Below are 113,410 nucleotides of genomic sequence, written 5' to 3' on the forward strand. Positions count from 1 at the left end.
TCCATATGAATTTTTGTGGCCTATATTTTCCACAGAAATAGGAAGGGCCGCGATGCAACCTCAAACCGCTGCCAAGACAGCCGAAAACGCAGTGCTGACCAAGGCCACGCTGCGCGCGGCCGATCTGCTGGACATCACCGCCAGGATGCTGGCCTCGGTGATCGGTGTTTCGGAGGCCACGGTTTCGCGCATGCGCAGGGACGAATTCCTGCTCGAGCGCGGCACCAAGCCATTCGAGCTTGCCGTGCTGTTCGTCAGGCTGTTCCGCTCGCTCGATGCCATTGTCGGCGGCGACGCGGTCGTCGCCCGGGCATGGCTGAAGAACGTCAACGCGGCGTTCGACGCCGCTCCGCTTGAAAAAATCCTCACCATCACCGGGCTCGTCGATGTCATTGCCTATCTGGACTCCCGACGCGCTCTCGTCTGAGACCGTCGGCATCGACGGCAAATACTGGCGCATGGTCGAAGCGCAGCACCATGTCTCGACGCTGAAAATCGTCGACACGCTCGACGAGCATGCGATGCTCGAAGACCTGATCGAGGAAACCAAGCCGCAAATCCCAATTGAATGCCGCCATCTCCACTATCTCCTGGCGACGCCCTTTCGCTACGGCTCGGTCTATCCGCACGGTTCGCGTTTCCGCCGCGCCGGCAGGACCAAGGGCGTCTACTATGCGGCCGAGACCATGATGACCGCGGTTGCCGAAATGGCCTTCTACCGGCTGCTGTTCTTTGCCGAGTCGCCCGGAACACCATGGCCAAGCGACGCCGCCGAATACACGGCCTTTGCCGCCGCAATCAAATGCGCTGGAGCAATCGATCTCACCCGGCCGCCGCTCGATCGTGACGCCGCTGCATGGGCACATCCGACCGACTATGCCGCTTGCCAAGCCATTGCCGATACCGCCCGCGAAGCCGGGCTGGAGGCGATCCGCTACCGCTCGGCACGTGACCCCAAGGGCGCCAACATTGCGCTGCTGACCTGCCGCGGCTTTGCCAAGGCCAAGCCGATGGAGCCGCAGACCTGGCGGATCCGCCTCGGCGCGTTCGGCGTGCAGGCGATCTGCGAATTTCCGGAAAAACGGATCGAATTTGCCAGAACCGCCTTTGCCGATCCCCGTCTAGCCGACTTGCGCTGGGAACGCGGGCACTGAATCAACCAAAAGAAAAGCGCCGGATTTCTCCAGCGCTCTTTTTATCAACGTTCAAGCCGAAACACGCTTAGCCGTTGACCGCCTGCTTGTGCTGCACCGGGTGGCTCTTCTTCAACAGATCCGAGACTAGGAAGGCCAGTTCGATCGCCTGGTCGGCGTTAAGGCGCGGATCGCAATGGGTGTGGTAGCGGTCCTGCAATTCCTCGGCGGTGATGGCGCGCGCGCCACCGGTGCATTCGGTGACGTTCTTGCCGGTCATTTCGACATGGATGCCGCCCGGATGCGTGCCTTCGGCGCGGTGCACCTCGAAGAAGGTCTGGACCTCCTTGAGAATGCGGTCGAACGGCCGCGTCTTGTAGCCGGCGGCCTCGATCGTGTTGCCGTGCATCGGGTCCGACGACCACACCACGGAGCGGCCTTCCTTCTGCACCGCGCGAACCAGCTTCGGCAGATGGTCGGCGACCTTGTCGGAACCGAAGCGGGCGATCAGCGTCAGCCGGCCGGGCTCGTTCTCGGGATTGAGCAGGTCGATCAGCTCCAGCAAGCCGTCCGGCGTCAGCGAAGGACCGCATTTCAGCCCGAGCGGGTTCTTGATCCCACGGCAATATTCGACATGCGCATGATCGGGCTGGCGGGTGCGGTCGCCGATCCAGATCATGTGGCCCGAGGTGGCATACCAGTCGCCAGAGGTCGAATCGACACGCGTCAGTGCCTCCTCGTAGCCGAGCAGCAGCGCCTCATGGCTGGTGTAGAAATCCGTCTCGCGCAGCGCGTAGTTGGTTTCCGAAGTGATGCCGACGGCCTTCATGAAGTCCATCGTCTCGGTGATGCGGTTGGCGAGAGACTCGTATTTTTCGCCCTGCGGGCTGTCGGACACGAAGCCGAGCATCCAGCGGTGCACGTTCTCCAGGCTGGCATAGCCGCCTTGCGCGAAGGCGCGCAGAAGGTTGAGCGTCGCCGCCGACTGGCGGTACGCCATCTCCTGGCGGGCGGGATCCGGAATGCGCGACTTCGGGTCGAATTCGATGCCGTTGATGATGTCGCCGCGATAGCTGGGCAGCGTCACCTCGCCCTTGGTCTCGTTGTCGGACGAACGCGGCTTGGCGAACTGGCCGGCAACGCGCCCAACCTTCACCACCGGCTGCGCGCCGGCGAAGGTGAGCACCACGGACATCTGCAGGAAGACACGGAAGAAGTCGCGGATGTTGTCCGCGCCATGCTCGGCGAAGCTCTCGGCGCAATCGCCGCCCTGCAGGAGGAATGCGTCACCGGCGGCGACAGAAGCGAGCTGCTTCTTCAGCTTGCGCGCCTCACCGGCAAAAACCAGCGGCGGAAAGGTTGCGAGCTGGGCCTCCGTGTTCTTCAGCGCGGCAAGGTCCGGATAGGCAGGAACCTGCTTGATCGGCTTTGCTCTCCACGAATTCGGCGACCATTTCGTCATCGCTGCACCCAACGCTCTTTCCGGCAAGCACCCTCGCCTGCCATTTCCCGCCCCTATATGGGATGGCGGCTCCATACACGAAGCCGATTTCCTATTCTAGACCGGAATTCAAGCGCTGGCGAATGGCCTGGGCCGGCTACGCCGCCTTCTCCACCAGCCGCGCCAACTGGGTCATGATGACCGCCGAGCCCGCCAATCGCTTCTCGGGGGTTGGCCAATCGCGCACGAAGACGACGCTGTGGTCCGGCCGGATCTTGGCCAGCGAGCCCTGCTCGCCGATGAACCGGACGAGCCCGACCGGGTTGGAGAATTCGCGCTTGCGGAAATGGATGACGACGCCCTTCGGCCCGGCGTCGAGCTTCTCGACATTGGCCTTGCGGCAGAGCGCCTTGATGAAGACGATCTTGAGCAGATGCTTGACCTCGTCCGGCAGCGGGCCGAAGCGGTCGATCAGCTCGGCGCCGAAAGCGTCGATTTCCTCGGTGTTTTCGAGATCGCCAAGCCTGCGGTAGAGCGCCAGCCGGAGCTGCAGGTCCGGAACATAGCTTTCCGGGATCATCACCGCCGTGCCGACGGCAATCTGCGGCGACCAGCCGCCATCCTGGACCTCGCCGGAATCCTTCACCTCGGCAACGGCTTCCTCCAGCATCTGCTGGTAGAGTTCGAAGCCGACCTCCTTGATGTGGCCGGACTGCTCTTCGCCGAGAAGATTGCCGGCGCCCCTGATATCGAGGTCGTGGCTGGCGAGCTGGAAGCCGGCGCCCAGCGTATCCAGCGATTGCAGCACCTTCAGCCGGCGCTCGGCGGTGTCGGTCAGCTTGCGGTTGGCCGGCAGCGTGAACAACGCATAGGCGCGCACCTTCGAGCGACCGACGCGACCGCGTAACTGGTAAAGCTGCGACAGGCCGAACATGTCGGCGCGATGGATGATCAGCGTGTTGGCGGTCGGGATGTCGAGACCGGATTCGACGATGGTCGTCGATAACAGCACGTCGTACTGGCCGTCGTAGAAGGCATTCATGATATCGTCGAGTTCGCCCGGCGGCATCTGGCCATGTGCCACCGCCACCTTCAACTCCGGCACGGATTCCTTCAGGAAATCATGGATTTCCGAGAGATCGCTGATGCGCGGCACCACATAGAAGGAATGGCCGCCGCGATATCGCTCGCGCAGCAGCGTCTCGCGGATGACCAGGGGATCGAACGGCGAGATGAAGGTGCGCACCGCCATTCGGTCGACTGGCGGCGTGGCGATCAGCGACAGCTCGCGCACCCCGGTCAACGCCAGTTGCAGCGTGCGCGGGATCGGTGTCGCCGAGAGCGTCAGCACGTGCACGTCGGTCTTCAAATCCTTCAGCCGCTCCTTGTGCTTGACGCCAAAGTGCTGCTCCTCGTCGATGATCAGCAGGCCAAGGTTCTTGAACGAGATCGCGGAACCAAGCAGCGCGTGCGTGCCGATGACGATGTCGACCTGGCCCTCGGCGATGCCTTTCTTGGTCTCGGCCAGTTCCTTGGCGCCGACCAGCCGCGACGCCTGGCCGACACGGATCGGCAGGCCGGAGAAACGCTGCGAAAAGGTCTTGAAATGCTGGCGCGACAACAATGTCGTCGGCACCACAACTGCCACCTGAAAGCCTTCCATCGCCGCGATGAAGGCGGCACGCAGCGCCACTTCGGTCTTGCCGAAGCCGACATCGCCGCAAATCAGCCGGTCCATCGGCTTGCCGGCAGCAAGATCGTCGCGCACCGAATCGATGGCCGTCTGCTGGTCGTCGGTCTCCTCATAGGGGAAGCGGGCCGCGAACTCGCCATAGAGGCCTTCTGCCGGCACCAGTGGCGGTGCGGAGCGCATCTGCCGTTCGGCGGCGATGCGGATCAGCTGCCCGGCCATGTCGAGCAGGCGCTTCTTCAGTCGCGCCTTGCGCGACTGCCAGGCGCCGCCGCCAAGCTTGTCCAGCGTCGCCTCGGCTGTGTCAGAACCGTAGCGCGACAGAAGCTCGATGTTTTCCACCGGCAGGAACAGCCGGTCGTCACCGGCATAGTGGATTTCAAGGCAGTCATGCGGTGCGCCGACCGCTTCGATGGTACGCAGGCCGATGAAACGGCCAATGCCATGATCGGCATGGACGACAATGTCGCCGGCCGACAGCGCCGAGGCCTCGGCAATGAAGTCCGAGGGACGCTTCTTGCGTTTCGAACGCCGGATCAGCCGGTCGCCCAAAATGTCCTGTTCGGCGACGACGACCAGTTTTTCGGTCTCGAAGCCGGATTCGAGCGGCAGCACGGCCAGGGCCGCCTGACCGGGTTCGAGCTTTTCGGCTTCCGCCAGCGTCGCCACCTGCTTGAGGTTGCCGAGATGGTGTTCGGCTAGGATCTGGCCAAGCCGGTCGAGCGAGCCTTCGGTCCAGCCGGCGATGACGACGCGGCGGCGCGCCGCGCGCTCATCGGCGATGTGTTTGACGACGACATCGAACACATTGGCGTTCGGATCGGCGCGCTCCTCGACGAAGCTGCGGCCGTGGCGTGAGCCGGCGTGATAGACCTTCTTGGCGCCAACTTCGGGCGCGTCGAATGGCGTGAAGTCGATCGCTTCACGCGGCCCGAGCGAGGCAATCAGGTTTTCCGGGGAGAGATAGAGCAGGTCCGGTGCGACCGGCTTGTAGGGCACGGCGTCCTTCAAGGCACCGTCCGCCTGCTTCTTGCGCGCCTCGTAGTGATCGAGGATCAGCGTGTGGCGCTCGGCCAGCGCCTCATGCGCCAGATGGTCGAAGATGACAGGCGTGTCAGGCAGATAGTCGAACACCGTCTCCAGCCGTTCGTAGAAGAACGGCAGCCAGTGCTCCATGCCGGCGAAGCGACGCCCTTCGCTGACCGCCGCATAGAGCCCATCGTCGCGCTGTGGCGCGCCAAAAGCTTCGATGTAGGAGCGGCGGAAGCGGCTGATGGTTTCGGGCGTCAGCGCCACTTCGCTCATCGCCTGCAGCGCCATCGACTTGCGCTGACCGGTGGTGCGCTGCGTGGCGGCGTCGAACACACGGATCGATTCCAGCGTGTCGCCGAAGAAGTCGAGCCTGAGTGCTTCGGTCCAGCCGGGCGCGAACAGGTCGAGAATGCCGCCGCGCACTGCGAACTCGCCGATGCCACGCACGGTCGGCACGCGCTCAAAACCGGACGTTTCCAGCCGCGACACCAGTACGTTCATGTCGATCTGGTTGCCGGGCCTGGCGTGGAACGTCTGTGCCTCGACGAGATCCGCCGGCGGAATGCGTTGCAGCAGCGCATTGGCGGTGGTGAGGATGACGGCGCGGTGCGGCTTCTTCGCCAGAGCGATCATGGCGGTCAGCGCATCGAGGCGCTTGGCGGCAGCATCCGAACCGGGCGAGACGCGGTCGTAGGGCAGACAATCCCACGCTGGTAGTTGCAGCACCGGCAGGCCGGGGGCAGCAAAAGACAGCGCCTCAACGATCGCCGGCAGGCGCTGACCGTCGCGCGCGACGAACAGAACCGGCTTGTCGGGCGCGATCTCGAGTGCCGCCTGCACCAGCGCAAAGGCTTCGTAACCGTCGGCGACGCCGTCGACGATGAACTGGCCGGCGCGGCCTTTCGGCAAACCGATGGTGGGAATGAGGCTCATGAAATCACGGTCTTGTTCTATCGCAACTCCGAACGGAAAACCGCTTCGCACTTTTCCTGGAATTGCTTGTGTTCAGGATGTCGTTGTTCAAAATGTCATGGAGTGGCGGAAAGCCAGGATCTTTTGCAGGACGGCACAATCGATATCGGCCGGAACCGGGCGTTCGCCGGTGACCATGGGCAGGAATTCGGTATCGGGAATGTCGAGGAGCCTCTCATATTGGTCGATTTCCTCGGCCGTCAAGGCGCCGATCTCAGCGTCGGCGAAAGTGCCGAGGATCAGGTCCATCTCGCGCATGCCGCGATGCCAGGAGCGAAACAGAAGCTTGCGGCGGTGCACGTCCAGCCCCTCGCTTGATCTCGTCGTTCCGGTCATCGTACCGCATCCTTGCTTGCTGCGGCGCATATAGCGTGGATAGAAGGGGCTGTCAGCCTTGCGCTGCCGCCATCGCAACATAAGCTGACATCATGCGCCCGACCAACCTCGATCCCTTGTTTGTCCCGATCACGTCGCTTGCAGGCGTCGGACCGAAAGTCGGCGCGCTGATCGAGAAGGTTGTCCCGGCCGATCTGGGTGACCGCCCCGCCCGCACGGGCGACCTTCTGTTCGTGCTGCCGCACACCGTCATCGACCGGCGCAGCCGCCCGGGCATCGCAGGATCCGCGGAAGGCCAAATCGTGACGCTGGAGGTGCGCATCGACCGCCACCAGCCGCCGCCGCGCGGCAACAGGTCGGTGCCTTACCGCGTCTTCGCCCATGACGACACCGGCGAGATCGCGCTGACCTTCTTCCATGCTCACGCTTCCTATCTCGAAAAGGCGATGCCCGAGGGCGAGCATGTCGTGGTCTCGGGCCGCATGGAATGGTTCAATGGCCGCCCGAGCATGGTCCACCCCGACCATATTGCGCTGGCCAGCGAGGCGGAAAACCTGCCGCTGGTCGAACCGGTCTATCCCCTGACAGCCGGGCTCTCGGGCAAGGTGCTGCGCCGGGCGATCGGCCAGGCGCTGGCGCGTGTGCCTGAATTTCCCGAATGGCAGGACGGCGCCTTCATGCGCCGGCACACCTTTGCGGCCTTTGCCGATGCGCTCGCCCGCATCCACAATCCGGCCGACCCGATCGACGTCGCCATCGACGGCGCCGCCTGGCGGCGGCTCGCCTATGACGAGTTGCTGGCGGGCCAGGTCTCGCTGGCGCTGGTGCGGGCAAAAGTCCGCAGGCTGTCCGGGCGTCCCCTGGTCGGCGACGGCCGCATCGTCGAAAAACTGCGGACTGCACTGCCCTATTCGCTGACATCGAGCCAGGAGTTCGCGCTGGCCGAAATCAATGCCGACCTCGCTGATCCCGAGCGCATGCTGCGGCTTCTGCAGGGCGATGTCGGCTCCGGCAAGACGGTCGTCGCGCTGCTGGCCATGGCGCGCGCCGTCGAGGCCGGCGGCCAGGCAGCACTGATGGCGCCGACCGAAATCCTGGCGCGCCAGCATCTGGCGACCATCACGCCGCTCGCCGCCAAGGTCGGACTGCGCATCGCTATCCTCACGGGCCGCGAAAAGGGCCGCGAACGCGCGGACACGCTGGCCGGTCTGGCGAGCGGCGAGATCGACATCGTCGTCGGCACCCACGCGCTGTTCCAGGAGACGGTCATGTTCCACGACCTGGTCTTCGCCGTCATCGACGAGCAGCATCGCTTCGGCGTCCATCAGCGGCTCGCCATCACCGCCAAGGGCGACGCGCCCGACATGCTGGTGATGACGGCCACTCCCATCCCCCGCACGCTGGTGCTGACCGCTTTCGGCGACATGGACGTGTCGAAACTGACGGAAAAACCGGCCGGCCGCCAGCCGATCCGTACCGTTACACTGCCGCTCGAGCGGCTCGACGAACTGGTCGACCGCATGGTGGACGCCGTCGCCAGCGGCCAGAAGATCTACTGGATCTGTCCGCTGGTCGAGGAATCCGAAGAAATCAAGCTGATGTCGGCCGAGGACCGCTTCGCGTCGCTGAAACCATTGTTCGGCGACCGTATCGGGCTCGTTCACGGCCGCATGAAGGGTGCCGAGAAGGACGAGGCGATGCGTGCCTTCAAGCAGGGCGAGACACGCATCCTGATCGCCACCACCGTCATTGAGGTCGGCGTCGACGTGCCGGACGCCACCGTCATGGTCATCGAGCACGCCGAGCGCTTCGGCCTGGCCCAGCTGCACCAACTGCGCGGCCGGGTCGGGCGTGGCGACAAGCCCTCCTCCTGCGTGCTGCTCTACAAGGACCCGCTCGGCGAGACCGCAAAACGCCGGCTGTCGGTAATGCGCGAGACCGAGGACGGGTTCCTGATCGCCGAAGAAGACCTGAAGCTGCGCGGCGAAGGCGAATTGCTGGGCACCCGCCAGTCCGGCACCCCGGGTTTCCAGGTTGCGCGCATCGAGGCGCATGCCGACCTTCTGGAGGCCGCCCGCGACGATGCCAGGCTGATCCTGTCGCGCGACCCGGAGCTGCAATCGCAGCGTGGCGAGGCGTTGCGCCTGCTGCTTTATTTGTTCGGCCGCGACGAGGCCGTGCGGCTCCTGCGCGCCGGCTGAGCCAGGGCGGCAACCGACGGGTTGGCGAGCATCCCTTCGATCGGCTCGCCATTCACGACAACCATTTGCTTGACCTCGGGCGCCACCAGCCCGGCCGACACAATCAGCTTGGCGCCGTCCTCAATCGTCATGTCGAGCAGCACGATGTCCGACTTCGGCACATACATCAGGAATCCGGTGGTCGGGTTTGGCGTGCACGGCATGAACACGGCAATCAGCGGATCGCCTTCCTGGTCGAGCTTCTGGTTGATCTCGGTCTCCTTCTCGCTGGCGACGAACACCAGCGACCACACACCCTTGCGCGGATATTCGACCAGTCCGACTTGGCGGAACATGTCGCCCTTGTTGGACAGCACGGTCTCGAAAATCTGTTTCAGCGAGCCATAGATGCCGCGCACCAACGGCATGCGGCCAAGCAGGCGCTCGCCGAAATTGACGATGGCGCGGCCGACGATGTTGGCCGTCAGGAAGCCGATCAGCGTGATCAGGATGAGCGCCACGATCAGCCCGAACCCCGGCACAGGAAACGACAAATAGGTGTCAGGGCTGTAGCGGGCCGGAATATAGGGTTTCACCCAGGAATCGACCCAGCCGATGAAAGACCAGGCAATGTAGGCGGTGATCGCCAGCGGCGCGCAGACGATGAAGCCCGTGAGGAAATAGTTCCTCAGCCGGGTCACGCCGGAAGTCTTGGGAGCGTCGGACATGATTCACCGGGGGCCGCTATTGCGACGCGACATTAGTGAACCGGACGAAGCTTTGGAACTGCGAAGTTTTTAAAGAGCCGATTATGCCGCTACTTTCAACGAAGCAATCCAAACGGAAGCAGCATACGTTCGCGATTAGCCGAAACATCCCTCCCCTTCGTCATCCACGGGCGGAGCAAGGAGCGAAGCGACGCGGCGCAGACCCGAGGATCCATTCCGTGACGTCGGCCGAAGAATGCAACCCCTCAAGATGGTCGGCGGATCGTTCGGTCGCTATACTTCGTTCATGACGGGCTATGTCTATTTAACTGCGAGCCGGAAACGCGGCACCATCTATATTGGCGTCACAAACGATCTCGGCCGCCGAATGCCCGAGCACAAGTCTGGTGAGGGTTCGCGCTTTACTGGGCGGTATGGCGTAGAACGCTTGGTTTGGTACGAAGAGTATTTCGACATCCGCGATGCAATCCAGCGCGAGAAGTCGCTGAAACGTTGGCCGCGTCAATGGAAGATTGAATTGATCGAAAAGGCCAATCCGGAGTGGTTCGAGCTTTTCCGCGGGACTGGGTGGTAGCGCCAAGTTCTGCACTGCTTTGATCCGCCATACCGTCACGGAATGGATCCTCGGGTCTGCGCAGGAGCTTCGCTCCCGCTACGCCCGTGGATGACGAAAGGATGAGGCCTATTCCACCGTCACCGATTTCGCCAGATTGCGCGGCTGGTCGACGTCGGTGCCCATGAACACGGCGGTGAAATAGGCGAGCATCTGGATCGGCAGCGCGTAGATGATCGGCGAGATGATTTCCGGCACGTCCGGCAGCACGATCGTCTCCATCGTCTTGACACTCGTCAGCGCCGCGCCCTTGCTGTCGGTGATCAGGATGATCTTGCCGCCGCGTGCCGCCACTTCCTGCATGTTCGACACGGTTTTCTCGAAAATGCGGTCGTGCGGCGCGATGACGATGACCGGCATGTTCTCGTCGATCAGCGCGATCGGCCCATGCTTCAGCTCGCCCGCGGCATAGCCCTCGGCGTGGATATAGGAGATTTCCTTGAGTTTCAGCGCGCCTTCCATGGCCAGCGGGAAGTTGGTGTCGCGGCCGAGATAGAGCACGTCCTTGTAGCGCGAGAGTTCACGCGCGATCCGCTCGATCTGCTCTTCAAGCTTGAGCACTTGGTTGGCATAGCGCGGCGCTTCCGAAAGCGCGCGCACCAGGGCCTTCTCTTGTTCTTTCGAGATCGTACCGCGCGCCACGCCAGCCCGCACGGCAAGCGATGCCAGCACCGACAACTGGCAGGTGAACGCCTTGGTGGAGGCGACGCCGATTTCCGGCCCGGCGAGCGTCGGCAGCACGACGTCGGATTCGCGCGCCATGGTCGATTCGCGCACATTGACGATCGCGCCGATCTTCATGCCGGCCTTGCGGCAGTAGCGCAGCGAGGCCAGTGTGTCGGCGGTCTCGCCCGATTGCGAGATGAAAAACGCTGCGTCGTTCTTCGACAGCGGCATTTCGCGGTAGCGGAATTCGGAGGCGACATCGATGTCGACCGGCAGCCGCGCATAACGCTCGAACCAGTATTTGCCGATCAGGCCGGCAAGATAGGCGGTACCGCAAGCCGAAATCGCCAGCCGGTTGATCTCTGCGAAATTGAACGGCAGATCCAGCGGCTTGGAGACACCGCCGACAAAATCGAGATAATTCGCCAAGGTATGCGAGATCACCTCGGGCTGCTCATGGATCTCCTTCTCCATGAAATGGCGCCGATTGCCCTTGTCGACCATGAAGCTGGTCGAAAGCGACTGCTGGCGCTTGCGGTCGACCTTTGTGCCGTCGATGTCGAAGATGGTGACGCCGTCGCGGCGCACCACCGCCCAGTCGCCATCTTCGAGATAGGTGATCGAATTGGTGAACGGTGCGAGCGCGATGGCGTCGGAGCCCAAAAACATCTCGCCATCGCCATGGCCGACAGCCAAAGGCGGACCGTTGCGCGCGCCGACGATCAGGTCCTCGTCGCCCTTGAACATGATGGCCAGCGCGAAAGCGCCTTCCAGCCGCTTCAGCGCCTGGTGCGCGGCCTCGACCGGCTTCAGCCCTTTGGCGAGTTCGCGCGCCACCAGATGGGCGACGACCTCGGTGTCGGTCTGCGAGGAGAAAGAATAGCCATCGCGGATCAGTTCTTCGCGCAATTCGGCGAAATTCTCGATGATGCCGTTATGGACGATGGCGACACCGTCGGAAAAATGCGGATGCGCATTGGTCTCGTTGGGCACGCCGTGTGTCGCCCAGCGTGTGTGACCGATGCCGATCGTACCGTCGAGCGGCTCGTCCTTGAGCCGGCGCTCGAGGTTGATCAGCTTGCCTTCGGCGCGGCGGCGAGCAAGCTGGCCGTGCTCGATGGTGGCGACGCCGGCCGAGTCATAGCCGCGATATTCCAACCGCTTCAGCGCATCGACAATGAGCGGCGCAACCTGCGAGTGGCCGACGATTCCAACGATACCGCACATGCAGACAGCCCCCGATTCCCCGTGGAAAACCAGCGCTATTTAGGGATGGCCGGCCTGCCGCGAAAGTCACATTGCATTTCGTCCCGTGTAACGGAACGCTCATTCTTGTCGATGCACCATGACAGACCGCTCTTGCAATCCGGTTACTGCAATCGTTCGGTTTTTTGTGGGCTGGTCTTACTTTTTCTTCGCAGCCGCGGCCGAGGCAAAGCGCTCGCGCAATTCCTTGCCCTTGCCTGGAATGGTCTTCTGGCGGGCGCGGCCGAAGGCCAGCGCGTCGTCGGGCACGCTTTCGGTGATCACGCTGCCCGAGGCGATGTAGCCGCCCTTGCCGATGGTGACAGGTGCCACCAGCGACGAATTGGAGCCTACAAAAGCGCCCTCGCCGATGTCCGTGAAGAATTTCGAATAGCCGTCATAATTGCAGGTGATGGTGCCGGCGCCGATATTGGCTCCCGCGCCGACGCGGGCATCGCCGATATAGGTCAAATGGTTGACCTTCGCGCCCTCTTCGATAACCGCCTGCTTGACCTCGCAAAAATTGCCGACCTTAGCCTTGTCCCGGAGATCAGCACCCGGCCGCAGCCGCGCGTACGGCCCGACATCGCAATTGGACGCAATGGTGGCGCCTTCGATGTGGCTGAACGCATGTATCTTGGCGCCCGTCGCGATCTTCACGCCCGGACCGAACCAGACATTGGGCTCGACGATCGTGTCAGTGCCGATCTCGGTGTCGTGCGAGAAATACACCGTCTCCGGCGCGATCAGCGTCACGCCCGACAGCATCGCGTCGTGCCGCCGGCGCGCCTGCCAAATGCCCTCGGCTTGCGCCAGTTCGGCGCGGTTGTTGATACCGAGTGCGCTTTCGAAGCTGGCTTCGGTGGCGACGACATCGAGGCCTCGCGCACTGGCGATCTCGACAATGTCGGTGAGATAATATTCGCCTTTGGCGTTGTTGTTGCCTACCTGATCGAGCAGTTTCAGCGCGTGATCACCGGCCACCGCCATCATGCCGGCATTGCAGAAGGCTATTTTTCTCTCCTCCTCGGAGCAGTCCTTCTCTTCGCGGATGGCGATCAGCTTGCCGTCCTTTTCGATCAGCCTGCCATATCCGGTCGGGCTGGGCGGGCGGAAGCCGATCACGACGACGGCGGCGCCCTCGGCCAGTTTCAGCCGCGCCACGGTCAGCGCATCCGCGTCGATCAGCGGCGTGTCGCCAAACATCACGAGAATATCGTCATAACCCTTTGATATCGCTTCGCGCGCGGCCAGCACGGCGTGCGCGGTTCCGAGGCGCTTGTCCTGCACGAAGGTCTCGGCCTTCGGCGCGAATTTCGCCGCCGCCTTGCGCATCTCTTCCGCGCCATGACCGATCACCAGCGCCTGGCTGCCCGCGCCGGCAGCTTCGGCCGCCCTCACCACATGGGCGACCATCGGCAGGCCGGCAATCTGGTGCAGCACCTTCGGCAGCACGCTCTTCATGCGCGTGCCTTCGCCGGCGGCGAGAATGACGGACAGGCAGGATCTCTGGCTCATGGAAGGGACAACCATACGAAAAGGGTTGGGAATCAAAGCATGCTAGCAGTGGCGCCTTGCTTCACCAATGCGGTTAAATTTCGGTGAGATGGCGGAGCAGCTGACTCTTAATCAGCGGGTCTTAAAACGGCATTCGGCAGTCAGCACACCTACAACAGGCCGTGTTTCCTGAATTCCGCCTGCTCGTCACCTGATATCCAGCCAAACACCTTCAGCTTGCCGTCGCGCTTTTCGACGAGATAGTTGACCGCAAAGTCGATGGTCACGGGACTCCCATCCTTGCGTTCATAGTCACCGGCCCAGTTTACCTCAGCCACGCAATGGTCCTGGTCGACAGGTGTCACAGAGACCTCCTTGCAGGTCATCCTCTTGCTGCCGAGGGCACGATAGGCCTCAAAACCCTTTGTCATGATGGCCTTCAACTGCTCGCCATTCTCGCCAACCATGACCGCGGCCGGCGTCACCGAGACAAAACCGGCCGAATACATGTCCGCGACGTCGTTGAGATCAACGGTGTCGGCGATCGCGTCATTGTAGATTTTCTCATAGACCTTGAAGAATTTTCGCACATCCGCCTTGGCTACCATTCTCGCCTCCCGGCTCGAAAAAGTGTTGATCAACGGTACTGCAAATGCGGGCTGCCGTGCATCGTTCCGCCGACGCGACCTACCCCAGCCGCCCCAGCACCGGGAAATTTTCCAGCAGCCAATAAGACACCGTCTGCACGCCGCCGGTGAGGAAAAACACGCCGGCGACCACCAGCAGCGCGCCGATCGCTTTTTCGACGCGGCCGAGATGGACGCGGAATTTGCCAAGGAAGCGCATGAAGGCGCCTGAAAACAGGGCGGCGATCAGGAACGGGATGCCTAGCCCGAGCGAATAGGCGGCGAGCAGCAGCGCGCCCTCGCCCACCGTCTCGCGGCCGCCGGCCAGCGTCAGGATCGGACCGAGCACCGGGCCGATGCAGGGCGTCCAGCCGAAGGCGAAGGCCAGCCCCATGACATAGGCCGCGACCGCACTTGCCGGCTTGCCCTGCGACTGGAAGCGCGCCTCGCGTGAAAGCAGCGGAATGCGCAGGATGCCGAGGTAATTCAGGCCCATGAGGATGATCAGCACACCGGCGCCCATCGCCAGCGGCTCCTGCCAGATACGCAGCAGCCGGCCGATGGTCGAGGCGCCGGCGCCAAGCGCGATAAAGACGGTCGAGAAGCCGAGCACGAAGGCGATCGAGGAATAAAGCAGCGCGCCGCGTGCGCCTTCGCGCGCAGTCGCACCCGCATTGCCGCGGAAATCGTCGACCGACACGCCGGCCATGTAGCAGAGATAGGGCGGCACCAGCGGCAGCACGCAAGGCGACAGGAACGAGATGGCTCCCGCCCCGACCGCGCTGACATAGCCGATGTCCAATGCCATTTCCAGGAACTCCACTGTCGTGCCGCTGATATAGCGACGCGCAGCCTTGTCCACCAATCACCATTGTGTTGGCAAGATCATGCTTGCCCGGAAGAACTGAGAGGGAAGAAACGGCAGCCCCTGGGCGTTGACACAGCGAGGCCGCGATTTCCCGCGCGTCTCCAGATACCAGTCAGGGAGATTTCCATGAAAACCATAACCGCAGGACTGGCAGCGCTTCTGCTCAGCACCGCCGCATCCTTCGCCGCCGACGCGTGGAAGGAAGCCGAGGTCAATGGCACCAAGATCTACACCGACGCCAATGGAATGACGCTCTACACCTATGACAAGGACGAGAAGGGCAAGAGCAATTGCTACGACAAATGCGCCACCAACTGGCCGCCGCTGAAAGCCGAAGCCGGCGCCAAGGCGGACGACGAATGGACCGTTGTCGACCGCACTGACGGCACCAAGATGTGGGCCTATGACGGCAAGCCGGTCTACACCTTCATCAAGGACAAGAAGCCCGGCGATGTGACCGGCGACGGCGTCGGCGAGGTCTGGCATATCGTCAAGGCCGACTAAGTACGTCAATCCCGCTTGCTGGCGGGACAAGGGCTGGTCGCCGGGCATCTCCATGCACCCGGCGGCCGGCATCGAACAGGCCCTTATAAATGTAGCCCTTCCGGTTTGGGCAGCATTTCAACGACTCGGCGGAAAAATGAATCGGGTCGTTTCCGCTCACTCGGGGACCACCATCTCCCTTTCCCAAATTCTGTGATTTTCTCCATACACTCTAAGAGTGTATTGCTTCGGATCGGCCCGCAATTTGGGCGCCTCCCCTTGACCGGATGCAAAAGCGCGGCCATGTGAGCGACAAATAGAACGAGATTTCGTCGCGCGCAGCGGAATTCTTCTGCCGCACCACAGCTGATATGAGACCTCATGGACGTCGTCGTCGTCGAATCGCCGGCCAAGGCGAAGACAATCAACAAATACCTCGGCAAGAACTACAAGGTTCTGGCCTCGTTCGGCCATATTAGGGATTTGCCGGCCAAGGACGGCTCGGTGCGTCCGGATGAGGATTTCGCCATGTCCTGGGCGGTCGACACGGCCTCGGGCAAGCGGCTTGCCGACATCGCCAAGGCGGTCAAGGATGCCGATGGCCTGATCCTCGCCACCGACCCGGATCGCGAAGGTGAAGCCATCTCCTGGCATGTGCTGGAGGTGCTGAAGCAGAAGCGCGCGCTGAAGGACAAGCCGGTCAGCCGCGTCGTCTTCAATGCCATCACCAAATCGTCGGTGCTGGAGGCGATGGCCAATCCGCGCCAGATCGATGCGCCGCTGGTCGATGCCTATCTCGCCCGCCGGGCGCTGGATTATCTCGTCGGTTTCACGCTGTCGCCGGTGCTGTGGCGCAAGCTGCCGGGCGCCCGTTCGGCCGGCCGCGTCCAGTCGGTTGCGCTGCGCCTGGTCTGCGACCGCGAATCCGAGATCGAGCGCTTCATCCGCGAGGAATACTGGCAGATCGCCGCCCTGCTGGGTACGCCGCGCAACGAGAATTTCGAAGCGCGGCTGACCGCCTTCGATCGCAAGAAGCTGCAAAAGCTCGACATTTCCAACAAGGCGCAGGCCGACGACATCAAGTCGATGCTCGAAGGCGCGACCTTCAAGGCGGTGTCGGTCGAAGCCAAGCCGACCAAGCGCAATCCCGGCCCGCCCTTCACCACTTCGACGCTGCAGCAGGCCGCCTCATCGGGCCTGGGCTTCTCGGCCAGCCGCACCATGCAGGTGGCGCAACGTCTCTATGAAGGCATGGAGATCGGCGGCGAGACCACAGGTCTCATCACCTATATGCGAACCGACGGCGTGCAGATGGCACCCGAGGCGATCGACGCCGCACGCGACGCCATTGCCAAGGAATTCGGTCCGAAATACCTGCCGGAAAAGCCGCGCCAATACACCGCCAAGGCCAAGAATGCCCAGGAAGCGCACGAAGCGATCCGCCCGACGGATTTCATGCGCACCCCGGCATCGGTCAGGCAATATCTCGATTCCGACCAGATGCGGCTCTATGAGCTGATCTGGAAGCGCGCCATCGCCAGCCAGATGCAGCCAGCCGAGATCGAGCGCACCACCGCCGAGATCGAAGCGGTCAACGGATCGCGCACCGCAGAGCTGCGTGCCATCGGTTCGGTCGTTCGGTTCGACGGTTTCATCGCCGCCTACACCGACCAGAAGGACGACGATGCGGAAGACGAGGAAAACCGCCGCCTGCCTGAAATCCGCGCCGGCGAGCAGCTAGCCCGCCAGGCGATCAATGCCACCCAGCACACCACCGAGCCGCCGCCGCGCTATTCCGAAGCTTCGCTGATCAAGAAGCTGGAAGAACTCGGCATCGGCCGGCCTTCTACCTATACGGCGATCCTGAAGACGCTCGAGGACCGTGACTACGTCACCATCGACAAGCGCCGGCTGGTGCCGCAGGCCAAGGGCCGGCTGCTGTCGGCCTTTCTTGAAAGCTTCTTCAAGCGTTATGTCGAATACGACTTCACCGCGTCCCTCGAGGAAAAGCTCGACGAGATTTCCGACGGCAAGCTCGCCTGGAAGGACGTGCTGCGCGATTTCTGGAAGGATTTTTCCGGCGCCGTCGCCGACATCAAGGAACTGCGCGTCACCGACGTGCTCGACGCGCTCAATGAAGAACTGGCGCCGCTGGTGTTCCCGACGCGGGAGGACGGCTCCAATCCGCGCATCTGCCCGAAATGCGGCACCGGCAATCTGTCGCTGAAGCTTGGCAAGTTCGGCGCCTTTGTCGGCTGCTCCAACTATCCCGATTGCTCCTTCACCCGCCAGCTCGGCGATGCCGCCAATCCCAATGGCGAGAATGGCGGCGGCGAGGACGGCACCAAGGTGATCGGCAAGGACCCTTACACGTCAGAGGAAATCACGCTGCGCAGCGGTCGCTTCGGCCCCTATCTGCAGCGTGGCGACGGCAAGGAGGCCAAGCGTTCCAGCCTGCCCAAGGGCTGGACGGCCGAGTCGATCGACCACGAAAAGGCGCTGGCGCTGCTGTCGCTGCCGCGCGATGTCGGCCAGCATCCGGAAACCGCCAAGATGATCTCAACCGGGCTTGGCCGCTACGGCCCGTTCGTGCTGCATGACGGCACCTATGCCAATCTCGAAAGCATCGAGGACGTGTTCTCGATCGGCCTCAACCGCGCCGTATCGGTGATCGCCGAGAAGCAGCTGAAGGGCAAGGGCGGCCGCAATGGCGGTACTGCCGCGGCGCTGAAGGAGCTTGGCGACCATCCGGATGGCGGCGGCAAGATCGTCGTGCGCGACGGCAAATACGGGCCTTACGTGAATTTCGGCAAGGTCAATGCTACGCTGCCCAAGGGCAAGGATCCGCAGTCGGTGACGATCGAGGATGCGCTGGCATTGATTGCCGAGAAAGAGGCCAAGGGCGGCGGCGGCAAGAAGCCGTTCCGAAAGGCAGCCGCGGCCAAGGCCCCGGCGACCAAGAAAGTGGCAGCCAAGAAGCCGGCTGCGAAGAAGCCGGCCGCGAAGAAAAAAGGATAGGACAGCGTGGCGCGCAAGATCACCGGCAGAACCCACGGCGATCCGCGCACCGCCGACACCAGGGCCAAGGTCAAGGACGACTACCGGCCCTCGCGTGACGAAATCCTGCGCTACATCGCCGAAAATCCCGATCGCGCCGGCAAACGCGACATCGCCAAGGCGTTCGCACTGCGCGGCGACGACCGCATCTGGCTGAAGGATATTTTGCGCGACTTGCAGGACGAAGGCGTCCTCACCAAGGAGCGCAAGGGGTTGGCTCGCGTCGGTGCCCTGCCCCATGTCACGGTCCTCGATATTTTCGACCGCGATGCCGATGGCGTGCTCTTGGCCCGTCCTACCGAACACACGGCCAATGGGCCGCCGCCCATCGTCTCCATCCGCCTGTCGCGCAGTGGCAGTGGACCGGCGCCCGGCATTGGCGACCGCGTGCTGGCCAAGACCTTTCCGGCCGACGACACGAACGTCGCCCTGGGCGGCCCCGCCTACACCGGGCGGGTGGTGAAGATTTTCGAAAAACGTACCGATGCCGTGCTCGGTGTCTTTCGCATCTTGCAGGACGGCACCTTCCGCATCGAGCCGGTGGAACGGCGCCAGCCCGAACTGATCGTCGACAAGGAATTCCAGAACGGCGCCAAGAACGGTGACCTGGTGGAGGTCGAGCCGGCGCGGGCTTCCCGCTATGGGCTGCCGAGGGCCAAGGTGCTCAACGTGCTGGGCTCTCTGACCAGCGAAAAGGCGGTCTCGATGATCGCCATCCACGCGCACGACATTCCGCATATCTTCCCGGCCGACGTCATCGCAGAATCCGAAGCGGTCAAGCCGGCGACGCTGGATCACCGCGAGGATTGGCGCGACCTGCCGTTGATCACCATCGATCCGGCCGACGCCAAAGACCATGACGACGCCGTCTTCGCCACGCCGGATCTCGACGAGAAGAACCCCGGCGGCGTGGTTGCCACTGTCGCAATCGCCGACGTCGCCGCCTATGTGCGCTACGGCACGGCGCTCGACCGCGAAGCATTGAAGCGCGGCAATTCGGTCTATTTCCCGGATCGCGTCGTGCCGATGCTGCCCGAGCGCATCTCCAACGATCTCTGCTCGCTGCGCGAGGGCCAGGACCGTCCGGCGCTCGCCGTGCGCATGGTTTTTTCAGCCGAGGGCCGCAAGCTCAGGCACTCCTTCCATCGCGTCATGATGAAGTCGGCGGCAAAGCTCGCCTACCAACAGGCTCAGGCGGCAATCGACGGCGCGCCGGACGACAAGACAGGTCCGATCCTCAAAACCGTGCTGAAGCCACTGTGGGACGCCTATGCGATCCTCAAGCGCGGCCGCGACGGCCGCCAGCCGCTCGAACTCGACCTGCCCGAGCGCAAGATCGTGCTCAAGCCGGACGGCACCGTCGATCGCGTCATCGTGCCGGACCGGCTCGATGCCCATAAGCTCATCGAAGAATTCATGATCCAGGCCAATGTCGCGGCGGCCGAAACGCTCGAGGCGAAGAAACAGGAACTGGTCTATCGCGTCCATGACGCGCCATCACTGGCCAAACAGGAATCGCTGCGCGAGTTCCTGCAGACATTGGGCCTGTCACTCGCGCGCGGCGCGCAGATGCAGCCAAGCCAGTTCAACGGCATTTTGGAGCGCGTGCGCGGCGCCGACAATGAAGGCCTGGTCAACGAAGTGGTTCTGCGCTCGCAGAGCCAAGCCGAATACTCGCCAAAGAACATCGGCCATTTCGGTCTCAACCTCCGCCGCTACGCGCATTTCACCTCGCCGATCCGCCGCTATGCCGATTTGATCGTGCATCGCGGACTTATTGCCGCACTCGGATTGGGTCCGGGCGGGCTGACGCAGGACGAAGCGGCACGGCTCGAAGATGTCGCCGTGCTGATTTCCGGGACGGAACGCCGCGCAATGGCGGCCGAGCGGGACACGGTCGACCGTCTGATCGCCGCCTACCTTGCCGAACGCGTCGACGACCGGTTCGATGCCCGCATCTCCGGCGTCACCAAGTCAGGACTATTTGTCCAATTGCCGCAGTACGGCGCGGATGGTTTCATCCCGGTGTCAACATTGAACGGCGATTACTATATATACGACGAAACGGCCCGCTCCCTGTTCGGAGAACGCTCGGGCAAAGGCTATCAACTCGCGGACCGCGTCGAGGTCCGTCTCATCGAGGTGGCGCCGATGGCCGGGGCGATGCGCTTCGAGATGTTGACCGACCCGAAGCCTCTGCCGGGCTCCAAGCGGTCGTTTCACAAGGCCAAGGGCCGCGCTCGCGCGTCGCAATCGCGACCGGGTTCGCGCGGCAGGAGACGATGATGACAACAGCCATGGAAGAACAGGTTTTCGGCGGAGAACATCACTCGGGCCGGACCGCGCGCCCGCTGTGGACGGCGATGAAGCGCGGCCTGCTCGGCCGCTGCCCGCATTGCGGCGAAGGCAAGCTGTTTCGCGCTTTCACCAAGACCGTCGACACATGCAGTGTCTGCGGCGAGGAATTGCATCACCACCGGGCCGACGACCTGCCCGCCTATCTGGTCATCGTCATCGTCGGCCATGTCGTGCTGGGCGCCTTCATGGGCGTTGAGGCCACGTCGACGCTGTCCACATGGCAGCACATCGCCATCTGGGTTCCGCTGACCATCCTTTTGTCGGTTGCGTTGCTGCAGCCGATCAAGGGTGCCGTCATCGGACTGCAATGGGCCTTCTATATGCACGGCTTCGGCGGCGAGCACGACGTGATCGAGCCGCATCCCGGAGCCTAGGCCGCAGCCAAGAATGCTGCCTGGCGCAACATACCGACCGTGAAAGGCCACTTTCGCTTGCCAGAAGTTTCCGCTAGGTCCTGCGCATGGACGGTATGACCAAGGCGGAAGTCGACAGGATCGAGCGGAGCATGATCGCTCATAGCGACCGGCCAATTCGCCCGCGCGACGCGGCAACCCTCATCCTGCTCGACCGCAAGGACGATGACGTGCTGGTTCTGATGGGTCGCCGTCATGCCGGCCACGCCTTCATGCCGGGCAAGTTCGTCTTTCCCGGCGGCCGCACCGATCCGGCCGACAGCCGCATACCGGTCGTCGCCGCATTGCACCCGGAGCAGGAAGCCAGGCTGATCGCCGGACCGGGCCGCACAAGCGCCGCACGAGCCCGCGCCATCGCCCTGTCCGCCATCCGCGAAACCTATGAGGAAGCCGGGCTGCTGATCGGCCGCAAGGGTGCTTTCGCAACCTCCAGGTCCGATTGGCAAGGCTTTGCCGAACACGGCGTGCAACCCTCTCTCGACATGCTGCGCTTCGTTGCGCGCGCCATCACGCCGCCCAACCGCGTGCGCCGCTTCGACACCCGCTTTTTCAGCGCCTGGCGTGACGACGTCGCCGTCGAACTGCCCGGTGGCAGTCCCACCAACGAGCTCGAAGAGCTGGTCTGGCTGCCGCTCGCCAAGGCCAGGGAAGCCGACATACCCGACATCACCCGAATGATCCTGGACGAGCTGGAAAAGCGCCTCGCCCATGATCCACTGTTGCGTCCAGGCGGACCCGTGCCCTTCTACCGGCTTGTCCGCAGCCGCTTCACCCGCGAACTTCTCTAGAGCAATTCCAGGAAAAGTGTGACGCGGTTTTCCCTGGAAAAGCGCTCAGCACTTTCCTTAGATCAAACAGGCAGAGTATTCAGCATCCCATGACGGTCGATACCCAACCACAGGGCGACGAACGCGTACACTGGCTGCCGATGGTGGCGGCGATCTCGTCGATCAGCGTCGTCGGCATCGCCATCGGCCTCGGCATGCCGCTGCTCAGCGTCATCCTTGAAACGCGCGGCCATTCGGCTTCGATGATCGGCCTCAACACCGCCGTTGCCGGCCTCGCCTCGATCGCCGGTGCGCCGCTGGCGACTCCGCTCGCCATGCGGTTCGGCGTTGCCTGGACCATGATCGCCATGATCGCCGCCGGCGCGCTGGCCTTTGTCGGCTTTCATTTCGCACCCGATTTCTGGATGTGGTTTCCACTGCGCATCGTGCTGCACATCGCGCTGACGGTGCTGTTCATCCTGTCCGAATTCTGGATCAGCACCTCGGCGCCGCCGCACCGACGCGGCCTTGTGCTGGGCATTTACGCCACTGTCCTGTCGCTCGGCTTTGCCGCCGGACCGTGGCTGTTCGCCCATCTCGGCAGTTCCGGCTTCAGGCCGTTCGGCGTCATCATCGCCTTGGTGACGCTGGCGGCGATACCCGTGCTGGCAGCACGCAACGAGAGCCCCTCGATCGCCTCGGATGGCGAAACCAGCAATTTCCTGCGCTACATCTGGCTGGTGCCGTCGGCGACCGCAGCCGTGCTGGTGTTCGGCGCGGTGGAAACCGGCGGCTTTGCGCTCTTCCCGATCTATGGCAGCCGCATCGGCTATTCCGAGGCCGATGCGGCCCTTCTGCTGACCATGATCGGCCTCGGCAATGTGTTGTTGCAGATCCCGATCGGCATGATCAGCGATCGCGTCAGCAATCGCCGCTACCTGCTGATTGCCTGCGCCACGGTCGGTCTTATCGGCACCGTCTTCATGCCCTTCTTCGCCCAGAATTGGCATTTGATGGCCGCGCTTCTGTTCGTCTGGGGCGGCGTCGTCGCTGCCATGTACACGATCGGCCTTGCCCATCTCGGCTCGCAGCTTTCCGGCCATGAACTGGCGTCGGCCAACGCCGCCTTCGTGCTGTGCTACGGTGTCGGCATGGTGCTCGGCCCGCAGGCGATCGGCATCGGCATGGATGCGTTCGGCCCGTCCGGCTTCGGCTGGTCGCTCGGCCTGTTCTTCGCCGCCTATATCGCTTTGGTCGCCGTCAGGTTGGTTCGCAAGATCCTGCTGTAGCGCAACTTCCGCCAGCCTGCATTTGGCGCGCACGGTGGCAGGCTGCTGACAGAACCGTGTCAGGAGCACAGGGCTAAAAGAGTGTCCCAAAACACTTGAGGACACTTCCATGATCGACAGCGGCTTTGAAACCACATCGCTACGAATGACACTGCTTCTGCTCGTGACCTTCCAGGCTCCGGCCGCCGACGTCGACCGCATCATGGATGCTGTGGTGGCGATTGCGCCGCTGGCCATGGGCAAATATGACCGCAATGCCTATCAGTCGGCGCACGGCATCGAACGCTACAGGCCGCTTGACGGTGCGGCCGCCGGTGCCGAAACCGAATTGCGGCGGCGGCCCGGCACGGTCGAGGTTTCCTTCGAACTGCCGGACGACCAGGGGCTGGCCGCCCGCGTCGTCGAGGCGATTTTCCAGGCCCATTCCTACCAGGAACCGGTGATCCGCATTCAGCCGATTCTCGCCAGCCGTTCCAAGGGACTGGACGACCGCGCCAATCCGAATCGCTGGTGGAACACGACCGGAGACTGGAAGAAGGTTGCTGCACCGGCGACGGAAACCGCATGATTTCCGTTCACCAGCAGGCTCAGGCGGGTCGCACTAGGCTTGCCGGGCTTGACTTTCCGGGCGCGTTCTTTATGTGTCGCGCCAAGTTTCCCGCGTCCGGGTGTTTCCCCGTGCTCCAGCGGCCAAAACCCCACGAACAAACGGACTGATATCATGGCCAAAGCCGCAAACATCAAGATCAAGCTTCTGTCGACCGCCGACACCGGTTTCTTCTACGTGACCAGCAAGAACAGCCGCACCAAGACCGACAAGCTGTCGTTCCGCAAGTACGACCCGGTCGCCAAGAAGCACGTCGAATTCAAAGAAACCAAGATCAAGTAATCTGGTTTCCCGCTGCAATGCCGAAACGCCGCCCAATGGGCGGCGTTTTTCGTTTGTAACCAGTTGATTTCGTTGCACGTGAGCAGAGACTGCAGCCAAAAGGATTGACCCTTCGCCAAGGTTGCGGCACCCTTCGCCGTGGGTTGGGTGTCATGAACAAGGCGCCTATGGATGTCGAAGAAGGTGAAAGCTGCAATCATTGCAGCCCTTGTCGCTCTGGTTGCTGGCTTCGCCGTCAGCAACGGGCTGATAAGCCAGCAGACGGCCGATGAGATCAAGGCCAGGACTGACCAGGTTCTGAGTGAGGAAGAGGCCGCACCGCCTGCACCTCAGCCTGACAGTCCCGCCGCGCCTTCCACGGAACCCCCACCGCAGGCTCCGACCCCTCCCGCCGCCGCACCCCCGCAAGGATCACAACAGGGTCAATGAAGGAGCCCCGCCAGTATTGGCTCCTCTCGTGCGATCGTGCCACCTTGAGTGTATCGTTTTAATACAATCGGCGATTGGTAGACTTGCACCACGGATAGGCAGTTAGTTTCAGCGTCAGGCAAAAAGGGGGGAAATGCCTCGCACTGGGAGAAAACGATGTCCGTACAAAAAGGCGACTTTCGAACCAACAGAGCCGACTACGTGATTGCCGCGATGCATGGCGGAGTGACCGCCGACGACAGCGTTCGAGACGAGAACCTGGCAAGGAGAAAGAAGTCCCTGTGGCTGAAGGAGCGGCGATCGGCCAAGTCGGCTGAGAACCCGTTGGACAGTTCGCCGCTGTCCAAAAGAAGCCCTCGCGGTTAGCGGTCTACAATCCTCTTCCGCGATCACACCATATCCGCACACAACCCACTCGCCCATATTGCAGGCGCCGCCGTCGGTGTGACTAACTCCGACGGCGGCCCAATTCGTGGCGAAATGACCTCCGTTCTGTTGAGAAGACGGCGGGACTAAGGTCTTGTGCTGTAGACGCAAAGGTCCGAGTGGTCCTGTTAGGTTCCGGAAATGTCTGTTGGACGTTCCGCTATTTTATCCAATTGAAATGTAGCGTTACCTGTATTTCCCGCCCGACATCGGCGCCTCATACGGCTGCCCGCCGCCCGGCTGAGTCCCCCTCAGCCGATGCGATCACCGCTTTTCAGATCGAACAGATGCAATTGGTCTGGTTCGACAACCAACCTCACCTCGTCGCCGGGCTTCACGCCGGCACGGCCCATGGCAAAGACGCAAAGCTGCTGGCTGGCCAGCTTGACGTAGAACTGCGTCGAAAGGCCGAGAGGCTCGACCACACCCACCTCCCCCTTCAACGCGCCCTCATCCGCCAACTTGATATGCTCGGGCCGCAGACCGACGGTGATGGCGTCACCGTCCGTCAGCGGCAGGCCTTCCGGCAAGCGCAGCACCTGGCCATCGGCCAGTACGGCCTCACCACCGTTGCGAACCATCGCCGGCAGGAAATTCATGCCGGGGGAACCGATGAAACCGGCGACGAACATGTTGGCCGGCCGATCATAGAGATCGAGCGGTGCGCCGACCTGCTGGATCAACCCGTCATGCATGACGACGATCCGGTCGGCCATGGTCATCGCCTCGATCTGGTCATGCGTGACATAAACCGATGTCGTCTTCAGCTGCTGATGCAGCGCCTTGATCTCGGCGCGCATATGGACGCGCAGCTTGGCGTCGAGGTTCGACAGCGGCTCGTCGAACAGGAAAACCTTGGGATCGCGCACTATGGCACGCCCCATGGCGACGCGCTGGCGCTGGCCGCCGGACAGTTGCCGCGGCAGGCGCTGCAGGAACGTGTCGAGCCCGAGCCGCTTGGCGGCGCCGTCCACCCTGGCGTCGATCGTCGTTTTCTCCGCCTTCTTCAGGAGCAGGCTGAAGCCCATGTTCTTCGACACGTCCATATGCGGATAGAGCGCGTAGGACTGGAAAACCATGGCGATGTCGCGGTCCTTGGGTGCCACGTCGTTGACCAGCCGCTCGCCGATGCGGATCTCGCCACCGGAAGCCTCCTCCAGCCCGGCGATCATGCGCAAAAGCGTGGACTTGCCGCAGCCTGACGGCCCAACCAGGACGACGAACTCGCCATCGGCGATTTGAAGGTCGACCGCGTGTAGGACACGGACGGCGCCATAGTCCTTGCGGACCTTTTCGAGCGTAACAGAGGCCATCGATCTATCCTTTGACGGCGCCGGCGGTCAGGCCGGTGACGAGATAGCGTTGCAGGAAGGCGAAGAAGATGCAGACCGGGATCAGCGCCAGGATGGATGCCGCCATCATCTGTCCCCAGTCGACGGCGAACTTGCCGATAAAGGTGAGCAGGCCGACGGCGAAGGTCTTCTGGTCGTCGCTGGAAATCAGCATCAGCGCGAACAGAAGCTCGCTCCAGGCGGCGGTGAAGACGAAGCCGAGCGTCGCGCCCATGCCGGGCAGCGTCAGCGGCACGATCACCTTGCGCATGGCCTGCGCGCGGGTGCAGCCGTCGATCATCGCGGCCTCTTCCAAATCCTTGGGGATGCCGTCGAAGAACGACTGCATCAGGAAGGTGGCAAAGGCCGTGTTGAAGGCGGTGTAGATGATGATCAGCCCGGTCAGGCTGTTGATCAGGCCGATCTGCCCCATCACGCGGTAGATCGGCGGAATGACCATCACCAGCGGAAAAGTCTGGGTGAGCAGCAACATCAGCGCCAGGGCTGCCTTGCCGCGAAAGGTGAAGCGCGACATGGCATAGCCGGCGAGCGTGGCGATGATCGTCACCAGTGCCGCCGTCGAGACCGAGACGATGACGCTGTTGAGGAAATAGCGCGGAAAATCGGTCGTCTCGAGCACGGTGACGAAGTTCTGCAGCGTCATGTGCGATGGCCAGAAGGTGATGCCTTCGGAATAGAGCAGCCGCTCCGGCGTGACCGAGATCTTCAGCGTCCAGTAGATCGGGAACAGGGAAAAGAACACGTAGGCCGCGATTGCCGCGTAGAGGCCGATGCCGCCGAAGAAGCGCTGCGAGGCTGTGCGTCCTGCGATCATCAGACGTGCCTCACCAGCGTGCGACGGATGCCGATCAGGGCGATCGCATAGGCGATGAGCAGGATCAGCAACAGCACCGCCACCGCCGAGGCATAGCCCTTGTCCAGCGATTTGAAGGCGCTGACATAGATGTAGACCGGCACCGTGTTGGTCGAGCCGGCCGGCCCGCCCTCCGTCATCACGAAGATCAGGTCGGCGAAGGTGGCGATCCAGATGGTGCGCAACATCACGGTGATGGCGATGGTCGGCGCCAGAAACGGCAGCGTCACCTTGGTGAAGCGCTGCCAGGGCGAGGCTCCATCGATAGCCGCTGCCTCATGCAGTTCCGATGGAATGGATTTCAGTGCCGCCAAGAGGGTGATGGCAAAGAACGGAATGCCGAACCAGATATTGGCGACGATCGGTCCCCACATGGCGGTAGAGGGATCGGACAGCACATTGGTCGGCTCGGCTTTCAGCCCCAACGCAAACAGCCAGTGCGGCAGCGGGCCGATGATCGGATTGAACAGCCAGGCCCAGGTCAGGCCTGACAGGAAGGACGGCACCGCCCAAGGCAGGAAGACCAGGGCTTGTACTGCCTTGCGGCCGCGAAACGGCTTGTCGAGCAGGAGCGCCAGGCCAAGGCCGAGGAAGAACTGGAAGAAAAGGCTGGCGACGGTCCACCACAACGTGTTGACCAGCGCCTGCCCCAGCACCTGATCCGACAGCATCGCCTGATACTGCCCGAGCCCGACATATTCGGACTTGAACGCTGAGAACTTGCGGAAGGAGTAGCTGATGCCGATGACCAGCGGCACCAAAAGCACCACGACCAGCAGGATGATCGCCGGGCTGAGATAGAGCCATGGCTCGATGGCGGCGTGGGATAGCCGCTTGCGACGCGGCTTGCCGGCGGATCGTATTTCGGACACGGCGTAGGTCATTGGCTGAGGATCGGCTCCCTGGAGCGGCGTCTGGAACAGCGTCCTTCTCCCCGTTCACGGGGAGAAGATGCCGGCAGGCAGATAGGGGCAGCGCGAACCAATCGAGGCATAGCGCCGCCCCTCATCCGACCCTATCGGGCCACCTTCTCCCCGTAGAACGGGGAGGAGGAAAAAGAGGCGCTTACTTCTTGTTCTTCGCCAGCCAGTCCTGCTGTTCCTTGGTCAGGAAGGCAGCCCATTGGTCGGCGACGTCCTTGGCCGTCTTCTGGCCAAGCAGCACTTCCTGAAAATTCTTGATCGCCACCTGGTCGACGAAATTGCCGAGGTTCTCCAGATGCGTCGGCGGGGTGACCATTTCATATTTGGAGCTGTCGCTGAGCTCCGTGAACCAGCCCTTGAACTGCTCCGTCTTGAAATGGGGATCCTGGTCGGCGCCGTTGTGGATCGGGACGACGCCGACTTCCTTGGCCCATTCCAGATTGTCCTTCGGCGACAGAAGCGTCGCCATCAGCTTCCAGGCGTCGTCCTTGTGCTGCGAGTTGGCAAACATCGCCCAGCCGGCATAGCCCAGCGTCGGATAGGATTTGCCGCTCGGTCCGACCGGCAAAGGCGCCACGGCGAAATCGTCCGCGCTCATCTTGTCGGCGATGCCGAGCAGCGCGTCCGGATCCTGGTTGAGCATGGCACAGGTGCCGGAATAGAAGCCGGTGACCGTTTCGTTGAAACCCCAGCTCACCGCATCCTTCGGCGCCAATCCGTCCTTGTACATGTCGGCCAGCATCTGCAGGCCCTTGACCGAGCCTTCTTCGTTGATCGTCGAAGTGCCGTCCTCGTTGAAGTAGCCGCCCTTGCCGGCGGCGATGTTCATGAACATGTGCATGCCGTTGAAGGCGCCCGGCCCGCCGCGCAGGCAGTAGCCGTATTTGCCCGGCAACGCAGAGATTTTCTTGGCGTCGGCGATGAAATCGTCGAGCGTCGCCGGCGGGCCGTCGAGGCCGGCCTCCTTGAACAGTTTCTTGTTCCAGAACAGCGCGTTCACATAGTAGCCGTAGGGGATCATGAACTGGGTGTTGTTGACGGTCGAGCCGAACTGCTTGGCGCGGTCGCCCAGCGTCTTGGCATCATCCCATTTGGCCATATACGGTCCGAGATCCTCGAGCTGGGCATTGTTGGCATAGAGGCCCATCCAGCGTTCCGGCATTTCGACGATGTCAGGCGTATCGCCGGCCTGCACCATGGTCAGGAATTTCTCGAACGCCTGGCCCCAGGGCAGCGAGATAAGCTCGACCTTGATGCCCGGATTGGCGGTTTCGAACTCGGCGATCTGCTTCTTCAGGAATTCGGTGCGCGGCGGGCTGGTGATGACTTCGACCATTTTCAGTGTCGAGTCGGCCACGGCATTTCCGGCGGAAATCGCCAGCCCCGCAACGGTGGCCAGCATGACGGTCAGTTTTTTCATGTTCAAGACTCCCATTTTGAACCCGCTTGTTATTTTCTGGCTTTTTCGAAGGCCTGGGCGACGTCAGCCCACAGGTCTTCGACACTCTCCAATCCGACATTGAAGCGGATGGTTCGGGGGCTGACGCCGAAGCGCGCCATCGAATTCAGGCCCGGCGTCTGCTCCAGCGACGCCTTGGCCGGTACGACCAGGCTTTCATGCCCGCCCCAGCTGACGCCGATGCGGAAATATTTCAGTGCGTCGACGAAGACGGGGATGTCGATCTCGTCCGTCACCTCGAAGGAGAACAGACCGGCATAGCCGGCCAGCGTCGCCTTGCCCGGGTGGTTCGAATAGATGGGGTGGTTGACCCGCTCGACACTGGCATGCGCCTTCAGCCGTTCGGCGATGGTCAGCCCGCTCTTCATGTGGTGCGGCAGGCGCAGCGGCAGCGTGCGCAGGCCGCGCAGCAACAGCCACGCCTCGAACGGTGACAGCTTGCCGCCGAGATAGGAATAGGTCTGCTCGTTGATGTGCTTGATATGAGCAGCCGAACCCGCCACCACGCCCGCGACGGTGTCGCTGTGGCCGCCAAGGTATTTCGAGGCCGAATGCAGCACCAGGTCGACGCCATGCGTGATCGGCTTCTGGAACACCGGCGTCGCCCAGGAATTGTCGATCGTGGTGACGATGCCCTGTTCCTTGGCCAACCGTGTCAGATGCGCGATGTCCTGCAACTCGAACATCATCGAGGTCGGGCTTTCCAGATAAAGTAGCTTGGCGCCGGGAAGTGCCGCCGCGACCGCATCCGGGTCGGAGCCGTCGACATAATCGACCTTGATGTTGAGCCGCGGCAACAACCGCTCGAACAGCCGGTAGGCATCGCCATAGCAATTGCGCACCGCCACGATGCGCTCGCCTGCCCCAACGAACGCAAGCACCGTGGCGCTGATCGCCGCCATGCCACTGGAAAAGCCGCGCGCTGCTTCTGCGCCTTCGAGCGCGGCGACACGCGCCTCGAACTCCATCACCGTCGGATTGTCGCCACGCGAGTAGATCGGCTGCTTTCGTTTGCCGGCAAAGGTATCGGCCATCTCGGCATAGTTGGCGAAGGTGAACAGCGAGGTCTGGTAGATCGGCGGCACCACCGCACCGCCGGGAAACGGTTCGTCATGCGCCAAAAGTGTTGCCGCCTCCAAGAGATAGTCGTGATCGAAACCGGATGGATGCTCGTTCATGTCTGGCTCGAAAGTTTGAGTTTGGCCGCACCGCGCTTGAGATCGTCCTCGACGGTGGCGATCAGCTTGAGCGCTTCGGCGCGGGCGCCCTGCGGGTCACGGGCTGCGATGCATTCGTAGATGGTGCGGTGATAGGGAAAGCTGGCATGGCCGAAATCGCGAACGCCGAGCGGATGCTCCCAGAAGCGGTGGAACAATTCGTACATGGCGGCGATGATCTGCTCGAACAGCGGATTACCCGAGGCCCGGTAAATCGCCTGGTGGAACTCCCAATCCTCTTCCGACGACATGCCGTCGCGCGTGCGGAACGCCTGCTCCATGATGTCGAGCTTGCGTGCAATCTCGGCGATGTCGGCCTGGCTGGCGCGTTCGGCGCAAAGTGCTGCGGCCTCCGCCTCCAGCGCGCGGCGGATCTCCATCGTCTGCATCAGGCTGGTGAAATCATTGCCGCCCGCCAGCGTCAGCGGCATGTGCAGCATATCGTGTGAAACAGCCGCCTTGAGATAGGTGCCGCTGCCCTGCCGGCGCTCGACGAGGCCGAGCCCTTCCCAGCGTGTCAGTGCCTCGCGCACGGTGTTGCGGCTGACCTTCAGCCGCTCGGCCAGAATGCGTTCGGTTGGAAGCCGCTCGCCCGGCTGCAAGGCCTCGGCGCGAACAAAGCCCACCAACGCCTTCAGCACGGCGTCGTCGCGCGCCGTGGTCTGAATGGGTGGCAGGCTGTTCTGGTCCACATTTCCTCCAAGTGGTCCAATGGTCCAACCAATTTCTGCACAGAAGGAAGCTCCTGTCAACCAACTGTCAGGAGCACTGTCGGAGGGAGGGACGCGATACTCTCAAGGCGATCGCGCGGTCGCGCTTCGATCGTGTCTGCTAACCTGCGGTGGCAGGCGGCCCGAACCAGGTGGTCAGCGCGTCCACCAGGCCCTGTTGGGTTCCCGCCCCGGCCCAAGCCACATAACCATCGGGCCGGATCAAGACCGCGTCGGGCGAAACGACCGTCCCGAGAGCCGGGAGGTCCCAGATACCGGCGTAACCGGCGTCGATCTGCCGGACCCGATCAGCCCAGGACGCGATGTCCAGCCTGCCGGGCTCACCGAGGTTGAGCAGCACGGGCCGCGCGTCGTGCAGCAAGGTGAAGACCCGCAACCGTCCGCCGGCGGTGGTCAGATCGAGATCTGGCATTCGCCGCCCAAGCAGTGGATGCCCCTCGCCAAGGTCGTAATGAACACCCAAACCAGACATCTCCGCGGCGATTTTCTTGCGGGGTTCATCCATGCCGAGCAACTCGGCAACGGTGTCGGCCAAGGCCTTGCTGCGGTCATCCGTGCGGCGAAGCGCAACCTGCGCCATCGTGTTGCGCAACACGCGGGCGGCGACCGGATGGCGCTCGGCGTGATAGCTTTCGAGCAGGCTTTGCGGCGATGTCCCCTTGATGATTTGGGCCAGCTTCCATCCAAGGTTCACCGCATCCTGCACGCCGATGTTGAGGCCCTGTCCGCCGATCGGCGGATGGATGTGCGCGGCATCACCCGCCAGCAGCACGCGCCTGTCGCGATATGCGGTGGCCTGGCGCGTCATGTCGGTGAAGCGGGAGAGCCAGGTCGGGCTGTGGACCCCGAAGTCGGTGCCGTAGACGGCAGTCAGCGCCTCGCTGAGCTCGCGCAGGGTCGGTTCGCCGCGCGCCTTCAGGCGGGGCTCCGTCAGCACGACGCCAACCTTCCTGCCGCCCTCGATCTTACCCAGGGCATGAATTCCGGAGGCGTTGCTGCGGAAGCCCCATGCCGGTTCTTCCGACATTTCGACCTCGGCAATCATCCAGCTCATCGTCGGATCCCATCCGGCGAACTCGATACCGGTCGCCTTGCGAATGGTGCTGCGGCCTCCGTCACAGCCGACCAGATATGCGGCCCTCAGGCGGTGACCGGTGGACAGTTCGACGTCGACGCCGCTGTCGTCCTGGGTAAACCTCGTAACCTCGTGTCCGCGATAGATCGGTACCTTCAACTCGCCGACCCAGTCGGCCAGGATGCGCTCGATGTGGTTTTGCCGCAGCGCCAGCAGATAATTGTGGCGCGTGGGAAAATCGCTGATGCCTAACCGGATCATGTGGAAGCCCACGGACGGCGATATCTGTCCCTGTGAAAGAAACCGATCCACAATTCCGCGCTGGTCGAGCACCTCAAGAGTGCGCGCATGCAGGCCGCCTGCGCGCAATCCTGCCAATTTCTGATCCGGTCGCCTTTCGAAAATGGCAACGTCCACGCCTGCCAGCGCCAGTTCGCCTGCCAGCATCAATCCCGTCGGACCACCCCCGGCGATCACAACCGCATGATCTGAAATCATTATCATAACTCCCGTTTTCCGCACCTGGCTTGGGTCGCGGTTTTACGGGAGGAGCCGGGTCTTGCCGCAAGCCCCTTGTGCGCCATATCTATGAAATGGAAGGGTGCTCTTCCCCTCATCGTTGGCTGCTCTCAAAGCGAACCTGTGTTGGAACGGCTAGAACGCAGATTCTTCCGTGCTTTAGCACGGAGTTCTGATGTTCTTTTGGAGAGAAGGGGGCCGGTCGGCGTTTGGCAGCGGTACGAGGAGGCCACTATGTGCCAGCGCCGGCCGGCCGACCCCACGGACCCAGGAGATGCGGCGGACCTGAGCATCATGGGGTATTCCCAGGATCGGAGCCGGTTTTCTATCCTCGTGCCGGCTTCGTCTTGGCCTGCACAGTTGCGCAAGAGTTTATGAAAATCAACAGTTTCTTAACCAAGGCTCGCGAATCGCTTGGATTAAGGTAAACGGGTAACCCTGTCGGGTTGACAGGATAATCGGGGCTGGATCGCTACGCCGCCTTGGCGACGACGCGATTTCGGCCGCCGCTTTTGGCTTCGTAGAGCGCGAGATCGGCACGCTTCATCAGCGCCGCCACCGTGTCCACGCCCTTCAGCACCGACGACACGCCGACGCTGACCGTGACTTCGATCGCCTTGCCGTCCTGCCCGATGGCGAAAGCCGCCTGGGCGATTTCGGCGCGAATGCGCTCGGCTACCTTCTCGGCCACCGCGCCCTCGGTGTCCGGCATCACCACGACGAACTCCTCCCCGCCAAAACGGCAGGCAAGGTCGATACCCCTGACATTCTTGCGCAGCCGTCGTGCGAATTCCCGCAGAACCTCGTCGCCGCCGTCATGACCGTGCGCGTCGTTGATCGCCTTGAAGCGGTCGAGGTCGGTGATCATCACCGACAGCGGCCGGCGCCGCGCCACGGCGCGATCGAACAGCGTCTGCAGGTGGCTGTCTAGATAGCGGCGGTTGTGCAGCCCGGTCAGTCCATCGGTCACCGCCATTTCGATGGTTTGGGTGACGCTGGCGCGCAGCTGGTCGTTGTAACGCTTGCGGCGCACCTGGGTGCGCAGCCGCGCCGTCAATTCCTGCTGGTCGATCGGCCGCATCAGATAATCATTGATGCCGAGTTCGAGGCCGCGGATGATGCGTTCCTCCTCGCCCTCCTCCGCCAACAGGATGATCGGCACGAAACGGGTGCGATCGAGCGAGCGCAACTGCGAACAGAGCCTCAGCGGATCGAAATCGGCGAACGCGGTCGAGATCATCACGCATTCATAGGACGTCTCGGCGGCCTGGAAGAAACCGGCATGCGGATCATGTGTGACGTCGAGATCGGCCCGGTCGCGCAGCATCTTCTGGATGCGCTCGACGGATGATTTGCGTTCGTCGATCAAAAGCACCTTGGGCGTCGTGTCCTCGGATGCGAAATTGCGGCTGAGCAACTCCTCGATGCCGATGTTGCGCGTCGTCGAGGCGCGCAGCCGCAACTCGTCGGTGAGCGACTTCAGGCGAACCAGGCTCTTGACGCGCGTCATAAGCTGCAGGTCGTTGACCGGCTTGGTCAGGAAGTCGTCGGCACCGGCCTCGAGCCCGCGGACGCGGTCGGAGACCTGATCGAGCGCGGTGATCATCACCACCGGAATGTGCGATGTCGCCGGATCGCTCTTCAGCCGCCGACAGACCTCGAAGCCGTCCATGTCCGGCATCATCACGTCGAGCAGCACGACATCGACCTTGCCGTTCTCACAGGTCTCGATCGCATCCGGCCCGTTGGTGGCGGTCAGCACTTCGAAATATTCGGCCAGCAGCCGCACTTCCAGCAGCCGCACATTGGCAGGGATATCGTCGACGACGAGGATCCGCGCAGTCATTTCACAAGGCTCCGGCTCGGCTGAAGGGGCACATCACGCATCGCCCAGATAGGATTTGATGGTTTCGATGAAACGCGGCACCGAGATCGGCTTAGAAATATAAGCCTCGCAGCCACCCTGGCGGATACGTTCCTCGTCGCCCTTCATGGCGAAGGCGGTCACCGCAATGACCGGGATGACGTGCAGTTCGTCGTCTTCCTTCAGCCATTTGGTCACTTCAAGCCCCGACACTTCAGGCAATTGGATATCCATCAGGATCAGATCCGGCCGGTGCTGGCGCGCCAAATCGAGCGCTTCCAGACCGTTTCGGGTGCGCACGGTCTCGTAACCGCTTGCCTCGATGAGGTCCCGAAAGAGCTTCATATTGAGCTCATTGTCTTCGACGATCATAACCTTCTTCGGCATCGATTTCCCGTCCCGGCTGCCCTTCCGCTTCGAAGGCAACCGTCATGCGCCCATGTCTGAACGCATCAAACCCTGCTTCACTTTACGGCAATATGATTGACGAAACGGAAATCCGCGGCTGGAAAACAGCGCGAATTCCACCTCGTCCCCTGCGCGTCCAAAGGGCGCGCCACGCTCTAATGGCTTGCCGCAAGCAACTCTTGCCATTACTGCGGGAGAGACTCATTCCACACACCGAAGGTAGTGATGGCAAACGCAGCGTCAATGCGCGAAGAAGCGGAATCGATTGCCGTGAAGGCCCTGGGCTTCGTCGCCTCCGATCCGGAGCTTCTGCCGCGCTTTCTGGCAATCACCGGCATAGAGGTCCATTCGATCCGCAAAGCCGCCAGCGAGCCGGGTTTTCTGGCCGGTGTCCTGCAGTTCATCCTCGCCCACGAGCCGACTCTGATGCGCTTTGCCGAGGAAACCGGCACCCCGCCGGCGGCTGTCGGCAAAGCCTTGCGGTCGCTGCCGCTGGGCGACGACAACCACGAGCATTCCATATGAGCGATGATCCGGAAACCGCGCGCCAGATCGAAGAACTGGCAGCCGACGACCGACCCTTGCTTGTCCTCGATGTCGACGATGTCGTGCTCGAATTCATCCGACCGTTTCCGAATTTCCTCAAGGCGCGCGGCTATGGCCTGACGCTGGCCTCGTTCCGGCTGACCGGCAACATCGCAGAGACCGCCAGCGGCCGCCTGATCGAACAGCCCGAAGTCACGGCACTGCTGGCCGATTTCTTTGACGCGCAAGCCGATTGGCAAAACATTACTGACGGCGCGTCAGAAGCCCTGGCAGGGCTTGGCGATCGCGCGGAAATCATCTTGCTGACGGCCATGCCGCACAAACACCGTGCCGTGCGTCGCGTCCATCTCGACGCGCTTGGGCTGAGCTACCCGCTTCTGACCACTGAAATGGCCAAAGGACCGGCAGTGGCCAAGCTTCGCGGCAAGGTCGGCCGACCGGTGGTCTTCGTCGACGATCAGCCGCACAATCTGGCGTCGGTACGGGAATCGGTCGCCGACGCCGAACTGTTCCACCTGATGGCCGACAATTCGCTGCGCGCATTCCTGCCGCCGGTGACGGACGATGTGGTCGTCGTCCAGGACTGGCACGAGGCAGCGCCCAAGATCGCAAGCGCGCTGGGGCTCTGAACTCCAGCTTCAGGGTTCAGTTCGCACCTGCGCCGCCGCTGTCGTCTCCGCTGTCATCGGCGCCGTCACCATCATCCATGCTGTCGTCCACGGCCGGATCGGCGGGCTTCAGCATGACGCCATTGACGGTGACCGAGCCATCGGCCTTGGCATTGACGATCCATTCCAGCCGGCCATCGGGCAGCGTCTTGCCAAAGCCCTTCGCCATGAGAGCGACTGGCACGTATTGGCCAACCTCCGGTTCCGACTTTGCCGCTTCCTGCAGGCCTTCGACAAGCTTGTCGAAGCCGGCGACATCGACGGTTACGCTTCCTTCGGGCTTTTCGCCTGGGAATGTCATCTCGCCTTCCAGCGCGATCTCCGTGTCCTTGTTCTTCACGGTGCTGTGGCCAAGCACGACCTTCGGCATCTTGGCCAAGAAGTCGACTTTAAGCTGCTCGCCGAATTCGGCCGACAGAGGCGGATTCTTATTGAGATCAAAGGCTTCGATCGCCTTCTTCGCCATGCTGTCGAGATCGATATTGGCGCCGCCAAAGTTCAAATCGACATCGGTGGGTAACAACCCCACGCTCCAGCTCGGCAGAAGCTGGGTCGGCACGCTCAGCCCCGATGCCTTGATGCCGTACGTGATCGTCCCGTTCTGGGCCACGCCATCGGTGCCGAACACGGTGCTGAGCTGGGTGGCGCCGAAATTGCCGACCGGGCTTTCCACCGCAAAATCCTTGAAACCGTAGGTCCCGTCGATACGCTGCCAAAGCGGCAAGGCGGCGAGCAGAAGCGATTTGAGCTGCGCCTGGTTGGCCTTCAGCGTCGCCTCGTCCTCGTTGGCCACCGCAAATGCCAGGAGATCGAGCAATGGCTTGGTCCGCACGCCCTTGCCGCTGGCTTCGACCGACAGTTCCGGCGACCTGACGCTGACCGGGAATTTCAACCCGCTCTCCGGATCGTCGAAATTGATCGCTTCGACAAAGCTCGACACCTTTTGCGAGGTTGTGAAATCGACGCCCCCGGCCGCCGACTTGGTCGCGGCAACGGTCGCGACGCCGGCGCCCGTGCTGGCTTCCATGCGCTGCTTGGCATCCTTCGATGCCATCGTCACGCCGGCCATCGAGCTGGTGCCGCTGGTAAAGGCCGCCAGATTTGGATCGTAGACGCCCGAACCCTTGCCGTCCTTGATCGAAAACTGAGTGCTTTGCAGCCCCTCGGGTCCATTGAACTCGAAGGAGGCGGTTTGGGAGAAATCCATGGAGACATCCCAGGACCCGTCGCTGCGCGGCTTGACCATCAGGGCATAGGGCGCGAAGTCGAACTTCAGCAGTTTCTGGTCCAGAAACGATGCGGCAAGTGCCTTGAAATCGAACAGGATCCTGTAGGCGCCACCTTCAAGCGAAACCTTCAAAATGCCTTTGTCGATGGCCTGCTTGCCGACATAGCGGGACAAGTCGTCGGACAATTGCTTCGCACCCTGACTGTCGACGGTCTGACCGAACGCAGGCGCGCTCAACGCAAGGAGGAAAACGAATGGCAGGGCACGGTTCACGCGAATTCTCCGTTTGACCTAATGCATGTCGCCCAAAGTGGGTCCTGGTTTGGGAGAACGACATGCATAAACAAAACCCCAAAGCGCATGCGCTTTAGAAGGTACGTCCGTCTGGTATGAAATTACTGCTGCAACCGCAAGGTGAGATCAACAAGCCACGAGCGGACCTCATCAAAGCACCAGCCGCATCAGCGGGCGGCCGGCCTTGCGTTCCACCAGCCGCTCGAAACCCGCCTTCTCGAAGATCCGCGACGAGCCGACGAACAGGCCGATCGAGCGCGAATCGCGAGACAGGTCCATCGGGCACGCCTCGAGCAGCCGGGCTCCATTCTGGCGGGCGAAATCGATGCCGCCTTCGACGAGGCGATGCGTGATGCCCCTGCCGCGCGCCTTGGCGCGGATGAAGAAGCAGGAGATCGCCCAGACGCCCGGATCCGCGGCGTCGGCAGGATCGACCGGTGCCGAGCCCCTGCCCTGATTGTTCCATTCGGGTACGTCGGCGCGCGGTCCCATCTGCATCCAGCCGACCGCCTGGCCATCCTCGAATGCCAGCAGTCCGGGCGGCGGGCCGGCCTCGATACGCGCCTTGATGTGGTCCTTGTTGCGTTCCCGGCTGCTCTCGCGGCGCATCGCCGGCGCCAGCCGGAAATGCGTGCACCAGCAGCCGTAGCAGGCGCCTTGCTTGCCGAAGAGGTCCTCGAATTCAGCCCAAAGCTCGGGTGCAAGCGGCGCTATGGTCGTGCTCATGCGTTCTCCCCAGGCCAGCCTTGTCGCTGGCCTTGCACTGTCGTACCATTGCTTCTGTTCTCTTTATGTTCGCAGCGATGGCGGCCCCTGTCAACAATCCCGATCACGGCTTTTGCCGCGACTGCCTGACGTTTCAGCGCAGCCAGGCGCGCCGCTGCGAGCGCTGCGGTAGTCCTCGGCTTGTGCGTCATCCAGAGCTTTACCGGCTGCATCTGGCCCATATCGATTGCGACGCCTTCTATGCGGCGATCGAAAAGCGCGACAATCCGGCGCTCAAGGACAAGCCGCTGATCATCGGCGGCGGCAAGCGCGGCGTCGTCTCCACCGCATGCTATATCGCCCGCATCCAAGGCGTGCGCTCGGCCATGCCGATGTTCAAGGCGCTCGAAGCCTGCCCGGAGGCGGTGGTCATCAGCCCCAACATGGAAAAATACGTGCGCGTCGGCCGCGAAGTGCGCGCCATGATGCAAGCGCTGACACCGCTGGTCGAGCCGCTGTCGATCGACGAGGCGTTTCTCGACCTCGCCGGCACCGAACGGCTGCACGGCCTGCCGCCCGCTGTGGTGCTGGCGCGCTTCGCGCAGGCCGTCGAGAAGGAGATCGGCATCACCGTTTCGGCCGGCCTGTCCTATTGCAAGTTCCTCGCCAAGATTGCGTCTGACTTTCGCAAGCCGCGCGGTTTCTCGGTCATCGGCGAGGCCGAGGCAGTCGGCTTCCTCTCGGCGCAGCCGGTGACCATGATCTGGGGTGTCGGAAAGGCATTCAACGCCACGCTGGAGCGTGACGGCATCCGCACCATCGGCCAGTTGCAGCAGATGGATCGCGGCGACCTGATGCGCCGCTACGGCACGATGGGCGACCGGCTCTACCACCTTTCGCGCGGCGAGGACGTCCGCCGCGTCGATCCCGACCAGGATGCCAAGAGCGTATCGGCCGAAACCACCTTCGACACCGATATCGCGTCGCTGGAGGAACTGGTCGCGGTTCTCAGGGGCCTTTCGGAAAAGGTCTCGGCACGGCTGAAAAAGTCAGGCATTGCCGGGCGCACCGTGGTGCTGAAGCTGAAGACCCAGGATTTCAAGCTGCGCACGCGCAATCGCCAGCTCGGCGATCCGACCCGGCTCGCCGACCGCATCTTTCAGACCGGGGTGGAGCTTCTGCGCAAGGAAACCGACGGCACGAAGTATCGGCTGCTTGGCATCGGCGTCAGCGACCTCTCGGACGACGACAAGGCCGACCCGCCCGATCTGGTCGACATCCAATCGCGCAAGCGCGCCATGGCCGAAGGCGCCATCGACGCCCTGCGCGACAAGTTCGGCCGCAAGGCGGTGGAAACCGGCTACACATTCGGCAAGGGCCGCCACACCCATCCGCCGGAGCCGCTCGAGGATTAGGTGCGCTGCAGATCAATCCTGCTCGTCACCACGCTCTTGCCGGTTTTCGGGTCGGTGTCGATGACGGTCAGCCGCATGCCCTTCTCGCCGCGTTTCTCGACCTTCATCTGCGCCCTTCGGTCGCCATTGACCTCCTTGGCCCAGCGAATGCCCAGGTTGATCGCGTTGCCCGAACGGCTGCCGTTAAGCTGCGCCGGTCCCGTGCGAGAGCCGACATAGGTGCCGCTGTATTTGGCACCGCTGGCCTTCAGGTCCGCGCTGATGGCGCGCGTGACCACGACAAGTCCCCGGCAATTGCCGTCGAGCGACAGGGAGGTCGATGTCGCGTTCGAGCTGAACGTGCAGGACACGTTCACGGTCGGCGCATCGGTGGTGACCTTGACGATACCCTTGCCGGCGAAATTGCCCTTGAACGCCTGGAGAAATTGGGCCTCGTCGGCATGTGCCGCGCCTGCCGCAACCAATAAGCCGCCGGCAAGCGCGAATTGCGCGAAGGATCTCATTGAAGCTCTCCTTGTCGATCTTGAAAAAGGCGGGACGGTCCGCGAGCACGGCTGACCACCGGAACTCAACGCCACTTGCCGTTTCAGGTTCCGCCCGCCACACGACTGTTTTACAACATCCAGCCAGTCGCGACTGGCCCAGAAGAATGCCTTGTGTAGCGATTGCGGCAGAAGCCCTCGCCTGCGACACAGCGCGAATGGCACCCACCCCCTCGATCCCCAAGGCCGCGTTCTGGATGGCACTGTCGATCGCTTCCTTCCTTGGGATGACGGTCGCCGGCCGAGCCACGACAGCGGAGCTCAACGTCTTCCAGGTGCTTGAGTTGCGCTCTGTGATCGGCTTCTTCATTCTTCTGCCGCTGGTGATGATGAGTGGCGGTTTTCGAGCCATGCGCACGCAGCGCCCCATTGCCCATATCGCCCGCAACGTCATCCATTACACGGGCCAGGCGGCCTGGCTCTACGCCCTCACTTTGATCCCGCTGGCGGTGCTGATCTCGATCGAATTCACCACGCCGATCTGGACAGCTATCCTGGCGGTGATTTTTCTGGGTGAAAGGCTGAACCGGCCCAAGCTGGCAGCGATCGGGCTGGGGCTGATCGGCGTGGTGATCATCGTGCGCCCCGGTGTCGGCTCGGTCGACCCTGGACATCTCGTCGTGCTGGGTGCCGCGGCCTGCTTCGGCATCTCGGTGGTCACGATCAAATCGCTGACCCGGACTGACAGCGTCGTGCGCATCATCTGCTGGATGCTGATTATCCAGTCGATGGTCGGTCTCATCCCGGCGCTCTATACGTGGCGCAATCCGCCACTGGAGCTATGGCCGTGGATCGTGCTGATCGCTTTCACCGGCATGTCGTCGCATTTCTGTATGGCCCGCGCGCTTGGCTATGCCGATGCGACCATCGTCTCGCCGATGGATTTTCTGCGCGTGCCGCTATCGGCGCTGATTGGCTGGCTGCTCTATAGCGAGCAGATCGATGCCTTCACCGCCGGCGGCGCGCTGCTGATCCTGATGGGCAATCTGCTCAATCTTCAGCGCAGGGCTATAAAGCCGGCCGAAGTGGCGGCGTCGTAGTACCCGGCCGTCAGTTCCCTTCGTCGGGTATGTTGAGAAGATGACCGCAGGCTTTGCAATGCACGGCGTCCGGCTCGTGCCGCCGCAAGCCGCACTGCGGACAGGGAAACAAAACCTTGGCTGGCCGGAAGATCGCCTGAGCCAGTCTGACAAACAGCGATATGCCGATGATCATGGTGACGATTGCGGTCAGCTTGCCGGCTATGCCCGGCAGCACGATGTCGCCGAAGCCGGTCGTCGTCACCGTGGCGACGGTGAAATAAAGCGCGTCGACATAGTTTTCCAGACCGGCGCCAGTGCGGAAGAAGAACGTGTAGACGAAGCCGGTGATGACGAACAGGAAGGTCAAAAGGTTGATGACCGCGTGGCTGGCCTCGCGCCACGGCCTCAGGCCGCGCATCTCCAGATGCCGCCAGAGCGAACCGCTGCGCGACAGCGACCACAGCCGCAGGATGCGCAGGAAGGCGAGATTGGCGAACGCCGTCGGCATCAGCAGCGTCAAAAGGATGAAGACATCGACCCACGACGTCGGCTGCTTCATCAGCCGCAGCATGTTTTTGGAGGCAAGCAGCCGGGCGACCAGATCCGCGGCGACAAGCGCGGCCGCCGAATAGTCGAGCCAGAGGAAGGACGGCTTGTCCTGAAGAACCGGCGTCGCGATGAAGAAGGCGATGATGGCGAGGTCGATGACGACGGCCACCAGTTGGAACCGGAAAGCGGCCGGCGTGCGCCCATGATAGAGCCTGCGCAGCCTGTCACGCAGCCGCGCCAAGGCTGAAACCGCCTGCGACCCGTTCCTCTGCGCCGGCTTCATACTGACTGCGCTGGCGTTCGCGGCAGCGACCGCCCGGCTGACCGCCGCGCGCGAGAAAGAGCGGGGGTCACACCAGCTCCACTTCGACCACACCCGGCACCGCGCGCATCGCCGAAGCGATCCGTGGCGAAATCCGGTAGCGGTTCGGCAACTCGATTTCGATTTCCCCCTCGCCCTCTTCCTTGATCAGCACGAAGCTGACCTGGCCTTCGCCCCTGACGGTCAGTTGGCCGGCCAGCGTGTTGATCGGCGAGGCGTTGCGCACGAAGATGCGAAGTGCCTTCTGGATACGGCTTGCCTCGTCCTCCAGCGACTGCACTGAGTTGATGCGCAGATTGACGCCTTCCGGCCTGTCCTCGGCGGCAACGGTGATGACCACGGAGCGGCCGGCCTCGAGCAGATCTCGATATTGCGCCAGTCCTTCGGAAAACAGCACGGCTTCGTACTGGCCGGATGTGTCGGAAAAGGCGATAACGCCCATCTTGTTGCCGGTGCGCGTCTTGCGCTCCTGCTTGGACGTCACCGTGCCGGCCAGACGGCCGGCGGCGGCACCGCGTTTGACGGCCGCCGAAAACTCGGCCCAGGTCTGAACCCGCATCTTCTGCAGGGCTGCCTTGTACTCGTCGAGCGGGTGCGCCGAGAGATAGAAGCCGACCACCTGGAATTCACGGTGCAGCCGGTCGGCGGCGAGCCATGGCTCTGTCGCCGGCAGATTGAGTGCCTGCGACTGAGCGCCGAGCGAAGCGCCGAAGATGTCGTGCTGGCCGGAAACCGCGTTCTGCTGCGCCAGCGACGCCAGTCCCATCATGCGTTCCACGCCCGACATCATCGATGCGCGGTCATGGCCGAAGCAATCGAGCGCGCCGGCCATGATCAGGCTTTCGAAGACGCGCTTGCCGACGATCTTGGGATCGACCCGCTCGCAGAAATCGGCGAGGTTCTTGAACGGCTTTTCGCCACGCTGGGCAACGATGTGCTCGACCGCCGCATCGCCGACGCCCTTGAGCGCTGCCAGCGAATAGTAGATGCGGTTCTCACCGACCTCGAAGGGGCGAAAGCTCGACATCACCGAAGGCGCCAGAACCTCGATGCCAAGGCGCAGCGCGTCCTGGCGGAAATCGGCCAGCTTGTCGGTGTTGCCCATGTCGAGCGTCATCGACGCTGCCAGGAACTCGACCGGATAATGCGCCTTGAGATAGGCGGTCTGGTACGAAACCACCGCATAGGCGGCGGCGTGCGATTTGTTGAAACCATAGTCGGCGAACTTGGCCAGCAGGTCGAAAATGAAATCGGCTTGCGGCTTGCCGACGCCACGCTCGACCGCGCCGGAGACGAAGCGCTCACGCTGCTTGTCCATCTCGGCGCGGATCTTCTTGCCCATGGCGCGGCGCAGCAGATCGGCTTCGCCGAGCGAGTAGCCGGACAGCTCCTGCGCGATCTGCATCACCTGTTCCTGGTAGACGATGACGCCTTGCGTCTCCTTCACCAGATGGTCGATCTTGGGATGGATCGACGCCATCTCCTCCTCGCCATGCTTTCTGGCGTTGTAGGTCGGAATGTTCTCCATCGGACCGGGGCGGTAGAGCGCGACCAGCGCGATGATGTCCTCGATGCAGTCGGGCCGCATGCCGATCAGCGCCTTGCGCATGCCGGCGCTTTCCACCTGGAACACGCCGACCACTTCGCCGCGCGACAGCATGGCGTAGGTCTCGGGATCGTCGAGCGGGATCGTTGCCAGGTCGATCTCGATGCCGCGCCGGCGGATCAGCTTGACCGCCGTCTCCAGCACGGTCAGCGTCTTCAGGCCGAGGAAGTCGAACTTCACCAGCCCGGCCTGCTCAACATATTTCATGTTGAACTGGGTGACGGGCATGTCCGAGCGCGGATCGCGGTACATCGGCACCAGTTCCGACAGCGGCCGGTCGCCGATGACGATGCCGGCGGCGTGCGTCGAGGCGTGGCGGTAAAGGCCCTCCAGCTTCTGCGCCATGTCGAGCAGCGTCTGGACGATCGGCTCCCTCTCGGCCTCTTCGGCAAAACGCGGCTCGTTGGCGATGGCGTCGGCGAGCTTGACCGGATTGGCCGGGTTCTGCGGCACCATCTTGGAGAGCTTGTCGACCTGGCCATACGGCATCTGCAGCACGCGGCCGACGTCGCGAAGCACGGCGCGGGCCTGCAACGTACCAAAGGTGATGATCTGGCCGACCTGGTCGCGGCCGTATTTCTGCTGGACGTAGCGGATGACCTCTTCACGCCGATCCTGGCAGAAGTCGATGTCGAAGTCGGGCATCGACACGCGGTCGGGATTGAGGAAGCGCTCGAACAGAAGCGAGAAGCGCAACGGATCGATATCGGTGATGGTCGTCGAATAGGCGACCAGCGAGCCTGCGCCCGAACCGCGGCCAGGCCCGACCGGGATGCCTTGCGCCTTGGCCCATTTGATGAAGTCGGCAACGATCAGGAAGTAGCCGGGAAACTTCATCTTGGTGATGATGCCAAGCTCGAAATTCAACCGCTCGCGGTATTGCTCGACCGTATAGCCTGATGTCGGGCCATGCATGGCGAGGCGCGCGTCGAGCCCCTCATGCGCCTGGCGGGCCAGTTCGTCGGCTTCCGCCTGCACCGCGACGTCATTGTCGGCGACATCGCCGCCGGTGAAGCGCGGCAGGATCGGATTGCGGTTTTTGGGATAATAGGAGCAGCGCAGCGCGATCTCGACAGTGTTGTCGATCGCCTCTGGCAGATCGGCAAAGAGCCTGGCCATATCGGCCTGGCTGCGCAGGAAATTGTCCGGCGACAGCCGGCGACGATTATCGGCGGCCACGACCGATCCTTCGGCGATGGCGATCAGCGCGTCATGTGCGTCATAGTCGTCGCGAGAGGAAAAGAACGCCTCGTTGGTGGCGACCAGGGGCAATTCATGCGCATAGGCCAGATCGATCGAGGATTTCTCGATTACGCGATCATAACCGGAAACCCGGTCCAGTTCGACATAGAGGCGATCGCCGAACATTGCCTTCAGGGTCAAAAGCCGTGCCTCGGCCAGATCGCGGCGATCTTCCTTGATGGCGGTGCCGATCGGTCCGCGCGGCCCACCGCTGAGGCAGATCAACCCGTCACAAAAGCCGTCCATCATTTCCGTGGTCAGGTGCACGGCTTCGCCCGGCGGCGTTTCGAGGTAGACGCGGCTGACCAGCCTGACCAGGTTGGAATAGCCGGCCTCGGTCGCGGCAAGCAGGACGACCGGCCGCATATCGGGACCTTGCCGCCGGCGGTCGCGCTGGCCATCGCTGTTTTCGCCGGAAAAGGCGAGCGCCGTCTGACAGCCGATAATCGGCTGGATGCCGTCCTTCACCGCCTTCTGCGCGAATTCCAGGGCGCCGAACAGGTTGTTGGTGTCGGTGACGGCGATGGCCGGGGCTTCGTCCTTGACCGCATGAGCGACCACCTTGCCGATCTGCAAGGCGCCTTCCAGCAGGGAATAGGCCGAATGCACGCGCAAATGGACGAAGGGCCGCGCCGGGGCCTCCGGCCGCGCCGCAGCAATCGCTGCTTCGCGCTTCAGGGGATCGCGGGGAAGTTTTTCGTCGGCCATGGTGCTGTGTGAAGGTCCTTGAGTCGATGGAGATGTATTGTCCGGGACCGCGCGATGCCAGTCCAGCACAAACCACTGCTGATCACAGGCCGCCTGCCCGGTCAGGCCTTACGCAAACTCCATGATCACCGCGTCGACAGCCAGGCTGTCACCCGGTTTGGCGTTGAGCTTGGAGACGACAAGGTCACGTTCGGCACGCAGCACGTTTTCCATCTTCATCGCTTCGACCACCGCCAAGGTCTCGCCGGCCTTGACCTCCTGGCCTTCGGCGACGGCAATCGATACGACAAGGCCAGGCATCGGGCAAAGCAGCAGGTTCGACGTGTCCGGCGCCACCTTTTCGGGCATCAGCCTTTCCAGCTCGGCGGTGCGCGGCAGCATGGCGCGCGCGGTCACCGACATGCCTTTCCAGGCTATGCGAAAGCCGTTGGCAACCGGCCTGACCTGAGCCGTAACCTTGCGCTTGCCGACCGTGCCGCGCCAGACCAGATCGCCCGGCCGCCAGTCTGATGCAACGGTCAATGCCCTGCCGCCCTCGATCGACAGATCGACTTCCATCGGAATGGAAATCATGCCCTCGATGATCGACGCCGACAGATAGTCATCATCGATCTTCACGACCCAGTCGCGCTTCAGCGCTCCCGAATGCGGCGCCAGGCGCCCGCCCAGCCGGTTAAGCCGATCACGGCGCAGCAGTTCCACTGCGGTCGCGATCGACGCCAGCACCGCCTTCTCGTCGTCGTTCGGCAAGACCGGCGCGAAGCCGTCGGGATATTCCTCCGATATGAAAGCGGTCGATATCCGCCCTTCCCGCCAACGCGGATGCTGCATCAAGGCAGCCAGGAACGGAATGTTGTGCTCGATACCGTCGACGACGAAGCTGTCGAGCGCTTCCGACATGGCATCGATGGCCTCCAGACGCGTCGGCGCCCAGGTGCACAGCTTGGCGAGCATCGGATCGTAGAACATCGAGATTTCGGAGCCTTCGGTGACGCCTGTGTCGTTGCGGATGACGACATCGCCGAATTGTCCTTCCTCAGGCGGCCGGTAGCGTGTCAGCCGGCCGATCGACGGCAGGAAGTTGCGGTTGGGATCTTCGGCATAGAGCCGGCTTTCCACCGCCCAGCCGTTCAGCTTGACGTCGCTTTGCTTGATGGCAAGCTTGGCGCCGGCGGCGATGCGGATCATCTGCTCGACCAGATCGATGCCGGTGACGAGCTCCGTCACCGGATGCTCGACCTGCAATCGTGTATTCATTTCAAGGAAATAGAAGTTCTTGTCCTTGTCGACGATGAATTCGACCGTGCCGGCGCTCTGGTAATCGACGGCCCTGGCCAGCGCCACCGACTGCTCGCCCATGGCCTTGCGTGTCGCGGCGTCCAGGAATGGCGATGGCGCCTCTTCGGCGACCTTCTGGTTGCGTCGCTGGATCGAGCATTCGCGCTCGCCGAGATAGAGCGCGTTGCCATGCGCGTCGGCCAGCACCTGGATTTCGATGTGGCGCGGATCGACAACGAATTTCTCGATGAAGAGACGATCGTCGCCGAACGAACTCTTGGCTTCCGAGCGCGCGCGGTCGAAGCCGTTGCGCACTTCGGCCTCGCTCCAGGCGATGCGCATGCCCTTGCCGCCGCCGCCGGCCGAAGCCTTGATCATCACGGGATAGCCGATTTCGCCGGCAATCTTTTCGGCATGGTCGGCATTCTCGATGACGCCGAGCCAGCCGGGCACGGTGGAAACCTTGGCGGCGTTGGCGAACTTCTTCGATTCGATCTTGTCGCCCATCGCCTTGATGGCCTTGGGCTTCGGGCCGATGAAAATGATGCCTTCCGCTTCCAGCGCTTCGCAGAAGGCCGCCCGCTCTGACAGGAATCCGTAGCCGGGATGCACGGCCTGGGCCCCCGTTTCCTTGCAGGCGGCGATGATCTTTTCCGGGACGAGATAGCTCAGCGCGGCTGGCGAAGGCCCGATATGCACCGCCTCGTCGGCCATCTCGACATGCACGGCATCGCGATCGGCATCGGAATAGACGGCAACCGTGGCGATGCCCATCTTGCGCGCCGTTTTGATCACGCGGCAGGCAATTTCGCCGCGATTGGCGATCAGGATCTTGGTGAACATGCGAAATGTCATCCCCTCGGGTCGGCCGTTCCTTTTATGGCCTGTGCTTGCAGGGTCAAGCCGACCATGCAATTCACTGCCTTTCAATCGACTTGCGATTCCAGTTCATCGCCGTGGCCCAGTCGGGGAGCGAGCTGCCAGTTGATCGTGTCGGCAAAACCTGAAACCTTGGAAAAAAATCGCATTGGAGGACGCCTGATGAAAACCCGCGCCGCTGTCGCTGTCGCCGCCGGAAAGCCGCTGGAGATCATGGAGGTCGACCTCGACGGCCCACGTGAGGGCGAGGTTCTGGTCGAGATCAAGGCGACAGGCATCTGCCACACCGACGAATTCACGCTGTCGGGCGCCGATCCGGAAGGTCTGTTTCCGGCCATCCTCGGCCACGAGGGCGCCGGCGTGGTCGTCGATATCGGCAAGGGCGTCACCTCGCTCAAGAAGGGCGATCACGTCATCCCGCTCTACACGCCCGAATGCCGCCAGTGCCATTCCTGCCTGTCGCGAAAAACCAATCTGTGCACGGCCATCCGCGCCACCCAGGGCCAGGGCCTGATGCCCGATGGTTCATCGCGCTTCTCGATCGGCAAGGACAAGATCTTTCACTATATGGGCTGCTCGACCTTCTCCAACTTCACCGTGCTGCCCGAGATCGCGCTGGCCAAGGTCAACCCCGACGCGCCCTTCGACAAGATCTGCTACATCGGCTGCGGCGTCACCACCGGCATCGGTGCTGTGATCAACACCGCCAAGGTCGAGATCGGCGCCACCGCCGTCGTCTTCGGCCTCGGCGGAATCGGCCTCAACGTGATCCAAGGCCTGAAACTTGCCGGCGCCGACATGATCATCGGCGTCGATTTGAACAACGACAAGAAGGAGTGGGGCGAGCGGTTCGGCATGACGCATTTCGTCAATCCGAAGGAGATCGACGGCGATGTCGTGCCCCACCTCATCAACATGACCAAGCGCGGCGCCGACCAGATCGGCGGCGCCGACTACACATTCGACTGCACCGGCAGCACCAAGGTGATGCGCCAGGCGCTGGAAGCCTCGCATCGCGGCTGGGGCAAGTCGGTCGTCATCGGCGTCGCCGGTGCCGGCCAGGAGATCTCGACGCGGCCGTTCCAGCTGGTCACCGGCCGCACCTGGATGGGAACCGCCTTCGGTGGCGCGCGCGGCCGCACCGACGTGCCCAAGATCGTCGACTGGTACATGGACGGCAAGATCCAGATCGACCCGATGATCACTCACACGCTGAAGCTCGAGGACATCAACAAGGGTTTCGATCTCATGCATGAGGGCAAATCGATCAGAAGCGTCGTGGTTTACTGAGGAAGATACCAGGCCGCCGCCCAATCGGCCCGCGACCTCTGTGGTTCACAAGTGGGAGGAGAAAAGAAACATGAGCGAACTCCCCGCCATTCTCGTCGATGCAGACGCCTGCCCGGTCAAGGCCGAGGTCGAAAAAGTGGCCGACCGGCATGGCGTCGTTGTCACCTACGTCTCCAATGGCGGCCTGCGGCCATCGCGCGATCCGATGATCCGCAATGTGGTGGTTTCCAAAGGTGCCGATGCCGCCGACGACTGGATCGTGGACAATGCACGCACCAACGACATTGTGATCACCGCCGACATTCCGCTGGCCGCCCGCGCGGTGGCACTCGGCGCGCATGTGCTTGGGCCAACGGGGCGCCCCTTCACGCCGGAAACGATCGGCATGGCGGTAGCGATGCGTGACCTGAAGCAGCATCTGCGCGAGACCGGCGAGAGCAAGGGCTACAATGCCAGCTTCGCGCCGCAAGACCGGTCGCGATTTCTCGGCGAACTCGACCGCATCTTGCGGCGGGCGCTCAAATCCGCCACACCAGACTAGAAACCGAGCGCCATCCCAGGTTGGAACCGACATGGCTGCCGAAACCCCGGTGAAGTCTCCCATTCAGCGCCACATGTTGTTCGCTGTGTCGGCCTGCGTTGGCGTTTTTGCGCTTCTCGTGGCGTTGCTGCTGCACGCCCCGCTCGCCTATTCGATCGGCGCCAACGCGTTCTTTGCCGCTTATGTCATTCTCGTCGTCGCCCAGATGCCGAAGTTCACCGGCAGGTATCTGAGCAGGAATGCGCGTGCCACGGACCAGCCGGTGCTGGTCATCTTCGCTGTGACGCTTGTCGTCGTCGGCGTTGCCGTTATCTCATTGTTCCTACTGATCAATCAGAAGGACAGAAGCCATCCCGTCGAGCTCACCTTCGCGCTGCTGTCGATCCCGCTCGGCTGGTTCACCATTCATGCCATGGCAGCGCTCCATTATGCTCATGTCTACTGGATGGACGGCGATGCTGTGGATGCCGAGACCAGGAAGAAAATCCCTGTCGGCGGACTGCTGTTCCCGGGTGGCAAACGGCCGGAGGGCTGGGATTTCCTGTACTTCTCGACGGTGATCGGCATGACGGCACAGACCGCCGATACCAACATCTCGACCACGCATATGCGTCGTGTCGTGCTTGTCCATTCGATCCTGTCGTTTTTCTTCAACACGGTCATCGTCGCCGCCGCCGTCAATCTCGCCGTCAGCCTGGGCGGTCCGTAATAAATCCGTGATCAGATGAAACATCGGTTTGGATCGCGACGTATCAGGAGGACAATGAACGCGCAGGCCATGCCGCGAGGCCGGGAGACGAAACACGATGGAATCCGTTGCCAGAAGCCAATCCGCCGCCGATCCAGGCGCTTCGGCGTCGAACGACAAAACGCTGATCTACCGGCAGTCGCGCTGGACACGGCTGACGCATTGGCTCTGGGCTATCTCGTTGTTCTTCATGCTGCTGTCAGGCCTGCAGATCTTCAATGCCCGTCCGCAGCTCTATATCGGCAAAGAATCGGGCTTCGAATACAACAACACCATCTTCGCCATCGGCGCCGAGAATTCCGATGCGGGTCCGCGCGGCTACACGGAAATCTTCGGGCATCGCTTCGACACCACTGGCGTGCTCGGCTGGTCGGGTCCGGCCGGCCAGGAGACGTCCCGCGCCTTTCCCTCCTGGGCGACCATCCCGTCCTACTATGATCTCGGCACCGCGCGCGTCATCCATTTCTTCTTTGCCTGGATACTGGCCACGACGTTGATCGTCTGGTTTGTCGCCAGCACCGTGAACGGCCATCTGCGGCGCGATCTCGCGCCACGCCTCGACGATTTGAAGCGATTGCCGCAAGACATCGTCGACCACGCCAAGCTCAAATTCCACCACACGCGCGAATACAACACGCTGCAGAAGATGGCCTATGGCGGGGTGCTGTTCGTGCTGTTGCCGCTGATGATCATCACCGGTCTGGCCATGTCGCCGAGCATGAATTCGGTGCTGCCGTTCCTCAACGATCTGCTCGGTGGCCGGCAGACGGCACGCACCATCCATTTCACCGTCATGGTGCTATTGGTCGCCTTCTTCGTCGTCCATATCCTGATGATCCTGGCCGCCGGCCCGATCAACGAACTGCGTTCGATCATCACCGGCTGGTATCGCACCGATCCTCCCGCACAGGACGACAAAAACGTCGAGAGGAGTGCCTGACATGGCGAAGTTTGAGATCAGCCGCCGCAAATTCCTGACCGGTGCCAGCCTTGGTGCCTCCGGCATCATGCTGTCGGGCTGCGACGCCTTCGACAGTCAGCTAGGTGTTGGCAGCGGCCTGCGCAGTTTCCTCGAAAACGCCAATGGCCTGACCTACCGCGCACAGCGGCTGCTTGCCGGAAGTGACGCGCTCGCCCCGGAATTCACCGAGGCCGACATCCGCCAGCCGCAGCGGCCGAATGGTGTCACCGCTCCCGATGACGATGTCTACAAGGGCTTGCTCGCCAACAACTTTGCCGACTGGCGACTGGAGGTTTCAGGCCTTGTCGAGAAGCCGCTGTCGCTCAGCCGCGAGCAACTCCAGAATATGCCGAGCCGCACCCAGATCACCCGCCATGACTGCGTCGAAGGCTGGAGCTGCATCGCCAAATGGACCGGCACGCCGCTGTCGCTGGTGCTGGACCAGGCGATGGTCAAACCGCAGGCGCGTTACGTCATGTTCCATTGCCTCGACACGATCGACCGCAGCCTGTCGGGCGACATCAAATATTACGGCAGCATCGACCTGGTCGATGCCCGCCACCCACAGACGATCCTCGCCTATGGCCTGAACGGCAAGCCGCTGCCGGTCGAGAACGGCGCTCCGCTGCGGGTTCGCGTCGAGCGCCAACTCGGCTACAAGATGCCGAAATATCTCTACAAGATCGAGCTGGTCGACGGCTTCGCCACTGTCGGCGGCGGTCGCGGCGGCTATTGGGAAGACAATGGCTACGACTGGTACGGCGGGATCTGATCTGAACACCGCAATTCCGGCTCTGAAGATGCTAGCCTAGCGAGCGGCGAAACAGTTCGCCCTTTCCGGCAATCTGCTCGCCAATGCCGCCAAGCCGCAGCATATGCCAAGCAAGTGCATGGTTGCTCGAGGTTACCGGTTTCCCCAGTTCCTTCTCGACGTCCTCGATGATGCGGGCAACGCGCATGCTGGTGCAGGAAACGAACACCGCCTCACAGTCGCTCGACGCACCGATTTCCAAGATGGCCTGCTTGACCGATGCCGGCGTGATGCGCGCAACGACATTGTCATCCGCCTCGTTGAAGGAGCCCATGACCGGAATGTCCATCCCCCGCGCCATCAGCGATGCACGTAGCGAATGATTGATTTTCGCCAGATAAGGGGTGAGCAGCGCGATCCGCGAGACGCCCAGGGCCTTCAGCGCCGCCCTTGCCGCCGTCACCGGGTTGGTCACTTGCACGCCCGGCAGCACCTCATGAACGCGTTCGGCGACCTTGTGCTCGCCGATAACCAGCGCTCCCGAGGTGCAGGCAAAACCGATCACATCGAACTTGACGTCCGGCAAGAGCCCGACAGTTTCCGGGATGACGGCCGACATCTTCATCAGGTTTTCCGGCGTGATCTCGACATCGCTGTAGAGCCGCGCCTCGTACAGCGCGATGTCGCGCGCGGGCAGCGCATAGCGGAATTCATCCTCGATGGTCTGGTCGGTTCGAAGGACGAGCAGGCCGAGATTGGCGCGGGTGCCGATGCCGTCGTCGGTCTTGAAGGGAATGTGTTCCTTGTCGACGACAAGCGCATCGTCGGCGCGGCTAAGCGGGGCGTCCATGGCGCAGTCCCCTTCCTGATGCCAATCAGAATTGTCGACAATAGAAGCGACAACTTTGCCAAACGTGTCAAGAGCTCCGTTCCAATTTTGGGAACCGGGAAATGCCGGGATTTCGCCCTGTCTGAACGGTGAATCGATCGTCGACCCACGCGCCGTTGACAATGGCCAGCGTCCTCCTGTTGAATTGTCGACAATAGAAACGACAACCATTCGGGTCAGCGATGCGCATATTGATCTTGGGCGGTGGCGTTGTCGGGATCACCACTGCCTATCAGTTGCAGAAGGACGGCCACACGGTCACCGTTCTCGAGCAGGCATCACAGGTGGCCGAAGGGGCAAGCTGGGCAAATGCCGGCATGATCGCGCCCGGCCATTCCTTCGTCTGGTCATCGCCGGCCGCGCCAAAAATCCTGCTGAAGTCGCTGTTCCAGAAAGACCAGGCGCTTCGTTTCAAGCTCTCCGCCGACCCGCATCTCTACAGCTGGTCGCTGCGCTTCCTCATGCAATGCACGGCCGCCAAAGCGCGTCGCAACACCCTTCTCAAACATCGGCTTGCGGTCCATTCCCAATCGGTCCTGCAGGCGGTCGTCAGGGAGGAAGCGATCCAGTACGACAGGACATCGGCCGGCATTCTTTACTTCCACCGCAACCGCCAGGCGCTCGACAAGGGCATCGCCAACATGCGCCTGCTGGAGGCCGACGGCCAGGAGATCCGTATCGTCGACGCGCAGGAAATCGTTGACCGCGAGCCGGCGCTGGCTTCGTCGCGCGACATCATCGCCGGCGGCGTATTGTGTCCGACCGACGAAACCGGCGACGCCGCCAAGTTCACGCGCGCGCTGGCGGCCATCGTCGAAAATAGGGGCGGCAAGATCCTGACAGGGACCAGGATCGTGGGGATCGAACGCAGAAAGGAAACGATCACCAAGATCGTCACCGACAAGGGAGAGTTTCTGGCCGACACCTACGTTCTGTGTCTCGGCGCCGAGAGCCCCGTCCTCGCCCGCAAGATCGGCCTTGGTCTGCCGATCTATCCGGTCAAGGGATATTCCCTGACCATTCCCATCGTCGATCAGGCGCTGGCTCCAAAACTCCCTGTCATCGATGAGCACAATCTCGTCGCCATCACGCCGATGGGCGATCGCATCCGCGTGACCGCCACCGCGGAATTCGCTGGCTATGATCGCAGCCACAAGCCTTCGGATTTCGCCTTCATGAAGCGCGTCACGCAGGACCTGTTCCCGCACGGCATCGCCTATGATGGCGCCGAGATGCGGGCCTGCCTGAGGCCCATGACGCCCGACAACCTGCCGATCCTCGGCCTGCGCGACATCCGAAACCTGTGGCTGAACACCGGGCACGGCCATATCGGCTGGACCATGGCGCATGGATCGGCCCGTATCGTCGCCGATCTGATCGCCGGCCGGGCAGCGCCGATCGCCCTCGACGGCATCCTTCCCACACAGGCGCGGTTCGCCGAACCAAGCGCCGCAAAGGCCTGACGACGCCATGCTCCGACCCGCCAGGCAAAGCAACCGGGACAACAGCGCAGCGTTGGCATCCAAGCCGATCAAGACCGGCCCGCGTGTCTATGAAGAAATCCGTCGCATGGCGATGGATTATCGCTTCAAGCCGAACGAGCGCATCAACGAAGTGGTGCTTGCCGCCAGGCTGAATGTCAGCCGCAGCCCAGTCCGGGAAGCGCTCCAGCGGCTGGTCACGGAGGAACTCATCACTTTCCAGACCAATCGCGGCTTCTTTTGCCGGGGCTTCGATGTCGACGAGATCGTCAATCTTTCCGACGTGCGAGCGGTGCTCGAGGACCGCTCCGTCAGGCTGGCGATCCAGCGCGCGACTGATGAGGAACTCGCCGCGCTCGTCGACTGGTGGGCGCTCACCATGGCGCGCGCCGACTCGTTTTCCAGCACTGAGCTGACCGCCAGGGACGAGGAGTTTCACAACCGCATCGCCAGGCTGTCGGGCAATCCCGAACTGGCGCGCATGCTCGAAGGCATTAACACGCGCATCCATTTCGTTCGCAAGATCGAAGTGGAGAAGCACCGGCGATTGTCGACGACCTACACCGAACACAGCGAAATCGCCCGGGCCATGGTAGCCCGCGATGCCGACAGGGCCGCAAGGCTCATGCACGACCACATCGCCATCAGCGTCGCCGATGCCATGTCGACCGTCAGGGAAGGCTTGGCAAGGATATACATCGACGTCGACCAGATCTAATCGGGCAACCCCAGCTTTGACCGAGGCAACCCATACCGCTCAGGCAACCCCTACCGCTCAGGCGACCTTGTCGAGCAGCGGCCTCAGCGCCGGATGGATTTCCGGTGAGGCGTGCTTGATCAGGGTCAACAGCGCGCGTTCGTTCTCATAAAGAGGCCTGTCGACGCCGATATGTTCGATCAGCCAGCCGGCTTCACCGGCATCGACCGTCTCGGCGCGGCGGGCCAGCGCCTCGGCCGCCCTGTTCTTGGCTTCCCACTCGGCCTCGATGTCGCCTGGCGACCGATAGGCTTCCATGATGCCGGCAAGGCCGCCGGAGATCATGCGGCTGAAGAAGCCGCCTATTTCCGGATCCGCATGTTCGAGGAAGGCATCACGGCGCAGCGCCACATCGCGCGTCGGTGCTTCGTAGCCGGCCGAGCACATGACGAAATTGGCGATCGCCTTGACGAACAGCTCGTTCCAGGACGGATCGTTGTGCCCTTGAGCAGTGCACTCGTTGATCTTGAACAGCACCTCGGCCTCGGCGCGCGTGATGGCGATGTTGCCGTCGCCGCCATGGGCATGGAGGATCCGGCGCAGCAACTCGACCTCCGCCTGTGCGATGAGGCCGGGAGCCAGCGTGCCGCCGAGCATCAGCGGCCCCTTGCCGTCAATGACGGCATGCGCCACCTGCTCCAGCGCATACACACAAAGCTGGCTCGGCGACGATTTCGCCTGTTCCAGCACATGCACCAGCAATTCGAGCTCGGTCCGGCTGTCGACCATGCCATCGCGCGAGATCGTGCGGATCAGCCAGTCGGCATTGTCTTGCGAGATATAGCCCGACGGCTTTTCCTGGTGGACGATATAGTCGGTGACCGCCTCGACGAAGAAGGGCGGCCATTCCTGGCATTTGTCCTTCGCCGTTGCATCGAGCGCAAACAGCGCCTCGGCCTCGCCGCGCGTCACGACGCCATCGCCGAACACTTCATGGCGCAACATCGCCACGTCCTCCGCGGCGATGCGGATTTTCGAGGTCAGCCCGGCCACCGGCGCGCTCATGATCAATTCGCCCATTTGTCGTCCCCGTCCGCCGTCGCCAAGCGCCGGCCCCAAGCGTCATACAAGCCAACATATCAGCAGTGTCTTGAAAAACCGGCAAACGGCGTGGTTAGCGAAGACTTGTCGGCCAACGCATATCGCCCAAAACGTGCCGCGGTTTTGAAGAATGGCATGCACGCGCTTTAGATGTCGCTGACAGGTGACAAGCCGTCGCGCGCGAGCTATGGATGGCGCGTCGAGGACTCAGGGTCTGAGTCCTACCTGTTTGCGGGAGAGAACAGCGAGAGCTGTCGCCGAAGGGGAAATCGCCCGAAATCTCTCAGGCAAAAGAACCGTAGACGGGAAAGACACTCTGGAAAGTCGGGGCTTGCCCCCGCGCCGAAGGTGTAAGCGCCGCTGACAGAGTTCCGGCTGCGCGAGTCTCTCAGGCTTCAGACAGAGGGGCACGGACTGGTCGCCATTCGCGACCGATTGCGTGCGACTCTGGAGACGACATGACGGGCGACGATACAAGACACCTACCCCTCGAAGACATCCATGTAACCGCCGGTGCGCGCTTTGGCGCTTTTGCCGGCTGGTCGATGCCGCTGACCTATCCGGCGGGCGTCATGAAGGAACATCTTCACACCCGCGAACAGGCCGGCCTGTTCGACATCTCGCATATGAAGCTATTCGAAGTCAGCGGGCCGGAGGCGGTTGCGCTGCTCAACCGCGCTTGCCCCTTGGATGCAGGCGCACTCCAAATCTCACAGTCCAAACTGTCCTTTTTCCTCAACGAGGCAGGCGGCATCCTGGACGACCTCATCGTCACCAGACTTGGCGATAGCAGGTTCATGGTAGTCGCCAACGCAGGCAACGCCGTCGCCGATGAAAAGCATTTGCGTGCACTTGCCGCGGATTTCGACGCCAGAGTCGAGCCGCTCGACCGCGTCTTCCTGTCCATCCAGGGTCCTGAAGCCTGGGCCGCCCTTTCCCGCGCCGGCATCGAGACCGGCTCGCTGCTTTTCATGCATGGTGTCGAACCGCGCAAAAACTGGTTCATGAGCCGGTCGGGCTATACGGGCGAGGACGGTTTCGAGATCGGCCTGCCGGAAGCCGATGCACGCGACCTCGTCGCCAAGCTGCTCGGCGACGAACGCGTGCTGTGGATCGGCCTGGCCGCCCGCGACAGCCTGCGGCTGGAGGCAGGACTGTGCCTGCATGGCCAGGACATCACGCCGGAGACCGATCCGGCCAGCGCCGCCTTGATGTGGGCAATTCCAAAGGACATCCGCGCTTCCGGCGCTTTCATCGGCGCCGATGCGCTCCGCGCCGCCGTGGAACGAGGACCCGCGCAAAAGCGGGTAGGGCTTAAGCCGGAAGGTCGCCAGCCGGTGCGTGGCGGTGCCGCGCTTTTTGACGCCGACGGCAATCCGGCCGGCCAGGTCACATCGGGCGGCTTCGGCCCCTCGGCCGGCCATCCGGTCGCCATGGGCTATGTCTCGACACCTCTGGCAAAGCCCGGAACGCGGGTCTTCGCCGATGTGCGCGGGACGAAAATCCCAGTCGATATCAGTTCCCTGCCCTTCACACCCCATCGCTACCGCAAAGGATGATCTCAATGGCAACGACCTATTTCACATCGGATCACGAGTGGCTCCGCGTCGAGGGCGGCATCGCCACGGTCGGCATCACTGATTACGCGCAGGAGCAGCTCGGCGACCTCGTCTTCGTCGAACTGCCGGAGACCGGAAAAAAATTGACCAAGGGCGACACCGCCGTCGTGGTCGAATCCGTCAAGGCGGCATCCGATGTCTATGCACCGGTCGATGGCGAGATCACAGAGGCCAACGGCACGCTGTCGTCGGATCCGTCACTGGTCAACTCGGCCGCAACAGGGGCCGGCTGGCTGTGGAAGATGAAGCTTGCCGACGAAAGCCAGCTCTCTGGCCTCATGGATGAGGCCGCCTACAAAGCCCATATCGGTTGATATCAGGACTTATTGACATGACCGCAGCACCCTACCCCTTCTCGGCCCGCCATATCGGTCCCGGCCTCAACGACACCAGGGCGATGCTGGCCGCCATCGGCGTGCCCTCGATCGAGACACTGATCAGCCAGTCCGTACCGAAGTCGATCCGGCTCGATCGGCCGCTTGCCCTACCAGCACCGGCGAGCGAAGCGGAAGCGCTGGCCGAACTCTCGGCTGTCATGTCCGGGAATACGGTGCTGAAAAGCTTCATCGGCGCCGGTTATCACGGCGTCCATGTCCCGCCGGTTATCCAGCGCAATCTGTTCGAGAATCCTGCCTGGTACACGGCCTACACGCCCTATCAGGCAGAGATCAGCCAAGGCCGGCTCGAAATGCTGTTCAACTTCCAGACGCTGGTCACCGAATTGACCGGCCTGCCGGTGGCCTCGGCCTCGCTGCTGGATGAGGCAACCGCCGTGGCCGAAGCCGTCGGCATCGCCTTGCGCCACCACCGTGACAAGCGAACCAAGGTCGCACTTGCCGGCACGCCGCATCCGCAAACGCTGGACGTGGTGCGCACCCGTGCCGAGCCGCTCGGCATCGAGATCGATGGCGAAACGATCGACGACAACACCGCCGCCCTGCTTGTCTCCTGGCCGGATACATTTGGCATCTATGGCGATCACAAGGCAGCGATCGACAAGGCGCGCGCGACCGGGGCTATCGTCGTCTTCATCGCCGACCCGCTCGGCCTGACGCTGACCGACGCGCCGGCCAAGCTCGGCGCCGACATCGCCGTCGGCCCGATGCAGCGTTTTGGCGTGCCGATGGGCTTTGGCGGCCCGCACGCGGCCTATTGCGCCGTCTCCGACAGGCTCACGCGGTTGATGCCCGGCCGCCTGGTTGGCCAGTCTACCGACAGCAAGGGCCGGCCTGGGTACCGGCTTGCCTTGCAGACGCGCGAACAGCATATCCGCCGCGACAAGGCGACCTCCAACATCTGCACCGCGCAGGCGTTGCTCGCCAACATGGCGACTGCCTATGCCATCTGGCACGGCCCCGCCGGGCTGCAGGCGATTGCCGGGCGCATCCACACGCTGGCCAATCGTCTCGCCTCCGGGCTCAAAGCAGCAGGTATCTCCGTGCTCGGTTCAAGCCGCTTCGACACGGTGACGGCGGAGGTGAAGGGCAAGGCAACTTCGATCGCCACTGCGGCTGAAAAGGGTGGCAGATTGCTGCGTGCCGTCGATGCCGACCATATCGGCATTGCCTTCGACGAAACTTCGACCGAGGCCGATCTCGACGCAATAGCGGCCCTGTTCGGCGCCAAGGCTGGTGTCTCCGCCGACAGCACGGTGCCCGGCAAGCCGCGCGGCAAGGAGTTCCTGACCCAGCCTGTTTTCCACGAAAACAAGTCGGAAACCGAGATGATGCGCTTCCTGCGCCGGCTCGCCGACAAGGACCTGGCGCTCGACCGCGCCATGATCCCACTGGGGTCCTGCACCATGAAGCTCAACGCCGTCGCCGAGATGATGCCGGTGAGTTGGCCGAGCATTGCCAATCTGCACCCTTTCGCCCCGGCCGCGCACTCGACAGGCTACCGTGCCATGATCGGTGAGCTGGAGGGCTGGCTGTCGGAGATCACCGGATTCGACGCCGTCACCTTGCAGCCCAATGCCGGGAGCCAGGGCGAATATGCCGGCCTGCTCGCCATCCGCGGCTATCACCGCTCACGCGGCGACAACCACCGCACCGTCTGCCTGATCCCCTCCTCGGCGCATGGTACCAATCCCGCGAGCGCGGCGATGGCCGGCATGAACGTCGTCGTCGTGCGCTGCACCGAAGACGGCAACATCGACATGGACGACATGAAGGCCAAGGCGGCTGAACATGCGCAAAATCTCGCGGCGCTGATGTTCACCTATCCCTCGACGCATGGCGTGTTCGAGGAAGGCGCACGCGATCTCTGCGCACTGATCCATGAGCATGGCGGCCAGGTCTATTTCGACGGTGCCAACCTCAACGCGCTGGTCGGGCTTGCCCGTCCCGGCGATATTGGCGCCGATGTCTGCCACATGAACCTGCACAAGACCTTCTGCATACCGCATGGCGGCGGCGGACCCGGCATCGGGCCGATCGGCGTCAAGGCGCATTTGAAGCCGTATTTGCCCGGCCATGTCACCGAAGGCTCGGCGCACGCCGTCTCCGCCGCCCCCTTCGGCAGCGCCTCGATCCTGCCGATCACCTGGATGTATATCCGCATGATGGGCGCCTCGGGCCTCAAGCAGGCGACCGAGACGGCGATCCTGTCCGCCAACTATATCGCGACGCGGCTCGGTGCGCATTTCCCGGTGCTCTACAAGGGCAGGCAGGGACGCGTCGCGCATGAATGCATCCTCGACACCCGTGTGCTCAAGGAGAGTGCAGGCATCAGTGTCGACGATGTCGCCAAGCGCTTGATCGACTATGGTTTTCACGCGCCGACCATGTCCTTCCCGGTCGCCGGCACGCTGATGGTGGAGCCGACCGAGTCCGAGCCCAAGCGGGAACTCGACCGCTTCTGCGAGGCCATGATCGCCATATCGGCAGAGGCAGCAAAAGTCGCCAGGGGCGAATGGCCTTTGGCCGACAATCCGCTGGTCAACGCGCCGCACACCGCCGCCGAGGCGTTGGCCGGCCAGTGGACCCATCCCTACTCGCGCCTGGAAGCGGCCTATCCGGCAGGCGACCCCGACACGGCAGCCAAGTACTGGCCGCCGGTGTCACGCATCGACAATGTCGCCGGCGATCGCAACCTGGTCTGCTCGTGCCCGCCGCTGTCGGACTATCTGGGGGCCGCGGAGTAATTACGCTGAGCGCAAGGCCGGCTTGATCGGCTCGGCCTTGCCCATCCTCTTGCGGCTGATGACACAATTTCGCCCGGCGCGTTTGGCGGCATAGAGCGCCGCGTCCGCCTCGGCGAGCACGTTGTCCAGCCTGCTGCCGCTTGCCTCGCCAAAGCCGATGCCGCCGCTGACCGTGCTGCGCAACTTGCCGAGCTGGGTGGGGACGATTTCGGTGCCGAACGCCACGCCGATCTTGCTGGCGAGATCGTAAGCTTTTTCGTCCGTCATCCGCGACATGACGATTGCGAACTCCTCGCCGCCAAGGCGAAAAGCGTCGACGCCGGGCCGGGCATACTTTTTGATGACGGCGGCAAAACGGCACAAGACCTGATCCCCTACCGGGTGACCGTAGACATCGTTCGTCCGCTTGAAATGGTCGAGGTCGAACATGACGATGGACATGAACGGACCGAAACTCCGTTCGCCGTAGAGCGACGTCAATGCCCGGCGGTTCAGCAACCCTGTCAGCGGATCGGTCATAGTCTCGGCCTTGAGCTCGATTTGCGCCTGCAGATGATGGAGGGAGAGCGTCAACGCTCCGAGTCCGGTCATGCAGGCGACCGCCACCACGGAATTCAATCGTTCGGCCCAGTTGTCGGGCGCAACCGCGAGCGTCCATTGCCCCTTGGTCAGCAGAACCAGGCCGCAAAGCGCAAACGACATCGCGCAGGTGCCGCTCAGAAACGAAACCACCAGAAGGATGCGGCGGTCGTGACTGCCGTTGATCCAGAACATGGCACCGATCGCCGACAGCAGCGCCGTCACCGTGGTGTAGGTGACGATGAAGCCAATGCCGTCAAAGCCCATAAAGGTCACGACGGCACAAATGGCCATGGCGCCAAGCGCCGGTGCAACGGCGCGTCCGTAGCCGGGCACCCCCAGAAATTGCATGGCCGACAAGCAGATGATCAGGAACCCCAGGCTGAGCAGTGCGAGCACGATCTGGCAAAGCAGCGGATCGGGATCCTTGGTGTACCGCCAGAACAGGATCACATGCGCGACGAGCACCAGAATTCCGCACGCAACCGTCAGCACGAAACCTGCCTTGGGCGCGGTGAACCAGATCGCAAACATGGTGACGCTAAGGCATATGCCCGACAGCGCGGCTGCGAGCAGGAGCGAACTGAAGTCCAGCATATCGGGCAAGGGCCTCTTGAGCGTCGGCGGTTGCGCTGCATTCTAAGTCAGCGGCAGCCCTCAGATACGGGTTTTCAGGCAATCCATCGATGCAACCTGCGGATAGGGTTTACAAAGCGTCGATGGCACGTGTCCCGAAACCGGACCCATGGATGCGAGATCAACCCTTGTTCAAGAGAGCGAGGTTGGCGTTGACGACGGTGGGATCGGCCATGCCGGCCTTCGCTTCGAGCAGCAGCGCCTTGGCCTTCTTGCGATTGCCGCGCAGCAGTTGCGAATAGCCCATATTGTTGACGATCTGCGGCTTGCGGCCGGCGACCTTCAAAAGCTGGCCGTAGGCTCGGTCGGCGAAGTCGAAGCGGCCGAGTTCATCATAGGAAGCGGCGAGCCCCATCCAGGCCTCCGCATTGTCGGCCTTCAACTCGACGGCCTTGCGGAAGTGCTTTTCGGCGAGGCCGTAATTGGCGTCGCGAAACTGCGCCTTGCCTTGCGCCAGATCGGAGGTTTCGGTGTCTTTTGCCGCCGGTTGGATGGCGGTGGTCTTGGTGGTGTCGACGCCACTCGTCGTACAGCCAGACATCATCAAGACGGCCGCCATTGCGGCCATTGCCGTGAAATTACTGTGACGCATGCCCCTGCCTCATCGCCCGATTTGCCGGGTCGTTCTTCAGGAAACACAATATATCAGCGGCGATTAAACTTCGGTGCCGAAACGCCGCCAAAATTCGGCTTCGGGCACACCAGCCATTAACCACGAGACGAGGGTTATCCCTGCAAGGACGCGCGCGGCCTTTTCACGGACCCATGACCTTGAGTGCCTCGGGAACCGGATAGCGGTTGCCATCATAGCGCAGCCGGTAGGTCCGTTTCACCGGCTTGCCGGGATGGGACTGGCACTCGCCATCCTTGTCGGGAGACGGGTCATCGGTTTGCGTCCGCTCGAGCGCGACCATGTCGTGATAGCCGTGATGGCTCGTCGGGCTCATTGCCAGGCTGACCTCAGTCGAACGAAAAGATCCCGCGCAATTGGTGTCGCCCTCGCCGCCATTGCCGGCCACGACAAGGCCATCGAGCACCAGGCGCAGGGCATCGCCGGCGAGAACATAAAGCCGCAGGTCGGTTTCGCTGAAGGGGTTGGCTTGCGAATGGTTCGCGATTTCGATGCGCAGGCCGAAGGCCATGACCCCGGGCGCCAGCCTGTAGCGGCCGGTATCGAATTCGACCTTGCGGATGGCGATGGCATCATCGGTGATCAGCCCCGGCTGGAGCAGGCGCAGGCGCACACGCTGGCTGTTCCTGTCGACGACCAGAAGCTCGATATCGCCGACATGGCCATCGTCGCTGGATTGGGCGCTGTCGATCAGCGGCACGGCTACCAACAGCAGGTCGTCATGGGCAGGCCAGATCTTGCAGCTCAGCCCAAACGGCGTGTCGCCATCCGTCAGGGCGATGCTGAAATGGGGTTCGAGCGTGAACGAGGTGCCGTCGGCGCTCTTTCGAGCTTTGGGGTAGGCCTGCTGCACCAGGGCGGCGGCATCGCCGCAATCGTCGGCCACGGCCCAGGCGGGCGACAGGGTGGCTGCGGCAAGGCCGAGAAAGAGGGTGCGCAACAGCATGGACTTCTCACCTGCAAGGCCGAGTACGGTCATAACAATGGTTTGTCAGTCCCCTTGCTAGGACTTTTGTGGGGCGCTCGCTAGACCCGGACGATTTCAGCTCGAATCGAAGCCTCACACCTTTCGGCATCATGCTATTGCGCCGTCATTTTGACGATGACTGGAATGGCCGCGATCATCAGCACCACCGGCAGGATGCATACCACCACCGGCACCGACATCTTGGCCGGCAGAGCGTGCGCCTTTTCCTCGGCCAACGACATACGCTTATGGCGCATGTCGTCGGAAAAAACGCGCAACGCCCCCGACAGGCTGGTGCCGAGTTCCTTGGACTGCTGCAGCAGCGTGGCGAAGGAACGCACTTCGTCCAGGCTGAGGCGGTCGGCGAGCGCCTTCAGCGCATCGTCGAGGCTGCGCCCTGCCCTCAGCTCCAACGACACCAGCTGCAGGTTCTGGCTGAGCGCGGGATAGGTCTTGGCGAGTTCCTTGGAGACGCGCTCTATGCCCGCCTCCATGCTCATGCCGGCATCCGAGCAGACAATCATCAGGTCCATGAAATCGGGAAAGCCGTTGCGGTACTCACGCCTGCGTTCCCGCACTTTCTGGCTCAACATTAGGCCGGGCAGGAAATAGCCGGCCGCTCCCGACAGGATGACGAATGTCCAGCGACTGGCCATCGTCGCGTCCGGGCTGGCCATCCACCGGTTGAGCACAAACACACCGATTGCCGTGCCGATCATCGCGCTGAACCGGATCAGGAAGAACGTGCCGACAGCGCGCGGCTCCATGTAGCCCGCCTGGATGAGCTTCATGCGCAGCCGGGCGACATTTTCCGGATCGCTCCTGGCGTAGAATTCCTGCGCCCGCTTCACCGCCTTCTCGCGCACGACGCCGGTATTCTTCTTCTGCACCGGCTCTGGTTTGGCGGCCACGGGGCCGTTGTCGACCCTGAGCCGGCGCATGACCTCGTTGCGGTCGCCCTTCGCCATGACAACAGGCCAGGCAACAGCGGCAGCACCCGCCGCCAGCAGCAGGATGGCCACCGGCATCAATGAGGTCGGCGCAAGCGAGGCGAGGAATTCGATGAAGCCCTGCATGTCAGAACTTGAAATTCGACATCTTGAACATGATCAGATTGCCCAGCATCAGCCAGGTGATCGAGCCGCCGAGCAGGTACCAGGTTTTCGCCTCGCCCCAGACGTCGCGGTAGAAGCCCGGCATCAGCGCCATAATGGCGGTGAACAGCAACGCCGGCACCGCTGTCAGGATGTAGGCCGACATCCGACCTTCTGTCGCAATGGCGCGCACCTTGCGGCGCAGCTTGCCGCGCTCGCGGATCGTCGTCGCCAGGCCGTCGAGGATCTCGCGCAGATTGCCGCCCGAACTGGTCTGGATCGAGACGGCGGTGACGAACAGCGGCAGATCCTCCTGGCCGACCCGGTCGAACAGCGAGTTCAACGCCGAAACCAGATCGGAGCCATAGGTCACCTCGTCGGCGATGACGCCGAACTCGGTGCCGATCGGGTCGGGCATCTCGCGCGCCACCATGGCGATCGCCACCGGCACCGGGTGGCCGGCCTTCAGGCCACGCGTGATCAGTTCCAGCGCCTCCGGCAATTGCATGCCGAACCGCTTTACCCGGCGCTTGCGCTTGAAGCGCAGCGTGATCACCGGCAGCACCGGCACAAGCACCACAAACAGCACAAGCCCCATCAGCGGCGGCAAGCCGTACCAGATGGCGACCAGGGTCATCGCCATCGCCACGCCGCAGCTGATCATCAGGAATTTCGACAGCGGCATGATCATGCCCGACTGGGTTCGCAAAGCGCGGAACCGATCCAGCGAAAACAGCGGCGTGCCTGCGTCGAGGCCGCGTTCCTTGCGCAGTTGGACAAGCACCTGCTCCTGGCTGATCTTGTTTTCCTGCAGCTTCATGCGCCGGTTGATGGCGGTGCGCTTGTCGCTGCGGCCGGCATAAAGCAGGTAGCAGGCCTCGGCGATCAGGATGCCGGTCAGCGCGGCCGCGGCATAAACGACATAGATAGCGCTCATTCCATCGAACACTTGGCTACTCCTGCGGCCGGCCGGGTTCGAAATATCGTCCGGGAAACTCGATGCCCATGGCACGCAGATCCTCAAGGAAGCGCGGCCGGATGCCGGTCGCCTCGTAGTGGCCCAGAATCCTGCCGTCGGCCTCCATGCCGGTACGCACGAAGCGGAAGATCTCCTGCATCTGGATGACATCTCCTTCCATGCCGGTCACCTCGGCGACACTGGTCACCTTGCGCTTGCCGTCGGACAGGCGCGTCAGCTGAACGATCAGGTCGAGCGCGCTGGCGATTTGGCTGCGGATCGACTGCACCGTCATCGGCATGCCGGTCATGCCGAGCATCTGCTCGAGCCGCGAAATGGCGTCGCGCGGCGTGTTGGCATGGATGGTCGCCATCGACCCTTCGTGGCCGGTGTTCATTGCCTGCAGCATGTCGAAAGCCTCCTCGCCCCGGCACTCGCCGAGGATGACGCGGTCGGGGCGCATGCGCAGTGCGTTCTTGACCAGGTCGCGCTGCTTCAGCTCGCCATGGCCTTCGATGTTAGCCGGACGTGTTTCCATACGCGCGACATGCGGCTGCTGCAGTTGGAGCTCGGCCGCGTCCTCGATGGTGATCAGCCGCTCGTCCTCGGGAATGAAGGCCGACAGCGCATTGAGCATGGTCGTTTTGCCGGTGCCGGTACCGCCCGAAATGATCGTCGTCTTGCGGGCATGCACGGCCGCCGCCAGCACTTCGGCCATGTTCTGGGTGATGGCGCCGAATTCGACCAGTTTGTGCAGGCCGAGCTTGTTCTTGGAGAATTTTCGGATCGACACCAGCGGCCCATCGACCGCAACCGGGCGGATGGCCGCGTTGAAGCGCGAGCCGTCCAGCATGCGGGCATCGACCATCGGCTGCGATTCGTCGACGCGGCGACCAACCGCGGCGACGATCTTGTTGACGATGCGCAGGAGATGCGCCTCGTCCTTGAACGGAATGTGGACCGGCTGCAGCTTGCCCTTCTTTTCGACAAAGCAGTTCATGTGGCCGTTGATCAGGATATCGTTGATGTCCGGGTCCTTGAGCAGCGGCTCGAGCGGACCGAGGCCGACCATCTCGTCGACGATGTCGTCGACCAGCGCGTCAAGCTCGACGGTGTTGATCGCCATCCGCTCCTGCTTGGTCTTTTCCGACACGAAATCATGCACTTGCCGGCGCATCTCATCCTTCGGCAAACGCTCCAGCGCGACAAGATTGATCTCTTCGAGCAGCAGCCGGTGGATACGCACGCGCGCATCGAGCACCTTGTTGGCATTCTTTGCCGGCGCTGTGTCCGGCTTTGCCGGCAAAGCCTTTCGGCTGGTCGGAATGACGACGGCATGATGGGCGACCGGCGTCGTCTCAGGCACGCGCTGCGGAAGCGCATCGCGGTTCTGCAGGGCGGAGAAGCGGCTGGTCATCCGGCTTTCCTCTTCAGCAATCCACGGCCCATGCCAAACAGCGAGCGCGATTTCGCCCGGGTTGGGACCGCCTCCTCCGGCAGGATGATCTTCTTCAGATCGTTGACGACATTGGCGTTTGGATCGATCTCGTGCAACGGCACGCCGCGATCGACCGCCTCGCGCACCAGCCGATAGTTGTTGGCGATACCGCCGACGAAATGCTCGCCGAGAATTTCCTGGACGTCCGCCTGCTTGATGCCGTTGTCGAACATCTTCTGTTCGAAACGGTTGACGATGACGTTCGGCTTCACTTCCTTGCCGGCAGTCTCGTAGACCGCCTGGATCAGCCGCTGGGTGTGGCGCAGGCACGGCACCGTCATTTCCGCGACGATGTAGAGCTTGTTGGAACCGAGCAGCACGGTTTCCGTCCATGGAAACCAGGTGCGTGGCATGTCGATGACGACATTGTCGAAATAGGCCGAAACGAGGTCCAGCATGCGCACCACGACATCGGTCTTGAACGAGCGCATCTCTGCTGGATGCGCCGGTGCCGCCAGCACGCACAGCCCGCTGGCATGCTTGGACAGCATCACGTCGAGCAGTTGCCGGTCGAGACGCTCGGGCTGGTTCTCGATCTCGGTGATGTCGAAACGCGGTTCGAGGTCGAGATATTCGGCACAGGCGCCCTGCTGGAAATTGAGATCGACGACGCAGGTCGACGCGCCGCGCGTCACCGAGTGATGCAGCTGGAAAGCGGTCTGCAGCGCCAGCGTGGTGGTGCCGACGCCGCCCGCGGCAGGCATGAAGGTGTAGATCTGCGATTCGGTGTTTTCCTCGCGCCCGGGTCCCTGCAGCGCCCGCACGACGGAGCGCACCAGATCGGCCGTGGTGATCGGCTTGACCAGGAAATCCGCGACCTTGAGCTGCACCAGAATGCGCACCGCGGCGGCGTTGAACTCCTGGGTGACGACGACGACCGGAACCTTGTCCTCCAGCCGGCGCATAATGCGCTGCAGCGACTCGACCTCCTCCAGCCTTGCCGCATCCATGTCGACGATGATGGCGCCGAAGTCGGCTTCCTGGATCTCGCCGCGCAACTCGGTGACGTTCTTCTCCACCGTCGAGAGCTGTATGATCTCGGAGGCGGAAAATGCGGTGCGCGTGTCCTGCGCAAATGTCCTGTCGGTCGATACGAGCAGGATCTTCCTGGTCTTGATGCCGTTTGCCATTCTGTCAGCCTGTCAGGTCGATCGACCGTTGGATCAGTTGCCCGTGGGATCAATTGGTCGTGCTGGACTGCGACGCCTTGGCACCGGCCGCCTGATCGGGTGTGACAGCCGCGGCACTGCCTCGTTGGGCCGGCACCAGGAGCCTGGTGTTCTGGACCCCGTATTTCCAGGGATCGACCATCTGCATGACGGTGTTGGCGGCCTGCGCATTTCCGGCGCCGGCCGTCGGCCCTTCGCTGCGCACATAGTCGTCGCTGGTGCAGCCGGCGGCAAAGCCCGTCAGCAGCAAGGCGACGCTCGATCCAAAGACCAGACGCATGGCTTCAATCCTTCGGCAGGTCGAGGAAATGCCCAGCCGAAGCGGCCGCTGCAGGTTGAGTGACGCGGCCGTCTGCCAGCGCCACGGTGCGACCGGCATCGGAATCCTTCACTTCCTCGGTGTTGTTGAGAAAATAGTCGGCGTTGCTGGCCGGCTGCGTGCCATCTGTCGGCTCGATGAGCTTCTTCGACGGATCGACCGGCTTGACCAGATAGGGCGTCACGATGATGACGAGGTCGGTCTCGCGCCGCTGATAGGATTTCGAGGAAAACAGCGCCCCAAGCACCGGCATCTTGCCGAGGCCGGGAATGCGCGACGTGGTGATGTCGTTTTGCGACTGCAGCAGTCCAGCGATCATGAAGCTCTGGCCGTTCTTCAGGTCGACCGACGTCCTGGCACGGCGCACGATGAAGCCGGGAACCGAGATGGTGCCGATATTGTAGGAGGCCGATGCGTCGATCGAGGAGACTTCCGGCGCGATGTCCAGACTGACCAGCCCATCCTTGAGGACGGTCGGCGTGAAATCCAGGCTGACGCCGTATTTCTTGTAGCTGACCGAGATCTTGCCGTCGTCTTCGGAGACCGGGATCGGGAATTCGCCGCCGGCGAGAAAGCTCGCCGTCTGGCCGGACCGGGCGATCAGGTTCGGCTCGGCCAACCGACGGGCGAGACCGCGTTCCTCGAGCGCCTTGATAGCGATATCGATCGACACGCCGTTCGACAAAAGCCTGCCGATGATCTCGCCGGTGCCGGCGGCCGGCACTGTGCCCGGATCGATCGAGACGTCGCGGCCACCGAGGCCGTAGGCAAAATTGGCGGCGTATTTGGCGCCCAGATCCTGACCCGCCTGGCGGTTGATCTCGACAAAGCGGACATTGAGCTGGACCTGCTGCGACGATGAGATGTTGACCGAGTTGATGACCTCCTCGGCGCCGGAAAAGCGCGTCGCGATCTTGTTTGCCTTTTCGGCGGCGACCGCGTCATCTGCCTCGCCCGACAGCACGACCCGGCCATTGGCCGATCCGACCTTGATCCTGGCATCCGGCACGCTGGCCCGAATGGTGCTGGCCAGCTGGTCTGTGTCGAGCGTCACCTCGATGTCGACGGTGCCGACAAGCTGCTTCTTCTCATCGAACAGCGCAATGCCGGTAGTGCCGAGATTGTTGCCGAGCACGTAGAAGGATTTGTCGGTCAGCGGATTGACGTTGGCGATCTCCGGGTCGCCGATGACGATCTGGTAGAAGGCGGCACTGGTCATGATCGTCTTCGGCTTGCCCTTGGCAACCTTGATCGACGCATTCTTGGTCGACGACACATAGACGATGTCGTTGTCAGCTCTCGCCGAGGCGCCGAAAGCCAGCATCGCGGCAGCAGCCAGCGAAGACGCGACAGCCACCGCACGCAAAATGCGCAACCGCCCCATGACCCGATATGTGAACAGCCCGAACATTGTCCCGTCCCTCACCCAGTCCCCACTGGCTTATTTCTGGTCCCGCGAAGGAACCTGGTATTCCTCGGCCTTCGTGCCGCGCGTTACGATGACCGTCTTGAACTTCGGTTTCTCCGGCTCCTTGGTGACGGCGTCGAACACCGAGCCGGCCGCGGCCTGCACATCCGAGGCGACCGATCCGCCGAAGGAGGAGATGGTGGTGACGCCGTTCTTGCCGTCACCGCCTTCGCTGGCGGACCGAAGCGACAGGGACAAGGTGCCGACGGTGCGGGCCAACGCCACTTTCTGCGCGCCGTCTGTCGTCACCTCTATAGTCACCGAATTGGAAATCTGCGGCGTCGTCTGGCGCTCGTCGGCGCCCTGCCCGACGCTCAGCACCTTGGCATCGGCGACGACGATCTCGGAGGTGATGGTCGAACCGGCGGCCCCTTGCGCATTCTTGGCCACTTCCTGAATTTCGCCGGCATCGCGCGTCAGCACCACGTCCACGCGGTCACCGGGCGTGACGAAGCCGCCGACACCGGCGATCTCATCGGTGCGGATGGTGACCGCCCGCATTCCAGGCGTCATCATGTTGGAGAGTGTCGCGCGGCCGTTCGGACCGGACAGCTTGGTCAGCAGCACCGGTTCGTTGACCTCGATCGGCGACAGCACCACGCGGCTGCCATCGGCAAGCAACGCATTGATGGTGGTGAAGGCGCCCTGCGGCACGGACTCTTGCGACCACGGGATTTCGCTGAGCTGCGCGCGGTCGAGCTCCATGCCGTAGCGTAATGGGGCATTCGCCACCACGATGGTCTTGAATTCGACCTTCGGCACGACAGGTGCCGGAATCGACGACGTCTTCTCTTCGGAATCGGCCTTGGCCTGGCTTTTGACCCAGAAATCCGCGGCAAAGATCGAGATCGCCCCGAAAACGGCGGCGATGCCGATCATCGATATGGCCTTGCCCCTCACGCCTAAACCCCTGATATCAGCAGTTTCTTGTTTTGTTGGGCTTGACCCTAGGCGGCATTGTTAAAGAATCAGGAATCCCGGGCGTTGGTATCGGATCTATTCCGCCGGCTTGGTTATCGAATGGTTTTGGGGTAAGAGGGGCAGATCCCCGAACGGAACAGGAACCTCGGTCGCTTGGCGCTGAAAAGCGTGGCAGTATCGTGAGGTGATTCGCAGCACCGGAACCTATGGCAGGCATGGACGACAACAACGATCTCTTCGGCAATATGGACAAGCAGCCGCAGCCGGTGCGTACCCCTGCGCGCCCGGCCGATCCACTGGTGGTGCAAGCCACCAAGCGTCCTGCCTCGACCAAGGACGGCAGCGAGGGCTATAGCGCCGCCGACATCGAGGTGCTGGAAGGGCTGGAGCCGGTGCGCCGCCGGCCAGGCATGTATATCGGCGGCACCGACGACAAGGCGATGCACCATCTGTTCGCCGAGATCATCGACAATTCGATGGACGAAGCGGTGGCCGGCCATGCCACCTTCATCGATGTCGAGCTCTCGGCCGACGGCTATCTCGCCGTGACCGACAATGGTCGCGGCATCCCGATCGATCCGCACCCGAAGTTCAAGAAGCCGGCGCTTGAAGTGATCATGACGACGCTGCATTCGGGCGGCAAGTTCGACTCCAAGGTTTATGAGACATCAGGCGGCCTGCATGGCGTCGGTGTGTCCGTGGTCAACGCGCTGTCGGACCATCTCGAGGTTGAGGTCGCGCGGGGACGGCAACTCTATCGGCAAAAATTCTCGCGCGGCGTTCCCGTGACCGGCCTGGAACAGTTGGGCGAGGTCCACAACCGGCGCGGCACAAAGATCCGCTTCCACCCCGACGAGCAGATTTTCGGCAAGGGCGCGGCGTTCGAACCGGCGCGGCTCTACCGCATGACGCGCTCGAAAGCCTATCTGTTCGGCGGCGTCGAAATCCGCTGGACCTGCGATCCGTCGCTGATCAAGGAAAAGGACCAGACACCGGCCAAGGCTGAATTCCACTTTCCCGGAGGCCTGAAGGACTATCTCAAGGCGTCGCTGGGCGACGACTTCCAGGTGACGCGCGAGATTTTCGCTGGCAAGAGCGAGAAACAAGGCGGCCATGGCTCGCTCGAATGGGCGGTGACCTGGTTCGGCGGCGACGGCTTCATCAATTCCTACTGCAACACCATTCCGACCGGCGAAGGCGGCACCCACGAGGCCGGCTTCCGTAACGTGCTGACGCGGGGCCTGCGCGCCTATGCCGATCTCGTCGGCAACAAGCGCGCCTCGATCGTCACCTCCGAAGACGTGATGATCTCGGCGGCGGGCATGCTGTCGGTGTTCATCCGCGAGCCGGAATTCGTCGGCCAGACCAAGGACAGGCTGGCGACGATCGAGGCAATTCGAATTGTCGAGACCGCGATCCGCGATCCGTTCGACCATTGGCTGGCCGACAATCCGCAGGAAGCCTCGAAGCTGCTCGAATGGGTGATCGCGCGCGCCGACGAGCGGGTGCGCCGGCGCCAGGAAAAGGAAGTGTCGCGCAAGAGCGCGGTGCGCAAACTGCGGCTGCCGGGCAAGCTCGCCGACTGCACGCAGAATGCCGCGGCCGGTGCCGAACTGTTCATCGTCGAAGGTGACTCCGCCGGCGGCTCTGCCAAGCAGGCGCGCGACCGCGCCAGCCAGGCCGTCCTGCCGCTGCGTGGAAAAATCCTCAACGTCGCCAGCGCCGGCAACGACAAGCTGGCGGCCAACCAGCAGATTTCGGACCTGATCCAGGCGCTCGGCTGCGGTACGCGTTCGAAGTACCGCGATGAAGATCTGCGCTACGACCGCGTCATCATCATGACCGACGCAGACGTCGACGGCGCCCACATCGCCTCGCTGCTGATCACCTTCTTCTACCAGGAGATGCCGGCGCTGGTGCGCGGCGGCCACCTTTACCTCGCCGTGCCGCCGCTTTACTCGATCAGGCAAGGCGGCAAGGTCGCCTATGCCCGCGACGACGCGCACAAGGACGAGCTCCTGCGCACCGAATTCACCGGGCGCGGCAAGGTGGAACTCGGCCGCTTCAAGGGCCTGGGGGAGATGATGGCCGCCCAGCTCAAGGAAACCACCATGGACCCGAGGAAGCGCACGCTGCTCAGGGTCGATGTGAACGAAATCGATTCAGCCACCAAGGACAGGGTCGATGAACTGATGGGCACCAAGCCGGAAGCCCGTTTCCGCTTCATCCAGGAACGCGCCGAATTCGCCGCGGCGGAAGTGCTGGATATCTAGCCATCAGCCGGTTTAGCTTGCGCTTCTGATATGGAGACCAGCGTGTGATTGCGGCACGGCTGAAAGGCTATTTCGAAACCAGTTTGACCGACCTGACGCAACCGACGCGCTCGGACTGGATTTTCGCTCTTCGCACCGTTTCAGCCGGCCTGATCGCACTGCTGGCCGCCTACGCCCTAAAACTCGACCACCCGCAATGGGCCATGATGACGGTGTTCATCGTCGCCCAGCCGGTTGCCGGCATGGTGCTGGCGAAGGGCTTCTACCGGCTGCTCGGCACGCTGGTCGGCGGCGTCGCGGCGATCGGTATCACCACCGTATTCGGCACCAACCCCTGGGTGCTGGTGACGGTGCTTGCCGTCTGGATCGGCATCTGCACCTTCGTCTCGTCGCTGCTGCGCAATCCGGAAGCCTATGGCGCCGCGCTCGCCGGCTACACCGCAATGATCATCGGCCTGCCCGCCTTCGGACAGCCGCATCTCGTCGTCGACCTCGCGATCGCGCGATGTGCCGAGATCGTGCTTGGCATTGTCTGCGCCGGCCTGACCAGCCGCCTGATCCTGCCAAAACTGGCCAGCGACGCCATCGTCTCGCGCCTGAAACGCTGCATCCTCGATCTTGCCACCTATGCCGACGGTGCGTTCTCCGGCGGCGACCCGGCAACGCTGTCCGCGCTGCACCGGAAGCTGATCACTGATGCCCAGACGCTCGGCGAGATGCGCGCCTATGCCAGGCTCGAGGCGCCAAGCTTCGCGCCGCGCGCTCATCCGGTCCGGCGCACCATCGGACAGCTGCTCTCGGCCCTGTCGGCGGCACGCGCGCTGCATTCGCACGCCGCTCCGAAGAATGCGGCGCTCATTCCGGTACGCTCGGAACTGCAGTCGCTGGTCAGCGAGCTGGCGACCAAGCCCGGCGCGCTGAACGATACGGCGCTGTGGATGGCTCGGCTCGATGCGATTGCCGGAAACGCCCGGCAAATGCCCGATGCCTCGACCGAACAGGGCGACGACAGGGTCGGCACTATCACCCGCCTGACCATCGCCGCCGATTTCGCCGATGCGCTCAAGCAGGTGCTGCGCGGCCTCGACGCCTTGCGCGCGCCTGCCACGCGGTCGGCCAGGGGCAGCAGGCAGCCTGCGCTGGTGGTGCATCGCGATTACGCCGGCGCGTCGCGCAACGCCGTGCGCGCTGCCCTTGCCACGCTGCTGGTCGCGGCCTTCTGGTTGACGACGAAATGGTCGGAAGCGGCCGGTACGGTCATCCTCGTTGCTGTCGTATCGAGCCTGTTTGCTGCTCGCCCCGACCCTGTGCAGGTCGCCTGGGGTTTCTTCAAGGGAACGCTGCTCGCTTTGCCCTTTGCCTTTCTCGTCGGCCAGATCGCGCTGCCCGCTTTGCCGGGCTTCGGCTGGTTCATGCTGTTTGTCGTGCCCATCCTTGTACCGACGGCGCTGGCCATGGCCAATCCACGCTATGTCGGCGTGGCGACGGCCTTCGCCATCAACTTCCTCGCCTTCCTGAGCCCGCACCAGGCGATGACCTACGATCCCGTACCCTTCTTCGCCGGGTCGGCGTCGATCCTGGTCGGCATCCTGCTGGCGATCGGTGTCTTCATCGTCGTGCTGCCAGCCGATCCGTGGCTCGCGGCCAACCGCATCGTGCGCGCCATGCGCGAGGATCTGGCGCGGCTTTGCCTGCATGAGCGGGTGCCGAGGCGGTCGGCCTTCGAGAGCCTCGCCTACGACCGCATCAACCAGCTGATGCCGCTGGTGCAGAATGCCGGTCAGAAGGGCGATGCGGTTCTGGGCGGCGGAGTCGCCGCCGTCACCGTCGGCCTGGAGGTCCTTCGGCTGCGCGATGCAAGCCAAAGCCATGCCATTCCATCCGAGACCGCGCTTTCGATCGCCAACTTCCTGAGGGGACTGGCGCGCGAACTGCTTTTCCGCGCGCCCGGCGATCCACAGACCTCGACCGTCGCCGTCGCCCGGCAGTACGCAGCGAACATCGCCGAGCGAAACGGCACCGGCGAATTGCTACAAATCGCAGCATCGCTGCGCATCATCGCCGCGGCGATGGAGGATTTCCCGGACTTTTTCGCGAGGGATAAAGGCTAAGCCGCCGCTATCGCCAGTGCGTGGCCGCGTGCGTTCTCGCGCAGCGCGTCGAGATGGATCGACTTGACCAGCGTGGCAAGATCGCCTTCCGCGGACTGCCCGCCCTCCTCCTTGAGCATCAGCCAGCTGACCTCTTGCACACCGGCGACGCGCTTGCCGTTGGCAACCTCGCGCCAGATCTTCAGCGCACGCAGGATGATGGCATGGGTGACTGCGGCAAGTCCTGCGCTGCGGAACAGCGCCTGCAAGGCGACATCGTGCCCGCCGGCAAGCAGCGCCCTTACCCTTTGTTCGGACTGCTGGCTGAGCGCGACCAGCGCCGAGCCGAAGAAATCGACCTTGCCATGCGCGATGGTGCGGATCAGAAAGCTCGCGGTAAGGTCGCCGCGCAGCCTGAGATGCTCGATCAGGGCCGCATGTTCTTCCTGGCGCGTGCCTTCTATCAGCGTCACCGAAGCCTTGACGCAGGCGTCGCGCATGACGCGGTCGGCTCGCGCCGCGCCCATCATCGCCATCACCAGTGGCGACGTTTTCAACATTTCGCCGAGCTTGACGAGCAGCATATGCCGACAGTCGGCCGGCAGCCTGATATCCGATATCAGCGCCTCGCGTACCAGCGGCAGGTGCCCATGCCGTTCGGCCATGCGGCGGAAGCTGAGCGAGGCGATGTCGGCGCCGCTGTTGGCGAGCAGCACCGCGCAGGCGTCCGCCTCGCCGATCTCGGCGATGGCCGCCGACAGCGCCATCGAGACGAGTGGCCGGTCGGCGATCAATTTCTGTGTCGCCTTCGGACTTGAGGCCACGCGGTTGATCAGGTCGGCGTCGGTGAGCAGCGGCGAGCGCGCCAGCACCACGCCGGCGACTTCCGGCTGGTCGGAGGCCAGCACGCTGATGATCTGCATTGGCGCTTGGTGGCTCATCGACAGCGCCTCGGCCATCGCCAGCCGCACCTTCGACGAGGCATCGTCGAGCAATAGCGTCAGCGCCGCCTCGGCGGCGCAACGGTCCTCGAAAGGCAATTCGGAATTGATATAGGCCCGGGCCAGAGCGCTCGCCGCCGCTGCACGCTCCGACACCCTGGCCGTGTAGATCCATTTCAGGAAATGCGAAACAACAACCATGCCCGCCTGCTTACGCCCCTTGTCAGAAGCTTCTGACCCCACTGACGACCGTAGGCAGAATTGGTTTACGAACCGTTCACCATGTTCATTAACTGGCTTGCGAGGCTGATTTGCAGCGCCTATCACCGTCAAGCACCTGAGGAGAAAGAAATGGCCGGGCTTTATCTCGAAGAGTTCGTTGTCGGCCATGTCTTCCAGCACACGCTGCGCAAGACCGTTACCGAAAGCGACAACATGCTGTTTTCGGTAATGACGCTGAACCCGCAGCCGCTGCATATCGACTTCGATTTCGCCGCCAAGAGCGAATGGGGCAAGCCGCTGGTCAACTCGCTGTTCACGCTCGGCTTGATGATCGGCATTTCGGTCAATGACATCACAGTCGGCACTACGGTCGCCAATCTCGGCATGAAGGAGACCGTGTTTCCGCATCCGGTCTTCCATGGCGACACCATCCGGGTCGAGACGACAGTCATCTCGGTGCGCGAATCCAGGTCGAAACCCGATCGCGGCATCGTCGAATTCGAGCATCGCGCCTACAACCAGCATGGCGATCTCGTCGCCAAATGCACCAGGCAAGCGATGATGCTGAAGAAGGCGATCTGACGCATGCGTTCGCTGCTGTTCGTCCCTGGCGATTCCCAGAGGAAACTGGAAAAAAGTTTTGGTGCCGGCGCCGACGTGATCATCGTCGACCTCGAAGATTCCGTGGCGCCGCACAACAAGGCGCTGGCGCGCGAGGTGGCGGCGCGCTTCATCCTGGAACGCAGGGCGCAAACCAGTTCAGCCATCTATGTCAGGGTCAATGACCTCACGACCGGGTTGACGGATGACGATCTGGCGGCGTTGGTGCCGGCACGACCCGACGGCATCATGCTGCCCAAGTCGAACAGCGGCCAGGATGTGCAGCATCTGTCAGCAAAGCTCAGGGTGCGCGAGGCCGAAAATGGCTTGGCCGACGGCGCGATCAAGATCCTGCCGATCATCACCGAAACGCCGGCAGGCGTGCTGGCGGCGGCGACCTATACCGGGACCAGTGCGCGGCTTGCCGGCCTCACCTGGGGCGCTGAAGACCTGTCGGCGGCGATCGGCGCGCGCAGCGCCCGCGACGAGCATGGCCGCTACACGGACGTGTTCCGACACGCTCGCACCATGACCATACTTGCCGCCGGTGCGGCGGAGGTCGAAGCGATCGACACCGTCTTCCCGAATTTTCGCGACATGGCGGCCTTCGAAGCGGAATGCACCGAGGCCGAGCGCGATGGCTTCACCGGCAAGATGGCGATCCATCCCGATCAGGTGCCGGTCATCAACGCCGCCTTCACGCCGTCGGCCGAGGCCGTGAGACAATCGGCAGCAATCGTCGCCGCGTTCGCGGCGGCGGGAAATCCCGGCGTAGTCGGCATTGACGGCAAGATGTTCGATCGACCGCATCTGCGGCTAGCCGAGCGGCTTCTGGCGCGGGCAAAGGCGGCAGGTGTTTCCGCATGAGCGCCTGCTACCAAACCAATGGGATCAGGCGGTAACGGACCCGGGCCACATAGTCGTCATAGCCGCGCAGGCCGGTGCGAAGCGTCTTCTCTTCAATGAAGGTGCGGATGGCCAGGAGAACGACGATCACGAGTACCGACGCCAGCCCCCACCAGGAACCAAGCAGAAGTGCAGTGCCGGCGAAGAAAAGGATGGCGCCGGCGTACATCGGATGGCGGACGTAGCTGTAAGGCCCCGTGGAGATCACACGTTGTCCGCGTTCATCCTGGATCTTCACCACGGGCGCCGCGAAACTGTTCTCCAGCATCGTCAGATAGCAGATCCAGATTCCGAGCAGCAGGACGAGCGCGCCGACCACCTGCACCCAGACGGGAACCACGGACCAGCCGAAACGGACGTCGAATCCCATGAATATCTGCGAACCAAAGATGGCGAGCAGGAGTATGGACAGCAGGACCTTGTCGGCCGTGTCCTGATTCTTCTGGATAGGAGAACTCAACCGCTCATTCATCAGGCCGGGATCGCGCCTTGCCAGCGCCACGCCCAAGGTGAGACTGAGCCCCACCATCCCCACCAGATAGACCCAGGCCCCCGGCCAGCGCAGCGTGCCGGCCGACAGGAAGAGCAAGGCGCCCATGGCGCCAAACCAGACGAATGTTTGGAGGACCAATTTCGCGATCATGATCGACCTTTCATGATATCCGCTCACTGCACTGGCAATTTCAGACCATTGGTCTACCATACCGACCAGCGGTCTTTAATTCAAGCGAACTGTGCAGAAGGTTCATCATGCCCCGTGTCATCAAGCATCCAGAGTTCAGGCGAGAAGAGCTTCTGGACCATGCCCAGACCCTTTTCCTGACGCAGGGCTATGACAAAGCGAGCCTCAACGACGTGATTGCGTCCGCCGGCGTCTCGAAGGGCGCCTTCTATCACTACTTCCCCTCCAAGGAGGCTCTTCTGGAAGCATTGGCCGATCGCTTTGCAAGACAGGCACTGGCTGGGGTGCAAGACATAATCGACGATCCGGACCTAGACCCGCTTGGCCGCATGAATGGCCTGCTCATCCAGTCGCGGCGGGCAAAGATCGAGACCGCGCCCGAAGCTTGGACTCTTTTCGAGACGATGTTTCGGCCTGAGAATCTGGTGCTTTTCCACCGTATCAATCTGGCCGCCAGCGCGTCGTTTTCACCTCTGCTGGTCAAGATCATCAGGCAAGGGATCGAAGACGGCACTTTCAGGACCTTCGATCCGGAAGGTGTTGCCGACATCGTCATGCAGTTCGGCATGGCCACGCATGACGTCGTTGCCAAGGCAATTGCCGGCGGCACCGACGCCGACATGGAGATCGCGATCGAGGCCCTGGAGAAACGCGTCAGGCTCTACGAGATCGCTCTCGACCGCATACTGGGCCTGTCCGATGGAAGCATCCGGATCGGCGAGCCCGGCTATGTGCGCACCGTCATGACGGCCAGGCGGCGAAAGAGTGCCGGCAAGGCGCTGGCCAAGCCTGATATCTAGTCCTTGTCCCAGCGCGGCCGGCGCATCGAAAACACCTCGTCGACGCTGGCATAATCCATATAGCCGAGACGGGCGACATTGCCGGCCTTGGTGATGTCGAACAGGCCGTCTGTCAGGAAGGCGTCGTCGATGTGCACGCCGACCACTTCACCGGCAACAATCACAGCGCTTGTCGGCGATCCGTCCAGCGCCTTTGGCCGAAAGACTTCCGTCACCCGGCATTCGAGCGCGGCCGGCGCTGCCGCCACGCGCGGCGGCGCCACCAGCCGAGACGGCGCCATGGCAAGATCGGCATAGACGAACTCGTTGACGCCGCGCGGAGCATTGACCGATGTGCGGTTCATCTTCTCCGCCAGATCGCGGCTGACGAGATTGGCGACGAACTCGCCTGTCTCCTGCGCGAAGGAGGCGCTGTCCTTCTCGCCTTCGGAGGAGAACCAGACGATGAAAGGCCGCGTCGAAACGGCATTGAAGAAGGAGTATGGCGCGAGGTTGATCTCACCAGCCCTGTTCAGTGTCGAAATCCAGCCGATCGGACGCGGCGCCACGATCGCCTTCGAAGGGTCATGCGGCAGGCCGTGGCCCTTTGAGGGTTCGTAGAACATTCAGCCCGCCCACGGCCCCGAATAGTCACTGTACAGCTTTGCCGGATCGGGCCGGGGCCGCTCCGGTGCCGGGCCGGCATAGGAGCCGATATGGATGAAGCCGATGACCCGCTCCTGCGGCGCCAGCCCCAGCAGCGCCCTGCCCTCCGGCACATCCGAATACCAGTTGCTGATCATGTTGGTGCCATAGCCCAGCGCATTCGCTGCTATCATCAGGTTCATCGCCGCCATGCCGCCCGACAGGAACATTTCCCATTGCGGGATTTTTGGATTGTCCCTGGGGATCGAAACGACGCCGATCACCAGTGGCGCGCGCGAGAATCGCGCCAGTTCCTGGTTGCGGCGGCCTTCGGACAAGGGACCTTCCCGGTGCTCTGCAAGCGTTGCCAGTTGCCTGCCGATCTCGACGCGGGCGTCGCCACGGTAGAGGATGAAGCGCCAGGGCTCCAACCGGCCATGGTCAGGCACCCGCGAGGCAGCAGTGATCATCGTCGCGATCTCCGCATCGCTCGGCGCCGGCTCCTTCAGATCGGGGATCGGTGCGGAGTTTCGGGTGAGCAGGAAGTCGATGATCGGCGACGCCATGGGCGCAAGTCTCCTGGACATTCTGTTTTGAGCTGAAGCGCGCCATCGGGAATTCGGGCGGCTCGGGCATTGGCGCGGGATACGCCGGAGGGAAGAGTCGTTTCAACTCTTAAGCCTTGAAATTGCCACCGCCATGGGCTTCAACGCAAGGCATGTTTGAGGGGACTGTCCGTCTTTTCCTGGTCTGGCTCGGCGCGCTGATATTCATGGCGCCGGTTTCGCTTGCCGTGGCGCAGAACGTCGACGGTGTCACCGACCTGAAGCTTCCGGGAATTTCGAGCTACGCGACACCGAAAGGCGAGACGTCACTGGCGCTGAGCGGCGGCGGCGCCATCACATTGTCCGCCCAACTGACCGACAAGGGTTCCGACATCACGCGCGGCATCGTCTGGCGGGTTTTCAAGCCCGAAGCCGTCAACGGCAAATTGCCGATGGTTGCCTCCTCCCATGGCGGCATCGCCGTCTTCCAGCTCGAACCCGGCAGCTATCTGGTTCACGCCTCCTACGGCCGGGCCGGCGCCACCAAGCGCATCACTGTCGGAAAGGACGCCAAGCGCGAAAGTCTCGTGCTCGACGCCGGCGGCCTCAAACTCGACGCCGTGCTGTCCGGCGGCGTGCGCATTCCACCGAAGAAACTGCGCTTTTCGATCTACGAGGGCACTGCCGAGGCCAATGGCGACCGCGCGCTGATCATTCCCGATGTCGAGCCCAACAGCGTCGTGCGGCTCAACGCCGGCATCTACCACGTCGTCTCGACCTATGGCGCGGTCAATGCGGTCATTCGCTCCGACATCCGCGTCGAGGCCGGCAAGCTGACCGAAGCGACCGTCGAGCACCACGCCGCCGAGATCACCATGAAGCTGGTGCGTGAGACCGGTGGCGAGGCAATCGCCGACACGTCCTGGTCGCTGCTCAACGAATCGGGCGATCCGATCAAGGAAACCGTCGGCGCCTTCGCCTCGATGGTGCTGGCCGAGGGCGACTACACCATCATCGCCAAGAACCGCGACCGCATCTATCAGAAGGATTTTACGGTCGTGGCCGGGCAGAACCAGGAAATCGAGGTTCTGGCCACCGAGGCCGCGGCGATGGACCCCGAAGAAGGCGCGGACTAACCTTCCGCGGCAGGTTTCCTGTTTTCAGGCTGCCATCTTGGTCCGCGCCGGCAGGAACGGGATCCGGCGGCGTGGCAAAGCTGGCGCCAGGTCGAACACGCCGCGATAGAGGCGGTCGAGCAATGCCTTGCGGTCGCGCAACGGCTCCAACTCGCTCCAGCTCAGCACATCGCCGACGCGCACCTCGATCGCCTTGCCGGACAGCCGTGCGAACTCGTGAATGAGCAGCGACGTGCGCAATGTCAGAGAGGCCCTGCCGACGAATTTCGCCAAGCGGCCGTCGCGCTCTGCCATGTTCATCGGCCCGCTGACCAGATGGAACAGCCTGCCGTTCTGCCCGGAAAAATGCATCGGGATGACCGACGCCCTGGCGTCCTGGATGAGACGGGCCGGAAATATCTTCCACGGCAGATCGCGTGCCCGGCCAAAGCCCTTCGGCGCGGTGGCAACACCGCCGGCCGGAAACACAACGATGGTCACGCCTTCCTTCAACAGCCGCACCGCCTCATGGCGCACGGCCATGTTGTTCTTCAGCGCGTCCTTGGTCTCGGAAAAGTCGATTGGCAGCGAGTAAGACTCCATTTCGCGGATCTTGAGCAGATCCTTGTGGATCATCACCCGGAACGGGCGTCCGAGCTGCTCGACCAACGACAGCACGGCAATGCCGTCACCAATGCCGAACGGATGATTGGCGACGATCACCAGCGGCGTATCCGGCAATTGCGCCGGCGGCCATTGATCCGATGTCCGCACCCGCACGTCGATCAGGTCGAGCATGCGGCTGAACACGCGTTCGCCGGTCGGCACGACCTGGCTGCGCCAGAAATCATAAAGTGCTGTGTAGCGGTCGCGGCCCGACAGGCCTTCGACCGAATGAATGAACCAGCGTGTCAGCGCCGGCTGGCGCGGATTGGCATAGGAAAGCTCGGGAAAGGGTCGTTCGCGCAATTTCAACTTGAGCATAGGGGCTGGTTACAAGGTCGGCGTGACAGGGATATGAAAATGGCGGTGGATCGCTCCACCGCCATTTGGTCGAAACCATGCCAATCAAGCCGCGCGTTTGCGCCGGCGGTCGGGTGTAACAGCTTCCTCGGTCAGTTGCGCGATCGCCTGGTCGAGGCCAAGCGATTCCTGGTCGCGCGAGCCCAGCCGGCGCATGTTGACGGTCTGCTCTTCCGCCTCGCGCTTGCCGCAGACGAGGATGACCGGAACCTTGGCTAGGCTGTGCTCGCGGACCTTGTAGTTGATCTTCTCGTTGCGCAGATCCGCTTCCGCCAACAGCCCTGCGGCCTTCAGCTTTGCCACCACCTCGGTCGCATAGCCGTCGGCATCCGACGTGATCGTCGCCACCACCACCTGCAGCGGCGCGAACCACAGCGGGAAATGGCCGGAATAGTTCTCGATCAGGATGCCGAGGAAGCGCTCCATCGAGCCGCAGATCGCGCGGTGCACCATCACAGGCTGCTTCTTCTCGGAATCGGAGCCGATATAGAAGGCGCCGAACCGTTCCGGCAGGTTGAAGTCGACCTGCGTCGTGCCGCACTGCCATTCGCGGCCGATGGCATCCTTGAGCACATATTCGAATTTCGGGCCGTAGAAGGCGCCCTCGCCCGGATTGATCGAGGTCTTGATGCGATTGCCGGACCGTGTCCTGATCGTCTCCAGCACGCTCCCCATGATCGCCTCGGCATGATCCCAGGCTTCGTCGGTGCCGACGCGTTTGTCGGGCCGCGTCGACAGCTTGACGCTGATTTCGTCAAAACCGAAATCAGCATAGGTCGACAGGATCAGATCGTTGATGCGCAAGCACTCCGCGGCCAGCTGCTCCTCGGTGCAGAAGATGTGCGCATCGTCCTGCGTGAAGCCGCGAACGCGCATCAGCCCGTGCAGCGCGCCCGACGGCTCGTAGCGGTGCACATTGCCGAATTCCGCAAGCTTTACGGGAAGATCGCGATAGGACTTCAACCCATGCTTGAAAATCTGCACATGGCCCGGACAGTTCATCGGCTTCAGCGCGAAGACCCGGTCGTCATCGGTGTCGTCGCCGGCGACCGTCACCTTGAACATGGCGTCGCGATACCAGCCCCAATGGCCTGACGTCTCCCACAGGCTCTTGTCGAGTACCTGCGGCGCGTTGACCTCCTGATAGCCCTGCTCGTCGAGGCGGCGGCGCATGTAGTTGACCAGGTTCTGGAACATCTTCCAGCCCTTGGCATGCCAGAAGACGACGCCCGGTCCCTCTTCCTGGAAATGGAACAGGTCCATCTCGCGGCCGATCTTCCTATGGTCGCGCTTCTCGGCCTCCTCCAGCATCATCTGGTAGGCTTCGAGCTGCGCCTGATCAGCCCAGGCCGTGCCGTAGATGCGGGTCAGCATCGGGTTGTTCGAATCACCGCGCCAATAGGCGCCGGCCACCTTCATCAGTTTGAAGGCATTGCCGATCTGCCCGGTCGAGGCCATGTGCGGGCCACGGCAGAGGTCGAACCAGTCGCCCTGTGCGTAGATCTTGAGATCCTGATCCTCGGGAATGGCATCGATCAGCTCCAGCTTGTAGCGCTCGCCCTTGTCGGCAAACACTTTTTTCGCCTTGTCGCGCGACCAGACTTCCCTGGTGAACGGCTTGTTGCGCGCGATGATCTCACGCATCTTCTTCTCGATCACCGGAAAATCGTCGGGCGTGAACGGCTCGTTACGGGCGAAGTCGTAGTAGAACCCGTTCTCGATCACCGGCCCGATTGTCACCTGCGTTCCCGGCCATATCTCCTGCACGGCTTCCGCCAGCACATGGGCCGCGTCGTGGCGGATCAGCTCCAGCGCGCGCGGGTCGTCGCGGGTGACGATCTCGACCTTGCCGGACTTGCCGAGCGGATCGCTGAGATCGCGAACCGTGCCGTCGATCGCATAGGCGACCGCCTTCTTGGCCAGCGATTTCGAGATCGATTCGGCGAGGCCGGCACCGGTCATCGCCGCGTCATATTCGCGGACGGAGCCATCGGGAAATGTCAGAGAAACGGAATTCAGCATGTATATCTCCTATCCAGTCCCGCAAACGAGCGCGGGTGGTTGAAATGCATGTCGCCCAAAAGTGTATGGCGGTTTTGGGTTACGACATGCATAGGGAAAAGCCGGATGCGTCCAGCAGCGGCTGTCTTTTATGGACAGATTTCGCCGCCGTAAAGCCCGGCTCAAATGTCAGCGTCATTTGATGAGGAGCGGCAGTTCCTTCAGGAACGCAGCCCGGGTCTTGAGGCCCTTTGGCATGTCCGTGCGGTTGGTGTCGACGACAAGCCGCGCAAAGACGATCTGGCGGCCATCCTTTTGCGCCCAGCCGACGAACCAGCCGAGCGAGCGCTTGTCCTGAACCTTGTCGGCGTCGTTGCGCAGCCTGGTGCTGCCGGTCTTGCCTTGCACCGTCCAACCCCCGGCCTGGAAGGTCGGGATGATGGCTGATGTCATGTCGTAGGCCTTGGCCGAGACAGGCAGCTTGCGGGCCAGCAGCTTGCGCAGGAATTCGACCTGCTCGACCGGCGTGATCTTGAGCGAGGAATTCACCCAGGACTTGGTCAAACCATCATTCTTGCCGGGATTACCGGAAACATCGGCATTGCCGTAGTCGAATTTCGAGACATAACCGGCAAAACTCTCAGACCCAAGCCGGCGGGTGATTTCCCGGGAAAACCACAGGATCGAATCTCGCTCCCAGACCACCGGATCGACGGTCTTCTGATCCCGCTTCACCGCGTTGAATTCAGGCTTGTAATCCCAGCTGGGCGTGTGCTCGTCGCTCAGGATCCCGCTGTCATAGCCGATCAGCGACAACGGCACCTTGAACGTCGACGCCGGGCTGAACCGCTGGTCGCACACCCCGTCCTGGTAAAGCGTCTTGCCGCTCGCCGCATCGGCGATCACCGTGCACTGCACGTCCCCCAACGGCGCCGATTGCGCGCGCAACGGAAATCCCAGCAGCCAGGCGAGCAGGAACAGTATCCCGGCAAAGATGAAGGGAAGACGGTCGAAATTGCGCATTTGTCTGCTCGCTGAAGAGGGGGGTTCGCGAGCGGCTTAGCGAGGTCTCTTGTCTCGATTTTGTCTCAAATGCGCAGTCTTTGTGCAGGCTGTTGTTAACCCTACCGGATCGTAAACGGGCAGAGCCGCCGGTACCTGACCGATGCGATCACCCCTGCGCTTCGCCGCGCTTGCTGCCGATCCGCCAGTACCGCCATGGCGTGAACCAGACATAACGATCCTCCAGCACCTCCGGCACGCGGTCGATGCCATGCGTGCCGAATGGCCCGCAGCGCAGCACGCGGAAGAATCCCATCCAGCCGCCGGCCCACAGGCCATGGCGGGCGATCGCCTCATGGGCATATTCCGAACAGGTCGGCAGATGCCGGCAGGAATTGCCGACAAAGCCCGACAGCGTCAGCTGATAGAGGCGCACGAGCGACGTGCCGAGGAGACGGCCCGGCGTCTTGCGCCATGGACCGGGCCAGTTGCGGCCGCGTTTCTGCGGCCTGGCGATATGCGCATGCCCATGCTGGTCGCGCACCACAGTCTCCGTATCGCGTTTCCCAGGCGATAGATGTGAGCTTCCACTGGAGAACGCAATCCCCACTCCTTGCGCGCACTCAATCGTCACGGGCGGAACGGCGAAACGGCTGCCAGTCAGCCGAAGCCACCCACCGGCCACGACTGGTCGGCTCTTCGTAACGCTTTTCATGCTGTCTTCTGTCACGCCATTGAAACGTTGCGATCCGCATGACATCGCCAAAGATGCTCAGCAACTGGATCATGGTCGGTCTCCTTTGATGCGATTAGACGGCCGCTGGCCTTCGCCTTCAAACGAGTATAATTTCCACTTCGGATAATCCTGGGTTATGCGAATGAAGCGTGGGCGCCTGCCGCTGACGGCATTGAGGAGCTTCGAGGCGGCGGGCCGGCATCTGAGCTTTAGCCGGGCCGCCGAGGAGCTTTTCGTCTCGCAGGCGGCGATCAGCCGGCAGATCCGGGAACTCGAAATCTTCCTGCATCAACCCTTGTTCGAACGTCACCATCGCCGTGTCGAGTTGACCGACACCGGCCGACGTCTGCTGGAGCAGCTTGTCAGAAGTTTCGACGCCATCGACACCTTGCTTGGAGAACTGGTGGCGACACCACCGCAGTCCGTGGTCCGCGTCAGTGTCGAGCCGTCGCTTGCATCCGTGTGGCTGGTGCCGCGGCTCAACCGGTTTCGCCAATTGCGGCCTGACATCGACGTCTCGCTCAAGGTCGACCCAAGGCTGATCGAGTTCCGCAGCGATCAGCCGGAGCTTGCCTTACGCTTCAGCACGCATGTCACCGCGTGGCCGCGCAGCCAGGCTGAGCGGCTTGCCTCGACTGTCGATTCACCGGTTCTGTCGCCGGCGCTGCTTGCTTCTGGCCCTGCCCTCGATGAGCCGATCGATCTTGCCCGCTACACGCTTCTGCACGAGGAAAACCGTCAAGGCTGGGCGCGCTGGTTCCAGGCGGCCGGCGTGCCCGCCGACGCCATACCGGCGCGCGGGCCGATGCTGGCGGATGCGTCGCTTTCAAAACAGGCCGCTTTGCTCGGACATGGCGTGGCCTTGGGCGATCTCTTGCAGATCGGCGGGGAAATCGCATCCGGCGCGCTGGTCAAGCCGTTCGACATCGACGTCGCATCCGGCGCCTATTGGCTGGTGGCCAGAAACTTGCGCGACCTCTCGGAACCGGCCGCCGCGTTCGCCGACTGGCTCAGAAGCGAATTCGTCGAAAGCAGGCGGGTGCTGGAAGCGCGGGCTTGAACCCTTCCGGCCGGGCTCCCGCTACTTTGCCTTCTTGCTGTATTTTTCGAAGAGTTTGTCGAGCGCATCCGCGGCCGGAAGCTCGCCCGGTGAGTCTTCTCCCGGGTTGAATGTGAGGATGACATCGCGCCACATATCGTAGTGGGCAGCATATGATGTCAGCCTGGGAAATGGCGCGCAGCGTGCGATGGCCCGGACAGCGGACTCGGCAACCTTGTCCGGCGGCGTCGTCACAGGACCGAGGATTTTTGGCGGGCCTGCGAGTGACCCGTCCTTGTTCAGACTGATGTGGACGCGTGCAATGCTGTGGGTGTTTGCAGGCATGTTCCAACAATGCTGGATTGCCTTCATGAGATAGTCGCCGATATCGTGCTCGACCGCTACGTCTGCCCGGCTCGGGGTCCCGCTCAACGCGAGTGAGCCAGCAAGGCTCCCGGCAAACACCAGGCTTTGGTAGCCAAACCCCAAGGTCAGGCCGCTTCTTCGGCGCGCTTCTTCTCGATCTGGCCGATGGCGTCGACCACGGCATCGAAAGTCAGCATGGTCGAAGCGTGCCGCGCCTTGTAGTCGCGCACCGGCTCCAGATATCTGAGATCCGCGAAGCGACCGTCCGGCGGGGCGCCATTTTCCTTGAGCATCTTCAGCATGGTGTCGCGCACCGCGCGCAATTCCTCAGCACTCGCGCCGACGACATGCTGCGCCATGATCGATGACGACGCCTGGCCGAGCGCACAGGCTTTCACGTCATGGGCAAAGTCCGTGACCAGGCCGTCCTGCATCTTGAGGTCGACGGTGACCGTGGAACCGCATAGCTTGGAGTGAGCCTTGGCGGTCGCGTCAGGATGATCGAGACGGCCGATGCGGCCAATGTTCCCGGCAAAACCGAGAATTTTCGCGTTGTAGACCTCGTTTATCATTATTTTCCAATCCGTCGCCGCCAAGCGAACAGCGATTGCCGCTGTCGTGTCTTCCTTTCGCTCGCTATGACCTTATATAATGCTGGCAGTCCGGTATCGACAAGAACGACGAAAGCCAATGTCCTTGCCGGGAAGTTCACGCCACTTACGGGGCTGGAAACGGGGCGAGTTTCCGACACCGAAAGGTCGTGGTCCGTTCAACTCGTTCCTCCGCCGAGAGGGACTACGGGAGACGCCTTTATGGATGCCGTCATCAAGAAGCTCATGCCACAGTCAGCCTATATGGAAAAGCCGGTCACCGACCGGCCAAGCGAAGCCGAAGTCGAAGCCGCCGTGCGCACGCTTTTGCGCTGGACCGGCGACAATCCGGACCGCGAAGGGCTGATCGACACGCCGAAGCGGGTGGCAAAGGCCTATCGCGAAATGTTCGGCGGCTACGACATGTGCCCGGCGGACGAGCTCGGCCGCACCTTCGAGGAGGTCGCCGGCTACGACGACCTGGTCATCGTCAAGGACATAACATTCCATTCGCATTGCGAGCACCACATGGTGCCGATCATCGGCAAGGCGCATGTCGGCTATCTGCCGGATGGCAAGGTTGTCGGCCTGTCCAAGATCGCCCGCGTCGTCGATATCTTCGCCCACCGCCTGCAGACCCAGGAGGCGCTGACGGCGCAGATCGCCGGCGTCATCCAGGACGTGCTCAATCCGCGCGGCGTCGCCGTCATGATCGAGGCCGAGCACATGTGCATGGCCATGCGCGGCATCCGCAAGCAGGGTTCAACTACGCTGACCTCGACCTTCACCGGCGTCTTCAAGGATACGCCCGAAGAGCAGGTTCGTTTCGTGACCATGGTGCGTGGCGGCGGGATCTGAATGGCCCTCGCCGGCCATCAGACCATGATCCCGAAAAGTGGAGACCGGTTTTCGGACAAGATCATGGTCAACGAGGAAAACGGACCGGCGATGTCGGCACTGGAATTTCCAAAAGCTCCGTCGGACAAGAAAGCGCTCGAGGAAGGCGCGGTGTTCTCGCCGCGCTTCGATGCAGCCGGGCTGGTCACGGTCGTCGTCACCGATGCCGGAGACGGCATGCTGTTGATGGTTGCGCATATGAATGCGCAAGCACTGGCACTGACGCTGGAGACCGGCATCGCCCACTACTGGTCGCGCTCGCGCAACGTGCTTTGGAAAAAGGGCGAAACATCAGGCAATTTTCAGCATGTCGTCGAGATGCTCACGGATTGTGACCAGGATGCCATATGGTTGCGCGTCAAAGTGTTGGGCCACGACGCAACCTGTCACACCGGCCGGCGTTCATGCTTTTATCGGACGGTGGGGCTGATCGATGGCAAGGGGACGCTTGCCGGCGACGGCAGCAAGCCGCTGTTCGATACGGAAAACACGTATCGGAAACCACCAGCTTGAACCTTCTGCCTGACACCAACCACACAGATTCATCATTTCGATACGGCCCGCTCGTATAGTAGCCGTGGGACAAGGGAGATCATGATGCTCGAGTGGGCGTCATTGCGTAACAGACCAGATGTCAGGGAGGCCAACGGCCTATCCTCGTCAGGCGGCGCGTCCGAAACCAACTCCCAGAAGAAAACAGCCATTTCGCTCGCCTTGGGTGGCGGTTGCGCCCGCGGCTGGGCGCATATCGGCGTGCTGCGCGCGCTCGACGAAGCCGGCATCGAAGTGTCGATGATCGCCGGCACCTCGATCGGCGCGTTGGTCGGCGGCTGCTATCTCGCCGGCAAACTGGACGAGCTCGAAGAATTCGCCCGCAGCCTGACCAAGCGCCGCATCTTCGGCCTGCTCGATCTCAATTTGCGCGGCAGCGGCCTGTTCGGCGGTATGAAGCTCGATGCAAGGCTGCGCGAGCACATGGCCGGCATTCGTTTCGAGGACCTTGCCAAGCCGTTCGTCGCGGTCACCTCCGAAATCCGCACCGGCCACGAAATCTGGCTGTCGAGCGGCTCATTGATCACCGCCATGCGCGCCTCCTACGCGCTGCCCGGCGTGTTCGAGCCGGTGAATTGCAACGGCCGCGTGCTGGTCGACGGCGCGCTGGTCAACCCGGTACCGGTTTCGGTCTGCCGCGCCTATGAGCAGCCGCTCGTCGTGGCGGTCAACCTTCACTATGATCTGTTCGGCCGCGCCGCCGTCATCAAGCACAGCGCCGGCGAGCTGGTCGTTGAAAAGGACGCGCCGCGGCCTGGTCAGATCGACGCCGAGCGCCAGTCGCATCAGACGCGGCTCGGCATCACCGGCGTCATGGTCGAGGCCTTCAACATCATTCAGGACCGGATTTCGCGCGCCAGGCTTGCCGGCGACCCGCCCGATATGTCGCTGCAGCCGAAGCTCAGCCATATCGGCCTGACCGAATTCCACCGCGCCGACGAGGCGATCAACCTCGGCTATCAGGCGACGATGGCGCAGATCGGCGAACTGACCCGGCTGCAGACCGTTCTCGCCTGACGCATATCTTCCCAACGCATGGAATCAAAACACTTGAAGCACCTCGATTGAATTCAACGCGACGCGCTTCAAGGTGACTGAGCAAGGATCAGTGCGCAGCTTCGGCAGAGGTGGCGGCATCCTGGGCTATGCCCGGAGCCTGCTTGAGCATCAGAGCCAGAACCGCACCAAGGAAAACCGCGGCGGCGGCGAACAATCCTGCCATACGCAATCCGTCGACGACATCCGATGTGGTAGCGGCCACTCCACCCAAACCGACATTGGCCACGACAAGAGCGGCGGCAAGACCCAAGGCTGCGCCGATCTGTAGGGATGTCGACCCTAGCGCCGAGGCGACTCCTTGTTCGTTGGCGGCCACTCCGGAAGCGGCAGCTACGAACAGCGTCGTAAAGGCGATGCCGCCACCGAAACCATAGATGAGGATCCCGGGCAGCACGGCCCAGTACGACCCGCCTGGTGACAGAGCAAGAGCGATCGCCACCAGCCCGATCCCATAGATGAGCATGCCGGCAACCATCGTGGCGCGAGTCCCCCACTTGGTGAGCAGCAGTGCCGCGCCCTTGCCGCCGCCGACCATCGCCAGCACGCCGAGCGGAACGAATGCCAGACCGGCGGCGAGCGCGTTGTAGCCAAGCAGGTTCTGAAAGTAGGTCGTGAGAATATAGTAGCCCGAACTCAGCGCCATGTGATGAAAGAAACTCACCGCCATGGCCGTGACAAGGCTTCGATTGGCAAACAGCCGCAGTGGCGCGAGCGGATCGCGCACGCGTCTCTCGATGAGAATGAAGGCACAAAGCAGCAGCACACCGATTGCAAGCGATCCGGTGCTGCGAACCGTATTCCAGCCCACCTCAGGTCCACTGGCCAAGCCGAACACCAGCAATGTCGCGGCTGCCGTGACAACCAGCGCACCCGGCAGATCAAAACTCCGCCTCTGGCCACTATTTACCGGATCGGGCGCCAGGAGAACTGGCGCGGCGACAAGAGCGGCGCCCAGAGCCAGTGGAACGGTGAAGAAGAAGACCGCTTGCCAACCCCAGCCATTGGTCAGGACGCCTCCGATGATGGCACCGGCTGCCAGGCCGCCACTACCCGTGGCACCCCAGACTGCCAGCGCCCGATTGCGTTCTGCACCTTCCGCGAAGCTGGTATTGATCAGCGCCAGAGTTGCAGGAAACAGAAGCGCCCCGCCCAGGCCCTGAACGGCCCGAGCGACCACCAGCGTAAGAGCATCGGGCGCAAAGCCTCCTGCAAAGGACGAGACGCCATAGAGCACGAGCGCCAGGATGAACATGCGCCGCGGGCCAAGCCGGTCAGCCGCTCGACCGCCGAGCAGCAGAAAGCCGCCAAACGCCACGGCGTAAGCGCTCACCACCCATTGCAGCGACTGTGGCGTAAAGCCGACCTCCCGGCCAATATCCGGCAGTGCGACATAGACGATGTTGTAGTCGATCGCGATTATGAACTGCGCGAACGCCAGCAGCGCGAGCCTGAGCCCGGACCAGCGTGGCACTCCCGCATCGGTTTGATTCAGTGATTTCCGCATTTGCATCTTTCCCGACTATGGATTCCGCAGCCCGCTCTTCGTCAGCGAGACCCGCATGCGGCTACCCTGGAGGCGCAGCGCTTGTTTCGGAATTGGCATTTTTGACAAAGATTGTGCTAAACTTGCCACTCGACGAAACCGATACCGGGAGCCGCCCCATGGCTGGCAAGTGCATCCACGTGGTCATCTGGCTGCCGTCCGATTTCTATTCGGCGGTTGTCTCGACGCTGGTGGAGATGTTTCAGCTCGTGAATGACGTCAGCGGCTCACAGGTTCTCTCCTGCGAGTTCGTTTCCAGGGCGCCGCCTGCAATTTCGACGGCCGGAATTTCTTTCCCTGCGAAGACGCAACCGTCTCGAAAAATGGATGTGTTGATCCTCATCGCGATGCCAGGTGTCGATATTCCCGAACTTCTGCGCTCGCTTGACCAGGAGAGTGAGTACTCAAAACCGCTGATCGCACTCGCACGACAACAGGATGCAATCATCGCGGCACATTGCGGTGCATGTTATCTGCTCGCCGATACAGGGCTGCTGGACGGCAAGCGTGCGACGATATCCTGGTGGCTAAAGTCCCACGTAAGCAGCCGATTTCCGCAAGTTCAATGGGACTCGTCGCACATGCTTGTTCGCGACGATCGCCTATACACTTGCGGCGGCGGATTTTCGGGACTGGAACTCGCCAAAGCTCTGCTGGTCGATCTCGGCTTCTCGAAAGAGGAGCGGATCGTTCGAAAGCTCTTGGTTCTTCCGCCTTCGCGCAAATTTCAAAGCCCCTACGAATTCCCTCTCGAAGAATTGCCGAAGGAGACCAATCCGCTGGAGACCAAACTGCGTGGACTCGCGGAAAACAAGATACGGGAAATCGATTTGGGCTTTCTCGCGGCGGGACTTGGCATGTCTGCGCGAACGCTGTCTCGCAGATTTGTTAGTGAACTCAAGACCACGCCGGGAAAATGGATCCAGGAAAGACGGCTTGAACTCGCAAGGTCGCTGCTTGAGGGAACCAAGCTAAGCGTCTCGGAAATCTGCTATCGGGTGGGCTATCAGGACGTGGCTTCGTTCAGTCGCACTTTCTCCAAGACGACCGGAATGGCGCCGGGCGAGTTTCGGAAGCAGATACGATCATAGATCGCCCGAGGCGAACATTGCCGCGCAAGCTACGGTTCGGTCACACAAGAACCTCACGCACGAGCCGCATCGCTGATGCGAAACTGCACGGTGCGGTTGCCGTTCCAGTAGTTGCCTGACAACGAACCGGCGACGTGGATCGTCTTGCCCCGGTTCTTGAACAGGAATTCGCCAAGTGCGGTTTCGACAGCGCGAAAGGCGATCGCCTGGATACGGCCGCCGCTTTCCGATTGCAGTTCGACGCGGATGTGGTTGGTGCCGACCGGCCGCGCATCGGCCAATCGGTGGCGCGGCAACGCGAAAACAGGGGCCACATGCCCGGCACCGAAGGGTCCGGCCTGTTCCAGCGCGTCGAGCAGGCTGAGCGTCGCGCCTTCAGCGGCAAGTGCGCCGTCTATGGCCAGGCTTTCCTCGCCCTGCAGGCGAAACACGTCGGCTGCCGCCCGTTCTTCAAAAAACGCCCTGAGTTCGCCAAGCCTTGCCCGCTCCACGGTGATGCCCGCCGCCATGCCATGGCCGCCGCCCTTGACGATCAGACCGGCAACGGCCGCCTCGCGCACCAGCCGGCCGAGGTCGAAACCCGAGACCGAGCGGCCCGAACCGGTGCCGATGCCCACAGCATTGAACGCGATGGCGAAGGCGGGCCGCCGGGCATGATCCTTCAATCGCGAAGCGAGCAGGCCGACAATACCCGGATGCCAGCTGTTGGAGGCGGTGACGACGATAGCCGGGCCATTGCCGCCGGCGAGCTCTGCATCGGCCTCGACGCGCGCCGCCGCGAGCATCTCCTGCTCCATCAACTGCCGTTCCTGGTTGAGCCGGTCGAGCGTCTCGGCAATGGTGCGCGCCTCGACCGGATCGTCGGTCGCAAGCAGCCGGCTACCAAGTGCGGCATCGCCGATGCGTCCGCCGGCATTGATGCGCGGGCCGATCAGATAGGCCAGATGGAAAGTGCTGATCGGCTCGCCGATGCGCGACACGCGTGCCAGTGCCGCCAACCCTTCATTCTTCTGCTGGCGCGCCATCTGCAGCCCCTTGACCACGAAGGCGCGGTTGACGCCGGTCAGCGGCACCACGTCACAGACTGTGGCCAATGCCACGATATCAAGCAGCGAAAGCAGGTCCGGCGGCGTAGCATCGGCCATGCGGCCGCGCAGGATCCTGGCCGTCTGCACAAGGGCGAGGAAGACCACGCCGGCGGCACAGAGATGGCCCTGCCCGGAAAGGTCGTCGTCGCGATTGGGATTGACGACGGCAATTGCCGCCGGCAAGGCACCGCCGACCTGGTGGTGGTCGAGCACCAAGACATCGGCCCCAGCCTCGTTGGCGGCATCGATGGAAACTGCGCTGTTGGTGCCGCAATCGACAGTGACGATCAGTGTCGCGCCACGCGAAACAAGTTCGCGCATGGCATCCGGGTTGGGCCCATAGCCCTCGAAAATACGATCCGGAATGTAGATTTCCGACGGCACCGAGAAATGCGTGAGGAACCGCTTCAGCAAGGCCGACGAGGCGGCGCCGTCGACATCATAGTCGCCGAAGATCGCCACCTTTTCCTTGGCCATCACCGCGGCGGCGATGCGGGCCGCCGCCCTGTCCATGTCGGTCAGCGATGCCGGATCCGGCAGAAGATCGCGGATCGTCGGGTCGAGAAACCGCTCGGTCTGTTCGGCGGTAACACCACGGCCGGCAAGCACCCGCGCGACGATGTCGGGCACGCCATGGCCTTGCGCGATGGCGAGCGCAATCATGTCCTGGCGTTCTGTCAGCCGATGTTCCCAGGAAACCCCTGATACTGACTGCCTGACATCGAGGAAGAGGCGTTTTTCGCCGGTCATACGCTTTGCCAACTCATCGTTGGCCGCACGATAATGCATGTCGCCCATAAGTGGGCAGCGGTTTTGGGGCGACGACCTGCATTGGCAACAATTTTAAGCGCGTCGCGTTCACGCGACGCTCTATAGGCCAAAGGCAGGCAAAGCCAAGCGATTCACGGGTGCGCGCGGTCCCGAAATAAGTCAAGAAAACTGCGCTTTCGGCTTTTCAGCCTGGCGCCGAAGCCATTCGTCGGCCGCATCGCCCATCGTCTTTTCCACACCGTCCTTGAGCCAAGCCATGAAAGGCCGGTCGAACCTGAATGCATCGCCGCATTCCCGGATGAGAAAGCGACGCACATTCTGGGTGTTGCGATAGGACTTTGTGATGGCGGTGGCACGCGAAATCGGATCCGCATGCCAGTCGAACGGTTTCATCGTCAAATCCTTGCAGCCAGCATCGGATGCGCCCGAATGGCTAGCAATTGCAAGGTGGCTTCGCAAGCGAGCGTCAGAACTTATCCAGACCCTGATGGCGGGCCTTGATCTCGCGCACCGTCCGCGACGACGAGCGCAGCACGATCGTGTGGGTGGTGATGTAATTGTGGCCGAACTTGACGCCAGCCAGCATGTTGCCGTCGGTGACACCGGTGGCCGCGAACAGCACATCGCCGCGCGCCATGTCCTCCGTCCGATAGACCCGTTTCGGATTGGAAATACCCATCTTTGCCGCGCGAGCAACCTTTTCCGGCGTGTCGAGGATCAGCCTGCCTTGCATCTGGCCGCCGGTGCAGCGCAGCGCGGCAGCGGCCAGCACGCCCTCTGGTGCGCCGCCAGTGCCGAGATAGATGTCGATGCCGGTTTCTTCCGGATCCGTGGTGTGGATGACGCCGGCGACATCGCCATCGCCGATCAGCCGGATCGCGGCACCCGTGGCGCGCACGGCATCGATCAGCCTGGCATGACGTGGCCGGTCGAGAATGCAGGTGGTGATATCCGATATGGCCACGCCCTTCGCCCTGGCGAGGCTGGCGATGTTCTCAGCCGCCGAGGCGTCGATGTCGATGACGCCGTCCGCATAGCCCGGGCCGATGGCGATCTTGTCCATGTAGACGTCGGGCGCAAACAGCAGGCTGCCCTTTTCGGCGATCGCGATGACCGCGAGTGCATTGGGCAGGTTCTTGGCGCAAATCGTCGTGCCTTCGAGCGGATCGAGCGCGATATCGACGGCCGGACCTTTGCCGGAGCCGACTTCCTCGCCGATGTAGAGCATCGGCGCCTCGTCGCGCTCGCCTTCGCCGATCACCACAGTGCCCTTGATGGCAAGCCGGTTGAGTTCCTGGCGCATGGCGTCGACTGCGACCTGGTCGGCCGCCTTTTCGTCGCCGCGCCCGCGCAGCCTGGCGGCCGCGACGGCGGCTCGTTCGGTGACGCGCACCAGTTCCATGGTGAGTATCCGGTCAAGGCCGGCGACGATGTTCTGGGCCACATTCATCTGGTGATTTCCTCGTTGGCAATGCGGCCTCCCGCCGGAGGCGGGCCTGTTTTGTCAAACCAGCATGACAACGGCAAGACCTACTGAGGATTTTATCGAATAACCAACAATACCAATCGGTTAAGCCGCATCCTGAAACGATACTGGCCCGATCGCCGTGCGCCGGGCCAGTCTCAAAACGGTAAAAATGGCGGCGTTCGCGGCCTAGAAAACCGCGAGGTATTTGAGCAGTGAAATGATGCCGATGATGATGACGATGACCTGAACTATCTGTCTCATCCGGCCATCGAGCGGCAGGCGTTGAACCAGATAGAGAACGAGGATGATGACGAGGAATGTGATCAGGATGCCGATCAATGCTGATGAAGCCATGGTGCCCTCCTTAAAAGTGATTTGCTGAAAACAAGAGAGTGGGCCGGAAGCCCGGCCCTATCGCGCTGCGGTCAATACCAGCGGCGGGAGGTATCGTTCGTCGATTGACCAATGGCGAAGCCGGCCAGAAAGCCGAGCAGGCCGATCACGCCGACCAAAGCTGTCGTCGTACCTGGATTTTCACGCGCGACCTCCGAAACAGCCTGAGCCTGGCTGCGCAGCTGTTGCGCCGTACGCGAAGCGCGGCTCGCGGCCGTGTCGTACAACTCGGACGCCTGTTCGCCGGCGTCGTCGAGCATCTCCGCGCCCCGCGCCGAAATGCTCTTGTTGATCTTGGTGATCTCCTTGCGCAAATCGGCAATCTGCTTTTCCAGCGTCTTCTGGATGTCGTCGATATTAGGGGTGTCGGACTTGTTGGTATCGGCCATGAAGCGGTTCCTCTGGTTGCTGACCAAGAGAACGGCGACGACACCAATTCGTTCCCGCGTGGCGGCTGTCCCCACCAGACCAGACCTCAATGCCTGCGGGATTCCTGTCCCGCAGGGCCTATCGGGCGAAAGCTACCCCGCCCGCTCGATGCGGATGACCTGCGGCTTGTCGGTCAGATGGCCATCCTTGGTGATGCCATCGACGGCCTTGCGCACAGCAGCCTCCGTCGTCTCGTGGGTGACGAGGATCACCGTCTTCTGTGCCGCCGCCTCGCCATTGACCGCGTGCTGGACGATCGATTCCAATGAAATGTCATTATCGGCCATGCGCTTGGCGATTGCCGCGAAAACGCCGATGCGGTCATGCACGGTCAACCGGATGAAATAGCCGCCGGCATGGCTGCGCATCTGCGCCTTCTTGTAGGGTTTCAGCTCCTTCGCCGGCCGTCCAAAGACCGGACCATGCTGGAAGCCTGGCCGGCTCTTGGCGATGTCGGCGATGTCGCCGATGACGGCCGAGGCGGTGGCGTTGCCGCCGGCACCGGGGCCTGACAGCAGCAGTTCGCCCAGAATGTCGGTCTCGATCGCCACCGCATTGGTGACGCCATGCACCTGCGCGATGACCGATGCCGTCGGCACCATCGTCGGATGCACGCGCTGCTCGATGCCGCTCTCGGTATGCTGGGCGACACCCAGCAGCTTGATCCGGTAGCCAAGATCGGCGGCCGCGCGGATGTCGGCCTGGGTGATGTTGGAGATACCTTCCATATAGATGTCGTTGGCGGCGATCCTGGTGCCAAAGGCAAGGCTGGTCAGGATCGACAGCTTGTGCGCGGTGTCGTGGCCCTCGATGTCGAACGTCGGATCGGCTTCGGCATAGCCCAGCCGCTGCGCGTCCTTCAGGCAAGCATCAAACGAGATGCCCTCGGCCTCCATGCGCGTCAGGATGTAGTTGCAGGTGCCGTTGAGGATGCCGAACACGCGCGTAACCGAATTGCCGGCCATCGCCTCGCGCATGGTCTTGATGACGGGAATGCCGCCCGCCACCGCCGCCTCATAGTTGAGCAGAACACCCTTTTTCTCGGCGATCTCGGCCAGCGCCACGCCATGCTTGGCCAGCAGCGCCTTGTTGGCGGTGACGACGTGACGGCCGGCTTCGAGTGCCGCTTTCACCGACGAGCGCGCCGGGCCCTCGTCGCCGCCGATCAGTTCGACGAACACGTCGATTTCTGCGGTCTGCGCCATCTTGACCGGATCGTCGAACCACTTTGCCGAGCTCAGATCGACGCCGCGATCGCGCTTCTGGTCGCGCGCCGAGACGGCGGTGACGATCACGTCACGGCCGCACTGGCGGGTCAGTTCCACCGCTTTGTCGCGCAGCACGCGCGCCACCGACGCGCCAACGGTGCCGAGGCCGGCAATTCCAACACGCAATGCTTCAGCCATGTCCGGCGACGTCCCTCAAAGTCAGATCGAATTACGTGCGGCAAGCTTACCGGTGAGCGGAGAGCGGCACGACATTGTTGGGCTGCTTGGCGCTGGTCGACAGGAAGCGCTTGATGTTGCGCGCCGCCTGCCGGATCCTGTGCTCGTTCTCGACCAGAGCGACGCGCACGAATTCGTCGCCATGCTCGCCGAAGCCAACACCGGGCGCCACGGCCACGTCGGCATGTTCGATGAGCAGCTTGGAGAATTCGAGCGAGCCGAGATGTCGGAACGGCTCCGGGATTGGCGCCCAGGCGAACATCGATGCCGCCGGTGCCGGAATGGTCCAGCCAGCGCGGCCGAAGGCATCGACCATCACATCGCGGCGCTTGTGGTAGATGTCGCGCACTTCGGCGATGTCGGCGCCGTCGCCATTGAGCGCATGTGCCGCCGCCACCTGGATCGGCGTGAAGGCGCCGTAATCGAGGTAGGATTTCACCCGCGTCAGCGCCGAGATCAGCCGCTCGTTGCCGACGGCAAAGCCCATCCGCCAACCGGGCATGGAGAAGGTCTTCGACATGGAGGTGAATTCGACGCAAACGTCGATCGCGCCAGGCACCTGCAGCACCGAAGGCGGCGGATTGCCGTCGAAATAGATCTCCGAATAGGCAAGGTCGGACAGGATGATGATGTCGTTCTTCTTGGCGAAGGCGACCACATCCTTGTAGAAATCGAGCGAGGCGACCAGCGCCGTCGGGTTCGACGGATAGTTGAGGATCAGCGCCAGCGGCTTCGGGATCGAATGTTTGACTCCGCGCTCGAGCGCCGGGATGAAGCCGTCGTCCGGCTCCACCTGCAGCGAGCGGATGACGCCACCCGACATGATGAAGCCGAAGGCATGGATCGGATAGGTCGGGTTAGGGCACAGGATCACGTCGCCGGGCGCCGTGATCGCCTGCGCCATATTGGCGAAGCCTTCCTTCGAGCCAAGCGTGGCCACCACTTGCGTGTCGGGATTGAGCTTCACGCCGAAGCGCCTGCCATAGTAGGCGGCTTGGGCGCGACGCAGGCCCGGAATGCCGCGCGACGAGGAATAGCGATGCGTGCGCGGGTCGCGCACGACCTCGCACAATTTGTCGACGATAGCCTTGGGCGTCGGCAGGTCCGGATTGCCCATGCCGAGGTCGATGATGTCGGCGCCACGCGATCGGGCGCTGGCCTTGAGCCGGTTGACCTGCTCGAACACGTAAGGCGGAAGCCGGCGAACCTTGTGAAATTCTTCCATGGCAGTTCCAGACAGCGAAGGGGGTGTTGGGCGCGCGCTATATACTTATTTGCAGGTAGGGTCGAGGGCGGGGTCGCATTTGGCTTCGATCTGCTTCAGCGTTTCGTCGCCATGCTTCTTGGCCAGATCCGTCAGCGCCGCCTGGTTGGCGACCTTCGGGCCGCCGCCCTTTGCCGCCTGCGCATTCTCATCCGCCTTCAATTGCGCGAGCTTGGCGTTCTTCTCGGCTTCGGTGAACTGAGGCGCCGCCACTTGCGGCTTGATGTTCAGGTTCGGAAAGGTGCCGGTATCCTTCGGCCCCGTACCCGCAGCGACAGGCGTCGGGCCATTCGTGTTGGTGCTCGAGCACCCGGCAATCCCGATGAGGACGATCGCCGCGCCGATGCGGCAAAAATGTCCAGCACCGAAAAAAACAGTTTCGCCAATATTAATCGTCATATTGTTTCCTTGGCAGCCGAGGTAGAGCGAGATTGGCCCGGTCGGATGTCCCATGTTAATATGTCAAGAAAAGGCCTCGGGAGGAACCCCGCCAACCATGTCCAAAACACCCGATTCGGGCAAAGCGGAAGATGACGAGCCTTCGACCGTCGAGCAATATCTGGTGAAGGACCCGGAACGCTTCGCCCTGAACATGGCGCGCATGATCGAGCAGGCCGGCAAGGCCGCTTCCGCCTGGGCCGAGCCGCGCGAAAAAGGCGACGTGCGCGACCATGTCGCTGAGCCCGTTGTCGATATGGTGAAGACCTTTTCCAAGCTCAGCGAATACTGGCTTGCCGATCCGCAGCGCGCGCTGGAAGCGCAGACGCGGCTGTTCTCCGGCTATATGACGGTCTGGGCCAACGCCATTCAGCGCACCAGCAACGCCGCGCAAGACACCGAAGACGCGGTCAAGCCGGAGCGCGGCGACAAGCGGTTCCTCGACCCGGAATGGGGCCGCAACGCCTTCTTCGATTTCCTCAAGCAGGCCTATCTCGTCACCTCGCGCTGGGCGGCCGATCTGGTCGAGCACGCCGAAGGCCTTGACGAGCACACCCGCCACAAGGCCGGCTTTTACGTCAAGCAGGTGTCCAACGCCATCTCGCCGTCGAATTTCATCCTGACCAATCCGGAACTGTTCCGTGAAACCGTCGCGTCGAACGGCGAAAACCTGGTGCGCGGCATGAAGATGCTGGCCGAGGACATCGCCGCCGGCAAGGGCGACCTGAAGCTGCGGCAGGCCGACTACTCGCCCTTCGAGATCGGCAGGAACATCGCCACCACTCCTGGCAAGGTGGTCGGCCGCAGCGACGTCGCCGAAATCATCCAGTACGACCCGGCGACCGAGACGGTGCTCAAGCGGCCCTTGCTGATCTGCCCGCCATGGATCAACAAATTCTACATCCTCGATTTGAACCCGCAGAAATCCTTCATTCGCTGGGCGGTTGAACAGGGCCACACCGTGTTCGTCATCTCCTGGATCAATCCGGACGAGCGCCACGGCACCAAGAGTTGGGAAGCCTATATCCGCGAGGGTCTGCAATACGGCCTCGACACCGTCGAGAAAGCCACCGGCGAACGCGACGTCAACGCGATCGGCTATTGCGTTGGCGGCACGCTTCTGGCGGCGGCACTGGCGCTGATGGCGCAAGAGGGCGACGACCGCATAAAATCGGCTACCTTCTTCACCACGCAGGTCGACTTCACCTATGCAGGCGACCTGAAAGTGTTCGTCGACGAAGAACAGGTCGCCGCTGTGGAAAAGTCGATGAGCGAAAAGGGCTATCTCGACGGCACCAAGATGGCGACCGCCTTCAACATGCTGCGCTCAGGCGACCTGATCTGGCCCTATGTCGTCAACAACTACATGCGCGGCAAGGATCCCCTGCCCTTCGACCTGCTCTACTGGAATGCAGATTCCACCCGCATGGCGGCGGCCAATCACTCTTTCTACCTGCGCAACTGCTATCTCGAGAACAACCTTTCGCAAGGCACGATGGAACTGGCGGGCCACACGGTCTCGCTTGGGGACATCACCATCCCGGTCTACAACCTCGCCTCCAAGGAAGATCACATCGCGCCGGCGCTTTCGGTGTTCCTCGGTTCGAAATATTTCGGCGGCACGGTCGAGTATGTGATGGCCGGGTCGGGCCATATCGCAGGGGTCGTCAATCCGCCGGCATCCAACAAATACCAGTACTGGACCGGGGGTACGCCGACGGGCGACTTCAGCCAGTGGATAGCCAATGCCACCGACCATCCAGGATCCTGGTGGCCGCACTGGCAAGACTGGATAGAGGCCAAGGACAACACCCGCGTGCCTGCCCGCAAACCGGGCAAGCATATGAAAACCTTGGGTGATGCTCCCGGCACCTATGTGAAAGTACGTGTGTAACGGACTGTAATGTGTGGTGAGTTGACGGACCGCCAAAAGCGGGCGAAATGGTGTCGTCAACCATCAAGCGGCCGTAATTCGGCAATCACCGCAAAAATACTTCCAGGCTTGCGGATTTGACACAGGTCTCGTTTCCGGATCGGAGACAAAGGTCACCCTGGCATCGACGCATGCGTGTGGCGCCAAGGATATACCGACCGGACATCGAGGGGGAATTTGACTTTGAAATCAGCAGGATGGAGCCTCGCAAAGGGAGAACGCCGCGCCATTGTGGCAGCGCTCTGCTCCTTGCTTCTGGCCTCCTGCACTTCGGCTGGCGACCCGACAATGTCGGTCGGAATGCCCGGTTACAATGCCACCGCATCGGATATGAATGCCGCCTCAAGTGGCAAGTCGGCCGCTGTCGCCGATTCGTCCGAGATCACGACCGAGCAGTCGACCGTGATGACGAGCGATACGGCGCTGCCTGAAAAAGTCGCCTACGTGCCTATGTCCAAACCGGGAGCTGCCTTTCCGCTGACCACGCCGGCGGGCGCCGAAACCATCGTTGGAAACACGCCGCAATCGCTGACGCAGCAGGCACAGACCGCGCAGCAAACCGACGCGGTCGCCCAGCAGATTGCCGCGGTCGACGGCGACGTGGCGGCGCCGAAGCCCGCTGCCGCTCCGGCCATGAACAACCCGGTCTATGTGACGGCTGGCGAGATGCCGCAGGCCGAAGCACCAAAGAAGAAAGGCTTCCTCGCCTCGATGTTTGGCGCAACGCCAGCCTCGGCGACACCATCCCCCATCATCAGCAACGCCCGGACGGGCGAGCAGCCCCCGGCGCAGGCAAAAGCGGCGCCAGCAGCGGCAAAGCCGATCATCACGCTGGCCTCGGCCAATTCCACGGCCAAGCCGGTGCAACTGGCTTCGCTCGGTGGCGATAGCGGTCACATCACCGGCAGCGATGCCCTGCCCGGCGTGCGCCAGACGGCCCTGTTCGAGATCAAGCGCAAGTCCGGCCTGGACGACGAAAGCGACGTCGACCTCAACGAGGATGAGGGGCCAATCGGCGGCTCCTATCAGGTTGCGTCAGCCGCCGGCATGGCCCGGTTGGCGCCCAACGGGCTGCTCAAGCAGAACGAAAGCGTCGATGTGGCCTGCCTGAAGCCGTCGCTGGTGCGCGTGCTGAAGACGATCGAAGGCCACTACGGCCGCAAGATGACGGTGACGTCAGGCTATCGCGACCCGGCCCGCAACCGGCGCGCCAACGGCGCCAAGAATTCGCTGCACATGTATTGCGCCGCCGCCGATATCCAGGTTCCCGGCGTTTCGAAATGGGAACTGGCGAGCTACATCAGAAGCATGCCCGGCCGCGGCGGCGTCGGCACGTACTGCCACACAGAATCGGTTCACGTCGACGTCGGCCCCGAGCGCGACTGGAACTGGCGCTGCCGCCGGCGCAGCGGCGGTGACGGCTAGTCTAGCAGACGGTCTTAGGCCTATTAGCAGCCAAGATCGTACCGGTGACCATTCTGAGCATTCGGGATTAGCCGAAGCCTCCCACAAACTTCGTCATCCTAGGGCGAAGCAGGAGCGAAGCTCCGTCGCGAGACCCTGGGATCCATGCCGCGACGGCTGTCGAGGAATGCGACGGAGCAGAATTCTGCACCGTGGTGATGCGTTTGAGTCGCGGCATGAATCCCTTGGGTTGCGGAGCAGCTCCAGGGGTCTGCGCTGCGTCGCTGCGCTCCTTGCTCCGCCCGAGGATGACGAAACGATGGGTGTCGCCGCTAATTATCAAAGCCTGCCAACCCTCGGGAAATCGTTGATTTGGCTGGCCCGGAAAAAAGTTGTCCAAGGTGGCACCTGACGGGTTGCCGGTTGCGCACAACGCCAGTATAAGCCGCTTCGTCTGAGCGCGCCCATCGTCTAGCGGTTAGGACACCGCCCTTTCACGGCGGTAACAGGGGTTCGATTCCCCTTGGGCGTACCAGAAAAATAATGCGTTTAGCGCAAACCTCCCTCCCAATGTGGCCAATTTCGACTGGCTCCCTGCCGCGGTCTTCAACTGACGCGCAGCTTCCGCGATCACACCATAGGCTAACGCGGCCACACAGGTCATAATCCTGCTACAAAGTGGTCGATTCCTCAGGGATGTAGCCGCTCCAAGAGCCCGCCGCAGGTCGCCCCCGTGGCGGGCTTTTCATTGCACGGTCGAGTTGGGTTCTCGGGCACCGCGACAAATGAGAAAGCCCCGCAGTGGTAAGCCCGCATTTATTGCCTGGTTTCCCGGCTTTAAACAGCTGACTTCGCGGTGTACGGATTCGGGCGCAAAAGCCGGATACTACCTGATGAACGCGAGCCACCACGGTCAAAGAGTGGGTGTTGCAACCCCCTCAAGCGCAATGATCCTGGTGTTGGCGCAACGCTTCCGGATTTCAATAAGGCGGGCGTATTCCGGCGAATTGTACCAGCCCATCAACGACGTCATGTCGGGGAATTCGATAATAACCAAACGGTGTGGCTCCCAATCGCCCTCCAAAACCTTGGTCGCACCGCCACGACCTAGATATCTCCCACCATAACGCTCCTCGGTGGCTGGCACATCCCGCCGGTATTCCTCGAACGCGGCAGCGTCCTTTACGTCTACATCCGCGATCAGATAGGCGGCCATTTGCGCTTCCTCCTTCTCGACGGCGCCCGACCGTTACGGTCCGGTCCCGGGGGCGGGGCCTGTCGGTTAAGACGACTCTCTTCAGCGCTTCAACCGGCATCCGCCAACGCGAAGTCAAAAGCCTGTTATAATCCACGGATTGGCGTCGTATCCGAGGCGCGGCTCTGCCTTTGCGCCGCTATCTTCCGATTTGGCTGTTCCCGTGAAACCACAGTCCAGATTTGGAGCGGGCTTCTTGGCTGACGGGTTGGTGGAACATAAAGCGGCGGCGTCACTGACCGCCGCCTTCTTTTCCTTGGCAACAGCGATACCAGTCGCAGCGAAAACGACAGCCACGCAAAATACAGCCACTCTCATTGGAACCCCCATATTGCACCCGACAGATGGTCGGACATGACCTAGCGTCACCTTAATATTAGCACTACGAAATATATTATCTAGCCCCGTGCCATCAAAAGCAGGCTGATTGCCAAGCTTGCATCGTGACCGCCAAAACCGGTGCCGATCTGGACACCAGCCGGCATGAGTCGCATTCTGCTCGTGGAGAAGGACCTGGATCGACAAAACACAGGGGCTGATCAGGCCAACGCTGGCGGGACCGGGCCCTGCGCAGTCGCCGGAGGCGTCTGTCACACAACATTGTGTCGTGGGCGCTGATCCTCATGGCGATAACCATTCTCGGCGGTCTGATCGCGCTCAAGGCGTATCTGATCGCGCTCAAGGCGTACAAGTAAGCAGAGCCCCAGCGCGAGGCTATCAGGCCACAGCCTAGCCGCTGCCAAGCAGCGGCACCGTAACGGTTGTCGCGTAGTTGATCGGGAAGGAACTGAAGTAGGGAAAGTCGATGACGAAGGCATAGGCGGCGGTCAGATGCGCCATGCGGAAGCCGCCGCTCACGGGGTCGATGGCGATGGTGACGTTCACGTCCTTGAACCCCAAGGCCTGCAATTTCTGCGTGGCGATCGATTGAATGTCGGCCTGGGTCAGCGTGTTTTTAAGCTGCAGCGAGCGCGCTGACGTCTCCAGCGTATAGCGAACACTGGAGACCGAGTGCATCGACCAGCCAAAGGCGAAGATTCCGAACAGCAGCATGACAAGGAAGGGCGCGATCAGCGCGAACTCCAGCCCGGCCCCGCCCGATCGATCCCGCCGGAACGCGCTTACCCTAGCGGACACGGATCGTCTCCTGGTGACCGATGACGGTGGAAGTGGCAAAGGCGCCGAAGGCAATTGGCGGCACCCAGGTGCCCGATGCCTGTATCTGGACATAGACCGCTGGCACCTTCGGCCCACTGCACATGGTGGACGCGTCGACCACCGTCGCCCCGCACATACGGATGCGGCTTAGCGTGACCTGGCCGTCTTCCGGCCGATTTTCCCAGCTCGCAATGGCAAGGGCCTGGGTCGCCGCATCATCGGTCGATCCGCTCATGACCAGGTTCGCGGCGGTCTTCACACCGGCGCGCATCGACAGTGAACTCGTTACGTAGGACCAGCCGTCCAGAATGCCAAGCAGCACCAGGCACAGAATCGGCAGCACCATCGCGAACTCGACCGCCGCAACGCCCGAATCATCGCCAAGGATCGGTATCGATCGGTGACGCACGGCGCTACTCGGACAGTGCCACGGACCGCGCGGCTGGAATGTTGGGCACTCCGAGGCTCGAGCAATCCTGACTGATGGTTGAGTTACCGGACCATTGGATCGTGTTGGCGACGACCCTGGTGCAGCCGCCATTGCCCGAGAAATTGCCAAGATAGTTCACTTGCTGCTTAGGGAAATAGATGGCCCCGGTCAAAAGCGAGTCCGCGGTGCCGTTGAACGTGCTGGATGCGCTCATGCCGGTCCTGTCGCCGTAGAACAGAACGCCTGAATAGGTGCCCGAAGTCGCCGCGCTGAGCTTCACGGACGCATTGCCATTCATGCTGACCGTCGAACTGCCCGACATGAAGATGGTCACCCCGCTGCCGGTGATGGCTGCGTTGGCGTTTATCTTGAAACTGCCCTGGACGACATAGACGCCGGGCGAAAGCGTGACATTGCCCTTCAGGTTCATGCCGCTGCAATAGGTGCCTGGACCGAGCGTCGCCTTGTTGTCGTTCTGGCAGGGGGTTGCGGCCACTGGGGCCGGCAGGTCGACAAAGGGATCGCCGGCAGGCAGTGCCTGGGTGATCGGGGCCGCGCAGACGGTGGTGACGGGATTGCTGAGAGAGACCCCGCCCGCCGATATAAGACAATCGGCCTGCAGACCAGCCGAGCCCTGAAGCTTGATGGCGTCCGAAGCGATCGAATTGGACATGACCGAGCAGCCGTTGAGCTTAACGCTGGTGCTGCCGGAAAACAGCGCCGCCTGCGAAGCGGACGGATCGAGCGCGAGCATGCAGGCACTCGAGGCATCGGTAATAACGGCCACCGCCCTCGCCTGTTCGGGGACCTTGTCCTGCGTGAAGATCAGGGTGAACATCCGGTCGAGCTGCTGGCCGACGATCACCTCGACCGCTTTTTTCGCCGTATTCGGTCCGGACGCCGGCGGCGTATTGACGACGATCGTGCCCGAACCCAGTCCGTTCGACGCCGCGGACTGGGTCGCGGCCGCGACGATCGTCGGCTTGTCGGAACCCGAAATCTGTTCGAGCGCACCGGCATAGGCGGCTGCATCGGCCGTCGCCTGCAATCTCAGGCTGTTGTAGTACCAATAGGAGGTCTCGACGCCGAAGCCCGCAGCGCCGACAACGACCGGCAAGGTGAGGGCAAAAATGGTGGCGACATTTGCGCCCGTGCTCCGGCGCAGGGCGTCCATTACAAGCCGAACACGGGTGAAGCTACTCAAGGCCATGGATTAAATTAGAAAGCACGCATAAATGAACGAATGGCTAAAAAGTTCGTTGCATTTTTGAGCAGTGGTCGATTGGCTTCAAAAAAAAGTGTTTCGCTGGCTGACCTACGCGCAAGCGCGTCGATGTCTCAGAGTGGGCCGCCCCTCAAGGCCGGCGGGAAATTGCCGGATTCGCAGCCGAGACCGCGCGAACAACGACCGGGTCTCCGAAAACCACACCGGAGCAAACGTATTTACAAATTATTGAAGCATGTATTGAGGCTGGAGGTTCAGGATTTGCTTCAAGCGGAAAGAATTGGCATCGACTCTGCGACCGTATCAGCCAACATCTCTCGCTGCACGGCCAGGAAAAACCTGCGCACTTCATCGCTGGCTGCCGTTCTGTCCCTGCCGGACCCGACGACGAGATCGAGCAACTCCGACGCCTTGGCTCTCCAGAACGAGGTGGCGGTCTCGCCATGCAGATTGCCGAGCTTCGCGGCAACCTCCCTGACCAAGAATACCTGACGGTCGATCGGGAATGCACGGACTTTTTCTGGGGACATCTTCCAAACCATGAGACTGACGCAACGAATCAACCATTGCCAACAAGCAAAGGCGTAGCCGGGAAGATGGAAACGGAAGCTTAACAGGGCCGGCCTTGGTGCGGTGCAGTCGTCGGGACGAAACGCGCGCAGCGGCGCGCTCACGACATTGCCGCGTGCGTTCAAACACGATCGCCGGTGTTTTGATCGGGCAACGAACAGGGCACAGCCCTCAGGCCTGGAGCGCCCTCGCCTCACCGCCGCGCTTGCGCGGCGTCATCATGTCCCTGGCCATCAGTCCACTGGCGCGGCAAAACGCCATGAACGCCCGGCAGGCATCCTCGGTCTTGACCACGTCCACCGTGGCGCCAAAGCAGGCGTTGAACGCTTTCTGATAGATCGGGCCCTGACGGCGCGCAGGCCAGTCCTGGAGAAAATCGAGCGCCTGTTCGACGCCATAGATTTCCTCGACTGGCAGACCGGGTCCAGGCGCTATGCGCACAGGCACCTCGAATTGCAGTCTATCCATTTCCTGTCTCCCGAACGGCATCGCCGAGGCAACGCCGTTCGTCGTCAAAAGTTGCTTTGACCGGCCTCTGGCCCAGAAATGTGTCGTCACTTGGGTCGCGGGCCGCCATGTCGCGCCAAACAAATCGCGCACCCGAGATCTGTCCTGGGGTGACATATGCTCACTGGTTCGCCGGATCCGTCTCCGCGTCGAAGGCCATGCGACTGGCGGTGATCAGTACAAATACCGTCGGCACGGCGAAGATGCCGCCGAGAACAAGGGCCGCCATCGCCGACAGGCCGAGCGTCTCGGCAACCGCCCAATAGACGGTTCCGATGCAGATGAGCGCCTGGACGCAGAGGAACGCGGCAGCCGAGGCCACGCGCGACAGGGTTTTGAAGGTCTTGATGCGTTGTTGCATTGAAAAAATCCGGAAATGACGCGCCGCGCGACCGCCGCGCGACCGACAGCCGCCGCACGATCACTACGCGAACAGGAATAGCGATGAGGTGGGGGTACGGCCCTGGGCCGCTCAGGCCGTGATGGTCGGGGGTGCGCGCGGCTGGTTGGTGCTCGCCCCGGGAACCGAGGCGGCCCCATATCCCGAAACCATCGCTCTTTGCGATGGCCGTTCGGCCCAAAGAAAAACAGCGTCGGGGACCGGAAGCGCGGGGTGGCCGCCGGCGAACTTGACCAGGACCGGACGGCCGGCACGAACCTCCAGCGCTTGCGCCTTGCCGGTGACACGCAGCAGCGCCGCCACTTCGCCCGACCGCTCGACACCGACGCTGACACCGCTTGGCGCAGACCCCGCAAAGCCTGACGCCACCGGCAGGCCGAAGCACAGCATCGCGAGCAGCACCATGCCCATCAGGCATGAGCACGCTGCCGTCAGCGGCGCTTCAGGCCATCCGGTTTGCCTGGCCGCCGCGAAGGGTCGCGATCTCGAAAACATCACCCGCCCTAACGCACCATGGCCAGAAAGGGAAGCAAACCGGGCAAAAACCGGCAAGACATCGCCCTTGCGAGGCAAATATCGGGAAGCGCGCGGCCGCATCAGACAGTTCTTCCTTGAACCTTTTGCCCTCAAGTGCCAAATCTGGGGAAATTTTCACGCTGGCTCTCCTGCAGAGCCCTACCCGCTACACGGACAAAATGGTCACCTATCTCGACGCTGCCACGGCCCCGCTCAGAAATACCGGCCAGATCCGCCTCTATGGCGAGGACGGCTTTGCCGGCATGCGCAAGGCATGCGATCTCACCGCACGCTGCCTCGACGAGCTGGTGCCGATGGTCCAGCCCGGCGTCACCACCGAAGCAATAGACCGCTTCGTCTTCGAATTCGGCATGGACCACGGCGCGCTGCCGGCGACGCTCAACTATCGCGGCTACACGAAATCGTCCTGCACCTCGATCAACCATGTCGTCTGCCATGGCATTCCCGACAACAAGCCGCTCAAGGATGGCGACATCGTCAACATCGACGTCACCTATATCCTCGACGGCTGGCACGGCGATTCTTCGCGCATGTATCCGGTCGGCACGATCAAGCGCGCCGCCGAGCGCCTGCTCGAAGTCACGCATGAATGCCTGATGCGCGGCATTGCAGCGGTCAGGCCGGGCGCCCGCACCGGCGCCATCGGCGCCGCCATCCAGACCTTTGCCGAAGGCGAGCGCTGCTCGGTGGTGCGCGACTTCTGCGGCCACGGCGTCGGCCAGTTGTTCCATGACGCGCCGAACATCCTGCATTACGGCAGCGCCAATGAAGGCGTCGAGATGCGGCCAGGCATGATCTTCACCATCGAGCCGATGATCAATCTGGGCAGGCCGCACGTGAAGGTTCTGTCGGACGGCTGGACTGCGGTGACGCGCGACCGCTCGCTGTCGGCGCAGTACGAGCACACGATCGGCGTGACCGACACAGGGTGCGAGATTTTCACGCTGTCGCCCAAAAAGCTCGATCGCCCCGGCCTGCCGGCTTAGAGCGCGTCTACCCGGTAGGAGGCCGTCTATGCCGACTGCACGCCAGCGGCATTCGGCAGGTCGATGGTGACGACCAGTCCGCTGGGCTGGTTGTCCTGCAATTCGATCCTGCCGCCGTGGCCTTGGACGATGTCGGCAACGATCGAGAGGCCCAGACCGAAGCCATGCTTCGATGCAATGCCGCGCGACGCATCTTCCTTGAAGAATGGTTCGAAAACACGGGCGCGTGCCGTCATCGGAATACCCGGCCCGTCGTCCCCTACCGTGATGCGCGCCGCCGTGCCGGTCGCCGTCAAGGCGACCGTAACGTTGCCAGCGAATTTGACCCCGTTGTCGCAGAGATTGGCGATCGCACGCGCCAATGCATTGGGCTTGCACCAGCCCAGGAGCCGGTCCGGCCCGGAATATGAGACAGGAAATCCGACATCGGAGAATTCGGCGCAGACGGTTTGCAGAACGCTGGCAATGTCGGCGCGCTGCAGCTTCTCCGTCGAAACATCGTTGCGCAGATAGGTCAGGGTCTCGTCGATCAAGATTTCGATGTGCTGGACATCGGACAGGATTGCGGTTCGGATGGGGCCATCATCCATACGCTCGGCGCGAAGCCGCAGCCGCGTCAACGGCGTGCGCAGATCATGACTGACGCTGCGCAACATGCGCGTGCGGTTTTCGATCATCGTGCGGATGCGCGTCCTCATCCTGTTCAGGGCGCGCGCCAATCCCACCATTTCAATGGAGCCGTGTTCGACGAAGAGCTGGTCGCCATTCTCGATCTCGGCGGAACCGACTGCTGCCGAGATGCGCTTCAATGGATCCGTCACGGCCCAAACCGCAAACAGCCAGATCAGCACGGGCAAGGCGACGAAAGCCATGAACCTGTAGAACGAGGCACGGACGAGGCCTGATGTCAGCCAGGAATCGGGCATGCCAAAATGGGCCAGGACGTCCTGCTGGTCCAAGTCGATGACAAACGCGTATCGGCCGCCGATCCTTAGCCAGCGTCCATCAA

Annotated in this window: 106 protein-coding genes, 1 tRNA gene and 1 riboswitch (1 of these 108 cut by a window edge); of the genes, 42 read left to right on the plus strand and 65 right to left on the minus strand. The window is 62.5% G+C overall.

Features of this window, described 5'->3' with window-relative positions:
* Positions 1-52 precede the first annotated feature (52 nt).
* Together AC0L24_RS10105 and AC0L24_RS10110 are read left to right on the plus strand one after the other, a co-directional pair.
* Positions 53-427, plus strand: coding sequence for an MbcA/ParS/Xre antitoxin family protein (locus AC0L24_RS10105; protein ID WP_128289581.1), 375 nt, complete (start codon positions 53-55; stop codon positions 425-427).
* Positions 387-1,154: an RES family NAD+ phosphorylase gene (locus AC0L24_RS10110; RefSeq protein ID WP_473563677.1), complete on the plus strand. Its 768-nt coding sequence runs from the start codon at positions 387-389 to the stop codon at positions 1,152-1,154. The genes AC0L24_RS10105 and AC0L24_RS10110 overlap by 41 nt, the downstream gene beginning before the upstream one ends.
* A 67-nt stretch (positions 1,155-1,221) precedes the next feature.
* Here the strand turns inward: AC0L24_RS10110 and AC0L24_RS10115 are convergent, their stop codons facing one another.
* The 3 genes from AC0L24_RS10115 to AC0L24_RS10125 all read right to left on the minus strand — a co-directional run bounded on the left by AC0L24_RS10115 (position 1,222) and on the right by AC0L24_RS10125 (position 6,604).
* Entirely contained in the window at positions 1,222-2,595 is a 1,374-nt protein-coding gene (locus tag AC0L24_RS10115; RefSeq protein WP_127272015.1) for a class II 3-deoxy-7-phosphoheptulonate synthase, read from the minus strand.
* Positions 2,596-2,731: 136 nt separating this feature from the next.
* Positions 2,732-6,229, minus strand: a complete 3,498-nt coding sequence (gene mfd, locus AC0L24_RS10120; protein ID WP_127810536.1) for a transcription-repair coupling factor — start codon at positions 6,227-6,229, stop codon at positions 2,732-2,734.
* An 87-nt stretch (positions 6,230-6,316) separates the two neighbouring features.
* Positions 6,317-6,604 carry a succinate dehydrogenase assembly factor 2 gene (locus tag AC0L24_RS10125; RefSeq protein WP_127810537.1) on the minus strand — a complete coding sequence of 96 codons (288 nt, stop codon included), beginning with the start codon at positions 6,602-6,604 and terminating at the stop codon, positions 6,317-6,319.
* A 92-nt stretch (positions 6,605-6,696) separates the two neighbouring features.
* Here AC0L24_RS10125 and recG point away from each other — a divergent pair, with 92 nt between their 5' ends.
* Positions 6,697-8,805 carry an ATP-dependent DNA helicase RecG gene (gene recG, locus AC0L24_RS10130; protein WP_473563678.1) on the plus strand — a complete coding sequence of 703 codons (2,109 nt, stop codon included), beginning with the start codon at positions 6,697-6,699 and terminating at the stop codon, positions 8,803-8,805.
* On the opposite strand, the gene AC0L24_RS10135 is transcribed toward recG, so the two are convergent.
* Entirely contained in the window at positions 8,757-9,512 is a 756-nt protein-coding gene (locus AC0L24_RS10135; RefSeq protein WP_027036784.1) for a DUF502 domain-containing protein, read from the minus strand. The two genes, recG and AC0L24_RS10135, sit on opposite strands and share 49 nt — an antisense overlap.
* Before the next feature lie 286 nt (positions 9,513-9,798).
* On the opposite strand from AC0L24_RS10135, the gene AC0L24_RS10140 reads away from it, so the two are divergent.
* On the plus strand, positions 9,799-10,086 hold the full coding sequence (locus AC0L24_RS10140) for a GIY-YIG nuclease family protein (RefSeq protein WP_127383549.1): 288 nt from the start codon (positions 9,799-9,801) through the stop codon (positions 10,084-10,086).
* Positions 10,087-10,194: 108 nt separating this feature from the next.
* Here the strand turns inward: AC0L24_RS10140 and glmS are convergent, their stop codons facing one another.
* The 4 genes from glmS to AC0L24_RS10160 all read right to left on the minus strand — a co-directional run bounded on the left by glmS (position 10,195) and on the right by AC0L24_RS10160 (position 14,967).
* Positions 10,195-12,018 (minus strand): glutamine--fructose-6-phosphate transaminase (isomerizing), encoded by a 1,824-nt coding sequence (gene glmS / locus AC0L24_RS10145; RefSeq protein WP_473563679.1) that lies wholly within the window; start codon positions 12,016-12,018, stop codon positions 10,195-10,197.
* 177 nt (positions 12,019-12,195) lie between these two features.
* The gene (glmU, locus tag AC0L24_RS10150) at positions 12,196-13,554 is read right to left on the minus strand and encodes a bifunctional UDP-N-acetylglucosamine diphosphorylase/glucosamine-1-phosphate N-acetyltransferase GlmU (RefSeq protein ID WP_473563680.1); all 1,359 of its coding nucleotides are present in this window, start codon (positions 13,552-13,554) and stop codon (positions 12,196-12,198) included.
* Positions 13,555-13,703: 149 nt separating this feature from the next.
* Complete coding sequence (locus AC0L24_RS10155; RefSeq protein ID WP_128364238.1) at positions 13,704-14,141, minus strand: nuclear transport factor 2 family protein; 438 nt, start codon at positions 14,139-14,141, stop codon at positions 13,704-13,706.
* A 79-nt stretch (positions 14,142-14,220) separates the two neighbouring features.
* Entirely contained in the window at positions 14,221-14,967 is a 747-nt protein-coding gene (locus AC0L24_RS10160; RefSeq protein ID WP_292635180.1) for a cytochrome c biogenesis CcdA family protein, read from the minus strand.
* 186 nt (positions 14,968-15,153) lie between these two features.
* Here AC0L24_RS10160 and AC0L24_RS10165 point away from each other — a divergent pair, with 186 nt between their 5' ends.
* From AC0L24_RS10165 to AC0L24_RS10205, 9 genes are all read left to right on the plus strand, one after another.
* Positions 15,154-15,531, plus strand: coding sequence for a COG4315 family predicted lipoprotein (locus tag AC0L24_RS10165; protein WP_127327270.1), 378 nt, complete (start codon positions 15,154-15,156; stop codon positions 15,529-15,531).
* A 360-nt stretch (positions 15,532-15,891) separates the two neighbouring features.
* Positions 15,892-18,528: a type I DNA topoisomerase gene (gene topA, locus AC0L24_RS10170; protein ID WP_473563681.1), complete on the plus strand. Its 2,637-nt coding sequence runs from the start codon at positions 15,892-15,894 to the stop codon at positions 18,526-18,528.
* Positions 18,529-18,534: 6 nt separating this feature from the next.
* Positions 18,535-20,853, plus strand: a complete 2,319-nt coding sequence (rnr, locus tag AC0L24_RS10175; protein WP_473563682.1) for a ribonuclease R — start codon at positions 18,535-18,537, stop codon at positions 20,851-20,853.
* A gap of 11 nt (positions 20,854-20,864) precedes the next feature.
* The gene (locus tag AC0L24_RS10180; protein ID WP_174800363.1) at positions 20,865-21,299 is read left to right on the plus strand and encodes a DUF983 domain-containing protein; all 435 of its coding nucleotides are present in this window, start codon (positions 20,865-20,867) and stop codon (positions 21,297-21,299) included.
* 86 nt (positions 21,300-21,385) lie between these two features.
* Positions 21,386-22,126, plus strand: a complete 741-nt coding sequence (locus AC0L24_RS10185; protein ID WP_128364705.1) for an NUDIX hydrolase — start codon at positions 21,386-21,388, stop codon at positions 22,124-22,126.
* A gap of 89 nt (positions 22,127-22,215) precedes the next feature.
* Positions 22,216-23,394 carry an MFS transporter gene (locus tag AC0L24_RS10190; RefSeq protein ID WP_473563683.1) on the plus strand — a complete coding sequence of 393 codons (1,179 nt, stop codon included), beginning with the start codon at positions 22,216-22,218 and terminating at the stop codon, positions 23,392-23,394.
* Positions 23,395-23,503: 109 nt separating this feature from the next.
* A complete protein-coding gene (locus AC0L24_RS10195) occupies positions 23,504-23,962 on the plus strand; it encodes a YqfO family protein (RefSeq protein ID WP_128364706.1) in 459 nt (152 codons plus the stop codon).
* Between the two features lie 153 nt (positions 23,963-24,115).
* Entirely contained in the window at positions 24,116-24,283 is a 168-nt protein-coding gene (rpmG, locus tag AC0L24_RS10200; RefSeq protein WP_006201775.1) for a 50S ribosomal protein L33, read from the plus strand.
* Positions 24,284-24,868: 585 nt separating this feature from the next.
* Positions 24,869-25,078, plus strand: coding sequence for a hypothetical protein (locus tag AC0L24_RS10205; RefSeq protein ID WP_127271560.1), 210 nt, complete (start codon positions 24,869-24,871; stop codon positions 25,076-25,078).
* A 311-nt stretch (positions 25,079-25,389) separates the two neighbouring features.
* On the opposite strand, the gene AC0L24_RS10210 is transcribed toward AC0L24_RS10205, so the two are convergent.
* The 9 genes from AC0L24_RS10210 to AC0L24_RS10250 form a co-directional block, all read right to left on the minus strand.
* Positions 25,390-26,451 (minus strand): ABC transporter ATP-binding protein, encoded by a 1,062-nt coding sequence (locus AC0L24_RS10210; RefSeq protein WP_127810546.1) that lies wholly within the window; start codon positions 26,449-26,451, stop codon positions 25,390-25,392.
* A gap of 4 nt (positions 26,452-26,455) precedes the next feature.
* Positions 26,456-27,304, minus strand: coding sequence for a carbohydrate ABC transporter permease (locus AC0L24_RS10215; RefSeq protein WP_127396861.1), 849 nt, complete (start codon positions 27,302-27,304; stop codon positions 26,456-26,458).
* Positions 27,304-28,227 (minus strand): carbohydrate ABC transporter permease, encoded by a 924-nt coding sequence (locus AC0L24_RS10220; protein ID WP_128288532.1) that lies wholly within the window; start codon positions 28,225-28,227, stop codon positions 27,304-27,306. Before AC0L24_RS10220 ends, AC0L24_RS10215 begins: the two co-directional genes overlap by 1 nt.
* Positions 28,228-28,408: 181 nt before the next feature.
* A complete protein-coding gene (locus AC0L24_RS10225) occupies positions 28,409-29,686 on the minus strand; it encodes an ABC transporter substrate-binding protein (RefSeq protein ID WP_127296148.1) in 1,278 nt (425 codons plus the stop codon).
* Positions 29,687-29,715: 29 nt separating this feature from the next.
* Positions 29,716-30,903 (minus strand): PLP-dependent transferase, encoded by a 1,188-nt coding sequence (locus tag AC0L24_RS10230; RefSeq protein ID WP_127810548.1) that lies wholly within the window; start codon positions 30,901-30,903, stop codon positions 29,716-29,718.
* Positions 30,900-31,634, minus strand: a complete 735-nt coding sequence (locus tag AC0L24_RS10235; RefSeq protein ID WP_027036801.1) for a FadR/GntR family transcriptional regulator — start codon at positions 31,632-31,634, stop codon at positions 30,900-30,902. The genes AC0L24_RS10230 and AC0L24_RS10235 overlap by 4 nt, the downstream gene beginning before the upstream one ends.
* A gap of 139 nt (positions 31,635-31,773) precedes the next feature.
* Positions 31,774-33,246 carry an FAD-dependent monooxygenase gene (locus AC0L24_RS10240; protein ID WP_473563684.1) on the minus strand — a complete coding sequence of 491 codons (1,473 nt, stop codon included), beginning with the start codon at positions 33,244-33,246 and terminating at the stop codon, positions 31,774-31,776.
* A 493-nt stretch (positions 33,247-33,739) separates the two neighbouring features.
* Positions 33,740-35,113: a PleD family two-component system response regulator gene (locus AC0L24_RS10245; protein WP_023810534.1), complete on the minus strand. Its 1,374-nt coding sequence runs from the start codon at positions 35,111-35,113 to the stop codon at positions 33,740-33,742.
* Positions 35,114-35,146: 33 nt separating this feature from the next.
* The gene (locus AC0L24_RS10250) at positions 35,147-35,518 is read right to left on the minus strand and encodes a response regulator (protein WP_013531932.1); all 372 of its coding nucleotides are present in this window, start codon (positions 35,516-35,518) and stop codon (positions 35,147-35,149) included.
* A 246-nt stretch (positions 35,519-35,764) separates the two neighbouring features.
* Between AC0L24_RS10250 and AC0L24_RS10255 the strand changes: the two genes are divergently transcribed.
* On the plus strand, positions 35,765-36,064 hold the full coding sequence (locus AC0L24_RS10255; RefSeq protein ID WP_024503583.1) for a DUF3572 domain-containing protein: 300 nt from the start codon (positions 35,765-35,767) through the stop codon (positions 36,062-36,064).
* Positions 36,061-36,714: a hypothetical protein gene (locus AC0L24_RS10260; RefSeq protein WP_127398788.1), complete on the plus strand. Its 654-nt coding sequence runs from the start codon at positions 36,061-36,063 to the stop codon at positions 36,712-36,714. Before AC0L24_RS10255 ends, AC0L24_RS10260 begins: the two co-directional genes overlap by 4 nt.
* Positions 36,715-36,730: 16 nt before the next feature.
* Here AC0L24_RS10260 and AC0L24_RS10265 read toward each other — a convergent pair whose 3' ends face one another.
* Positions 36,731-38,254, minus strand: a complete 1,524-nt coding sequence (locus AC0L24_RS10265; RefSeq protein WP_127810550.1) for a hypothetical protein — start codon at positions 38,252-38,254, stop codon at positions 36,731-36,733.
* Between the two features lie 171 nt (positions 38,255-38,425).
* Positions 38,426-39,001, minus strand: a complete 576-nt coding sequence (locus AC0L24_RS10270) for a GNAT family N-acetyltransferase (RefSeq protein ID WP_473563685.1) — start codon at positions 38,999-39,001, stop codon at positions 38,426-38,428.
* A 65-nt stretch (positions 39,002-39,066) separates the two neighbouring features.
* Between AC0L24_RS10270 and AC0L24_RS10275 the strand changes: the two genes are divergently transcribed.
* Positions 39,067-40,395, plus strand: a complete 1,329-nt coding sequence (locus AC0L24_RS10275) for a DNA polymerase IV (protein ID WP_127396905.1) — start codon at positions 39,067-39,069, stop codon at positions 40,393-40,395.
* Here the strand turns inward: AC0L24_RS10275 and AC0L24_RS10280 are convergent.
* The gene (locus tag AC0L24_RS10280; RefSeq protein ID WP_127396906.1) at positions 40,392-40,898 is read right to left on the minus strand and encodes a hypothetical protein; all 507 of its coding nucleotides are present in this window, start codon (positions 40,896-40,898) and stop codon (positions 40,392-40,394) included. The two genes, AC0L24_RS10275 and AC0L24_RS10280, sit on opposite strands and share 4 nt — an antisense overlap.
* A 197-nt stretch (positions 40,899-41,095) precedes the next feature.
* Here AC0L24_RS10280 and AC0L24_RS10285 point away from each other — a divergent pair, with 197 nt between their 5' ends.
* Positions 41,096-41,977, plus strand: coding sequence for a DMT family transporter (locus AC0L24_RS10285; RefSeq protein WP_127269138.1), 882 nt, complete (start codon positions 41,096-41,098; stop codon positions 41,975-41,977).
* A gap of 10 nt (positions 41,978-41,987) precedes the next feature.
* Here the strand turns inward: AC0L24_RS10285 and AC0L24_RS10290 are convergent, their stop codons facing one another.
* The 3 genes from AC0L24_RS10290 to AC0L24_RS10300 form a co-directional block, all read right to left on the minus strand.
* Positions 41,988-42,791, minus strand: a complete 804-nt coding sequence (locus tag AC0L24_RS10290) for a potassium channel family protein (protein WP_127270750.1) — start codon at positions 42,789-42,791, stop codon at positions 41,988-41,990.
* A 67-nt stretch (positions 42,792-42,858) separates the two neighbouring features.
* Positions 42,859-46,386, minus strand: coding sequence for a DNA polymerase III subunit alpha (gene dnaE / locus AC0L24_RS10295; RefSeq protein WP_473563686.1), 3,528 nt, complete (start codon positions 46,384-46,386; stop codon positions 42,859-42,861).
* Positions 46,387-46,494: 108 nt separating this feature from the next.
* Positions 46,495-48,507 (minus strand): acetyl-CoA carboxylase biotin carboxylase subunit, encoded by a 2,013-nt coding sequence (locus AC0L24_RS10300; RefSeq protein WP_473563687.1) that lies wholly within the window; start codon positions 48,505-48,507, stop codon positions 46,495-46,497.
* A gap of 198 nt (positions 48,508-48,705) precedes the next feature.
* Between AC0L24_RS10300 and AC0L24_RS10305 the strand changes: the two genes are divergently transcribed.
* From AC0L24_RS10305 to AC0L24_RS10325, 5 genes are all read left to right on the plus strand, one after another.
* Positions 48,706-49,833 carry an S-(hydroxymethyl)glutathione dehydrogenase/class III alcohol dehydrogenase gene (locus AC0L24_RS10305; RefSeq protein ID WP_127810553.1) on the plus strand — a complete coding sequence of 376 codons (1,128 nt, stop codon included), beginning with the start codon at positions 48,706-48,708 and terminating at the stop codon, positions 49,831-49,833.
* 70 nt (positions 49,834-49,903) lie between these two features.
* Positions 49,904-50,374, plus strand: coding sequence for a YaiI/YqxD family protein (locus AC0L24_RS10310; RefSeq protein ID WP_127270240.1), 471 nt, complete (start codon positions 49,904-49,906; stop codon positions 50,372-50,374).
* 31 nt (positions 50,375-50,405) lie between these two features.
* Positions 50,406-51,083 (plus strand): DUF1345 domain-containing protein, encoded by a 678-nt coding sequence (locus tag AC0L24_RS10315; protein ID WP_127810554.1) that lies wholly within the window; start codon positions 50,406-50,408, stop codon positions 51,081-51,083.
* A gap of 97 nt (positions 51,084-51,180) precedes the next feature.
* On the plus strand, positions 51,181-52,062 hold the full coding sequence (locus AC0L24_RS10320; protein ID WP_127810555.1) for a cytochrome b/b6 domain-containing protein: 882 nt from the start codon (positions 51,181-51,183) through the stop codon (positions 52,060-52,062).
* Between the two features lies 1 nt (position 52,063).
* A complete protein-coding gene (locus AC0L24_RS10325; protein WP_127810556.1) occupies positions 52,064-52,855 on the plus strand; it encodes a molybdopterin-binding protein in 792 nt (263 codons plus the stop codon).
* Positions 52,856-52,886: 31 nt separating this feature from the next.
* On the opposite strand, the gene AC0L24_RS10330 is transcribed toward AC0L24_RS10325, so the two are convergent.
* On the minus strand, positions 52,887-53,684 hold the full coding sequence (locus AC0L24_RS10330; protein WP_127810557.1) for a maleate cis-trans isomerase family protein: 798 nt from the start codon (positions 53,682-53,684) through the stop codon (positions 52,887-52,889).
* 221 nt (positions 53,685-53,905) lie between these two features.
* Between AC0L24_RS10330 and AC0L24_RS10335 the strand changes: the two genes are divergently transcribed.
* Positions 53,906-55,186 (plus strand): D-amino acid dehydrogenase, encoded by a 1,281-nt coding sequence (locus AC0L24_RS10335; protein ID WP_473563688.1) that lies wholly within the window; start codon positions 53,906-53,908, stop codon positions 55,184-55,186.
* 52 nt (positions 55,187-55,238) lie between these two features.
* Entirely contained in the window at positions 55,239-55,922 is a 684-nt protein-coding gene (locus AC0L24_RS10340; RefSeq protein WP_245481738.1) for a GntR family transcriptional regulator, read from the plus strand.
* 57 nt (positions 55,923-55,979) lie between these two features.
* Here the strand turns inward: AC0L24_RS10340 and AC0L24_RS10345 are convergent, their stop codons facing one another.
* Positions 55,980-56,981, minus strand: a complete 1,002-nt coding sequence (locus AC0L24_RS10345; RefSeq protein ID WP_127397834.1) for a hypothetical protein — start codon at positions 56,979-56,981, stop codon at positions 55,980-55,982.
* Between the two features lie 243 nt (positions 56,982-57,224).
* A riboswitch (glycine riboswitch) is annotated at positions 57,225-57,311 on the plus strand.
* Positions 57,312-57,460: 149 nt separating this feature from the next.
* Here AC0L24_RS10345 and gcvT point away from each other — a divergent pair.
* The 3 genes from gcvT to gcvP are packed head-to-tail and all read left to right on the plus strand — an operon-like array spanning position 57,461 to position 61,763.
* A complete protein-coding gene (gene gcvT / locus AC0L24_RS10350) occupies positions 57,461-58,561 on the plus strand; it encodes a glycine cleavage system aminomethyltransferase GcvT (RefSeq protein WP_292699964.1) in 1,101 nt (366 codons plus the stop codon).
* A 5-nt stretch (positions 58,562-58,566) separates the two neighbouring features.
* Positions 58,567-58,935 (plus strand): glycine cleavage system protein GcvH, encoded by a 369-nt coding sequence (gcvH, locus tag AC0L24_RS10355; protein ID WP_127320643.1) that lies wholly within the window; start codon positions 58,567-58,569, stop codon positions 58,933-58,935.
* A gap of 17 nt (positions 58,936-58,952) precedes the next feature.
* Positions 58,953-61,763 carry an aminomethyl-transferring glycine dehydrogenase gene (gene gcvP, locus AC0L24_RS10360; protein ID WP_292699966.1) on the plus strand — a complete coding sequence of 937 codons (2,811 nt, stop codon included), beginning with the start codon at positions 58,953-58,955 and terminating at the stop codon, positions 61,761-61,763.
* On the opposite strand, the gene AC0L24_RS10365 is transcribed toward gcvP, so the two are convergent.
* The 10 genes from AC0L24_RS10365 to cpaB form a co-directional block, all read right to left on the minus strand.
* Positions 61,764-62,939: a GGDEF domain-containing protein gene (locus AC0L24_RS10365; RefSeq protein WP_127810561.1), complete on the minus strand. Its 1,176-nt coding sequence runs from the start codon at positions 62,937-62,939 to the stop codon at positions 61,764-61,766. It abuts the gene before it with no gap.
* Between the two features lie 160 nt (positions 62,940-63,099).
* Positions 63,100-63,570 carry a hypothetical protein gene (locus AC0L24_RS10370; protein ID WP_127320645.1) on the minus strand — a complete coding sequence of 157 codons (471 nt, stop codon included), beginning with the start codon at positions 63,568-63,570 and terminating at the stop codon, positions 63,100-63,102.
* A 163-nt stretch (positions 63,571-63,733) separates the two neighbouring features.
* Complete coding sequence (locus AC0L24_RS10375) at positions 63,734-64,555, minus strand: PA3715 family protein (protein ID WP_127397570.1); 822 nt, start codon at positions 64,553-64,555, stop codon at positions 63,734-63,736.
* 134 nt (positions 64,556-64,689) lie between these two features.
* Complete coding sequence (locus AC0L24_RS10380; RefSeq protein ID WP_127397571.1) at positions 64,690-65,652, minus strand: type II secretion system F family protein; 963 nt, start codon at positions 65,650-65,652, stop codon at positions 64,690-64,692.
* Between the two features lies 1 nt (position 65,653).
* Complete coding sequence (locus AC0L24_RS10385) at positions 65,654-66,619, minus strand: type II secretion system F family protein (RefSeq protein ID WP_127327445.1); 966 nt, start codon at positions 66,617-66,619, stop codon at positions 65,654-65,656.
* 4 nt (positions 66,620-66,623) lie between these two features.
* Entirely contained in the window at positions 66,624-68,045 is a 1,422-nt protein-coding gene (locus tag AC0L24_RS10390) for a CpaF family protein (protein WP_127810562.1), read from the minus strand.
* On the minus strand, positions 68,042-69,256 hold the full coding sequence (locus AC0L24_RS10395) for a CpaE/TadZ family protein (protein WP_013531961.1): 1,215 nt from the start codon (positions 69,254-69,256) through the stop codon (positions 68,042-68,044). Before AC0L24_RS10395 ends, AC0L24_RS10390 begins: the two co-directional genes overlap by 4 nt.
* Positions 69,257-69,305: 49 nt before the next feature.
* On the minus strand, positions 69,306-69,575 hold the full coding sequence (locus AC0L24_RS10400; RefSeq protein WP_127269273.1) for a hypothetical protein: 270 nt from the start codon (positions 69,573-69,575) through the stop codon (positions 69,306-69,308).
* A 4-nt stretch (positions 69,576-69,579) separates the two neighbouring features.
* On the minus strand, positions 69,580-70,998 hold the full coding sequence (locus AC0L24_RS10405; protein WP_473563714.1) for a type II and III secretion system protein family protein: 1,419 nt from the start codon (positions 70,996-70,998) through the stop codon (positions 69,580-69,582).
* 57 nt (positions 70,999-71,055) lie between these two features.
* Positions 71,056-71,982, minus strand: coding sequence for a Flp pilus assembly protein CpaB (gene cpaB, locus AC0L24_RS10410; protein WP_473563689.1), 927 nt, complete (start codon positions 71,980-71,982; stop codon positions 71,056-71,058).
* A gap of 236 nt (positions 71,983-72,218) precedes the next feature.
* Here cpaB and parE point away from each other — a divergent pair, with 236 nt between their 5' ends.
* Together parE and AC0L24_RS10420 are read left to right on the plus strand one after the other, a co-directional pair.
* Positions 72,219-74,276 carry a DNA topoisomerase IV subunit B gene (gene parE, locus AC0L24_RS10415; protein ID WP_473563690.1) on the plus strand — a complete coding sequence of 686 codons (2,058 nt, stop codon included), beginning with the start codon at positions 72,219-72,221 and terminating at the stop codon, positions 74,274-74,276.
* 44 nt (positions 74,277-74,320) lie between these two features.
* Positions 74,321-76,387, plus strand: a complete 2,067-nt coding sequence (locus AC0L24_RS10420; protein WP_127395788.1) for an FUSC family protein — start codon at positions 74,321-74,323, stop codon at positions 76,385-76,387.
* Here AC0L24_RS10420 and AC0L24_RS10425 read toward each other — a convergent pair.
* Entirely contained in the window at positions 76,384-77,508 is a 1,125-nt protein-coding gene (locus tag AC0L24_RS10425) for a DUF2336 domain-containing protein (RefSeq protein WP_127395787.1), read from the minus strand. The two genes, AC0L24_RS10420 and AC0L24_RS10425, sit on opposite strands and share 4 nt — an antisense overlap.
* A gap of 150 nt (positions 77,509-77,658) precedes the next feature.
* On the opposite strand from AC0L24_RS10425, the gene AC0L24_RS10430 reads away from it, so the two are divergent.
* A complete protein-coding gene (locus AC0L24_RS10430; RefSeq protein WP_023810497.1) occupies positions 77,659-78,111 on the plus strand; it encodes a MaoC family dehydratase in 453 nt (150 codons plus the stop codon).
* 3 nt (positions 78,112-78,114) lie between these two features.
* Positions 78,115-78,996: an HpcH/HpaI aldolase/citrate lyase family protein gene (locus AC0L24_RS10435; RefSeq protein ID WP_127810564.1), complete on the plus strand. Its 882-nt coding sequence runs from the start codon at positions 78,115-78,117 to the stop codon at positions 78,994-78,996.
* A gap of 7 nt (positions 78,997-79,003) precedes the next feature.
* Here the strand turns inward: AC0L24_RS10435 and AC0L24_RS10440 are convergent, their stop codons facing one another.
* The gene (locus AC0L24_RS10440) at positions 79,004-79,678 is read right to left on the minus strand and encodes a methyltransferase family protein (protein WP_127272690.1); all 675 of its coding nucleotides are present in this window, start codon (positions 79,676-79,678) and stop codon (positions 79,004-79,006) included.
* 107 nt (positions 79,679-79,785) lie between these two features.
* Between AC0L24_RS10440 and AC0L24_RS10445 the strand changes: the two genes are divergently transcribed.
* Positions 79,786-80,517 (plus strand): TetR/AcrR family transcriptional regulator, encoded by a 732-nt coding sequence (locus AC0L24_RS10445; protein WP_473563691.1) that lies wholly within the window; start codon positions 79,786-79,788, stop codon positions 80,515-80,517.
* Here AC0L24_RS10445 and AC0L24_RS10450 read toward each other — a convergent pair.
* Positions 80,514-81,122, minus strand: a complete 609-nt coding sequence (locus tag AC0L24_RS10450; protein WP_024505354.1) for a flavin reductase family protein — start codon at positions 81,120-81,122, stop codon at positions 80,514-80,516. The two genes, AC0L24_RS10445 and AC0L24_RS10450, sit on opposite strands and share 4 nt — an antisense overlap.
* Positions 81,123-81,707, minus strand: coding sequence for a nitroreductase family protein (locus AC0L24_RS10455; RefSeq protein ID WP_473563692.1), 585 nt, complete (start codon positions 81,705-81,707; stop codon positions 81,123-81,125).
* Between the two features lie 152 nt (positions 81,708-81,859).
* Here AC0L24_RS10455 and AC0L24_RS10460 point away from each other — a divergent pair, with 152 nt between their 5' ends.
* Positions 81,860-82,822: a hypothetical protein gene (locus AC0L24_RS10460; protein ID WP_473563693.1), complete on the plus strand. Its 963-nt coding sequence runs from the start codon at positions 81,860-81,862 to the stop codon at positions 82,820-82,822.
* Between the two features lie 24 nt (positions 82,823-82,846).
* On the opposite strand, the gene AC0L24_RS10465 is transcribed toward AC0L24_RS10460, so the two are convergent.
* From AC0L24_RS10465 to AC0L24_RS10485, 5 genes are all read right to left on the minus strand, one after another.
* Positions 82,847-83,785, minus strand: coding sequence for a lysophospholipid acyltransferase family protein (locus AC0L24_RS10465; RefSeq protein ID WP_473563694.1), 939 nt, complete (start codon positions 83,783-83,785; stop codon positions 82,847-82,849).
* An 84-nt stretch (positions 83,786-83,869) separates the two neighbouring features.
* Positions 83,870-85,846 (minus strand): threonine--tRNA ligase, encoded by a 1,977-nt coding sequence (thrS, locus tag AC0L24_RS10470; RefSeq protein ID WP_127267642.1) that lies wholly within the window; start codon positions 85,844-85,846, stop codon positions 83,870-83,872.
* 174 nt (positions 85,847-86,020) lie between these two features.
* On the minus strand, positions 86,021-86,848 hold the full coding sequence (gene blaOXA, locus AC0L24_RS10475) for a class D beta-lactamase (protein WP_292630262.1): 828 nt from the start codon (positions 86,846-86,848) through the stop codon (positions 86,021-86,023).
* 148 nt (positions 86,849-86,996) lie between these two features.
* The gene (gene yidD / locus AC0L24_RS10480) at positions 86,997-87,371 is read right to left on the minus strand and encodes a membrane protein insertion efficiency factor YidD (RefSeq protein WP_292630259.1); all 375 of its coding nucleotides are present in this window, start codon (positions 87,369-87,371) and stop codon (positions 86,997-86,999) included.
* A 79-nt stretch (positions 87,372-87,450) separates the two neighbouring features.
* A complete protein-coding gene (locus AC0L24_RS10485) occupies positions 87,451-87,615 on the minus strand; it encodes a hypothetical protein (RefSeq protein ID WP_127322935.1) in 165 nt (54 codons plus the stop codon).
* A 90-nt stretch (positions 87,616-87,705) separates the two neighbouring features.
* Here AC0L24_RS10485 and AC0L24_RS10490 point away from each other — a divergent pair, with 90 nt between their 5' ends.
* Entirely contained in the window at positions 87,706-88,623 is a 918-nt protein-coding gene (locus AC0L24_RS10490; RefSeq protein WP_473563695.1) for a LysR substrate-binding domain-containing protein, read from the plus strand.
* A 21-nt stretch (positions 88,624-88,644) separates the two neighbouring features.
* Here the strand turns inward: AC0L24_RS10490 and AC0L24_RS10495 are convergent, their stop codons facing one another.
* Complete coding sequence (locus AC0L24_RS10495) at positions 88,645-89,091, minus strand: cell envelope integrity TolA family protein (RefSeq protein ID WP_473563696.1); 447 nt, start codon at positions 89,089-89,091, stop codon at positions 88,645-88,647.
* Positions 89,092-89,093: 2 nt separating this feature from the next.
* Complete coding sequence (locus AC0L24_RS10500; RefSeq protein ID WP_127267647.1) at positions 89,094-89,540, minus strand: iron-sulfur cluster assembly scaffold protein; 447 nt, start codon at positions 89,538-89,540, stop codon at positions 89,094-89,096.
* Between the two features lie 240 nt (positions 89,541-89,780).
* Between AC0L24_RS10500 and folE the strand changes: the two genes are divergently transcribed.
* From folE to AC0L24_RS10515, 3 genes are all read left to right on the plus strand, one after another.
* Entirely contained in the window at positions 89,781-90,416 is a 636-nt protein-coding gene (gene folE, locus AC0L24_RS10505) for a GTP cyclohydrolase I FolE (protein ID WP_127399015.1), read from the plus strand.
* 90 nt (positions 90,417-90,506) lie between these two features.
* A complete protein-coding gene (gene hisI, locus AC0L24_RS10510; RefSeq protein ID WP_127399016.1) occupies positions 90,507-90,968 on the plus strand; it encodes a phosphoribosyl-AMP cyclohydrolase in 462 nt (153 codons plus the stop codon).
* An 84-nt stretch (positions 90,969-91,052) separates the two neighbouring features.
* Complete coding sequence (locus AC0L24_RS10515; RefSeq protein WP_127267650.1) at positions 91,053-92,024, plus strand: patatin family protein; 972 nt, start codon at positions 91,053-91,055, stop codon at positions 92,022-92,024.
* Positions 92,025-92,112: 88 nt separating this feature from the next.
* On the opposite strand, the gene AC0L24_RS10520 is transcribed toward AC0L24_RS10515, so the two are convergent.
* Complete coding sequence (locus AC0L24_RS10520; protein ID WP_128289484.1) at positions 92,113-93,570, minus strand: MFS transporter; 1,458 nt, start codon at positions 93,568-93,570, stop codon at positions 92,113-92,115.
* A gap of 158 nt (positions 93,571-93,728) precedes the next feature.
* Here AC0L24_RS10520 and AC0L24_RS10525 point away from each other — a divergent pair, with 158 nt between their 5' ends.
* Complete coding sequence (locus AC0L24_RS10525; protein ID WP_164873856.1) at positions 93,729-94,700, plus strand: GlxA family transcriptional regulator; 972 nt, start codon at positions 93,729-93,731, stop codon at positions 94,698-94,700.
* 53 nt (positions 94,701-94,753) lie between these two features.
* On the opposite strand, the gene recJ is transcribed toward AC0L24_RS10525, so the two are convergent.
* The 8 genes from recJ to AC0L24_RS10565 all read right to left on the minus strand — a co-directional run bounded on the left by recJ (position 94,754) and on the right by AC0L24_RS10565 (position 102,011).
* Entirely contained in the window at positions 94,754-96,538 is a 1,785-nt protein-coding gene (recJ, locus tag AC0L24_RS10530) for a single-stranded-DNA-specific exonuclease RecJ (protein WP_127397568.1), read from the minus strand.
* Positions 96,539-96,718: 180 nt separating this feature from the next.
* Entirely contained in the window at positions 96,719-96,952 is a 234-nt protein-coding gene (locus AC0L24_RS10535) for a DUF6434 domain-containing protein (protein ID WP_127810572.1), read from the minus strand.
* Between the two features lie 73 nt (positions 96,953-97,025).
* Positions 97,026-98,009, minus strand: coding sequence for a class II fructose-bisphosphatase (gene glpX, locus AC0L24_RS10540; protein ID WP_127810573.1), 984 nt, complete (start codon positions 98,007-98,009; stop codon positions 97,026-97,028).
* 204 nt (positions 98,010-98,213) lie between these two features.
* The gene (locus tag AC0L24_RS10545) at positions 98,214-98,381 is read right to left on the minus strand and encodes a Thivi_2564 family membrane protein (protein ID WP_013531988.1); all 168 of its coding nucleotides are present in this window, start codon (positions 98,379-98,381) and stop codon (positions 98,214-98,216) included.
* A 71-nt stretch (positions 98,382-98,452) separates the two neighbouring features.
* Positions 98,453-98,809 (minus strand): ElaB/YgaM/YqjD family protein, encoded by a 357-nt coding sequence (locus AC0L24_RS10550; protein ID WP_127379827.1) that lies wholly within the window; start codon positions 98,807-98,809, stop codon positions 98,453-98,455.
* 132 nt (positions 98,810-98,941) lie between these two features.
* Positions 98,942-100,255: a homoserine dehydrogenase gene (locus tag AC0L24_RS10555; RefSeq protein ID WP_127322886.1), complete on the minus strand. Its 1,314-nt coding sequence runs from the start codon at positions 100,253-100,255 to the stop codon at positions 98,942-98,944.
* 46 nt (positions 100,256-100,301) lie between these two features.
* Positions 100,302-101,519 carry an LL-diaminopimelate aminotransferase gene (locus AC0L24_RS10560; protein WP_023810473.1) on the minus strand — a complete coding sequence of 406 codons (1,218 nt, stop codon included), beginning with the start codon at positions 101,517-101,519 and terminating at the stop codon, positions 100,302-100,304.
* 45 nt (positions 101,520-101,564) lie between these two features.
* Positions 101,565-102,011, minus strand: coding sequence for a hypothetical protein (locus AC0L24_RS10565; protein WP_236382797.1), 447 nt, complete (start codon positions 102,009-102,011; stop codon positions 101,565-101,567).
* A gap of 43 nt (positions 102,012-102,054) precedes the next feature.
* Between AC0L24_RS10565 and phaC the strand changes: the two genes are divergently transcribed.
* The 3 genes from phaC (at position 102,055) to AC0L24_RS10580 (ending at position 105,868) form a co-directional block, all read left to right on the plus strand.
* A complete protein-coding gene (gene phaC / locus AC0L24_RS10570; RefSeq protein ID WP_127396079.1) occupies positions 102,055-103,890 on the plus strand; it encodes a class I poly(R)-hydroxyalkanoic acid synthase in 1,836 nt (611 codons plus the stop codon).
* A 216-nt stretch (positions 103,891-104,106) separates the two neighbouring features.
* The gene (locus AC0L24_RS10575; RefSeq protein ID WP_127396080.1) at positions 104,107-105,354 is read left to right on the plus strand and encodes a YcbK family protein; all 1,248 of its coding nucleotides are present in this window, start codon (positions 104,107-104,109) and stop codon (positions 105,352-105,354) included.
* Between the two features lie 439 nt (positions 105,355-105,793).
* A tRNA-Glu gene (locus AC0L24_RS10580) sits at positions 105,794-105,868 on the plus strand.
* Between the two features lie 378 nt (positions 105,869-106,246).
* On the opposite strand, the gene AC0L24_RS10585 is transcribed toward AC0L24_RS10580, so the two are convergent.
* From AC0L24_RS10585 to AC0L24_RS10625, 9 genes are all read right to left on the minus strand, one after another.
* On the minus strand, positions 106,247-106,549 hold the full coding sequence (locus AC0L24_RS10585; RefSeq protein ID WP_127327465.1) for a DUF1330 domain-containing protein: 303 nt from the start codon (positions 106,547-106,549) through the stop codon (positions 106,247-106,249).
* 114 nt (positions 106,550-106,663) lie between these two features.
* Entirely contained in the window at positions 106,664-106,906 is a 243-nt protein-coding gene (locus tag AC0L24_RS10590; protein WP_127396081.1) for a hypothetical protein, read from the minus strand.
* A gap of 411 nt (positions 106,907-107,317) precedes the next feature.
* Positions 107,318-107,725, minus strand: coding sequence for a TadE/TadG family type IV pilus assembly protein (locus tag AC0L24_RS10595; RefSeq protein ID WP_127270088.1), 408 nt, complete (start codon positions 107,723-107,725; stop codon positions 107,318-107,320).
* On the minus strand, positions 107,715-108,155 hold the full coding sequence (locus tag AC0L24_RS10600) for a TadE/TadG family type IV pilus assembly protein (RefSeq protein ID WP_245466311.1): 441 nt from the start codon (positions 108,153-108,155) through the stop codon (positions 107,715-107,717). The genes AC0L24_RS10595 and AC0L24_RS10600 overlap by 11 nt, the downstream gene beginning before the upstream one ends.
* Positions 108,156-108,159: 4 nt before the next feature.
* Positions 108,160-109,386 (minus strand): pilus assembly protein TadG-related protein, encoded by a 1,227-nt coding sequence (locus AC0L24_RS10605; protein WP_164873857.1) that lies wholly within the window; start codon positions 109,384-109,386, stop codon positions 108,160-108,162.
* Positions 109,387-109,667: 281 nt separating this feature from the next.
* Positions 109,668-110,096, minus strand: a complete 429-nt coding sequence (locus tag AC0L24_RS10610; protein ID WP_245481740.1) for a DUF6074 family protein — start codon at positions 110,094-110,096, stop codon at positions 109,668-109,670.
* Between the two features lie 46 nt (positions 110,097-110,142).
* Positions 110,143-110,439, minus strand: coding sequence for a DUF982 domain-containing protein (locus tag AC0L24_RS10615; protein ID WP_127271426.1), 297 nt, complete (start codon positions 110,437-110,439; stop codon positions 110,143-110,145).
* Positions 110,440-110,599: 160 nt separating this feature from the next.
* A complete protein-coding gene (locus tag AC0L24_RS10620) occupies positions 110,600-110,839 on the minus strand; it encodes a hypothetical protein (protein WP_127396082.1) in 240 nt (79 codons plus the stop codon).
* A gap of 111 nt (positions 110,840-110,950) precedes the next feature.
* A complete protein-coding gene (locus AC0L24_RS10625) occupies positions 110,951-111,373 on the minus strand; it encodes a hypothetical protein (RefSeq protein WP_127272230.1) in 423 nt (140 codons plus the stop codon).
* A gap of 200 nt (positions 111,374-111,573) precedes the next feature.
* On the opposite strand from AC0L24_RS10625, the gene map reads away from it, so the two are divergent.
* Positions 111,574-112,401, plus strand: a complete 828-nt coding sequence (gene map, locus AC0L24_RS10630; protein WP_013532002.1) for a type I methionyl aminopeptidase — start codon at positions 111,574-111,576, stop codon at positions 112,399-112,401.
* 26 nt (positions 112,402-112,427) lie between these two features.
* Here map and AC0L24_RS10635 read toward each other — a convergent pair whose 3' ends face one another.
* A protein-coding gene (locus AC0L24_RS10635) for a HAMP domain-containing sensor histidine kinase (RefSeq protein ID WP_127810576.1) crosses the window boundary here: on the minus strand, positions 112,428-113,410 show its 3' portion. It continues 343 nt past the right edge of the window; the window shows 983 of its 1,326 coding nt (coding positions 344-1,326); the start codon falls outside the window, past its right edge; it ends in the stop codon at positions 112,428-112,430.

The organism is Mesorhizobium sp. WSM4809 (assembly GCF_055811655.1).

Coding starts and splice junctions, on each gene's coding strand:
- rpmG (WP_006201775.1), top strand. CDS start 24,116: ATGGCCAAAGCCGCAAACATCAAGATCAAGCTTCTGTCGACCGCCGAC.
- AC0L24_RS10460 (WP_473563693.1), top strand. CDS start 81,860: ATGTTTGAGGGGACTGTCCGTCTTTTCCTGGTCTGGCTCGGCGCGCTG.
- AC0L24_RS10440 (WP_127272690.1), bottom strand. CDS start 79,678: ATGATCGCGAAATTGGTCCTCCAAACATTCGTCTGGTTTGGCGCCATG.
- AC0L24_RS10195 (WP_128364706.1), top strand. CDS start 23,504: ATGATCGACAGCGGCTTTGAAACCACATCGCTACGAATGACACTGCTT.
- AC0L24_RS10565 (WP_236382797.1), bottom strand. CDS start 102,011: ATGGGACATCCGACCGGGCCAATCTCGCTCTACCTCGGCTGCCAAGGA.
- map (WP_013532002.1), top strand. CDS start 111,574: ATGGTCACCTATCTCGACGCTGCCACGGCCCCGCTCAGAAATACCGGC.
- AC0L24_RS10210 (WP_127810546.1), bottom strand. CDS start 26,451: ATGGCCTCTGTTACGCTCGAAAAGGTCCGCAAGGACTATGGCGCCGTC.
- AC0L24_RS10455 (WP_473563692.1), bottom strand. CDS start 81,707: ATGGCGTCGCCGATCATCGACTTCCTGCTCACCCGAAACTCCGCACCG.
- AC0L24_RS10465 (WP_473563694.1), bottom strand. CDS start 83,785: ATGCTCAAGTTGAAATTGCGCGAACGACCCTTTCCCGAGCTTTCCTAT.
- AC0L24_RS10290 (WP_127270750.1), bottom strand. CDS start 42,791: ATGAAGCCGGCGCAGAGGAACGGGTCGCAGGCGGTTTCAGCCTTGGCG.
- AC0L24_RS10105 (WP_128289581.1), top strand. CDS start 53: ATGCAACCTCAAACCGCTGCCAAGACAGCCGAAAACGCAGTGCTGACC.
- AC0L24_RS10435 (WP_127810564.1), top strand. CDS start 78,115: ATGCGTTCGCTGCTGTTCGTCCCTGGCGATTCCCAGAGGAAACTGGAA.
- AC0L24_RS10125 (WP_127810537.1), bottom strand. CDS start 6,604: ATGACCGGAACGACGAGATCAAGCGAGGGGCTGGACGTGCACCGCCGC.
- AC0L24_RS10425 (WP_127395787.1), bottom strand. CDS start 77,508: ATGGTTGTTGTTTCGCATTTCCTGAAATGGATCTACACGGCCAGGGTG.
- AC0L24_RS10270 (WP_473563685.1), bottom strand. CDS start 39,001: ATGAGCACGACCATAGCGCCGCTTGCACCCGAGCTTTGGGCTGAATTC.
- AC0L24_RS10370 (WP_127320645.1), bottom strand. CDS start 63,570: ATGCGTCACAGTAATTTCACGGCAATGGCCGCAATGGCGGCCGTCTTG.
- AC0L24_RS10525 (WP_164873856.1), top strand. CDS start 93,729: ATGGCTGGCAAGTGCATCCACGTGGTCATCTGGCTGCCGTCCGATTTC.
- AC0L24_RS10585 (WP_127327465.1), bottom strand. CDS start 106,549: ATGGCCGCCTATCTGATCGCGGATGTAGACGTAAAGGACGCTGCCGCG.
- AC0L24_RS10555 (WP_127322886.1), bottom strand. CDS start 100,255: ATGGCTGAAGCATTGCGTGTTGGAATTGCCGGCCTCGGCACCGTTGGC.
- AC0L24_RS10250 (WP_013531932.1), bottom strand. CDS start 35,518: ATGCCGAAGAAGGTTATGATCGTCGAAGACAATGAGCTCAATATGAAG.
- AC0L24_RS10160 (WP_292635180.1), bottom strand. CDS start 14,967: ATGGCATTGGACATCGGCTATGTCAGCGCGGTCGGGGCGGGAGCCATC.
- parE (WP_473563690.1), top strand. CDS start 72,219: ATGGACGACAACAACGATCTCTTCGGCAATATGGACAAGCAGCCGCAG.
- AC0L24_RS10255 (WP_024503583.1), top strand. CDS start 35,765: ATGGCAAACGCAGCGTCAATGCGCGAAGAAGCGGAATCGATTGCCGTG.
- AC0L24_RS10280 (WP_127396906.1), bottom strand. CDS start 40,898: ATGAGATCCTTCGCGCAATTCGCGCTTGCCGGCGGCTTATTGGTTGCG.
- AC0L24_RS10390 (WP_127810562.1), bottom strand. CDS start 68,045: ATGACCAGCCGCTTCTCCGCCCTGCAGAACCGCGATGCGCTTCCGCAG.
- phaC (WP_127396079.1), top strand. CDS start 102,055: ATGTCCAAAACACCCGATTCGGGCAAAGCGGAAGATGACGAGCCTTCG.
- topA (WP_473563681.1), top strand. CDS start 15,892: ATGGACGTCGTCGTCGTCGAATCGCCGGCCAAGGCGAAGACAATCAAC.
- AC0L24_RS10275 (WP_127396905.1), top strand. CDS start 39,067: ATGTTCGCAGCGATGGCGGCCCCTGTCAACAATCCCGATCACGGCTTT.
- gcvT (WP_292699964.1), top strand. CDS start 57,461: ATGACGGGCGACGATACAAGACACCTACCCCTCGAAGACATCCATGTA.
- AC0L24_RS10180 (WP_174800363.1), top strand. CDS start 20,865: ATGGAAGAACAGGTTTTCGGCGGAGAACATCACTCGGGCCGGACCGCG.
- AC0L24_RS10545 (WP_013531988.1), bottom strand. CDS start 98,381: ATGGCTTCATCAGCATTGATCGGCATCCTGATCACATTCCTCGTCATC.
- AC0L24_RS10245 (WP_023810534.1), bottom strand. CDS start 35,113: ATGACTGCGCGGATCCTCGTCGTCGACGATATCCCTGCCAATGTGCGG.
- recG (WP_473563678.1), top strand. CDS start 6,697: ATGCGCCCGACCAACCTCGATCCCTTGTTTGTCCCGATCACGTCGCTT.
- AC0L24_RS10135 (WP_027036784.1), bottom strand. CDS start 9,512: ATGTCCGACGCTCCCAAGACTTCCGGCGTGACCCGGCTGAGGAACTAT.
- AC0L24_RS10405 (WP_473563714.1), bottom strand. CDS start 70,998: ATGGGGCGGTTGCGCATTTTGCGTGCGGTGGCTGTCGCGTCTTCGCTG.
- thrS (WP_127267642.1), bottom strand. CDS start 85,846: ATGCTGAATTCCGTTTCTCTGACATTTCCCGATGGCTCCGTCCGCGAA.
- AC0L24_RS10330 (WP_127810557.1), bottom strand. CDS start 53,684: ATGGACGCCCCGCTTAGCCGCGCCGACGATGCGCTTGTCGTCGACAAG.
- AC0L24_RS10320 (WP_127810555.1), top strand. CDS start 51,181: ATGGAATCCGTTGCCAGAAGCCAATCCGCCGCCGATCCAGGCGCTTCG.
- AC0L24_RS10490 (WP_473563695.1), top strand. CDS start 87,706: ATGAAGCGTGGGCGCCTGCCGCTGACGGCATTGAGGAGCTTCGAGGCG.
- AC0L24_RS10220 (WP_128288532.1), bottom strand. CDS start 28,227: ATGACCTACGCCGTGTCCGAAATACGATCCGCCGGCAAGCCGCGTCGC.
- recJ (WP_127397568.1), bottom strand. CDS start 96,538: ATGACCGGCGAAAAACGCCTCTTCCTCGATGTCAGGCAGTCAGTATCA.
- AC0L24_RS10300 (WP_473563687.1), bottom strand. CDS start 48,507: ATGTTCACCAAGATCCTGATCGCCAATCGCGGCGAAATTGCCTGCCGC.
- AC0L24_RS10310 (WP_127270240.1), top strand. CDS start 49,904: ATGAGCGAACTCCCCGCCATTCTCGTCGATGCAGACGCCTGCCCGGTC.
- AC0L24_RS10605 (WP_164873857.1), bottom strand. CDS start 109,386: ATGGCCTTGAGTAGCTTCACCCGTGTTCGGCTTGTAATGGACGCCCTG.
- AC0L24_RS10375 (WP_127397570.1), bottom strand. CDS start 64,555: ATGCTGTTGCGCACCCTCTTTCTCGGCCTTGCCGCAGCCACCCTGTCG.
- hisI (WP_127399016.1), top strand. CDS start 90,507: ATGTCGGCACTGGAATTTCCAAAAGCTCCGTCGGACAAGAAAGCGCTC.
- AC0L24_RS10285 (WP_127269138.1), top strand. CDS start 41,096: ATGGCACCCACCCCCTCGATCCCCAAGGCCGCGTTCTGGATGGCACTG.
- gcvH (WP_127320643.1), top strand. CDS start 58,567: ATGGCAACGACCTATTTCACATCGGATCACGAGTGGCTCCGCGTCGAG.
- AC0L24_RS10155 (WP_128364238.1), bottom strand. CDS start 14,141: ATGGTAGCCAAGGCGGATGTGCGAAAATTCTTCAAGGTCTATGAGAAA.
- mfd (WP_127810536.1), bottom strand. CDS start 6,229: ATGAGCCTCATTCCCACCATCGGTTTGCCGAAAGGCCGCGCCGGCCAG.
- AC0L24_RS10365 (WP_127810561.1), bottom strand. CDS start 62,939: ATGCTGGACTTCAGTTCGCTCCTGCTCGCAGCCGCGCTGTCGGGCATA.
- AC0L24_RS10550 (WP_127379827.1), bottom strand. CDS start 98,809: ATGGCCGATACCAACAAGTCCGACACCCCTAATATCGACGACATCCAG.
- AC0L24_RS10485 (WP_127322935.1), bottom strand. CDS start 87,615: ATGATCCAGTTGCTGAGCATCTTTGGCGATGTCATGCGGATCGCAACG.
- AC0L24_RS10165 (WP_127327270.1), top strand. CDS start 15,154: ATGAAAACCATAACCGCAGGACTGGCAGCGCTTCTGCTCAGCACCGCC.
- AC0L24_RS10450 (WP_024505354.1), bottom strand. CDS start 81,122: ATGTTCTACGAACCCTCAAAGGGCCACGGCCTGCCGCATGACCCTTCG.
- AC0L24_RS10205 (WP_127271560.1), top strand. CDS start 24,869: ATGTCCGTACAAAAAGGCGACTTTCGAACCAACAGAGCCGACTACGTG.
- AC0L24_RS10305 (WP_127810553.1), top strand. CDS start 48,706: ATGAAAACCCGCGCCGCTGTCGCTGTCGCCGCCGGAAAGCCGCTGGAG.
- AC0L24_RS10230 (WP_127810548.1), bottom strand. CDS start 30,903: ATGAACGAGCATCCATCCGGTTTCGATCACGACTATCTCTTGGAGGCG.
- AC0L24_RS10335 (WP_473563688.1), top strand. CDS start 53,906: ATGCGCATATTGATCTTGGGCGGTGGCGTTGTCGGGATCACCACTGCC.
- AC0L24_RS10325 (WP_127810556.1), top strand. CDS start 52,064: ATGGCGAAGTTTGAGATCAGCCGCCGCAAATTCCTGACCGGTGCCAGC.
- AC0L24_RS10140 (WP_127383549.1), top strand. CDS start 9,799: ATGACGGGCTATGTCTATTTAACTGCGAGCCGGAAACGCGGCACCATC.
- AC0L24_RS10620 (WP_127396082.1), bottom strand. CDS start 110,839: ATGCAACAACGCATCAAGACCTTCAAAACCCTGTCGCGCGTGGCCTCG.
- AC0L24_RS10190 (WP_473563683.1), top strand. CDS start 22,216: ATGACGGTCGATACCCAACCACAGGGCGACGAACGCGTACACTGGCTG.
- gcvP (WP_292699966.1), top strand. CDS start 58,953: ATGACCGCAGCACCCTACCCCTTCTCGGCCCGCCATATCGGTCCCGGC.
- AC0L24_RS10395 (WP_013531961.1), bottom strand. CDS start 69,256: ATGGCAAACGGCATCAAGACCAGGAAGATCCTGCTCGTATCGACCGAC.
- AC0L24_RS10520 (WP_128289484.1), bottom strand. CDS start 93,570: ATGCGGAAATCACTGAATCAAACCGATGCGGGAGTGCCACGCTGGTCC.
- AC0L24_RS10215 (WP_127396861.1), bottom strand. CDS start 27,304: ATGATCGCAGGACGCACAGCCTCGCAGCGCTTCTTCGGCGGCATCGGC.
- AC0L24_RS10225 (WP_127296148.1), bottom strand. CDS start 29,686: ATGAAAAAACTGACCGTCATGCTGGCCACCGTTGCGGGGCTGGCGATT.
- AC0L24_RS10430 (WP_023810497.1), top strand. CDS start 77,659: ATGGCCGGGCTTTATCTCGAAGAGTTCGTTGTCGGCCATGTCTTCCAG.
- glpX (WP_127810573.1), bottom strand. CDS start 98,009: ATGAATGTGGCCCAGAACATCGTCGCCGGCCTTGACCGGATACTCACC.
- glmU (WP_473563680.1), bottom strand. CDS start 13,554: ATGAGCCAGAGATCCTGCCTGTCCGTCATTCTCGCCGCCGGCGAAGGC.
- AC0L24_RS10400 (WP_127269273.1), bottom strand. CDS start 69,575: ATGCGTCTGGTCTTTGGATCGAGCGTCGCCTTGCTGCTGACGGGCTTT.
- AC0L24_RS10625 (WP_127272230.1), bottom strand. CDS start 111,373: ATGTTTTCGAGATCGCGACCCTTCGCGGCGGCCAGGCAAACCGGATGG.
- glmS (WP_473563679.1), bottom strand. CDS start 12,018: ATGTGCGGTATCGTTGGAATCGTCGGCCACTCGCAGGTTGCGCCGCTC.
- AC0L24_RS10515 (WP_127267650.1), top strand. CDS start 91,053: ATGCTCGAGTGGGCGTCATTGCGTAACAGACCAGATGTCAGGGAGGCC.
- AC0L24_RS10185 (WP_128364705.1), top strand. CDS start 21,386: ATGGACGGTATGACCAAGGCGGAAGTCGACAGGATCGAGCGGAGCATG.
- AC0L24_RS10590 (WP_127396081.1), bottom strand. CDS start 106,906: ATGAGAGTGGCTGTATTTTGCGTGGCTGTCGTTTTCGCTGCGACTGGT.
- AC0L24_RS10445 (WP_473563691.1), top strand. CDS start 79,786: ATGCCCCGTGTCATCAAGCATCCAGAGTTCAGGCGAGAAGAGCTTCTG.
- blaOXA (WP_292630262.1), bottom strand. CDS start 86,848: ATGCGCAATTTCGACCGTCTTCCCTTCATCTTTGCCGGGATACTGTTC.
- AC0L24_RS10260 (WP_127398788.1), top strand. CDS start 36,061: ATGAGCGATGATCCGGAAACCGCGCGCCAGATCGAAGAACTGGCAGCC.
- AC0L24_RS10380 (WP_127397571.1), bottom strand. CDS start 65,652: ATGCAGGGCTTCATCGAATTCCTCGCCTCGCTTGCGCCGACCTCATTG.
- AC0L24_RS10315 (WP_127810554.1), top strand. CDS start 50,406: ATGGCTGCCGAAACCCCGGTGAAGTCTCCCATTCAGCGCCACATGTTG.
- AC0L24_RS10110 (WP_473563677.1), top strand. CDS start 387: ATGTCATTGCCTATCTGGACTCCCGACGCGCTCTCGTCTGAGACCGTC.
- AC0L24_RS10345 (WP_127397834.1), bottom strand. CDS start 56,981: ATGGGCGAATTGATCATGAGCGCGCCGGTGGCCGGGCTGACCTCGAAA.
- AC0L24_RS10500 (WP_127267647.1), bottom strand. CDS start 89,540: ATGATAAACGAGGTCTACAACGCGAAAATTCTCGGTTTTGCCGGGAAC.
- AC0L24_RS10240 (WP_473563684.1), bottom strand. CDS start 33,246: ATGATTTCAGATCATGCGGTTGTGATCGCCGGGGGTGGTCCGACGGGA.
- AC0L24_RS10535 (WP_127810572.1), bottom strand. CDS start 96,952: ATGAAACCGTTCGACTGGCATGCGGATCCGATTTCGCGTGCCACCGCC.
- dnaE (WP_473563686.1), bottom strand. CDS start 46,386: ATGGCCGACGAAAAACTTCCCCGCGATCCCCTGAAGCGCGAAGCAGCG.
- AC0L24_RS10560 (WP_023810473.1), bottom strand. CDS start 101,519: ATGGAAGAATTTCACAAGGTTCGCCGGCTTCCGCCTTACGTGTTCGAG.
- AC0L24_RS10615 (WP_127271426.1), bottom strand. CDS start 110,439: ATGGATAGACTGCAATTCGAGGTGCCTGTGCGCATAGCGCCTGGACCC.
- AC0L24_RS10115 (WP_127272015.1), bottom strand. CDS start 2,595: ATGACGAAATGGTCGCCGAATTCGTGGAGAGCAAAGCCGATCAAGCAG.
- folE (WP_127399015.1), top strand. CDS start 89,781: ATGGATGCCGTCATCAAGAAGCTCATGCCACAGTCAGCCTATATGGAA.